The organism is Streptomyces sp. NRRL F-5727, assembly GCF_000719555.1.
GTDB lineage: Bacteria > Actinomycetota > Actinomycetes > Streptomycetales > Streptomycetaceae > Streptomyces.
On the sequence record NZ_JOGX01000019.1, the window covers coordinates 55,227 to 147,834 of the forward strand.

At 74.2% G+C, this 92,608-nt stretch carries 90 protein-coding genes, 1 pseudogene and 1 riboswitch (1 of these 92 running past the window's edge); of the genes and pseudogenes, 39 read left to right on the top strand and 52 right to left on the bottom strand.

All coding sequences use genetic code 11. The features are described from left to right. The 8 genes from IF73_RS0115865 to IF73_RS0115900 form a co-directional block, all read right to left on the bottom strand. Window positions 1-163, bottom strand: partial view of a DUF1996 domain-containing protein gene (locus IF73_RS0115865; RefSeq protein ID WP_031008131.1) — the 5' portion only. It extends 929 nt beyond the left edge of the window; 163 of the gene's 1,092 nt are visible here — the first part of the coding sequence; the start codon lies at window positions 161-163; the stop codon falls past the left edge of the window. Window positions 164-202: 39 nt separating this feature from the next. Then, entirely contained in the window at window positions 203-2,374 is a 2,172-nt protein-coding gene (locus IF73_RS0115870; RefSeq protein ID WP_031008132.1) for a discoidin domain-containing protein, read from the bottom strand. Between the two features lie 86 nt (window positions 2,375-2,460). Continuing rightward, window positions 2,461-4,647 carry a discoidin domain-containing protein gene (locus IF73_RS0115875; RefSeq protein WP_031008133.1) on the bottom strand — a complete coding sequence of 729 codons (2,187 nt, stop codon included), beginning with the start codon at window positions 4,645-4,647 and terminating at the stop codon, window positions 2,461-2,463. Between the two features lie 145 nt (window positions 4,648-4,792). Beyond that, window positions 4,793-5,311: a hypothetical protein gene (locus IF73_RS0115880; RefSeq protein WP_199806658.1), complete on the bottom strand. Its 519-nt coding sequence runs from the start codon at window positions 5,309-5,311 to the stop codon at window positions 4,793-4,795. Window positions 5,312-5,418: 107 nt separating this feature from the next. Beyond that, window positions 5,419-6,786: a GH1 family beta-glucosidase gene (locus IF73_RS0115885; protein ID WP_031008138.1), complete on the bottom strand. Its 1,368-nt coding sequence runs from the start codon at window positions 6,784-6,786 to the stop codon at window positions 5,419-5,421. 65 nt (window positions 6,787-6,851) lie between these two features. Then, window positions 6,852-7,691 (bottom strand): carbohydrate ABC transporter permease, encoded by an 840-nt coding sequence (locus tag IF73_RS0115890; protein ID WP_031008140.1) that lies wholly within the window; start codon window positions 7,689-7,691, stop codon window positions 6,852-6,854. A gap of 37 nt (window positions 7,692-7,728) precedes the next feature. After that, window positions 7,729-8,721, bottom strand: a complete 993-nt coding sequence (locus IF73_RS0115895) for a carbohydrate ABC transporter permease (RefSeq protein ID WP_031008142.1) — start codon at window positions 8,719-8,721, stop codon at window positions 7,729-7,731. 11 nt (window positions 8,722-8,732) lie between these two features. After that, window positions 8,733-10,043 carry an ABC transporter substrate-binding protein gene (locus IF73_RS0115900; protein WP_031008144.1) on the bottom strand — a complete coding sequence of 437 codons (1,311 nt, stop codon included), beginning with the start codon at window positions 10,041-10,043 and terminating at the stop codon, window positions 8,733-8,735. A gap of 171 nt (window positions 10,044-10,214) precedes the next feature. Between IF73_RS0115900 and IF73_RS0115905 the strand changes: the two genes are divergently transcribed. Continuing rightward, a complete protein-coding gene (locus IF73_RS0115905; protein WP_031008146.1) occupies window positions 10,215-11,531 on the top strand; it encodes an ROK family transcriptional regulator in 1,317 nt (438 codons plus the stop codon). A gap of 18 nt (window positions 11,532-11,549) precedes the next feature. Here the strand turns inward: IF73_RS0115905 and IF73_RS0115910 are convergent, their stop codons facing one another. After that, window positions 11,550-12,317 (bottom strand): NPP1 family protein, encoded by a 768-nt coding sequence (locus IF73_RS0115910; protein ID WP_031008148.1) that lies wholly within the window; start codon window positions 12,315-12,317, stop codon window positions 11,550-11,552. Window positions 12,318-12,602: 285 nt separating this feature from the next. On the opposite strand from IF73_RS0115910, the gene IF73_RS0115915 reads away from it, so the two are divergent. Then, on the top strand, window positions 12,603-13,499 hold the full coding sequence (locus IF73_RS0115915) for an endonuclease/exonuclease/phosphatase family protein (RefSeq protein WP_420706558.1): 897 nt from the start codon (window positions 12,603-12,605) through the stop codon (window positions 13,497-13,499). Window positions 13,500-13,572: 73 nt separating this feature from the next. Here IF73_RS0115915 and IF73_RS0115920 read toward each other — a convergent pair whose 3' ends face one another. Continuing rightward, the gene (locus tag IF73_RS0115920) at window positions 13,573-14,460 is read right to left on the bottom strand and encodes a PhzF family phenazine biosynthesis protein (RefSeq protein ID WP_031008153.1); all 888 of its coding nucleotides are present in this window, start codon (window positions 14,458-14,460) and stop codon (window positions 13,573-13,575) included. A gap of 226 nt (window positions 14,461-14,686) precedes the next feature. On the opposite strand from IF73_RS0115920, the gene IF73_RS0115925 reads away from it, so the two are divergent. The 3 genes from IF73_RS0115925 to argG all read left to right on the top strand — a co-directional run bounded on the left by IF73_RS0115925 (window position 14,687) and on the right by argG (window position 21,270). Then, window positions 14,687-16,579, top strand: a complete 1,893-nt coding sequence (locus tag IF73_RS0115925) for a ricin-type beta-trefoil lectin domain protein (protein ID WP_031008156.1) — start codon at window positions 14,687-14,689, stop codon at window positions 16,577-16,579. Window positions 16,580-16,620: 41 nt separating this feature from the next. Next, the gene (locus IF73_RS0115930) at window positions 16,621-19,707 is read left to right on the top strand and encodes a glycoside hydrolase family 3 protein (RefSeq protein WP_031008158.1); all 3,087 of its coding nucleotides are present in this window, start codon (window positions 16,621-16,623) and stop codon (window positions 19,705-19,707) included. 114 nt (window positions 19,708-19,821) lie between these two features. Further along, on the top strand, window positions 19,822-21,270 hold the full coding sequence (gene argG / locus IF73_RS0115935) for an argininosuccinate synthase (RefSeq protein WP_031008160.1): 1,449 nt from the start codon (window positions 19,822-19,824) through the stop codon (window positions 21,268-21,270). A gap of 77 nt (window positions 21,271-21,347) precedes the next feature. Here argG and IF73_RS0115940 read toward each other — a convergent pair whose 3' ends face one another. Continuing rightward, window positions 21,348-22,127, bottom strand: a complete 780-nt coding sequence (locus tag IF73_RS0115940; RefSeq protein WP_031008162.1) for an SDR family oxidoreductase — start codon at window positions 22,125-22,127, stop codon at window positions 21,348-21,350. Between the two features lie 78 nt (window positions 22,128-22,205). Here IF73_RS0115940 and IF73_RS0115945 point away from each other — a divergent pair, with 78 nt between their 5' ends. From IF73_RS0115945 to IF73_RS0115960, 4 genes are read left to right on the top strand one after another with little or no spacing between them, the layout of a single operon-like run. Continuing rightward, a complete protein-coding gene (locus IF73_RS0115945) occupies window positions 22,206-22,964 on the top strand; it encodes an enoyl-CoA hydratase family protein (protein ID WP_031008164.1) in 759 nt (252 codons plus the stop codon). Between the two features lie 14 nt (window positions 22,965-22,978). Further along, window positions 22,979-23,827 (top strand): CoA transferase subunit A, encoded by an 849-nt coding sequence (locus tag IF73_RS0115950; RefSeq protein WP_031008166.1) that lies wholly within the window; start codon window positions 22,979-22,981, stop codon window positions 23,825-23,827. Further along, entirely contained in the window at window positions 23,824-24,597 is a 774-nt protein-coding gene (locus IF73_RS0115955; RefSeq protein WP_031008167.1) for a CoA-transferase subunit beta, read from the top strand. The genes IF73_RS0115950 and IF73_RS0115955 overlap by 4 nt, the downstream gene beginning before the upstream one ends. Then, entirely contained in the window at window positions 24,594-25,658 is a 1,065-nt protein-coding gene (locus IF73_RS0115960; RefSeq protein ID WP_031008169.1) for an NAD(P)H-dependent flavin oxidoreductase, read from the top strand. The genes IF73_RS0115955 and IF73_RS0115960 overlap by 4 nt, the downstream gene beginning before the upstream one ends. 73 nt (window positions 25,659-25,731) lie before the next feature. On the opposite strand, the gene IF73_RS0115965 is transcribed toward IF73_RS0115960, so the two are convergent. From IF73_RS0115965 to IF73_RS0115980, 4 genes are read right to left on the bottom strand one after another with little or no spacing between them, the layout of a single operon-like run. After that, a complete protein-coding gene (locus tag IF73_RS0115965; RefSeq protein WP_031008171.1) occupies window positions 25,732-26,889 on the bottom strand; it encodes an acetyl-CoA C-acetyltransferase in 1,158 nt (385 codons plus the stop codon). A 9-nt stretch (window positions 26,890-26,898) separates the two neighbouring features. Next, window positions 26,899-27,513, bottom strand: coding sequence for a TetR/AcrR family transcriptional regulator (locus IF73_RS0115970; protein ID WP_031008174.1), 615 nt, complete (start codon window positions 27,511-27,513; stop codon window positions 26,899-26,901). Then, window positions 27,510-28,298 (bottom strand): SDR family oxidoreductase, encoded by a 789-nt coding sequence (locus IF73_RS0115975; RefSeq protein ID WP_031008176.1) that lies wholly within the window; start codon window positions 28,296-28,298, stop codon window positions 27,510-27,512. Before IF73_RS0115975 ends, IF73_RS0115970 begins: the two co-directional genes overlap by 4 nt. Continuing rightward, on the bottom strand, window positions 28,295-29,461 hold the full coding sequence (locus tag IF73_RS0115980; protein WP_031008178.1) for an acyl-CoA dehydrogenase family protein: 1,167 nt from the start codon (window positions 29,459-29,461) through the stop codon (window positions 28,295-28,297). Before IF73_RS0115980 ends, IF73_RS0115975 begins: the two co-directional genes overlap by 4 nt. 45 nt (window positions 29,462-29,506) lie before the next feature. On the opposite strand from IF73_RS0115980, the gene IF73_RS0115985 reads away from it, so the two are divergent. From IF73_RS0115985 to IF73_RS0116000, 4 genes are read left to right on the top strand one after another with little or no spacing between them, the layout of a single operon-like run. Beyond that, complete coding sequence (locus IF73_RS0115985) at window positions 29,507-30,397, top strand: enoyl-CoA hydratase (RefSeq protein WP_031008181.1); 891 nt, start codon at window positions 29,507-29,509, stop codon at window positions 30,395-30,397. Further along, window positions 30,397-31,566: an acyl-CoA dehydrogenase family protein gene (locus tag IF73_RS0115990; RefSeq protein ID WP_031008183.1), complete on the top strand. Its 1,170-nt coding sequence runs from the start codon at window positions 30,397-30,399 to the stop codon at window positions 31,564-31,566. Before IF73_RS0115985 ends, IF73_RS0115990 begins: the two co-directional genes overlap by 1 nt. Continuing rightward, window positions 31,566-32,597: an acyl-CoA dehydrogenase family protein gene (locus tag IF73_RS0115995; RefSeq protein WP_051716828.1), complete on the top strand. Its 1,032-nt coding sequence runs from the start codon at window positions 31,566-31,568 to the stop codon at window positions 32,595-32,597. The genes IF73_RS0115990 and IF73_RS0115995 overlap by 1 nt, the downstream gene beginning before the upstream one ends. Next, window positions 32,594-33,703, top strand: a complete 1,110-nt coding sequence (locus tag IF73_RS0116000) for an acyl-CoA dehydrogenase family protein (RefSeq protein ID WP_051716830.1) — start codon at window positions 32,594-32,596, stop codon at window positions 33,701-33,703. Before IF73_RS0115995 ends, IF73_RS0116000 begins: the two co-directional genes overlap by 4 nt. On the opposite strand, the gene IF73_RS0116005 is transcribed toward IF73_RS0116000, so the two are convergent. The 6 genes from IF73_RS0116005 to IF73_RS0116030 all read right to left on the bottom strand — a co-directional run bounded on the left by IF73_RS0116005 (window position 33,693) and on the right by IF73_RS0116030 (window position 38,346). Beyond that, window positions 33,693-34,349 carry a DUF7691 family protein gene (locus IF73_RS0116005; RefSeq protein WP_031008191.1) on the bottom strand — a complete coding sequence of 219 codons (657 nt, stop codon included), beginning with the start codon at window positions 34,347-34,349 and terminating at the stop codon, window positions 33,693-33,695. The two genes, IF73_RS0116000 and IF73_RS0116005, sit on opposite strands and share 11 nt — an antisense overlap. Before the next feature lie 78 nt (window positions 34,350-34,427). Continuing rightward, window positions 34,428-35,423, bottom strand: coding sequence for a type I glyceraldehyde-3-phosphate dehydrogenase (gene gap / locus IF73_RS0116010; protein ID WP_031008193.1), 996 nt, complete (start codon window positions 35,421-35,423; stop codon window positions 34,428-34,430). 127 nt (window positions 35,424-35,550) lie between these two features. Beyond that, window positions 35,551-36,507: a GlxA family transcriptional regulator gene (locus tag IF73_RS0116015; RefSeq protein WP_031008195.1), complete on the bottom strand. Its 957-nt coding sequence runs from the start codon at window positions 36,505-36,507 to the stop codon at window positions 35,551-35,553. 34 nt (window positions 36,508-36,541) lie between these two features. After that, window positions 36,542-37,582: an NAD(P)-dependent alcohol dehydrogenase gene (locus IF73_RS0116020; protein WP_031008197.1), complete on the bottom strand. Its 1,041-nt coding sequence runs from the start codon at window positions 37,580-37,582 to the stop codon at window positions 36,542-36,544. 37 nt (window positions 37,583-37,619) lie between these two features. Beyond that, window positions 37,620-37,763, bottom strand: a complete 144-nt coding sequence (locus IF73_RS41445; protein ID WP_199806662.1) for a hypothetical protein — start codon at window positions 37,761-37,763, stop codon at window positions 37,620-37,622. A gap of 169 nt (window positions 37,764-37,932) precedes the next feature. Continuing rightward, window positions 37,933-38,346 (bottom strand): Fur family transcriptional regulator, encoded by a 414-nt coding sequence (locus tag IF73_RS0116030; protein ID WP_031008199.1) that lies wholly within the window; start codon window positions 38,344-38,346, stop codon window positions 37,933-37,935. 264 nt (window positions 38,347-38,610) lie between these two features. On the opposite strand from IF73_RS0116030, the gene katG reads away from it, so the two are divergent. The 4 genes from katG (at window position 38,611) to IF73_RS37660 (ending at window position 43,154) form a co-directional block, all read left to right on the top strand. Further along, window positions 38,611-40,836, top strand: a complete 2,226-nt coding sequence (gene katG / locus IF73_RS0116035; RefSeq protein WP_031008201.1) for a catalase/peroxidase HPI — start codon at window positions 38,611-38,613, stop codon at window positions 40,834-40,836. Between the two features lie 166 nt (window positions 40,837-41,002). Then, window positions 41,003-41,710 carry a response regulator transcription factor gene (locus IF73_RS38655; RefSeq protein WP_051716833.1) on the top strand — a complete coding sequence of 236 codons (708 nt, stop codon included), beginning with the start codon at window positions 41,003-41,005 and terminating at the stop codon, window positions 41,708-41,710. Between the two features lie 167 nt (window positions 41,711-41,877). Further along, window positions 41,878-42,933, top strand: coding sequence for a glycosyltransferase (locus IF73_RS0116045; RefSeq protein ID WP_037879335.1), 1,056 nt, complete (start codon window positions 41,878-41,880; stop codon window positions 42,931-42,933). Between the two features lie 29 nt (window positions 42,934-42,962). Beyond that, a complete protein-coding gene (locus tag IF73_RS37660) occupies window positions 42,963-43,154 on the top strand; it encodes a hypothetical protein (RefSeq protein WP_037879337.1) in 192 nt (63 codons plus the stop codon). Between the two features lie 36 nt (window positions 43,155-43,190). Here the strand turns inward: IF73_RS37660 and IF73_RS0116055 are convergent, their stop codons facing one another. Next, window positions 43,191-44,027, bottom strand: a complete 837-nt coding sequence (locus IF73_RS0116055) for a class II fructose-bisphosphate aldolase (RefSeq protein ID WP_031008210.1) — start codon at window positions 44,025-44,027, stop codon at window positions 43,191-43,193. 85 nt (window positions 44,028-44,112) lie between these two features. Then, entirely contained in the window at window positions 44,113-45,036 is a 924-nt protein-coding gene (locus IF73_RS0116060) for an SIS domain-containing protein (protein WP_031008212.1), read from the bottom strand. Window positions 45,037-45,347: 311 nt separating this feature from the next. Between IF73_RS0116060 and IF73_RS0116065 the strand changes: the two genes are divergently transcribed. After that, a complete protein-coding gene (locus tag IF73_RS0116065) occupies window positions 45,348-47,384 on the top strand; it encodes a phosphocholine-specific phospholipase C (RefSeq protein ID WP_031008215.1) in 2,037 nt (678 codons plus the stop codon). Between the two features lie 67 nt (window positions 47,385-47,451). Here the strand turns inward: IF73_RS0116065 and IF73_RS0116070 are convergent, their stop codons facing one another. Next, on the bottom strand, window positions 47,452-48,081 hold the full coding sequence (locus IF73_RS0116070; RefSeq protein ID WP_051716835.1) for a DUF6197 family protein: 630 nt from the start codon (window positions 48,079-48,081) through the stop codon (window positions 47,452-47,454). Window positions 48,082-48,400: 319 nt separating this feature from the next. Beyond that, window positions 48,401-48,586: riboswitch (cyclic di-AMP (ydaO/yuaA leader) on the top strand. Between the two features lie 4 nt (window positions 48,587-48,590). Between IF73_RS0116070 and IF73_RS0116075 the strand changes: the two genes are divergently transcribed. Next, entirely contained in the window at window positions 48,591-49,496 is a 906-nt protein-coding gene (locus tag IF73_RS0116075) for a LysM peptidoglycan-binding domain-containing protein (RefSeq protein WP_031008221.1), read from the top strand. On the opposite strand, the gene IF73_RS0116080 is transcribed toward IF73_RS0116075, so the two are convergent. The 3 genes from IF73_RS0116080 to IF73_RS0116090 form a co-directional block, all read right to left on the bottom strand. Continuing rightward, a complete protein-coding gene (locus tag IF73_RS0116080; protein WP_031008225.1) occupies window positions 49,490-50,797 on the bottom strand; it encodes a phosphoribosyltransferase family protein in 1,308 nt (435 codons plus the stop codon). The genes IF73_RS0116075 and IF73_RS0116080 overlap by 7 nt on opposite strands. Window positions 50,798-51,230: 433 nt before the next feature. Then, window positions 51,231-52,154: a universal stress protein gene (locus tag IF73_RS0116085; RefSeq protein WP_078868083.1), complete on the bottom strand. Its 924-nt coding sequence runs from the start codon at window positions 52,152-52,154 to the stop codon at window positions 51,231-51,233. Window positions 52,155-52,292: 138 nt separating this feature from the next. Next, complete coding sequence (locus tag IF73_RS0116090) at window positions 52,293-53,057, bottom strand: alpha/beta fold hydrolase (RefSeq protein ID WP_031008229.1); 765 nt, start codon at window positions 53,055-53,057, stop codon at window positions 52,293-52,295. A 225-nt stretch (window positions 53,058-53,282) separates the two neighbouring features. Between IF73_RS0116090 and IF73_RS0116095 the strand changes: the two genes are divergently transcribed. Beyond that, window positions 53,283-55,805 (top strand): SpoIIE family protein phosphatase, encoded by a 2,523-nt coding sequence (locus IF73_RS0116095; protein WP_078868084.1) that lies wholly within the window; start codon window positions 53,283-53,285, stop codon window positions 55,803-55,805. Between the two features lie 142 nt (window positions 55,806-55,947). After that, window positions 55,948-56,196, top strand: coding sequence for a type B 50S ribosomal protein L31 (locus IF73_RS0116100; protein ID WP_031008234.1), 249 nt, complete (start codon window positions 55,948-55,950; stop codon window positions 56,194-56,196). A gap of 90 nt (window positions 56,197-56,286) precedes the next feature. On the opposite strand, the gene IF73_RS0116105 is transcribed toward IF73_RS0116100, so the two are convergent. From IF73_RS0116105 to IF73_RS0116120, 4 genes are all read right to left on the bottom strand, one after another. After that, complete coding sequence (locus tag IF73_RS0116105) at window positions 56,287-56,784, bottom strand: peptidylprolyl isomerase (RefSeq protein WP_031008237.1); 498 nt, start codon at window positions 56,782-56,784, stop codon at window positions 56,287-56,289. A 121-nt stretch (window positions 56,785-56,905) separates the two neighbouring features. Continuing rightward, window positions 56,906-57,124, bottom strand: a complete 219-nt coding sequence (locus IF73_RS0116110; RefSeq protein WP_234338245.1) for a hypothetical protein — start codon at window positions 57,122-57,124, stop codon at window positions 56,906-56,908. A gap of 68 nt (window positions 57,125-57,192) precedes the next feature. Further along, the gene (locus IF73_RS0116115; RefSeq protein ID WP_031008241.1) at window positions 57,193-57,912 is read right to left on the bottom strand and encodes a response regulator; all 720 of its coding nucleotides are present in this window, start codon (window positions 57,910-57,912) and stop codon (window positions 57,193-57,195) included. Continuing rightward, complete coding sequence (locus IF73_RS0116120) at window positions 57,909-59,213, bottom strand: sensor histidine kinase (protein ID WP_037879340.1); 1,305 nt, start codon at window positions 59,211-59,213, stop codon at window positions 57,909-57,911. The genes IF73_RS0116115 and IF73_RS0116120 overlap by 4 nt, the downstream gene beginning before the upstream one ends. Window positions 59,214-59,347: 134 nt before the next feature. On the opposite strand from IF73_RS0116120, the gene IF73_RS0116125 reads away from it, so the two are divergent. Both IF73_RS0116125 and IF73_RS0116130 read left to right on the top strand, forming a co-directional pair. Next, window positions 59,348-60,256: an ABC transporter ATP-binding protein gene (locus tag IF73_RS0116125; protein WP_031008247.1), complete on the top strand. Its 909-nt coding sequence runs from the start codon at window positions 59,348-59,350 to the stop codon at window positions 60,254-60,256. Further along, window positions 60,253-61,080: an ABC transporter permease gene (locus IF73_RS0116130; RefSeq protein ID WP_031008250.1), complete on the top strand. Its 828-nt coding sequence runs from the start codon at window positions 60,253-60,255 to the stop codon at window positions 61,078-61,080. Before IF73_RS0116125 ends, IF73_RS0116130 begins: the two co-directional genes overlap by 4 nt. Before the next feature lie 12 nt (window positions 61,081-61,092). Here the strand turns inward: IF73_RS0116130 and IF73_RS0116135 are convergent, their stop codons facing one another. Both IF73_RS0116135 and IF73_RS0116140 read right to left on the bottom strand, forming a co-directional pair. Continuing rightward, on the bottom strand, window positions 61,093-61,956 hold the full coding sequence (locus IF73_RS0116135) for a YhjD/YihY/BrkB family envelope integrity protein (RefSeq protein ID WP_031008251.1): 864 nt from the start codon (window positions 61,954-61,956) through the stop codon (window positions 61,093-61,095). 63 nt (window positions 61,957-62,019) lie between these two features. After that, window positions 62,020-62,490 (bottom strand): winged helix-turn-helix transcriptional regulator, encoded by a 471-nt coding sequence (locus IF73_RS0116140; RefSeq protein ID WP_031008252.1) that lies wholly within the window; start codon window positions 62,488-62,490, stop codon window positions 62,020-62,022. 115 nt (window positions 62,491-62,605) lie between these two features. Between IF73_RS0116140 and IF73_RS0116145 the strand changes: the two genes are divergently transcribed. Then, on the top strand, window positions 62,606-63,124 hold the full coding sequence (locus IF73_RS0116145) for a PaaI family thioesterase (protein ID WP_031008253.1): 519 nt from the start codon (window positions 62,606-62,608) through the stop codon (window positions 63,122-63,124). Between the two features lie 19 nt (window positions 63,125-63,143). On the opposite strand, the gene IF73_RS37665 is transcribed toward IF73_RS0116145, so the two are convergent. Together IF73_RS37665 and IF73_RS0116155 are read right to left on the bottom strand one after the other, a co-directional pair. Further along, window positions 63,144-63,509: a luciferase family protein gene (locus IF73_RS37665; RefSeq protein ID WP_234338246.1), complete on the bottom strand. Its 366-nt coding sequence runs from the start codon at window positions 63,507-63,509 to the stop codon at window positions 63,144-63,146. A gap of 150 nt (window positions 63,510-63,659) precedes the next feature. Beyond that, window positions 63,660-64,778 (bottom strand): PP2C family protein-serine/threonine phosphatase, encoded by a 1,119-nt coding sequence (locus tag IF73_RS0116155; protein ID WP_051716839.1) that lies wholly within the window; start codon window positions 64,776-64,778, stop codon window positions 63,660-63,662. A 188-nt stretch (window positions 64,779-64,966) separates the two neighbouring features. On the opposite strand from IF73_RS0116155, the gene IF73_RS0116160 reads away from it, so the two are divergent. The 4 genes from IF73_RS0116160 (at window position 64,967) to IF73_RS0116175 (ending at window position 68,167) form a co-directional block, all read left to right on the top strand. Then, a complete protein-coding gene (locus tag IF73_RS0116160; RefSeq protein ID WP_031008258.1) occupies window positions 64,967-65,836 on the top strand; it encodes an AAA family ATPase in 870 nt (289 codons plus the stop codon). Further along, window positions 65,833-67,230, top strand: a complete 1,398-nt coding sequence (locus tag IF73_RS0116165; RefSeq protein ID WP_031008260.1) for a VWA domain-containing protein — start codon at window positions 65,833-65,835, stop codon at window positions 67,228-67,230. The genes IF73_RS0116160 and IF73_RS0116165 overlap by 4 nt, the downstream gene beginning before the upstream one ends. Window positions 67,231-67,282: 52 nt before the next feature. Further along, window positions 67,283-67,495 carry a DNA-binding protein gene (locus tag IF73_RS0116170; protein ID WP_031008262.1) on the top strand — a complete coding sequence of 71 codons (213 nt, stop codon included), beginning with the start codon at window positions 67,283-67,285 and terminating at the stop codon, window positions 67,493-67,495. 84 nt (window positions 67,496-67,579) lie between these two features. Next, window positions 67,580-68,167: a nucleosidase gene (locus IF73_RS0116175; protein ID WP_031008264.1), complete on the top strand. Its 588-nt coding sequence runs from the start codon at window positions 67,580-67,582 to the stop codon at window positions 68,165-68,167. 66 nt (window positions 68,168-68,233) lie between these two features. On the opposite strand, the gene IF73_RS0116180 is transcribed toward IF73_RS0116175, so the two are convergent. The 4 genes from IF73_RS0116180 to IF73_RS0116195 all read right to left on the bottom strand — a co-directional run bounded on the left by IF73_RS0116180 (window position 68,234) and on the right by IF73_RS0116195 (window position 73,575). Next, window positions 68,234-70,114, bottom strand: a complete 1,881-nt coding sequence (locus IF73_RS0116180) for a CocE/NonD family hydrolase (RefSeq protein WP_078868089.1) — start codon at window positions 70,112-70,114, stop codon at window positions 68,234-68,236. A gap of 182 nt (window positions 70,115-70,296) precedes the next feature. Continuing rightward, entirely contained in the window at window positions 70,297-71,433 is a 1,137-nt protein-coding gene (locus IF73_RS0116185) for a PP2C family protein-serine/threonine phosphatase (protein ID WP_051716844.1), read from the bottom strand. Between the two features lies 1 nt (window position 71,434). After that, window positions 71,435-72,874: an MFS transporter gene (locus tag IF73_RS0116190; RefSeq protein ID WP_031008270.1), complete on the bottom strand. Its 1,440-nt coding sequence runs from the start codon at window positions 72,872-72,874 to the stop codon at window positions 71,435-71,437. Continuing rightward, entirely contained in the window at window positions 72,871-73,575 is a 705-nt protein-coding gene (locus tag IF73_RS0116195) for a TetR/AcrR family transcriptional regulator (protein ID WP_078868086.1), read from the bottom strand. The genes IF73_RS0116190 and IF73_RS0116195 overlap by 4 nt, the downstream gene beginning before the upstream one ends. Window positions 73,576-73,889: 314 nt before the next feature. Between IF73_RS0116195 and IF73_RS0116200 the strand changes: the two genes are divergently transcribed. From IF73_RS0116200 to IF73_RS0116220, 4 genes are all read left to right on the top strand, one after another. After that, the gene (locus IF73_RS0116200) at window positions 73,890-74,474 is read left to right on the top strand and encodes a TMEM165/GDT1 family protein (protein WP_031008275.1); all 585 of its coding nucleotides are present in this window, start codon (window positions 73,890-73,892) and stop codon (window positions 74,472-74,474) included. Between the two features lie 127 nt (window positions 74,475-74,601). Then, the gene (locus IF73_RS0116205) at window positions 74,602-75,129 is read left to right on the top strand and encodes a hemerythrin domain-containing protein (RefSeq protein WP_051716847.1); all 528 of its coding nucleotides are present in this window, start codon (window positions 74,602-74,604) and stop codon (window positions 75,127-75,129) included. A 44-nt stretch (window positions 75,130-75,173) separates the two neighbouring features. Then, window positions 75,174-76,559: a M20 metallopeptidase family protein gene (locus IF73_RS0116215; RefSeq protein ID WP_078868087.1), complete on the top strand. Its 1,386-nt coding sequence runs from the start codon at window positions 75,174-75,176 to the stop codon at window positions 76,557-76,559. A 53-nt stretch (window positions 76,560-76,612) separates the two neighbouring features. Continuing rightward, window positions 76,613-76,933: a cupin gene (locus tag IF73_RS0116220; RefSeq protein WP_031008281.1), complete on the top strand. Its 321-nt coding sequence runs from the start codon at window positions 76,613-76,615 to the stop codon at window positions 76,931-76,933. Between the two features lie 256 nt (window positions 76,934-77,189). Here the strand turns inward: IF73_RS0116220 and IF73_RS0116225 are convergent, their stop codons facing one another. Next, window positions 77,190-78,437 carry an Ig-like domain-containing protein gene (locus IF73_RS0116225; RefSeq protein ID WP_420706559.1) on the bottom strand — a complete coding sequence of 416 codons (1,248 nt, stop codon included), beginning with the start codon at window positions 78,435-78,437 and terminating at the stop codon, window positions 77,190-77,192. Window positions 78,438-78,674: 237 nt separating this feature from the next. Further along, window positions 78,675-79,163 carry an SRPBCC family protein gene (locus tag IF73_RS0116230; RefSeq protein ID WP_031008286.1) on the bottom strand — a complete coding sequence of 163 codons (489 nt, stop codon included), beginning with the start codon at window positions 79,161-79,163 and terminating at the stop codon, window positions 78,675-78,677. Window positions 79,164-79,330: 167 nt separating this feature from the next. Here IF73_RS0116230 and IF73_RS0116235 point away from each other — a divergent pair, with 167 nt between their 5' ends. The 6 genes from IF73_RS0116235 to IF73_RS0116260 all read left to right on the top strand — a co-directional run bounded on the left by IF73_RS0116235 (window position 79,331) and on the right by IF73_RS0116260 (window position 83,810). Next, the gene (locus IF73_RS0116235) at window positions 79,331-79,930 is read left to right on the top strand and encodes a PadR family transcriptional regulator (RefSeq protein ID WP_031008288.1); all 600 of its coding nucleotides are present in this window, start codon (window positions 79,331-79,333) and stop codon (window positions 79,928-79,930) included. Between the two features lie 89 nt (window positions 79,931-80,019). Continuing rightward, a complete protein-coding gene (locus IF73_RS0116240) occupies window positions 80,020-80,478 on the top strand; it encodes a peroxiredoxin (RefSeq protein ID WP_031008290.1) in 459 nt (152 codons plus the stop codon). 177 nt (window positions 80,479-80,655) lie between these two features. After that, entirely contained in the window at window positions 80,656-81,063 is a 408-nt protein-coding gene (locus tag IF73_RS0116245; protein WP_031008293.1) for an SHOCT domain-containing protein, read from the top strand. Between the two features lie 98 nt (window positions 81,064-81,161). Next, on the top strand, window positions 81,162-81,605 hold the full coding sequence (locus IF73_RS0116250) for an RrF2 family transcriptional regulator (RefSeq protein ID WP_031008295.1): 444 nt from the start codon (window positions 81,162-81,164) through the stop codon (window positions 81,603-81,605). Between the two features lie 89 nt (window positions 81,606-81,694). After that, window positions 81,695-82,882, top strand: a complete 1,188-nt coding sequence (locus IF73_RS0116255; RefSeq protein WP_031008298.1) for a globin domain-containing protein — start codon at window positions 81,695-81,697, stop codon at window positions 82,880-82,882. 163 nt (window positions 82,883-83,045) lie between these two features. Next, window positions 83,046-83,810: a rod shape-determining protein gene (locus IF73_RS0116260; protein WP_031008300.1), complete on the top strand. Its 765-nt coding sequence runs from the start codon at window positions 83,046-83,048 to the stop codon at window positions 83,808-83,810. Window positions 83,811-83,832: 22 nt separating this feature from the next. Here the strand turns inward: IF73_RS0116260 and IF73_RS0116265 are convergent, their stop codons facing one another. From IF73_RS0116265 to IF73_RS0116295, 7 genes are all read right to left on the bottom strand, one after another. Then, complete coding sequence (locus IF73_RS0116265) at window positions 83,833-84,204, bottom strand: peptidase inhibitor family I36 protein (RefSeq protein ID WP_031008303.1); 372 nt, start codon at window positions 84,202-84,204, stop codon at window positions 83,833-83,835. Beyond that, window positions 84,201-84,917, bottom strand: coding sequence for a hypothetical protein (locus IF73_RS0116270; RefSeq protein WP_063833430.1), 717 nt, complete (start codon window positions 84,915-84,917; stop codon window positions 84,201-84,203). The genes IF73_RS0116265 and IF73_RS0116270 overlap by 4 nt, the downstream gene beginning before the upstream one ends. 385 nt (window positions 84,918-85,302) lie before the next feature. Beyond that, window positions 85,303-86,088: a polysaccharide deacetylase family protein gene (locus IF73_RS0116275; protein WP_031008307.1), complete on the bottom strand. Its 786-nt coding sequence runs from the start codon at window positions 86,086-86,088 to the stop codon at window positions 85,303-85,305. A 218-nt stretch (window positions 86,089-86,306) separates the two neighbouring features. Beyond that, window positions 86,307-86,714: a hypothetical protein gene (locus tag IF73_RS0116280; protein ID WP_234338247.1), complete on the bottom strand. Its 408-nt coding sequence runs from the start codon at window positions 86,712-86,714 to the stop codon at window positions 86,307-86,309. A 42-nt stretch (window positions 86,715-86,756) separates the two neighbouring features. Then, entirely contained in the window at window positions 86,757-88,304 is a 1,548-nt protein-coding gene (locus tag IF73_RS0116285; protein ID WP_031008310.1) for an ATP-dependent DNA ligase, read from the bottom strand. A gap of 47 nt (window positions 88,305-88,351) precedes the next feature. Further along, window positions 88,352-89,446 (bottom strand): DUF6397 family protein, encoded by a 1,095-nt coding sequence (locus IF73_RS0116290; RefSeq protein ID WP_037879389.1) that lies wholly within the window; start codon window positions 89,444-89,446, stop codon window positions 88,352-88,354. Between the two features lie 149 nt (window positions 89,447-89,595). After that, window positions 89,596-90,000 (bottom strand): roadblock/LC7 domain-containing protein, encoded by a 405-nt coding sequence (locus IF73_RS0116295; protein ID WP_031008315.1) that lies wholly within the window; start codon window positions 89,998-90,000, stop codon window positions 89,596-89,598. Window positions 90,001-90,170: 170 nt separating this feature from the next. On the opposite strand from IF73_RS0116295, the gene IF73_RS0116300 reads away from it, so the two are divergent. Beyond that, complete coding sequence (locus IF73_RS0116300) at window positions 90,171-90,596, top strand: PPOX class F420-dependent oxidoreductase (protein WP_031008316.1); 426 nt, start codon at window positions 90,171-90,173, stop codon at window positions 90,594-90,596. Window positions 90,597-90,857: 261 nt separating this feature from the next. Here IF73_RS0116300 and IF73_RS0116305 read toward each other — a convergent pair whose 3' ends face one another. The 4 genes and pseudogenes from IF73_RS0116305 to IF73_RS41985 form a co-directional block, all read right to left on the bottom strand. Beyond that, entirely contained in the window at window positions 90,858-91,466 is a 609-nt protein-coding gene (locus IF73_RS0116305; RefSeq protein WP_031008319.1) for a GTP-binding protein, read from the bottom strand. Continuing rightward, the gene (locus tag IF73_RS0116310) at window positions 91,447-91,875 is read right to left on the bottom strand and encodes a DUF742 domain-containing protein (protein WP_031008321.1); all 429 of its coding nucleotides are present in this window, start codon (window positions 91,873-91,875) and stop codon (window positions 91,447-91,449) included. Before IF73_RS0116310 ends, IF73_RS0116305 begins: the two co-directional genes overlap by 20 nt. A 12-nt stretch (window positions 91,876-91,887) precedes the next feature. Then, complete coding sequence (locus tag IF73_RS0116315; protein ID WP_031008323.1) at window positions 91,888-92,322, bottom strand: roadblock/LC7 domain-containing protein; 435 nt, start codon at window positions 92,320-92,322, stop codon at window positions 91,888-91,890. Continuing rightward, window positions 92,319-92,608 (bottom strand): annotated as a pseudogene (locus IF73_RS41985) (hypothetical protein); the annotation flags it as partial. The pseudogene IF73_RS41985 and the gene IF73_RS0116315, both read right to left, overlap by 4 nt.

Consider the following 92,608-nt stretch of genomic DNA (forward strand, 5'->3'; position numbering starts at 1 on the left):
AGGCGGCCATCTGGTGCCCGGTGTGGTGGACGGCCGCGGCGGCGGCGGGCGGGACGCCGTCGTCCGGGTCGGTGGCCTGCGCCACCGTTCCGACGCCGAGGACGCCGGCGATGAGGGCCGTACCGACGAGAAGTACCGAGAGCCGCTGGGGACTCGATCTCATGGGGATCTCCTCAGTGGGATGGGGGGTCGTGCGGGCCGGTCAGCCGAAGACGCCGAACTCGTGGAGGGAGTAGCCCCAGCCGGTGCCGCGGGCGGTCATGTGCACGCGCACGTGGCGGGCGGTGGCCCCGGCCTGGACGGTGTCGACGTCTCCGTCACCGGCGGTCTGGGTGTGGATCGTCCGCCAGTTCTGACCGTCGTCCGAGACCTGGACCTCGTAGGCGCGGGCGTAGGCCGGGTCCCAGACGAGCTGGAGGCGGGAGAAGGTCCGGACGGAGCCGAGGTCGACCTGGATCCACTGGGGGTCGGACCAGTCGCTGGCCCAGCGGGTGGCGGGGTTGCCGTCGGTGGCGTGGGCCGCCGGGCAGGGGCAGTCGCCGTAGGACGCCTGGAAGGAGGAGGCGCTGGTGCGTCGGCCCTGGGCGAGGTCGGTCCCGGTGACCGGCGGGGCGACGACCTTGACGGACCTGGTCTCGATGCCCGCGTTGCCGCGGCCGTCCTCGGCCTGGACGTACACCTTCCAGACGCCGAGCTTCGCGGGGGCGGTGACGGTGAGGGAGCCGTCGGCGTTGCGGCGGTACGGGGTCTCGATCAGCCGCTTGTCGCCGTTGGCGTAGGTGCCGCTGAGGTAGACCTTCGTGGTGACGGGGTCGCCGTCGGGGTCGCGGACGTCGGCGCGGACGGTGAACTCGCCGCCGGCCGGGGCGGATCCGGACGGGGTGACGGTCATGTTCGTGATGACGGGCGGGGTGTTGTCGCCGGCGGTGCTCCCCGTGTACGCCTTCTTCACGGCGTAGTACGAGAGCCGCTTGAGGCCGTCGGGCAGCAGGTTGAACCAGACGCCGCCGAAGTCGTGCTCGGTGCCGTAGTGGAAGACGGTGGCGCCCAGTGCGACGCCCCGGTGGCCCGTCACGCAGTTCCAGGCGCGGGTGTAGCCCTCGGCCTTCTGGACGTCGGTGGGCTCCTCGGCGACGCCGTTGGCGTCCTTGGGAGTCTCCCACTCGCCCGCGGGGCCGGTCTCGGTGATGAGGTACGGCTTGGTGTAGCCGCCCTGCTCCCAGCCCTCGCGCACTCCGCACAGGTCGCCGTAGGCGTTCATCGCGTACAGGTCGAGGTCGGGGGCGTTGCGCTTGTAGTAGGGCCAGGCGCCGGTCCAGGCGTCGGTGGAGGTCACCGGGTGGTCCGGGTCGATGGAGTGGATCTTCCTGGCGACGTCGTTGACGAAGGTCGTGTAGGCGTTGCGCTGGGCTTCGAGCGCGGTGCCGGAGTAGCAGTTCTGGAGGCCGAGGACGGATTCGTTGCCGACGTTCCACATGAGGGTGGCGGGGTGGGACCTGTACTCCTGGACCCACTTCGCGAACTCGTCGAGCATGTTCGTCTTGTACGTGGTGTCGTTGACGTAGTCGGCGCAGCCGCCGGAGCCGGGGCCGCCGCCGGGCTGGAGCCAGAAGCCGTTCATGACGCGGATGCCCTGGGCGGCCGCCGCGTCCAGGAGCGGCTTGGTCGAGCCGTCGGTGCCCCAGGTGCGGATGGTGTTGGCGCCCAGCGCCCTCACGTCGGGCAGGTACCGGCCGGCGTCGGCGACGGAGGGGCCCCAGGTGACGCCCTTGACGGTGTACGGCTGGCCGCCGACGGTGAGCTGCCAGTTCCCCTGGCTTCCGGTGACGCGGACGGCGCCGCCGGGCTGGGGCGGGGCGCCGCCCTCCTCGCCGTACACCTTGAACTCCCAGAGGGAGAGGCCGTATCCGCCGGAGCGGGTGACGCCCTGGAGGCGGACGTGTCGGCCGGTGCCGGAGACGGCGATCTCGTCGGTGCCGCCGTCGGCACCGGTCACGGACCGCACGGTCCGCCAGGTGGTGCCGTCGTCGGAGAGCTGGATGTCGTACGCGGTGGCGTGGGCGGGCTCCCAGTCCAGCACGATCCGGCTGACGCCGGCGGTGCGGCCCAGGTCGACCTGGAGCCACTGGCCGTCGGTCCACTGGCTGGCCCAGCGGGTGCCGGGGTCGCCGTCGACGGCGGCGGAGGCGGGGAAGGCGGGGCCCTCGGTGGAGGAGGCGGTGGCCGGCCTGCCCTGGGAGAGCAGGGTCTCGGCGGCGGAGGCGGGGGCGGCCGCGAGGGCGGTGAGGGAGGTGGCGAGCAGGGCGCCGAGGGAGACGAGGGAGGCGGCGGTACGGGTGCGCCGGAAGGGCGCCCGGACGGTGCGCGGAGGCATGGCGGCTCCAGGAGGGGAGGGGGTTCCGGGCGGTACGCGGACGGGGCCGGGGCGCGGCGGGGAGGCGCCGCGCCCCGGCCGGGGCGTCACGGGAAGTGGACGACGGTGGAGGGGATGGTGGAGGTGCCCTGGGTGGGGGCGCCGACGTCGTTGATGACGTGGTCGAAGTGGCCGTTGCCGCCGAGCGAGACGGTCAGCAGGCTGTGGAACCTCACGCCGGGCTTGACCGGGGCCTTGAAGCCGTGGTCCTGCCGGATGGTGGGGTCGACGTTGTAGTAGCAGTAGCTGCCGAGGCCCCAGCCCTCGTGGGTGTTCACCGAGTCGTCGACGCGGTAGGCGGCGTACCCCTTGGTGGTGCCGTTCTGGATGGCGGCCTGGTTCGGGGCGTCGTACGCCTTCTCGTTCTGGAAGAAGATGGTGCGGCCGCGCTCGCCGTACCACTCGACGTCGTACTTGTTGAAGTGCTCGACGAAGAGGCCCGTGGCGAGGACGTCGTCGCCGTTGACGCGGACGCCGTAGTCGGCGCGGTTGGTCTCCCAGCCGACGCCCTCGCCGTGGTCGGCGCGCCAGACCCAGGTGTGGTCGACGATGACGTCGTCGCTGTTGACGACCATGCTGGTGGTGGCCTTGCCGGGGCCGGCGCCGCCGATGCGGAGGTAGACGTCCTGGACGGTCGTCGGGTCGGCGGAGTGGTCGGCGCCGGAGCCCTGCGGGCCGAGCTCCAGGAGGACCGGGGAGTTGACCGGTCCGGCGTCGACGAGGAAGCCGGCGAGGCGGACGCCGTCGACGTCGGCGACCTTCATCGCGGCGACGCCGTTGTCCGGGATGATCGTGGCGAGGCCGAGGCCGAGCACGATGGTGCCGGCGCGGTCGATCTCGATGGGCCGGTCGACGTGGTAGACGCCGGGCGTGATGAGCAGGTGCAGGCCCTGGCGGACGGCCTGGTTCATGGTCTCGGCGGTGGTGCCGGGCTTGACGACGTAGAACCGGCTGAGCGGGATCGTCTCGCCCTGCGGGGTGCCGTTGGCCCAGGTGGTGCCGCGGGCGTTGGTGCGCTTGGCCGGGGAGAAGACCTTGTACTGGTTGTCCTGCCAGATCAGGTAGGGCTTCTCGCGGGAGATCGGGGTGGTGTCGAGGGTGGTGTACCTCGGCTCGGGGAAGGCGGTGGCGGGCGCGCCCTCGGTGCCGGAGAAGACCTGGTTCCAGACGCTGTTGGACCAGCCGCCGATCGAGCTGTCGCGGGTGTACCACTGCTGCTGCGAGTAGTTGCCGACCTGGCCGTCGATCTTGGAGTCGGCGATGTAGCCGCCGGAGGCCCAGCCGTAGCCGTTCGGGGCGAGGTTGAGGCCGCCCTTGACGTGCATCCGGCGGAAGGAGGACGCCTGGGAGACGGCCCAGCGGTCGGTGCCGTTCACCGGGTTGAGGGCGAGTCCTTCGGCGCCGCGCCAGAAGTTCTGGGTGGCGTTGCCGTCGAACCAGCCGGCGTCGACCGTGACGTCGCCGTTGACGGTGGTGTCGTCGGGGCGGACGCCGAGGCCGGCGATCTGGGTGTAGAAGCCCAGCTGGGCGTTGAGGCCGTTGTACGTGCCGGGCTTCAGGAGGAAGGCGTGGCGGCCGGCGCCGAACTGGGCCGACTCCTGCTCCTTGAAGACGGCGTCCAGTTTGGCCTGGAGGCCGGGCGTGGACGGGTCGAAGACGTGCACGTTCGGGCCGAGGTCGCCGCCGCCGGGCAGCTGCGGGCCGGTGGAGTCGGTGGAGCCGTACACCTGGAACTCCCAGAGGGAGTAGCCGTATCCGGTGCCCCGGGTGAGGCCGTTCAGGCGGACGTAGCGGCCGGAGCCGGAGAGGGCGACCTCGTCGGTGCCGCCGTCGCCCGCGGTGACGGCGGTGACGGTGCGCCAGGTGGTGCCGTCGTCGGACGCCTGGATCTCGTAGCTCTTGCCGTAGGCGGCTTCCCAGCTGAGGACGGCCCTGCTGAGCTGCCGGCCGGCGCCGAGGTCGACCTGGAGCCACTGGGGGTCGGCCCACTGGCTTGACCAGCGGGTGCCGAAGTCGCCGTCGACGGCGGCGGAGGCGGGGAAGACGGCGCCTTCGAGGGTGGAGGCGGTGGCCGGCCTGCCCTGGGAGAGCAGGGTCTCGGCGGCCTGGGCCGAGGTGGTGGGGACGACCGCGAGCAGGGTGCCGGCCAGGGCGGCGACGAGGCCGCCGGCGGTGGGGCGGCGGAGTGCCGAGGCGGGGCGGCGGCGTGCGGGTGGGGACCCGGCGGAGGACATGGGGATCTCCTCGGTGCGAGGGGTGGGCGGACACGGGGGGAGCGCTCGCCGAAACCTTGCATGCGCCGCGAGTTGACGGTCAAGGCATGTGACACGACTTTTCTTTTGACTTGCATTAAGCATCGATCGAGCTGTCGGCCGGCTCTCACGCTTCGCGGAAGTCGGCGATGTGGTCGGCGGCCCAGGCCGTGAAGGGGCGGGCGGGGTGACCGGTGAGCTCCTCGACCGCGGTCGTGAGGGCGGCGGGCCTGCCGTCGTGGGCCTCCCACCAGTCGAGCAGGGCGTCGGCGTAGGGGCCGGGCACGTACGCGGCCGTCTCCCGCTTCCAGGCGTCACGGGTGACGTGGTCGACCGCGATCGGGCGGCCGAGGACGGCGGCGAGCTGGTCGACCTGCTGGGCGAAGGTCAGGGACCGGGGTCCGGTGAGGGTGAACAGCCCGCCGCGGTGGCGGGGTTCGAGGAGGACGGCGCGGGCCGCCTCGGCGACGTCGTGCTCGTGGACGGGGTCGTTGTGTGCACCGGGATACGGCAGACTGACGGGCCGCCCGGCCTTGACGGCCCACGCCCAGGCGCCGGCGTTGGAGGCGAAGGCGCCGGGCCGCAGGATCGTGGTCCTCTTCTCCCCCGGCGACCGCGACTCCTGGGCGCTGGACGTCCTGATCAACGGCATCCTCCACACGCCCGTGCGGTGAGGTCCCCGCGGGCACGGGAGCGCCGCCCCGCGGTCGGCGGGGCGGCGCTCGGGGACGGTGTGGGGTCCACGGCCGCGGCTCAGCCGTGGAGCTCCCGGTGGGCGCGGATGAGTTCGGCGTAGCGGCGGCCGCTGGTCTTCACGGTCCGTCGCTGGGTCTCGTAGTCGACGTGGACGAGGCCGAAGCGCTTGTCGTAGCCGTAGGCCCACTCGAAGTTGTCCAGGAGCGACCAGGCGTAGTAGCCGGCCAGCGGGGCGCCCTTGCGGACGGCGCTCGCGCAGGCGGCGAGGTGGCCCTCCAGGTAGCGGGTGCGCTCGGGGTCGTGGACGGCGCCGTCGGGGCCGGTGGCGTCGGGGAAGGCGGAGCCGTTCTCGGTGACGTACAGCTCGCGGACGCCGTACTCCTCGGTGAGCCGCAGCAGCAGGCTCTCCAGGCCCGCCGCCTCGATCTGCCAGTCCATGCCGGTGCGGGGCACGTCGGGGAGGCGGACCTCGCGGGCGTACGGGACGGGGCCCCCGGGGTCGTCCGCGACGGTCACCGGGAAGTAGTAGTTGAGGCCGTGCCAGTCGAGCGGGGCGGCGATCGTCTCCAGGTCGCCGGGCCGCTCCGGGAGTTCGACGCCGTACAGCTCGCGCATGTCGGCGGGGAAGCCGCGGCCGTACACCGGGTCGAGCCACCAGCGGTTGCTGTGGCCGTCCATGCGGCGGGCCGCGGCGAGGTCCTCGGGGCGGCTGGAGGCGGGCTCGACGGTGGAGTGGTTGGTCACCAGGCCGACGCGGGCGCCGGGCGCGGCGGCCCGGATCGCGGCCGTGCCGAGGCCGTGGCCGAGGAGCAGGTGGTACGAGGCGCGGACGGCGGCCGTCAGGTCGGTGAGGCCCGGCGCCATCCGGCCCTCCAGGTGGCCGATCCAGGCGGAGCAGAGCGGTTCGTTGAGGGTGGCCCAGCGGGTGACGCGGTCGCCGAGCCGGCCGGCGACGACGGAGGCGTACGCGGCGAGGTGTTCGGCGGTGTCGCGGGAGGTCCAGCCGCCCCGGTCCTGGAGGGCCTGTGGCAGGTCCCAGTGGTACAGGGTGACGTTGGGGGTGATGCCGGCGTCGAGGAGGGCGTCGACGAGCCGGTCGTAGAAGTCGAGTCCGGCGGCGTTGACCGGTCCGTCGCCGCCGGGGACGACCCGGGGCCAGGCGATCGACATCCGGTAGGCGTCGGTGCCGAGCTCCTTCATCAGGGCGAGGTCCTCGGGCCAGCGGCGGTAGTGGTCGCAGGCCGTGTCGCCGGTGTCGCCGTTGTCGATCGCGCCCGGGACGCGGGAGAAGGTGTCCCAGATGGAGGGGGCGCGGCCGTCCGCGGTGACGGCTCCCTCGATCTGGTAGGCGGAGGTGGCCGTGCCCCAGGCGAAGGAGGGCGGGAAGGCCGCCAGGTCGAGCGGGACGGCGGTGGGGTCGGACACGGGATGCCTTTCTGCGGTACGGAGCGGGGGGTGGGGGCGGAAACGGCCCTGGCGCCGGGGGGTCGTCACTTGACCGCGCCCGCGGTGAGGCCGGCGACGAGGTAGCGCTGGAGGAGCAGGAAGCCGGCGACGACGGGGACGCTCACCACGAGGGACGCGGCCATCACCTGGTTCCAGTAGACGTCGTTCTGGGTGGCGTAGCCCTGGAGGCCGACGGCGAGCGTGCGGGTGGTGTCGTTGGTCATGACGGAGGCGAAGAGGACCTCGCCCCAGGCGGTCATGAAGGCGTAGACGGCGACGGCGACGATGCCGGGCCGGGCGGCCGGCACGATGACCCGGAAGAGCGCCCGGATCGGGCCGCAGCCGTCCACCTTGGCCGCCTCGTCCAGCTCGCGCGGGATCGAGTCGAAGTAGCCGGTGAGCATCCAGATGGAGAAGGGCAGCGAGAAGGTCAGATAGGTGAGGACCAGGCCCTCGCGGGAGCCGAAGAGGGCGATCCCGGTGGCGTTGCCGATGTTGACGTAGATGAGGAAGAGCGGCAGCAGGAAGAGGATGCCGGGGAACATCTGCGTCGACAGGACGGTGACGGTGAAGACGCGCTTGCCGCGGAAGGCGTACCGGCTGACCGCGTACGCGGCGAAGACGGCGACGGCCACGGAGAGGACGGTCGCGGCGCCGGAGACGACGATCGAGTTCACGAAGTAGTCGGCGAGCGGGACCGTCTCCCAGATGTCCGCGTACGGGCGCAGGGTGAACCCGGAGGGGATCCACTCGAACTTCCCGGAGACGTCCTCCAGCGGCTTCAGCGAGCCGGACACCATCACGTACACGGGCAGCAGGACGAAGCCGGTGAGGAGGGTGAGGACGATCCGCCGGGTCCACAGGAAGGAGCGGGGCGGGGCCATCGGGGAGCGCGGCCGGGCCGCGCGCGGGGTGGCGGTGTCAGACATCGGAGGTCTTCCTTCCGCGGGTGGTGAGCAGGAGGTAGACGCCCGTGACGAGGAGGAGGAAGAGCAGCAGGAGCGCGGACATGGCCGAGCCGGTGCCGAAGTTCCAGGTCTGGAAGGACGACTGGTAGATGTGGAGCGAGATGAGGTCCGCCGCCTCCGGGGCAGCCTTGCCGAAGAGCACGAACGGCGTGTTGAAGTCGTTGAAGGTCCACAGGAAGAGGACGAGGACGAGGACCTGGTTGACCGGCCGCAGCGACGGCAGGGTGATGTGCCGGATCTGCTTCCAGACGCCGGCGCCGTCGAGGGCGGCGGCCTCGTACATGTCCCGGGGGATGTTCTGGAGTCCGGCCATGACGGTGAGGAAGGCGAACGGCCAGCCCTTCCAGACGGAGACGGCGAGCAGGGCCCAGAAGCTGTTGTCGCCGATGAGCCAGAAGGCGGGGCTGTCGCCGATGCCGAGCTGGTCGTGGAGGACGTGGTTGATGAGGCCGTTGTCGCGCTGGAACATGAAGGCCCAGGTGATGACGGCGGCGTAGACGGGCAGCGCGTACGGGACGAGGAAGAGGGTGCGCAGGACGCCCCGGCCGCGGAAGTTCTCCTGGAGGAGGACCGCGGCGGCGGTGCCGAGGAGCCAGCACAGTCCCACGGAGACCACGGTGAACTGGCAGGTGGTCAGGAAGGACTTCAGCAGGGACCGGCCCACGGCCGCGTCGAAGTCGAGCGCGACCGAGAAGTTGTCGAGTCCCGACCAGGGGGCGGCGGCCCAGTCGCGGATGTAGAACTGGGTGAGCTCCTTGAAGCTCATGGCGAGGCCCATGAGCATCGGCACGAGGTGGACGAGGAGTTCGAGGAGCAGGGCGGGCAGGAGCAGCAGGTACGGCAGTGCGAGGCGGCGACGCCCGGAGCGGCGTGCGGTGCGCGCCCCTCCGGGTGTGGCCTTGCGCACCGCCGGCTCCCGTGCGGGGGTGACGGCGGTCTGGGTCATGGGCGCGGTGCCTACTTCTTCGGCATCTGCTGCTGGGCCTTGTCGAGCTTGGCCCTGACGGACTCGGTGGTGACGGGCCGGCCGGCGGCGGCGTCGGCGAAGAGCTCCTTGACGGCGGTGCCGACGACGGTCTCGAACTGGGACTCCTCCGGGACCTGCGGGAGGGCGGCGGCGCTGGAGGCGAGGGTGTCGCGGATGACGGCGAGGGAGGCGCCGGAGAAGGCGGGGTCCTGCTGGGCGCTCTTGACCGGCGGCACGGAGCCGTAGGTCTTGTTGAGGGCCGTCTGCTCCTCGTCGCTGGTCATGAACTTCACGAACTTCAGGGCGCCGTCGAGGTTCTTGGTGTTCTTGAAGACGGCGAGGTTGATGCCGGCGACCATGGAGTTGGTGGCGGTGCCGGTGCCGGGCTTGCCGGCGGGGACGGGGGCGGGGACCACGCCCCACTCGTCCTCGGCCATGCCCTGGGAGGCGAAGGTCTGGGACGGGGTCTGCCAGAGGACCATGCCGGTGCGGTCCTTGGCGAAGTCGCTGAGGGACTGGTTCTGGGCGTACTCGGCGTTGCCGGGGGCGACGATCTTGTGGGTGGCCATGAGGTCGACGTACTGCTTGACGGCGGCGACGGCGCCGTCGGAGGTGAAGTCGGCCTTGCCGTCGGCGGTGAAGAAGTCAGCTCCGTGCTGCTTGCCGAGAACGAAGACCTGGTGGATGTTGTTGGACAGGTTGGAGCCCTCGACGCCGATGCCCCACTTGCCGTCCTTGCTGAGCTTCTTGCCGGCGGCGATCACCTCGTCCCAGGTCGTCGGCGGCTTGGCTATGCCGGCGTCCTTGAACATCTGCTTGTTGTAGTAGAGGGCGTACGCCATGGAGTAGAGCGGGACGGCGGCCGGGTCCTGGCCGGGGACGCCGGTGGAGCCGAGCGCGGAGTCGACGAAGCGGTCCTTGCCGCCGATGGCGTCGAAGTTCTTCGCGTCCCAGGGCAGCAGGGCGCCGGTGGCCTGGAGGGAGGCGCTCCAGGTGTTGCCGATGTTGAGGACGTCCGGGCCCTGGCCGGAGGTGGCGGCGGTGAGGATGCGGTTGAGGAGGTCGGACCACGGGATCACCTCCAGCTTGACCTTGATGCCGGTCCGCCGCTCGAACTCGTCCAGCTCGGGCTGGAGGACCTTCTTGTCGACCTCCAGGCTGGAGCCCTGGTTGGAGGCCCAGTAGGTGAGGGTCTTCGTCGCCTGGCCGCCGCCGTCCTCTCCCCCGCCGCCGCAGGCGGTCGCGGTGAGGACGAGGGAGAGGGTGACGGCACCCGTGACGGCGGCTCTGATTCTGCGCATGGCTCCTGGTCCCTTTCAGGGAAGGCGGGAGGACCGACAGGGGGAGCGCCCGGACCGCCCACCGCCGCATCGGCTTAATTTAGGATGTGAGTTAAACCCCGTGAGAAGGTCGCGTCAAGGCTTGTCGTGCGGGTATGTTGCAGCGGACGACTACGACGGACAGGGGCGAGAGTGCACGCGAAGAGTGGCCGCACGGTGCGCGACCTGCGGCGCGAGAACCGGACGGCCGTGCTGCGCAGGCTCTATTTCGACGGCCCGATGAGCCGGCTCGCGCTGGGCCCCGCGACCGGGCTCTCCTCCGGCTCGATCAGCAACGTGGTCGCCGAGCTGGTCGGCGAGGGGCTCGTCGAGGAGGCCGGCAGCGTCGACTCCGCGGGCGGGCGGCCGCGCACCCTGCTGAGGATCGCGCCGGACAGCGGCTGCATGATCGGCGTCGACATCGGCGAGACCCGGGTCCGGATCGAGCTGTTCGACCTGGCGCTCACCGAACTGGCCCGCACCGAGCGCCCGTTGGCGCCGTCCGGACCGAGGACCGCGCGGTACGAGGTGGCGGTGGTCGTGGACCACCTGCGGGACGGGATCGCCGAGGTGCTGCGCACCGCCGGCGTGCCCGCGGAGCGGCTGCTCGGCGTCGGGATCGGTGTCCCCGGCATCGTCGAGCGGACGGCGGAGCAGGGGGCGGTGGTGCACGGGCAGACGATCGGCTGGGACGCGGTGCCGCTGGAGCGGCTGCTGCGCGCGCAGGTGGCGCTGCCGGCGGAGGTGCCGTACCGGATCGAGAACGGTGCCAAGACCCTGGGCCAGGCCGAGATGTGGTTCGGCGCGGGCCGGGGCGCCGACAGCGCGGTGGTCGTGCTCTTCGGGTCCGGCGTCGGCGCCTGCGTGGTGACGGACCCGCTGGGCCCGGGCCAGGCCCTGGAGTGGGGCCATCTGACGGTACGGGTACGGGGCCGGCGCTGCCGCTGCGGCGCCCAGGGCTGCCTGGAGGCGTACGCCGGCGCGGAGGCGCTGCTCGAACGCTGGCGGGAGGCCGGCGGGCGGCCGCCGGCCGGCGCGGACGAGGAGACGGCGCTCACCGCGATGCTCGCGGCGGCGTACCCGGCGGATCCGTTCGGGGACGTGCAGCCGCCGGACCCGGTGGCGCTCGCCGTGCTCGACGAGACCGCCGAGTACCTGGGGGCCGGGCTGGCCGATCTCATCAACCTCTTCCAGCCGGAGCGGATCCTCGTCGGCGGCTGGGCCGGGCTCCAGCTCGGCAGCCGGTTCCTCGCGCCCGTGGCGGCGTACGCCCGCGCGTACGCGCTGCGCCACCCGGGCGGCCGTACGGAGATCGCGCTCGGCACGCTCGGCCCCGAGGCCGTCACCGTCGGGGCGGGGCTGCTGCCCCTGGTGGACTTCTTCGACCTGGGCGGGCGCCGCCCCGAGCGGGCGCCGAGCGTTCCGGCGCCCGCCTGGCAGACGGCGCTGCGCGACCGGGTCTCCAGCTGAGGGACGGTCCCGCACCGGCTACGCGTACGGGTCGAAGGAGATGCCGGACGGCTTCGCCTTGGCCAGGTGGTCGGCGAAGCTGCCGTCCTTCAGTCCGAAGTGGGCGCTGCCGAAGTCCGCCTGGCTCAGCTTCTCGCGGATGCCGGGCGGGTAGCCGTTCCAGCCGACGAGGGCGGGGAACTGCCAGGTGCCCCGGTGGTTCTCGGGCGGCTCGTCGTTGGAGTTGGCGGCCCGGAAGCAGTGGGTGCCGATGCCGTCCTTGTGGTAGACGACCTTCGGGTGGGTGCCGTCCCAGCGGATGGCGTTCCGGCCGTGGACGGTGAAGGACCCGTGGTTCGAGGTGGACACGTACTGGGCCTGCCCGTTCTGGATCCAGACGACGACGTGCTCCCAGTCGTGCCGGTGGCCGCCGAGGCTGCTGCCCCAGACGGCCTGGTCCTTCTCGAAGTAGAGGCCGTAGAGGACCGCGCACCAGCCGTTGTTGCACCGCGCGCGGGCGTAGCCGTTGGTGTTGGCGAGGTCCCAGGAGTCCCGGCACTGGCTGTTGACCGTGCCGGACGGGTTCAGGCCGGGGTTGAGCGTGCCGTCCGGGCCGATCGCGGGCGTCGGATAGCAGCCGTCGGTGTCGTAGTCGTACGCGGGCTGGTACGTCTGCTCCAGGGCGTCCGCGTTCGCGGGGAGCGCGGACGGCGGGGCGGCGAGGGCGGTGCCCGGGACCGCGAGGAGGAGGGCGAGGGCGCTGCCGAGGACGGCGGCCCCCTTCGTGACGCGACGCGAGGTCTTCAACTCCGGCTCCCTGGTGGGGTCGAGGGGGGTGACGGTGCGGCGGTCGCGCCGTGTGCCCGACGCGACGGACGACCGCGCGCTGACATGCCCACTCCAAGCGCGGGTCAAACGGCCGGCAACCGCGGGACGGGCGGGAACGTCCTGATCAGGGATGCCGGGGGAAGACCGGGGAAAGGACGGGTGGCTGTGGCGGGGCGGGAAGGGAAACCGGGGCCACGGTGGCGGCGGATCCGGCGCTCGCCGGAGGGCGGGCGCCGGCGCGGCCGGCTGCTCTCCGGAGCCGGCGTGGCGACCGCCGCGCTGCTCGCGCTGCACCGGTTCGTGCCGAACACCCCGGGGCGGCTGGGCAGTCTGCTGGAGACCTTCCTGTTCTGGCTCGGTCCCCTCACCGCGGCGCTCCTCCTCTGCGCGGCGGTGCGGCGCGTCCGCACGGCGCTGCTGACGCTGCTCCTCCCGGCCGTGGTCTGGGCCGCCGTCTTCGGTCCGCGGCTGCTGCCCGCGGCGGCGCCCGGTCCGCGCGAACTCGCCGTCGTCCAGCACAACGTCGCCGACGACAACGCCGATCCGGCCGGCACGGCCCGGGCGCTGGCGGACTCCGGCGCCGACCTGGTCGCCCTCCAGGAGCTGGTCGATCCGGCGCGGGCCGTCTACGCCCGGGAACTCGCGCCCCGCTACCCGTACCACTCCGTGCGGGGCACGGTCGGCCTCTGGTCCCGCCACCCGCTCGGCCCCACCCGGGCGCTGGACATCAGACCGCGGGACATCACGGAGCCGTGGCAGCGGGCGCTGCGGGCCGAGGTGCGCACACCGCACGGGAAGGTGGCGGCGTACGTCGTCCACCTGCCCTCCGTCCGGCTCGGGCCCGGCGGGCTCGGGTCCGCCCGGCGCGACGAGAGCGCCGCGCGCCTCGGCCGGATCCTGGCGGGCGAGCCGGTGCGCCGGGTGGTCCTGGCCGGCGACCTCAACGGCACGGTCGACGACCGCGGTCTGGCGCCGTTGACCTCACGCCTCGGCGCGCCCGCGCGCGGCCTCGCCCTGAGCTACCCGGCCGCCCTCCCGGTGGCCCGGATCGACCAGGTCCTCGCGCGCGGCGGACGCGTGCCCGCGATCCGCGCGCTCCCGGCCACCGGGAGCGACCACCTGCCGGTGCTGGCCCGGGTCGCGCTGGACGCGGACGCCTAGCGGTCCGCGAGCCGGGCCGGCGCCCGCCGCGCGGGCCCCGTGCGGGACGCCCGGACCGCCGCCGAGACCCTCCTCAGCCTGAGGCGGTGCCGCCGAGGAGGATCCGGGGCCGGCCGTCCGGGCCGGGGCGGGCGGTGGCGGTGAGGGTGGCGGGGTGGCCGAGGGAGTCGCCCATGTCGACGGTGAGGGTGAGCGGACGGCCCGGCTCGGCGAGCAGGGCGGCGAGGCAGGCGGTGCTGTTGGCGTTCGCGATGTCCTCGTCGACGCCGATCGAGGGGGCGAACATCCGGGCGGCGGCCCGGCCTTCGCGCGTCGGCGCGGAGTAGACGTAGACGCCGAGCAGCCCGAGCCGGTCACAGGCGGCCCGGAGCAGCCCGACGTCGGGTGCGAGGGCGGCGAGTTCGGCACGGTCCGCGACCGGAAGCAGCAGCCGGGGCCGCCCGACGGAGGCGATCCCGCCCGGACCGGCGGGCAGGCGGCCGAGCCCCAGCGCGGGCAGGAGGAGGTCGTACGCGGCGGGCTCCGGCTGCCGCAGCTCCACGGGCCCCGGGTCGAAGGCGGCGTGGATGAGCCCGTCGCCTCCGCGCCGGGCCCGACCCACGAACACCCGCCCGGCGGTGCGCAGGAGCCCGTCGAAGGCGCCGGTGCGGGCGGCGATGTGGGCGAGGGCGGCGACGGTGCCGTGGCCGCAGGCGGGCAGCTCCCCCTCGGAGGTGAAGAACCGCAGGGCGTAGGCCGGGGCACCGCCCCCGGCGGGCGCCGGCGGGGTGACGAAGACGGCGTGCGAGGCCCCGAGGAGCCCGGGGACCAGCCGCCGCTCGTCATCGGTCAGGGGCCAGGGCCGCTCAGGAGACGGGCCGGGGGCGGCGCCGGTGCGGCGCGGCTCCTCGATGACGGCCGTGGGGCTGCCGCCGTCGGTGCCGCGGAGGCAGGCTCGGACGAGCGTCGCTGATCGGGTCACCGGGGCACCGTAACCTCCCGAACGCGCGCCGGGCCACGGGGCGTTGCCCGGGCCGTCAGGGCGGGCGGCCGCTTCGGGAGTTGTACGCGGGAGGGGTTGACGGGGGCTCGGCGCCTCCATAAGTTCACAGCTTGATAAAAGGCTTGTCGCCTTGTGGGACACGTGCGGGCCCGGGCGGGCCGGGCCCGCACGGCAGCGCGGCACGCCTCGACGAAAGGGTTGTCAGGTGCAACTCAAACTTCCACGGCGTCCCCGCTCACTCGCCGCCCTGCTCACCGGCGCCCTCGTGGCGACCGGTCTGGTCCTCACCGCGCCCGGGACCGCGCAGGCGGCCGGTGAGCGGGTGGACGTCTGGCTGACCACCACCTCCGACGCCGGAGGCCGTACCGTCACCCGGGGGCTCGCACCGCAGGCCCCGCTCGCCTTCGGACCGGCCGGCGGCGGCGCGAGCCACACCATCACCGTCGACGAGTCCACCACCTACCAGCAGTTCGAGGGCGGCGGCGCCTCGATCACCGACACCACCGCGCACCTCCTGCGCGGCGGCGCGATCAGCGCCGCCACCCGCGACGAGGTGATGCGCAGGCTCTTCTCCCCCACCGACGGCATCGGGCTCTCCTTCGTCCGCAACCCCATCGGCGCCTCGGACCTCTCCCGCCCCGGCAACGTCTCGCTCGACGACACCTGCTGCGACCTGAGCGACTTCGGCGCCAACGGCTACGACACCCCCGTGCGACTGCTCACCGCGCAGGCGAAGCAGCTCAACCCGGCGCTGCGGGTCAAGGGCGTGCCGTGGAGCGCACCCGGCTGGATGAAGGACAACGGCCGGATGGACCAGATGGGCTGGCTGAAGTGGGAGCACTACCCCACCTACGCCCAGTATCTGGTCAAGTACATCCAGAGCTACCAGGCGGCGGGGATCAAGGTCGACTACCTCTCGGTGCAGAACGAGCCGAACTGCTGCCAGGCCGGCAACCCCACGGCGATGAACTACCCGGGCATGAGCTGGAACCCGTCCGGCCTGGTCGAGTTCACCAAGAACCACGTCTACCCCGCCTTCCGGGCCGCCGGGATCACCACCAAGGTCCTGGTGCACGACTGGAACTACGGCGACTACGCGAACTTCGGCGCCGCCGTCCTCGGTGACGCGGGGGTCAGGAACGACCCGCTGTTCGGCGGCATCGCCTGGCACGGCTACTTCGGCGACCCGGCCGTCGGCAGCCAGGTCCACGCCCAGTACCCGTCGGTGCGCCAGTTCTCCACCGAGCACTCCGGCGGCACCTGGATCGGGAACCAGCACGACGAGGACCTGAAGGACATCGTGTCCTACGCCCGCAACTGGAGCAGCAGCCTGGTGAAGTGGAGCCTGGCGCTCAACCAGGACATGGGGCCGCACAACGGCGGCTGCGGCACCTGCACCGGGCTGATCACCGTGCAGGAGGGCGGCCCCCGGGCCGGGCAGGTCGACTACACCATCGAGTACTACACGACCGGTCACCTCACCAAGTTCGTGAAGCCGGGCGCGTACCGGATCGCCTCGACCGACAACGCGACCGTGCAGAACGTGGCCTGGCGCAACCCCGACGGCTCCAAGGCGCTGATCGCGCACAACGGCGGCGGCTCCGCGCAGTCCGTCCGCGTCGACTGGGGCGGCCAGTCCTTCACGTACACCCTCCCGGCCCGCACCACCGCCACCTTCACCTGGTCCGGGACGCCGGGCGCCGGGGCGCCCACCGGGGCCCTGACCGGGCTCGCCGGCAAGTGCCTCGACGTGGCCGGCGCGTCGAGCGCCGACGGCACCGCCGTGCAGCTCTACACCTGCAACGGCACCGCCGCCCAGCGGTGGACCCTCGCCGCCGACGGCAGCGTGCGGGCGCTCGGCAAGTGCCTCGACGTCACGGGCGGCGCGACCGCCGACGGGACCAGGGTGCAGCTCTACACCTGCAACGGCACCGGCGCCCAGCGGTGGACGTACGACCCCGTGACCCACGACGTGGTGAACACGGCCGCGGACAAGTGCCTGGACGTCACCGGGAACTCCTCCGCCGACGGCACCCGGGCCCAGATCTGGACCTGCACCGGCGGCACCAACCAGAAGTGGACCCACCAGCCGTCCTGACCCCGCACCCCTTCCCCCCTCCCCCGTCTCCAGGAGACCGCATGCCGCACCAGCACCACCGCAGGAGAGCGCGCGCCCGAGGGCTCGCCGCCACCGCCGTCACCGCCCTGATCGCGGGGCTCGTCGGCGCCGCCCCCAGCTCCGCCGCGCCGGGCGCCGACGACCCGGCGCCCCGGGCCGTCGACCGCTTCGAGGGCGAGGTGCCGTTCGCCAACCCGCCCGCCGAGGGGATCTTCACCTGGGGCAGCGACGCCGACGACCACCCGGCGCTGACGCTCGCCGAGCGGGCCGACGCCCCCGAGGGCGCCAAGGTCCTCGAAGGCCGCTACGACATCAGCGGCTGGGGCGGCTTCACCCACGACTTCGCCTTCGACCGGCCCGCCCAGGACTGGACCGCGCACGGCGGCATCCGGTTCTGGTGGTACGGCCAGAACACCGCGCCGCTGCCGCCCGGTTCGGGCAAGCGGATCCACTTCGAGCTCAAGGACGGCGGCGCGAACGGCGAGGCGTCCGAGCTGTGGACCACCTCCTTCACCGACGACTGGGAGGGCTGGCACCTGGTCGAGCTCCCCTTCTCCTCCTTCCAGTACCGCGCCGACTACCAGCCGGTCGGCGGCATCGACCACGTCCTCGGCCTGGACCGGATGTGGGGGTACGCGCTGACGCTGCCGACGGGCGCGCCGGGCTCCTTCGCCCTCGACGGGGTCGAGCTGTACGGCAGGGCCGACCCGGCACTGGCCACGCAGGTCGTCACGGGGGCCGCCGTGCACCCGGTGGCGGAGGGGACCGCCGCCCGGATCGACGTCACCGTGACCACCACGGGCGCGGTGCCGACCGACCAGCCCGTCACCGTCGCCTACACGACGGAGGACGACGGGCCGGCCGAGGCGGGCGAGGACTACCGGCCGGCCGCCGGCAGCCTCGTCTTCCCCGCCGGGACGCCCTCCGGCACGACCCGCTCGATCACCGTCGAGACGCTGCGCGACGGCGCGGGCGAGGCGGCCGAGACGATCCCGGTGGAGCTGACCGTCGAGGGCGCCAAGGCCCCCGCCGAGCACCCGGTCGTCGTGGTGAACGCGCACGGGCTGCCGTACCTCGACGCGCGGCTGCCGGTGCAGCGGCGGGTCGCCGACCTGCTGTCCCGGATGACCCTGGCCGAGAAGGCCGGGCAGATGACCCAGGCCGAGCGGAACGCGCTGCGGGCCCCCGGCGACATCGCCGGGTACGCGCTCGGTTCGCTGCTCTCGGGCGGCGGCTCGGTCCCCTCGCCCAACACGCCCGAGGCGTGGGCGCGGATGATCGACGGCTACCAGCTGCGCACCCGGGCGACCCGGCTCCAGATCCCGCTGATCTACGGCGTGGACGCGGTGCACGGGCACAACAACGTGGCCGGGGCGACGGTCATGCCGCACAACATCGGCATCGGTGCCACCCGTGACCCGGCGCTCGCCGCCCGGACCGGCGCGGTGACGGCGAAGGAGGTGCGGGCGACCGGCGTGCCGTGGGACTTCGCGCCGTGCCTGTGCGTGACGCGGGACGAGCGCTGGGGCCGGTCGTACGAGGCGTTCGGTGAGGACCCGGCGCTCGTGACCGCGATGGAGACGGTCATCGAGGGCATGCAGGGCGCGCGCAGCGGCAAGGACCTCGACCGCAACGACAAGGTCCTGACCAGCGCCAAGCACTTCGTCGGCGACGGCGGCACGGAGTTCGGCTCGTCGACGACCGGCTCGTACACGATCGACCAGGGCGTCACCCGGGTCACCCGTGAGGAGCTGGAGGCGGTCCACCTCGCGCCGTTCGCGGAGGCGGTGAAGCGCGGCGCGGGCACGGTCATGCCCTCGTACTCCTCGCTCGACGTCATCGGGGACGAGCACGGTCCGGTGAAGATGCACGCCAACGCCGAGATGATCAACGGGGTGCTGAAGGACCGGATGGGCTTCGAGGGCTTCGTCATCAGCGACTGGCAGGCCATCGACCAGATCCCCGGCGACTACCCGAGCGACGTGCGGACCTCGGTCAACGCGGGCCTGGACATGATCATGGTGCCGACGAACTACCAGGAGTTCACCCGGACCCTGGTGGCCGAGGTCGAGGCGGGCCGGATCCCGGTCTCCCGGATCGACGACGCCGTGGCCCGGATCCTCACCCAGAAGTTCCGCCTCGGGCTCTTCGAGAAGCCGTACGCGGACACCACCCACCTCGCCTCGGTCGGCTCGGACGCCCACCGGGCGGTGGCCCGCGAGGCCGCCGCCGCCTCGCAGGTGCTGCTGAAGAACGAGGGCGGGCTGCTGCCGCTGAAGCCCGCGCAGAAGGTGTACGTGGCCGGGTCCAACGCCGACGACCTGGGCAACCAGACCGGCGGCTGGACCATCAGCTGGCAGGGCTCCTCCGGGAAGCGGACCACCGGCACCACGATCCTGGAGGGGATGCGGAAGAACGCGCCCGGGCTGACCTGGTCCAAGGACGCGTCCGCGCCGGTCGAGGGGTACGACGCCGGCGTCGTGGTGGTCGGCGAGACGCCGTACGCGGAGGGCGTCGGGGACGTCGGCAACGGGCACGACCTGGAGCTGAGCGCCGCCGACAAGGCGGCCGTGGACCGGGTCTGCGCGGCGATGCCGTGCGCGGTGCTCGTGGTCTCCGGCCGGCCCCAGCTGATCGGCGACCGGCTGCCGGGGATCGACGCCCTGGTGGCGTCCTGGCTGCCGGGCACCGAGGGCGACGGCGTCGCCGACGTGCTGTACGGGCGGGTGCCGTTCACCGGGCAGCTGCCGGTGACCTGGCCGAGGTCGGAGGCGCAGCTGCCGGTGAACGTCGGCGACTCCTCGTACGACCCGCAGTTCCCGTACGGCTGGGGGCTCACCACCCTGACGGCGGCGCCGAAGGGAGGGGAGACGACGCTGAAGGCGCTCGGGCTCGCGGCCCGGGTGCTCCAGGCGGCCGGGCGGGGCGATTCACCCGAGGCGCGGCGTCTGGTGGCCCGGGCCCGGCTGCTGGTGCAGGATCGCATCGGGCAGCGGGTCACGGAGGCGGTGGCGAAGCCCTTCGCCGAGGCCGACCACCGGCTGCTCTCCGGTGATCCGGCGGGCGCGGTGGCGAGGCTGACCGCGGCCTACCGCGCGGCCGGCTGAGAGCGGGGCCCGGTGGACCGGCGCCTCGCGGGAGGCCGGTCCACCGGGCCCGTCCGGTCGTCGCACCCCGGCCATGGCGTTGCATAGCCATGCAGATTGATGCATACTCTTTCCATGTCCAAGGTTCTCACCTCCCTTCCCGTCGGCGAGCGCGTCGGCATCGCCTTCTCCGGTGGTCTCGACACCTCCGTCGCGGTCGCGTGGATGCGCGACAAGGGCGCCGTGCCCTGCACGTACACCGCCGACATCGGCCAGTACGACGAGCCCGACATCGCCTCGGTGCCCGGGCGCGCCCAGACCTACGGCGCCGAGGTGGCCCGCCTGGTCGACTGCCGCGCCGCGCTGGTCGAGGAGGGGCTGGCCGCGCTCACCTGCGGCGCCTTCCACATCCGCTCCGGCGGCCGGGCCTACTTCAACACCACCCCGCTGGGCCGCGCCGTCACCGGCACGCTGCTGGTGCGGGCGATGCTGGAGGACGACGTCCAGATCTGGGGCGACGGCTCGACCTTCAAGGGCAACGACATCGAGCGGTTCTACCGCTACGGCCTGCTGGCCAACCCGCACCTGCGGATCTACAAGCCGTGGCTGGACGCCGACTTCGTCACCGAGCTCGGCGGCCGCAAGGAGATGTCGGAGTGGCTCGTCGCCCACGACCTCCCCTACCGGGACTCCACCGAGAAGGCGTACTCCACCGACGCCAACATCTGGGGCGCCACCCACGAGGCGAAGACCCTGGAGCACCTGGACACCGGCATCGAGACCGTCGACCCGATCATGGGCGTGCGGTTCTGGGACCCGTCCGTCGAGATCGCCGCGGAGGACGTGACGATCGGCTTCGAGCAGGGCCGCCCCGTCACCATCAACGGCAAGGAGTTCGCCTCCGCCGTGGACCTGGTCATGGAGGCCAACGCCATCGGCGGCCGGCACGGCCTGGGCATGTCGGACCAGATCGAGAACCGGATCATCGAGGCCAAGAGCCGCGGCATCTACGAGGCCCCCGGCATGGCGCTGCTGCACGCCGCCTACGAGCGCCTCGTCAACGCGATCCACAACGAGGACACCCTCGCCCAGTACCACAACGAGGGCCGCCGGCTCGGCCGCCTCATGTACGAGGGCCGCTGGCTGGACCCGCAGGCGCTGATGATCCGCGAGTCGCTGCAGCGCTGGGTCGGCGCCGCCGTCACCGGCGAGGTCACCCTGCGGCTGCGGCGCGGCGAGGACTACTCGATCCTCGACACCACCGGCCCGGCCTTCAGCTACCACCCGGACAAGCTGTCCATGGAGCGCACCGAGGACTCCGCCTTCGGCCCGCTGGACCGGATCGGCCAGCTGACCATGCGGAACCTGGACATCGCCGACTCCCGCGCCAAGCTGGAGCAGTACGCCGGCATCGGCCTCATCGGCGCCGGCAGCCCGGCCATCGGCGCCGCGCAGGCCGCCGCCACCGGCCTCATCGGCGCGATGCCCGAGGGCGGCGCCGAGGCGATCGCCTCGCGCGGCGAGACCCCCGACAGCGAGGAGACGGCGCTCGACCGCGCCGCCATGGAGACCGGCACCGACTAGTCCCCGGCACTCCGAGCGACACCCGAGGAGGGGCGGCCCAGGCCGCCCCTCCTTCGCGTGTGTGCGGGGCCTGCTCTTCAGGGGTGGGGGGCGGTGGCGGCGTCGAGGAACGCGGGTCGCTCCCCGCCGCCGTGGACGTGCAGCGCCGCGCCGCTGATGTACGCGGCGCGGTCGGAGGCGAGGAAGACGCAGGCGTCGCCGACGTCGGCGGGCGCGGCGAGCCGGCCGAGCGGCACGGTGTGGCCGACGGCGGCGATGCCGTCCTCGTCGCCGTAGTGCAGATGGGCGAGTTCGGTGCGGACCATCCCGAGGACGAGGGTGTTGACCCGGACGAGCGGCGCCCATTCCACGGCCATCGACCGGGCGAGGTTCTCCAGGCCGGCCTTCGCGGCGCCGTACGCGGCGGAGCCCGGGGACGGGCGGGTGCCGCTGACGCTGCCGACCATGACGATCGACCCGCCGCCTGCCTGCCGGCTCATCACCCGGTGCGCGGCGAGCGACGCGGTCAGCGGGGCGACGAGGTTCAGTTCGAGGACCCGGGCGTGCTGGGCGGGGGCGCCGTCGGCGAGCGTCCGGTACGGGGTGCCCCCGGCGTTGTTGACCAGCGTGTCGAGGCGCCCGTACTCGTCCCGTACCCGGTCGAAGAACGCGGTCACGGCGTCGGGGTCGCGCAGGTCGACGGGGAGGAAGCGGGCGGCGCGGCCGGCCGCCGCGACGGGTTCGCCGGGGGCCCGCCGGGCACAGGTCACGACCTCCGCCCCGGCTTCGAGCAGCGCGCGGCTGATGCCGGCGCCGACGCCCCGGGTGCCGCCGGTGACGACGGCGACGGAGCCGGACAGGTCGAGGGTGACGGGCAAGGGACACCTCCCGCAGCGGCCGTACCGCTGCTATCTTCCACCTAACAAACGTTTGGTGGAAAGGTAGCTGATCTGCTCATGGGTGTCTCCACCTCCGTCCCGGACGAGGGCGTCGCCGTCGTCACCGTCGACTTCCCCCCGGTCAACGCCCTCCCGGTGCAGGGCTGGTACGACCTGGCCGCCGCCGTCCGCGCCGCCGGCGCCGACCCGAAGGTGCGCTGCGTCGTCCTCACCGCCGAGGGCCGCGGCTTCAACGCCGGCGTCGACATCAAGGAGATCCAGCGCGCGACCGGCCCCGAGGCGATCCTCGGCGCCAACCACGGCTGCGCCGAAGCCTTCTCCGCCGTCTACGCGTGCGAGGTGCCGGTCGTCGCCGCCGTGCACGGCTTCTGCCTCGGCGGCGGTATCGGCCTCGTCGGCAACGCCGACGCGATCGTCGCCTCCGACGACGCCACCTTCGGCCTGCCGGAGCTGGACCGGGGCGCGCTCGGCGCCGCCACCCACCTCGCCCGGCTGGTCCCCCAGCACCTGATGCGCGCCCTGTACTACACCTCCCGCACGGTCACGGCGGACGAACTGCACCGGCACGGCTCGGTCTGGCGGGTCGTGCCGCGCGCCGGACTGCGCGAGGCGGCCCTCGGACTGGCCCGGGAGATCGCCGCGAAGGACGGACGGCTCCTCCGGCTCGCCAAGGCCGCGATCAACGGCATCGACCCGGTGGACGTCCGGCGCAGCTACCGCTTCGAGCAGGGCTTCACCTTCGAGGCCAACCTCAGCGGCGTCGCCGACCGCGTCCGCGACACCTTCGGCCACGAGAAGAGGGAGGAGCAGTCGTGAGCAAGGACAAGACGATGACCGCCGAGGAGGTCGTCGGCCGGCTGCGCAGCGGGATGACGGTCGGCATCGGCGGCTGGGGCTCCCGGCGCAAGCCCATGGCGCTGGTCCGGGCGCTGCTGCGCTCGGACGTCACCGACCTGACGGTGGTCTCGTACGGCGGTCCCGACGTCGGCCTGCTCGCCGCCGCCGGGAGGATCCGGAAGCTGGTCGCCGCCTTCGCCACCCTCGACTCCGTCCCGCTGGAACCGCACTTCGGCGCGGCCCGGCAGCGCGGTGCGTTCGAACTGGTGGAGCTGGACGAGGCCATGATGATGTGGGGGCTCACCGCCGCCGTGCACCGGCTGCCGTTCATGCCCATCCGGGCCGGGCTCGCCTCGGACGTCATGACCGTCAACCCCTCGCTGCGGACCGTCACCTCCCCGTACGGGGACCGCGAGGAGCTCGTCGCCGTCCCGGCGCTGCGCCTGGACGCCGCGCTGGTCCACCTCAACCGTGCCGACGCGTACGGCAACGGCCAGTACCTGGGCCCGGACCCGTACTTCGACGACCTCTTCTGCGAGGCCGCCGACACGGCGTACGTCTCCTGCGAGCGGATCGTCGGGACCGCCGAGCTGCTGAAGGAGGCGGGGCCGCAGACGCTGCTGCTCAAGCGGGCGTTCGTCGACGGGGTCGTGGAGGCGCCGAACGGCGCGCACTTCACCTCGTGCGCCCCCGACTACGACCGGGACGAGGCGTTCCAGCGCCATTACGTCGACGCGGCCCGCGACCCGGAGGCGTGGCGCGGGTTCGCCGACCGGTTCCTCTCCGGCGACGAGGACGCGTACCAGGCCGCGGTGGCGGCGTTCCACGGGGAGGAAGCATGAGCGGTACCGGCACGAGCACGACGGCCACCCGCGCCGAGTACTGCGTGGTGGCCTGCGCCGAGGCGTGGCGGGACGCGGGCGAGGTCCTGGCCAGCCCCATGGGTACGGTGCCGATGATCGGCGCCCGGCTCGCGAAGCGCACCTTCTCCCCCGACCTGCTGCTCACCGACGGCGAGGCGCTGCTCATCGGCGACGTGCCGGCCGTCGGCGCCGCGCCCGGGGTGGTGGAGGGGTGGCTGCCGTACCGGCAGCACCTGGCCCTGGTCGCCACCGGGCGGCGGCACGTCATGATGGGCGCCAGCCAGCTCGACCGCCACGGCAACCAGAACATCAGCTGCGTCGGCGACTGGGAGCGGCCCCGGCGCCAGCTCCTCGGCGTCCGCGGCGCGCCCGTCAACACGCTGAACAACCCGACGAGTTACTGGGTCCCCCGGCACTCGCCCCGGGTCTTCGTCGAGCGCGTCGACATGGTCTGCGGCGTCGGCTACGACCGGGCCGCGGCGGCCGGCCCGTCCGCCACCCGCTACCACCGGATCCCGGACGTCATCACCGACCTGGGCGTCTTCGACTTCGAGAACCCGGAGCGCACCCTGCGGCTCCGCTCGCTCCATCCGGGCGTCACCGTCGAGGAGGTGCGGGAGGCGACCGGCTTCCCGCTCGACGTGCCCGGGGAGGTGCCGTACACCCGGGACCCCACGGCGGAGGAACTGCGGCTGATCCGCGAGGAGATCGACCCCCGGGGGCTGCGGGACCGCGAGGTCCGCGCATGAGCGACGCCACGATCGCCACCCCTCTCACCGCGCTCGTCGGGGTGCGCCACCCGATCGTGCAGACGGGCATGGGATGGGTCGCCGGACCCCGGCTGGTCTCCGCCGCCGCCCATGCGGGCGCGCTCGGCATCCTGGCCTCGGCGACCATGGACGTGGACCGGCTGCGGTCCGCGGTGCGCGAGGTGAGGTCGCGCACGGACGCGCCCTTCGGCGTCAATCTGCGGGCGGACGCCGGCGACGCCGCCGAGCGGGTCCGGATCATCATCGACGAGGGCGTGAAGGTCGCCTCCTTCGCGCTCGCGCCCTCGCGCGAGCTGATCGCCCGGCTGAAGGACGCCGGGGTCGTCGTGATCCCCTCGATCGGCGCCCGCCGGCACGCGGAGAAGGTCGCCGCGTGGGGCGCGGACGCGGTCCTGGTCCAGGGCGGCGAGGGCGGCGGCCACACCGGCGGCGTCGCCACCACCGTCCTGCTCCCCCAGGTGGTGGACGCCGTGGACATCCCGGTGATCGCCGCCGGCGGTTTCCACGACGGGCGCGGCCTGGTCGCCGCGCTCTCCTACGGCGCGGCCGGGGTCGCCATGGGCACCCGCTTCCTGCTCACCTCCGACTCGACCGTCCCCGAGGCGGTCAAGGCCCGCTATCTGGCGGCGGCGGTCGGGGACGTCACCGTCACCACGAAGGTCGACGGGCTGCCGCACCGGATGCTCAGGACGGAACTGGTCGACGCGCTGGAACGCTCGGGCCGGACCGCTTCCCTGCTGCGGGCCGTCCGGCACGCGGCGGCCTTCCGGCGCGAGTCCGGCATGAGCTGGCCCCGGATGGTCCGGGACGGCCTGGCGATGAAGCACGGCAAGGAGCTGACGTGGAGCCAGGTCCTGCTCGCCGCCAACACCCCCATGATGCTGAAGGCGTCGATGGTGGACGGCCGCACCGACCTCGGTGTGATGGCCTCGGGCCAGGTCGCCGGCCTGATCGACGACCTCCCGTCGTGCGCGGAGCTGGTCGACAGGATCATGGCCGAGGCGACGACGGCGCTCCGCGCGCTGCCCCGCCCGCACTGACCGTCCCCCGCCCGCACGGTCCGCCGGAGTGGGACGACCACCCCGGCGGACCCGTTCCCGCCGGGGTCCCTCGTCACAGTCGCTCGATGATCGTCACGTTCGCCTGGCCGCCGCCCTCGCACATGGTCTGGAGGCCGTAGCGGCCTCCGGTGCGCTCCAGTTCGTGGAGGAGGGTGACGGCCAGCTTGGTGCCGGTCGCGCCGAGGGGGTGGCCGAGGGCGATGGCGCCGCCGTTGACGTTGACCTTCTCCGGGTCGGCGCCGGTCTCCTTCAGCCAGGCCAGGACGACGGGGGCGAACGCCTCGTTGATCTCGACGAGGTCGATGTCGTCGAGGGTCATCCCGGCCTTCTTCAGCGCGTACGCCGTCGCCGGGATCGGCGCGGACAGCATCCGGATGGGGTCCTCGCCGCGCACCGAGAGGTGGTGGATCCGCGCGCGCGGGGTGAGGCCGTGCTCGCGCACGGCGCGCTCACTGGCGAGCAGCATGGCCGAGGCGCCGTCGGAGACCTGGGAGGAGACGGCGGCGGTGATCCGTCCGCCCTCCACGACCGGCTTCAGTCCGGCCATCTTCTCCAGGGAGGTGTCCCGGCGCGGCCCCTCGTCGGTGGTGACGTCCCCGTACGGGACGATCTCGCGGTCGAAGCGGCCCTCGTCGACGGCGCGGATCGCCCGCCGGTGCGAGCGGAGGGCGAACTCCTCCATGTCCCGGCGGGAGATGCCCCACTTCTCGGCGATGAGCTCGGCGCCGTGGAACTGGTTGACCGGCTGGTCGCCGTAGCGCGCCCGCCAGCCCGCGGAGCCCGCGTAGGGGCCCTCGGTGAGGCCCAGCGGGGCGGCCGCCTGGCGGCTGGCGAAGGCGATGGGGATCATCGACATGTTCTGCGTCCCGCCGGCGACGACCAGGTCCTGGGTGCCGGAGAGGACGCCCTGGGCGGCGAAGTGCAGGGCCTGCTGGGAGGAGCCGCACTGCCGGTCCACGGTCACGCCCGGCACCTCCTCGGGCAGTCCGGCGGCCAGCCAGCAGGTGCGGGCGATGTCGCCGGCCTGTGGCCCGACGGTGTCCAGGCAGCCGAGGACGACGTCCTCGACGGCCGCCGGGTCGACGCCCGAGCGGTCCATCAGGGCCTTCAGGGCGTGTGCGCCGAGGTCGGCCGGGTGGACGGCGGACAGTCCGCCGTTGCGCCGGCCGACCGGGGTGCGGACCGCTTCGACGATGTATGCCTCGGGCATGGTGACTCCTCATTCGTACGGTTCGTGTGTCCGTTGTCCGTCTCGGAGGGCGACGCCCTCCAGCACGATGGACAGGTACTGGCGGGCGATCTCCTCCGGGCTGTGCCGTCCGCCCGGCCGGTACCAGGACGCGGCGACCCAGACGGTGTCGCGCACGAAGCGGTAGGTGAGCCGGACGTCGCGGTCGGTGCGGAAGTCACCGGCGGCCACGCCGGACTCCAGGGTGCGGAGCCAGGCGTGTTCGAACCGCCGCCGGGCGTCGGCGAGATAGCCGAAGCGCGGCTGGCCCCGCAGCTGCCCGGACTCCTTCTGGTAGATGGCGACGGCGGCGCGGTGCCGGTCGATCTCCCGGAACGATTCGGTGACGAGGGCCTCCAGGGTCTGCCGGGGACCGAGGCCGGCGGCGAGCACGCCGTCGTACCGGCCCCACAGGTCGTCGAGGAAGCCGGAGAGGATCTCGTCGAGCATCGACTCCTTGGAGTCGAAGTGGTGGTAGAGGCTGCCCGCGAGGAGCCCGGCCGCGTCGGCGATCCGGCGGACGGTGGTGGCGTCGTACCCCTGGGCGGCGAACACCTCGGCGGCCGTGTCCAGGAGTTCGCGGCGCCGCTCGGGCGCCGGTCTCACGGGTGCTGGCTGCTGACCGAGAGGACCTCGCCGGTGAGGTAGGACGCGTACCCGCTGGCGAGGAAGACGATGACGTTGGCGACCTCCCACGGCTCGGCGTACCGGCCGAACGCCTCGCGGGAGGTGAGCTCTTCGAGGAGTTCGGGGGTGGTGACCTTCACGAGGTGGGGGTGCATGGCGAGGGACGGGGAGACGGCGTTGACGCGGACGCCGTACGCGGCGGCCTCCAGCGCGGCGCACCGGGTGAGGGCCATGACACCGGCCTTGGCGGCGGCGTAGTGGGCCTGACCCCTCTGGGCCCGCCAGCCGACCACGGAGGCGTTGTTGACGATGGCGCCGCCCGTGCCCGCGGCCTTCATCCGGCGCAGGGCGGCGCGGGTGCAGCGGAAGGTGCCGTCGAGGGTGACGTCGAGGACCTTGTGCCACTGCTCGTCGGTCATGTCGACGAGGTCGGAGGTGCCGCCGAGTCCGGCGTTGTTGACGACGACGTCGAGGCGTCCGTGCCGTTCCTCGGCGAGGTCGAGGAGGGCGGCCACCTGGGTCTCGTCGGTGACGTCGCAGGGCAGGGCGGCCACCCGGCCGGCGCCGAACTCGGCGGCGAGTCCGGCCTCGGACTCCTTGAGGCGGCGGGCGTGGGCGTCGGAGATCACCACCCGGGCGCCCTCCTCCAGGAGGCGGCGGGCGGTGGCGCCGCCGATGCCCGCGCCGGCGGCGGCGGTGACGACGGCGGAGCGGCCGGCGAGGAGTCCGTGGCCGGGGAGGTAGGGGGGTGGGGTACCGGTCACGGGCGGGCCTCCTTGGGCAGGCCGAGGACGCGCTCGGCGATGATGGTGCGCTGGATCTCGTTGGATCCCGCGTAGAGGGTGTCGGCGCGGGAGAAGAGGTAGAGGCGCTGCCAGTCGGTGAGGTCGTACGGTGCACCGGCGGCGAGCATGCCGCCGGCGCCGCAGACGTCCATGGCGAGTTCGCCGAGTTCGCGGTGCCAGGTGGCCCAGAAGATCTTGTTGATGGACGCCTCGGGGCCCGGTGCTCCGGCGGCGACGCCGCCGAGCATCCTGAGGGCGTTGAAGCGGATGGTCTCCAGGCCGGTCCAGGCGCGGGCGATCCGGTCGCGGACGAGGGGGTCGGCGGCGGCGCCGTTGCGCCTGGCCAGGTCGATGACGGCCTCGAGTTCGCGGCGGAAGCCGACCTGCTGGCCGAGGGTGGAGACGCCGCGCTCGAAGCCGAGGGTGGCCATGGCGACCTTCCAGCCCTCGCCGGGGGCGCCGACGAGGTGGCCGGCGTCGGTCCTGGCCCCGTCGAAGAACACCTCGTTGAACTCGGAGGTACCGGTGAGCTGCACGATCGGCCGGATCTCGACCCCGGGGGCGTCCAGCGGCACGAGGAGGTAGGAGAGGCCGTGGTGGCGGGTCGAGCCGGGTTCGGTGCGGGCGACGACGAAGCACCAGTCGGCCTCGTGGGCGCCTGAGGTCCACACCTTCTGTCCGGTGACCACCCAGGAGCCGCCGTCGCGTTCGGCGCGGGTGCGGACGTTGGCCAGGTCGGAGCCGGCGTCGGGCTCGGAGTAGCCCTGGCACCAGAGTTCGTCGACGGCGACGATCCGGGGGAGGAAGCGGGCGCGCTGGGCCGGGGTGCCGAAGGCGATGAGGGTCGGCCCGAGGAGCTGTTCGCCGATGTGGCCGACGCGTGCGGGGCCGTCGGCGAGGGCGTACTCCTCGTGGAAGGCGACCTGTTCCTCCAGGCTCGCGCCGCGGCCGCCGTACTCCTTCGGCCAGCCGACACAGGTCCAGCCGTGGGCGGCCATGTGCCGTTCCCAGGCGAGGCGTTCGGGGTGCGCCTCGTGCTCGCGTCCGGGGCCGCCGCGGCCGCGCAGGGTCGCGAACTCGCCGGTGAGGTGGGCCCGCAGCCAGCCGCGGACCTCCCTGCGGAACTCCTCGACGTCGCTCATGGCCGTACGTTAACCTACCAAACACTTGTTAGGGAAGGAGGACGGATGTCCGCTGCCCGCACCACGTCCGCCGAGCCCGTCCGCTACGAACGGCGGGGCCCCGTCGCCGTCGTCACCATGGACCGGCCCGAGTACCGCAACGCCCAGAACTCCGCGATGACCTACGCCCTCGACCGCGCCTTCTACCGCGCGGCCGACGACGGCGAGGTCAAGGTCGTCGTCCTCGCCGGCGCCGGCGAGCACTTCTCCGCCGGCCACGACATCGGCACCCCCGAGCGCGACGCGCACCTGTCCTTCGAGCGGAGGGCCGGCCTCTGGTGGGACCACTCGGACAAGGAGGGCGCGGAGAGCCGCTTCGCCCGCGAGTCCGAGGTCTACCTGGGCATGTGCCGCCGCTGGCGCGAACTGCCCAAGCCGGTCGTCGCCTCGGTGCAGGGCGCCTGCGTCGCCGGCGGTCTGATGCTCGCCTGGGTCTGCGACCTGATCGTCGCCTCCGAGGACGCCTTCTTCGCCGACCCGGTGGTCCGCATGGGCATCCCCGGCGTCGAGTACTTCGCCCACCCCTGGGTGATGCCGCCCCGGATCGCCAAGGAGTTCCTGTACACCGGCGACCGGATGAGCGCCCGCCGCGCCCACCAGGTCGGCATGGTCAACAGAGTCGCCCCCCGCGCCGAACTCGAAGCCGTGACCATGGAGCTGGCGCACCGGATCGCCGAGATGCCCCGCATGGGACTGGCGCTCACCAAGCGCGCCGTCAACCAGGCGGAGGACCTCCAGGGCCTGCACACCGGCATGGACGCCGTCTTCGGCCTGCACCACCTCGCGCACGCGCACAACGCCGAGACCGCCCGCGACGCGCTCGGCGGCATGGACATCCACGCGATGCTGCGCCGTTCCGGGGGACGACCCCCCTGCCCCGGGAAGGCGGACGCCTGATGGACCTCGACTTCTCCGCGGCGGACGACGCCTTCCGGGCCGAGGCCCGCGCCTGGCTCGCCGACCACGTCCCCGGCACACCCCTGCCGTCCCTGGAGACCGCCGAGGGCTTCGCCGCCCACCGCGCCTGGGAGGCCGAACTCGCCGCCGACCGCTGGTCGGTGGTCTCCTGGCCCGAGGAGTACGGCGGCCGGGGCTGCTCCGTCCTCGCCTGGCTGGTCTTCGAGGAGGAGTACTACGCCGCGGGCGCGCCCGGCCGGGTCAGCCAGAACGGCATCAACCTGCTCGCCCCCACCCTCTTCGAGCACGGCACCGCCGAGCAGCGCGCCCGCGTCCTGCCCCCCATGGCGTCCGGCGAGGTCGTCTGGGCCCAGGCGTGGTCCGAGCCCGAGTCCGGCTCCGACCTCGCGAGCCTGCGCTCCACCGCCGACCGCACCGACGGCGGCTGGCTGCTCCGCGGCCAGAAGACCTGGTCCTCCCGGGCCGCCTTCGCCGACCGCGCCTTCGGCCTCTTCCGCAGCGACCCCGGGGCGGACAGGCCGCACCGGGGCCTCACGTATCTCATGTTCCCGCTGGACGCGGAGGGCGTCACCGTGCGGCCCGTCGGCCGGCTCGACGGCAAGCCCGCCTTCGCCGAACTCTTCCTCGACGACGTGTTCGTCCCCGACGAGGACGTCATCGGCGCCCCCGGCGACGGCTGGCGGGTCGCCATGAGCACCGCCGGCAACGAGCGCGGCCTGACCCTGCGCAGTCCCGGCCGGTTCTCCGCCGCCGCCGACCGGCTCGCCGCGCTCTGGCGCGAGCGCGCCGACCCCGCCGACACCGCCGTCCGCGACCGCGTCGCCGACGCGGTCATCGGCGCCCGCGCCTACCGCCTGTTCACCTACGCCAACGCCTCACGGCTCGCCGCCGGCGGCTCCATCGGCGCGGAGTCCAGCCTCAACAAGGTCTTCTGGTCCGAGCTCGACATCGCCCTCCACGAGACCGCCCTCGACCTCCTCGGACCGTACGGCGAACTCTCCGACGAGGCCCCGGAGGCCCCCGCGCACGGCGCCTGGGCCGAGGGCCACACCTTCGCCCTGGCCGGGCCGATCTACGCCGGGACCAACGAGATCCAGCGCGACATCATCGCCGAGCGGCTGCTCGGCCTGCCGAAGGGACGCCGGTGATGCGGTTCCTGCTGGACGACGGACAGCGGGAGTTCGCCCGCACCCTGGACACCCTGCTGACGGCCGCCGACACCCCGGCTACCGCGCGGGCCTGGGCGGCCGGCGACCACGCCCCGGGGCGCGCGCTCTGGACCCGGCTCGCGGCGGCGGGCGTCTTCGCGCTCGCCGTACCGGAGACGTACGAGGGCCTGGGACCGCTGCCGGTGGAACTGGCCGTCGCCTTCACCGAGCTCGGCCGGCACGCCGCCCCCGGCCCGCTGGTCGAGACGGTCGCCGCCGCCGCCCTCCTCGACCGCCTCGGCGACAAGACCGCGGCCGCCGCGTGGCTGCCCCGGCTCGCCGCCGGCGAGGCGACCGCCTCCCTCTGCGTCCCGGACCTCACCGGCCCGTACGCGCTCGACGCGGACATCGCCGACGCGGTGCTCGTCGCCGACGGCGACACCGTCCGCCTCGCCGCCACGGCCGGCCCCGTCCAGCCCTCCGCCGACCCGGCCCGCCGGCTCGCCCGCCCCGCCGGCGGCACCGTCCTGGCCCGGGGCCCCGAAGCGGCCGCCGCCACCGGGTACGCCGCCGAGGTCGCCGCCCTCGCCACCGCCGCCCAGTCGCTGGGCCTCGGCCGGGCCCTGCTCGACCGGACGGTCGCCTACGCCCGACAGCGCACCCAGTTCGGCGTCCCCATCGGCTCGTTCCAGGCCGTGCAGCACCGGCTGGCCGACACCCTCCTCGCCCTCGAGTTCGCCCAGCCCCTCCTGTACGAGGCCGCGCTGACCCTGGCCGCGCACGGGACGGCCCCCCGGGAGATCGCCGCCGCCAAGGTCACCGCCGGCGAGGCGGCCCACTCCGCCGCCCGCACCGCCCTCCAGCTCCACGGCGCCGTCGGCTACACCGAGGAGCTGGACCTCTCCCTGTGGATCCGCAAGGCACGCCCGCTCCGCGACGCCTGGGGGTCCCCCGCCTCCTGCCGCGCCCGCGTCCTCGCCCCCTGGCCGACCGGCGCCGCACCCGTCCCGCAGCAGGGAGGAGCGGCATGAGGTTCACCGAGGAGCAGGAGGAACTGCGCACGGCCGTGCGGGGGGTGCTGCGGCGGCATCCCGGCGAGGCGGCCTGGCGGCCGCTGGCCGAGCAGGTCGGCGTCGCGGGGCTGGCCGTCCCCGAGGAGTACGGCGGGGCGGGCTGCGGGGCCGTGGAGGTCCACGTGGTGATGGAGGAGCTGGGGCGCGAGTTGAGCCCCGTCCCGTACCTCGGCTCCGCGGTGCTCGCCGTGCAGACGCTGCTGGCCGCCGCCGACCCCGGGGAGTGCGCCGCGCTGCTGCCGGGTCTGGCCTCGGGCGCGACGACGGCGGCCCTGGCCTGGGCCGAGGACGGCTCCTGGGACCCGGAGGCGGTACGCGCCGAGGCCGCCCCCCGCCCCGGCGGCGGCTGGCAGCTCACCGGGGTGAAGGAGCATGTGCTCGACGGGACGCGCGCCGGGACGCTCCTGGTGGCCGCCCGTACGCCCGCCGGGGTGTCGCTCTTCGCGGTGCCCGGCGACGCGCCGGGCGTCGGCCGGGAGGAGCCGGTCCCGATGGACGCCACCCGGGCGCAGACGCGGGTGGTGCTCGACGGCGCGGAGGGCCGGCCGGTCGGCACCGGGGGCGACGGCGGCCGGGTGCTGCGGCACGTCCTCGACCTGGCCTGTACGGCGCTCGCCGCCGAGCAGGTCGGGGCGGCCGCGCGGTGCCTCGAACTCACGGTGGCGTACGCCGGGGAGCGGGTGCAGTTCGGGCGCCCGATCGGCTCCTTCCAGGCGGTGAAGCACCGGCTCGCGGACGCGTACGTCCGGGTCGAGTCGGCCCGCTCCGCCGCGCTCGGCGCGGCCTTCGCCGCCGCGGACGGGGTGAGCGGACCGGAGCTGACCCGGCTGGCCGCCACCGCCCGGTCGGTCTGCTCGGAGGCGTTCTCAGAGGTGGCCGGCGAGATGATCCAGCTGCACGGCGGGATCGGCATCACCTGGGAGCACGACGCCCACCGCTACTTCAAGCGGGCGCACGGCTCCGGTCGGCTCTTCGGCCCGCCGCACTGGCACCGCTCCCGGCTGGCCACCGCGCTGGGCCTGCCGGACCCGGTGCCGGCCGGCCGGCGGCCGGTCAGCCGTTGATGGAGAAGAAGATGGTGTCGTGGGTGTACCAGTCGTACCCCCGCGCCTTGGTGGACTCCCACTCCTCGTGCTCGAACTCCAGCTTCTCGATGAGGAGATCGAGGTCGTAGACGAAGTCCGGGTCGATCCTGTCGCGGACCGCCCGGTAGGCGTCGACGGCCGGCTTCGCCCGGTCGAGCGGCAGCATCCCGATGTCGGGGCCGTCGATCGCGCACGGGATGAAGAAGGGGATCTCGTCCGGCGGCCCGGAGAAGAGGTAGCCGTGGGGCAGCAGTTCGGCGGGGACGCCGTGCTGCTTCAGCTGCTCGTCGAGGAGGCCGAAGAAGGTGCTGGGCTTGGAGTAGACGCCGAAGTCCAGGGAGTCGGAGCCGCAGTAGTCGATGACGTGCTGGAGCGCGCGGGCGTATGCCTTGCCCACGTACGTCCCCTCCGCGTCGGCCCGGCCCTCGATCAGGTGCTCCAGAGCCTCGGGAATCGTCAGTCCCCAGTCGAGGTCCTGACGGTCCAGGTCGCGCTGACTGGCCTCGGCCCGCTCGCGCATCATGGCGAGCACGCGCCGCTGGTCGTCGGTGAGGCGCTCCGCGGCTCCGAGGTAGGCGACGGCCTTCGCGCGGTCGCCGATGGTGTACGAGATGATCCGGCTCATGATCGACATCCTGTCACGCGGCACTGACAACGCCCCCTCGGCCGAAGCCGAGGGGGCGTCGCGGGTGGTGACCCCGGGTCAGCCGGCGAGCAGTTGCAGGGTGTCGATGACGCGGTTGGAGAAGCCCCACTCGTTGTCGTACCAGGCGACGACCTTGACGTGGCGGCCGTCGACCCGGGTGAGGGCGGCGTCGAAGATGGAGGAGTGCGGGTTGCCGGTGATGTCGGAGGAGACCAGCTCGTCCTCCGAGTACTCCAGCACGCCGGCGAGCTTGCCCTCGGCGGCCTTGCGGTAGGCGTCGAGGATCTCCTCGCGGGTGACCTCGCGGGAGACGGTCGTGTTCAGCTCGACGATCGAGCCGACCGGCACGGGCACGCGGATGGAGTCGCCGGAGAGCTTGCCGTCCAGCTGCGGCAGGACCAGGCCGATGGCCTTGGCGGCACCGGTGCTGGTGGGCACGATGTTCACGGCGGCGTTGCGGGCGCGGCGGGCGTCGCGGTGCGGGCCGTCCTGGAGGTTCTGCTCCTGGGTGTAGGCGTGCACGGTCGTCATGAAGCCGTGCTCGATGCCGGCCAGCTCGTCGAGGACGGCGGCCAGCGGGGCGAGCGCGTTGGTGGTGCAGGAGGCGTTGGAGACGATCGTGTGCAGCTCGGCGTCGTACGTGTCGCTGTTCACGCCGTAGGCGAGGGTGACGTCGGCACCGTCGGAGGGGGCGCTGACGAGGACCTTCTTGGCACCGGCGTCGAGGTGGAGGCGGGCGTCCTTGGCGCTGGTGAAGCGGCCGGTGGCCTCCAGGACGATGTCGACGCCCAGCTCGGCCCAGGGGAGGTTGGCCGGCTCGCGCTCGGCGAGGACCTTGATGCGGCGGCCGTCCACGACGAGGGTGTCGCCGTCGACGGAGACCGGGCGGCCGAGGCGGCCGGAGGTGGAGTCGAAGGCGAGGAGACGGGCGAGCGCCTTGGGCTCGGTGAGGTCGTTGACGGCGACGACCTCCAGCGTGGTGTCGCGCTCCAGGAGGGCGCGGAGCACGTTGCGGCCGATGCGACCGAAACCGTTGATGGCGATGCGAGTCATGATGCGGGGTCCCTTCCGTTTCTTCGTGACCCAGCCTCGCGCGCCGCGCCGCCGCGTGGCAGGGGCGAGATCGCCATGGTCCGCAAGGATCGTGCCAAGATCTGGCGATCCGGCCCGGGTGGGGGGTTCAGTCGCCCTGGGTGAAGGTGCGCCGGTAGTCGCTGGGGGTGGTGCCGAGGATCCGCTGGAAGTGCATCCGCAGGTTGGCGCCGGTGCCGAGACCGGTCTCGGCGGCGATCTGCTCGACGCCGAGTTCGGAGCGTTCGAGCAGTTCACGGGCGCGGTCGACGCGGGCACGGAGCAGCCACTGCATGGGGGTGTAGCCGGTCTCCTCGACGAAGCGGCGGGAGAAGGTGCGCGGCGAGACGGCGGCGTGCCGGGCGAGGACGTCGAGGGTGAGGGGCTCGTCGAGGTGGTGCAGGACCCATTCGCGGGTGGCGGCGAAGCGCTCGCCGTGCGGTTCGGGGACGCTGCGGGGCACGTACTGGGCCTGGCCGCCGCTGCGGTAGGGGGCGGCGACGAGCCGGCGGGCGGCGTGGTTGGCGGCGCCGACGCCGAGGTCGCCGCGGAGGATGTGCAGGCACAGGTCGAGGCCGGAGGCGGCGCCGGCGGAGGTGAGGACGCTGCCCTCGTCGACGAAGAGGACGTTCTCGTCGACCTGGACCAGGGGCCACTTCTCGGCGAGGGCGCGCGCGTAGTGCCAGTGGGTGGTGGCGCGCCGGCCGTCGAGGAGGCCGGTGGCGGCGAGCGCGAAGGCGCCGGTGGAGATGGCGGCGAGCCGGGCCCCGCGCGCGTGGGCGGCGATCAGGGCTTCGACGACGGCCTGGGGCGGGTCGTCGCGGTCGGGGAAGCGGTAGCCGGGGACGAAGACGATGTCCGCCCAGGCGAGGGCGTCGAGGCCGTGGGCGACGTTGTAGGAGAGGCCGTCGCCGCCGGTGACGAGGCCGGGGGTGGCGCCGCAGACGCGGACCTCGTAGGGCATGCTCGCGCGGGTCGTGAACACCTGGGCGGGGATGCCGACGTCGAGGGGTTTGGCGCCTTCGAGGACGAGGACGGCGACGCGGTACAGACGGGTGGGTGGCACGTCACGAGCCTACGTGGCCCCGCTCCCCGGCCCGTCAGCCGTTCGGGAGGACGACCGCGCGTCCTTCGATCCGCCCGGCGTGCAGCCGCTCGTACGCCTCGGGGGCCTCGTCGAGGGTGTAGGTCTCGGTGTGGACGTCGACGGCGCCGGCGCGGGCCAGGTCGAGGACCTCGACGAGCTCGGCGCGGGTGCCCCAGTACGGGGAGGCGACGGAGACCTCGTAGGGGAGGGCGCCGAAGCCGACCGGGAGGGTGCCGCCGCCGAGGCCGACGATGGTGACGTCGCCCTCGACGGCGGCCATCGCCCCTGCGGAGGCGGTGGTGGTGGGGGCGCCGACGAAGTCGAGGACGAGTTCGGCGCCGCGTCCGCCGGTCATGTCGCGGACGGTGTCGGCGGCGGCGGAGTCGGAGCGCACGGTCGCGTGGGCGCCGACGGTCCGGGCGAGGGCGAGCTTCTCGTCGGCGACGTCGAGGGCGACGACGCGGGCGGGGCTGAGGGCGCGCAGCAGCTGGACGGCGACGTGCCCGAGGCCGCCGGCGCCGATGACCACGGCGGTGGAGCCGGGGACGAGCTTCGGCAGGGAGCGCTTGAGGGCGTGGTACGGGGTGAGGCCGGCATCCGTCAGCGGGACCGCCCGCACCGGGTCGAGGCCGCCGAGCGGGACGAGGTGGCGGGGGCTGTCGACGAGCAGGTACTCGGCGATGGCGCCGGGGGCGCCGAGGCCGGGCGGGCGGATGCCCAGCTCGGCGGCGCGCAGGCAGTAGTTCTCCTTGCCCTGGGCGCACATCCAGCAGTTCCCGCAGCCCCAGGGCCCGTAGACGGCGACGGCGTCGCCCTCGGCGAAGCCGGTGGCGCCGTCGCCGAGGGCCGCGACGGTGCCGGCGCCCTCGTGTCCGAGGGTGAGGGGCAGCGGGAAGGGCAGCTGTTCGGCGGGCCAGCTCATGACGGCGATGTCGGAGTGGCAGACGCCGGCGGCGGTGACCTTCAGGAGGACCTGCCCAGGCCCGGGTTCCGGGTCGGGGACGGTGACGACTTCGGGGGCGGCCCCCACGGTGCGGTACTGCAGCGCCTTCATCTCTCCAGGGTGCCGCCGCTCCCCCGTCCGCGCGCGGTCAGGCCCGCAGCGTGTACCAGGGACGGTCGGCGTGCTCCGCCGGAGTCCCGTCCAGGATCCGCGCGGTGCGCTCCGCCGGGTCGAGGAGCACGGTCGCGAGACTGGCCCGGCGGCGGCCGAGGGGGGCCTCCGGGTCGGGCACGCAGGTGACGGGGGGCCCGCCACGCCCAGCCGGCCGGCGCTTCGCCCGAGCCCGCCGACCCCGCTCTGGCGCGCCGCACCGGGTGCGCCCTCGCCGCCCTCGACGGCGTCGACCGACCCTCCCCAGGCACCCTGACCGGCCACGGCGGCGCCGGGTCCGCCCCGGTCGGTCAGGCCGCGCAGGACGGGCAGCGGCCCCGGTAGGTGACGTCGACCTTCGAGACGGTGAAGCCGTAGCGCTCGGAGTCGGGGAGGGTGGCCAGCGGGTCGCCGGAGGGGCGGACGTCGCGGATGGTGCCGCACTCCGTGCAGACCAGGTGCTGGTGCGGATGGCGGGCGTTGGGGTCGTACCGCTTCGCGCGGCCGTCGGTGGAGAGCTCCACCACCTCGCCGAGGGAGACCAGTTCGCCCAGGGTGTTGTAGACGGTCGCCCGGGCGATCTCCGGAAGTCGCTCCACGGCACGCGCGTGCACCTCGTCGGCGGTGAGGTGCACGTGATCGCCGGCGAGGACCTCCGCGACGACTCGCCGCTGCGACGTCATCCGCCAGCCGCGGGCCCGCAGCCGCTCCAGCAGGTCACTCATGGGGGCCTACCTGTTCCTCCTCGGCGAGGACCGGCGCGCCCGGGGAGTCGCACCCCCGGCCCGGCAGCCTCACTTTGGCATTGTTCTTGACTTGGACTTCGTCCATTGTAGGATCAGTTTTGTTGATGGCCAAGGGACAGGAAGAGTCCGACACGGCGGGAGACGAGGACGTGACGTACCACCTCCGGGGCACACCCCGGGCGGTACCTCTTCGTCGGGTCTCCGTGTCCGCGACCTTCCCGCGCGTGTCCGGAAGGAATACCCATGTCTGAGAACCTCGATGCACCCGGCGGCGACGTGAAGGCCGAGGGCGCGGGCGGCTGCCCGGTCGCCCACGGACGTGCCGCGCACCCGACCCAGGGCGGCGGCAACCGCCAGTGGTGGCCGAACCGGCTGAACCTGCGGATCCTGGCCAAGAACCCGGCCGTGGGCAACCCGCTCGGCGAGGACTTCGACTACGCCGAGGCGTTCAAGGCCCTGGACCTCGCCGCCGTGAAGCGGGACATCGCCGAGGTCCTCACGACCTCGCAGGACTGGTGGCCGGCCGACTTCGGCCACTACGGCCCCTTCATGGTCCGCATGGCCTGGCACAGCGCGGGCACGTACCGCATCAGCGACGGCCGCGGCGGCGCCGGCGCCGGCCAGCAGCGCTTCGCCCCGCTCAACAGCTGGCCGGACAACGGCAACCTGGACAAGGCCCGCCGCCTGCTGTGGCCGGTGAAGAAGAAGTACGGCCAGTCCCTCTCCTGGGCCGACCTCATGATCCTCACCGGCAACGTGGCCCTGGAGTCCATGGGCTTCGAGACCTTCGGCTTCGCCGGCGGCCGCGAGGACGTGTGGGAGGCCGACGAGGACGTCTACTGGGGCCCCGAGACCACCTGGCTCGGCGACGAGCGCTACTCGGGCGACCGCGAGCTGGAGGAGCCCCTCGGCGCCGTCCAGATGGGCCTCATCTACGTCAACCCCGAGGGCCCCAACGGCAACCCGGACCCGGTCGCCGCGGCCCGCGACATCCGCGAGACCTTCCGCCGGATGGCGATGAACGACGAGGAGACGGTCGCCCTCATCGCCGGCGGCCACACCTTCGGCAAGGCGCACGGCGCCGGCCCCCACGAGAACGTCGGCGCGGACCCGGAGGCGGCCCCGATCGAGGCCCAGGGCTTCGGCTGGGCGAACAGCTACCGCTCCGGCAAGGGCGCCGACGCCATCACCAGCGGTCTGGAGGTCACCTGGACCACCACGCCCGCCCAGTGGGGCCACGACTTCTTCAAGCACCTCTTCGAGTACGACTACGAGCTGACCAAGAGCCCCGCGGGCGCCCACCAGTGGGTCGCCAAGGACGCCGAGGCGATCATCCCGGACGCGTACGACCCGGAGAAGAAGCACCTCCCGACCATGCTCACCACCGACCTGTCGCTCCGCTTCGACCCGGTCTACGAGCAGATCTCCCGCCGCTTCTACGAGAACCCCGACCAGTTCGCGGACGCCTTCGCCCGCGCCTGGTACAAGCTCACCCACCGCGACATGGGCCCGGTCGTGCGCTACCTCGGCCCCGAGGTCCCGTCGGAGGAGCTCCCCTGGCAGGACCCGCTGCCGGCCCGTACGTACGAGCTGGTCGACGCGGCGGACATCGCCTCCCTCAAGGAGCAGATCCTCGCCTCCGACCTGACGGTCGCCCAGCTGGTCGGCGCCGCCTGGGCCGCCGCCTCCTCCTTCCGGGGCAGCGACAAGCGCGGCGGCGCCAACGGCGGCCGCATCCGCCTGGAGCCCCAGCGCGGCTGGCAGGTCAACAACCCGGACGACCTCGCGCAGGTCCTGCGCGTCCTGGAGGGCGTCCAGGAGTCCTTCAACACCGGCCGGACCGACGGCAAGCAGGTCTCCCTCGCCGACCTCGTGGTCCTCGCGGGCTCCGCGGCCGTCGAGAAGGCCGCCGCCGACGCCGGCCGGACCGTCGAGGTGCCGTTCACCCCGGGCCGCGTGGACGCCTCCCAGGAGCAGACGGACATCGAGTCCTTCGCCGCCCTGGAGCCGCAGGCCGACGGCTTCCGCAACTACCTCGGCAAGGGCGTCCGCCTCCCCGCCGAGTACCTGCTGGTCGACCGCGCCAACCTGCTCACGGTCAGCGCCCCCGAGCTCACCGTCCTCATCGGCGGCCTGCGCGCCCTGGGCATCACCCAGCCGCAGACCTCCCTCGGCGTCCTCACCGACCGGCCGGGCACGCTGACGAACGACTTCTTCGTCAACCTGCTCGACCTGGGCACCACCTGGTCGCCCGTCTCCGGCGACGCGAACACCTTCGAGGGCCGCGACGACGCGACCAACGAGGTCAAGTGGACCGGCACCCGCGCCGACCTGGTCTTCGGCTCGAACTCGGAGCTCCGCGCCCTCGCCGAGGTCTACGCGAGCGACGACGCCGCGGACAAGTTCGTGACGGACTTCGTCGCGGCCTGGACCAAGGTCATGGACCTGGACCGCTTCGACCTCCGCTGACCCGCACCGCACCCACCGGGGCCGGCCGCCCAGAACCGGCCGCCCCGGCACCCCGCGCCCCCAGGACCTCCCCCGGTCCTGGGGGCGCCCCCTTTCGACGCGCCCCCGCCCGCGGCGACCGGCCGGCCGAGCTGCCGGGCCCGCGGACCGGGGCTATCGTCCAGGCATGCAGCAGCCGACCGCCCGCCCCCTGCTCCTCTTCGCGCTGCGGGACCCGCGCGTGGTGGACGTCGTCGGCGGGATGCTGCGCGAGCAGGGACACGACGTGCTCCAGACCACGGACGGCCCCGCCACCCGGCGCGCCCTGCGTGCCCGCCACCCGCAGGGCCTGCTGCTCAGCCTCGACCTGCCGCGCGCCGACCCCTGGCGGCTGCTCACCGAGCTCCGCGCGCACGACCACGGGATGCCCATCGTCGTCACCGCGCCCGTGTACGTCGAGGTCGACGCGGCCCGCGCCTACCGCCTGGGCGCCGACGACTACGTCACCTACGCCCTCTCCCAGGAGCAGGGCCTGCACCGCCTCGCGGCCCGCTTCCGCCGCCTGCTGCCCCGCCCGGAAGCACCCACCGCCACCGGAGCGGCGCAGCGCGTCGTGATCGACCGCGCCGCGCACACCGCCACCGTGGCGGGCACGGCGCTCGACCTCAGCCCGCTGGAGTTCGACCTCCTCGCCACCCTGGCCGCCCGCCCCGAACAGGTCCTGAGCCACGGCCAGCTGCTGCGCGAGGTGTGGGGCGCCCACGAGGACGGCGACCCGGGCCGGGTGAAGTACACCGTGCTGCGGCTCCGCCGGAAGATCGCCGCCGCCACCGGAGGCCGTACCGGCATCTCCACCGTCCGGGGCGTCGGCTACCGCTACCACCCGGTCGACTGATCCGGCACGGCCGGGACCTCCGCTCCCCCCTGCCCGGGACCTCCGTCCCCTTTCCCCGCCCTCGCGCCGGTCCGCAACCGAGCCGCACCGCTCGTACACCCCTCCCGCAACCCGGCCACACCACTGTGAAGGGACGAAAAGGACGAAGGGCACGCGAGGAGGTCTCGATGCGGTTGGTGGCCGTGGTGCCCGCGCACAACGAGCAGGACCGCATCGTCGCCACGCTCGCCGGCCTGTACCGGCAGCGGCGCGTCCCGGACCGGATCGTGGTCGTCGCCGACAACTGCACCGACCTGACCGCCGCGCTCGCGGAGCGCTGCGGCGCCGAGGTGTTCGTGCCGGTGGACAACAGGGACAAGAAGGCCGGCGCCCTCAACCAGGCACTGCCCGGCCTCCTCGACGGACTGGGCGAGGACGACCTGGTCCTGGTCCAGGACGCGGACACGGTCCTGAACCCCGGCTTCACGGCCTGCGCCGTCGACACGCTCGCGGCGGACGACGGCGTCGGCGCGGTCGGCGGCATCTTCTTCGGCGAGGAGGGCGGCGGACTGCTCGGGCTCCTCCAGCGGATGGAGTACGAGCGCTACGCCCTGGAGGTGCACCGCAAGGGGAACAAGGCCGTGGTGCTCACCGGCACGGGCACCGTCTTCCGGGCCAGGGTGCTGCGCGAGGTCCGTGCCGCCCGCCGCGCGGGGGTCATCGGCGGCGGGGACGGCTACTACAGCCTGGCCTCGCTCACCGAGGACGACGAGATCACCAAGGCGGTCAAGACGCTGCGGTACCGCACGGTCTCCCCCGACGCCTGCTGGCTCGTCACCGAGGTGATGCCGACGCTGCCCAAGCTCTGGCACCAGCGGATGCGCTGGCAGCGCGGGGCGCTGGAGAACCTGCGCGACTACGGTCTGAACCGGGTGACGCTGCCGTACTTCGGGCAGCAGCTGATGCTGGGCGTCGGAGCCCTCGCCCTCGCGCTCTTCCTCACCTTCACGGTGCTGACGCTCGCGGTCCACGGCTGGCAGGGCTTCTCGCCGTTCTGGACGGCGATCACCCTTCTCTTCGTCCTGGAGCGGACCCTGACGGTCCGCCGGGCGGGCCGCAGGGCCGTGCTCCTCGCCCTGCCGCTCGTCCCCGAGCTGCTGTACGACGCGTTCCGGCAGCTGGTGTTCGTGAAATCGCTGATCGACCTGGCCCTGCGCCGGCAGGAACGCTGGGTCGCCACCTGACGGCCCCCGGGCCGGAGAAAGGAATCCTCATGTACGGAAAGCCCATCGGTGCCGGCGCGGTCGGCGGCGGAGGCGCCGGGCTCGCCGCGACCGGCGGCGGCCTCTCCCCGCTCGCCGTCCTCGGCCTCGTCGTGGCGGCGACCACCCTGATCGCCGCCGGCCTGGCCCTGCGCGGTCTGGTCCCCGTCATCCGCGGCGGCGGCCCCGACCGGCGCCCCTGACCCGGTCCCGGGCGCCCGGGACCGGGCGCGCCGGGGTCAGCGGGGGTCGAGGAGGCCGAGGAGGTGGGTGACCGCCTCGGTCACGGCCGTGCGCGCCGGGGTGAGGTAGCGGCGCGGGTCCACCTCGGCGGGGTGCGCGGCGAGGTGGTCGCGGACGGCGTGGGTGAACGCCTTGTTGAGGTGGGTGGAGACGTTCACCTTGGTCATGCCGGCGGCGACGGCCCGGGCGAGCAGGGCGTCGGGGACGCCCGAGGAGCCGTGCAGCACGAGGGGGACGTCGACGGCGGCCCGGAGCCGGCCGATCAGGTCGAGGTCGAGGACCGCGTCCCGGGTGACCATCTGGTGGACGCTGCCGACGGCGACGGCGAGGGCGTCGACGCCGGTGGCGGCGACGAAGGCGCGCGCCTCCTCCGGGTCGGTGCGGACGCCGGGGTCGTGCGCGCCGCCCTTGCCGCCGATCTCGCCGAGCTCGGCCTCGACCCGGACGCCGTGCCGGTGGCAGTGCTCGACGATCTCGCGGGTGGCGGCCACGTTCTCGTCGTACGGGAGCCTCGCGGCGTCGAACATCACGGAGCCCAGGCCGAGTTCCACGGCCTCGTGGACCAGGTCCGGGTTCTCGGCGTGGTCGAGGTGGACGGCGACGGCCGTCTTGGCGGCGCGGGCGAGGGCGAGCGAGGCGAGCGCGACGGGTTCGAGGGCGCCGTGGTAGCGGACGGTGTTCTCGCTGATCTGGAGGACGACGGGCCGGTCGGCCCGCTCCGCGCCGGCCACGATGGCCTGCGCGTGCTCCAGCTGGAGGACGTTGAAGGCGCCCACACCGGCACCGGCGGCGCGGGCCCGCCGGACGATCTCATGGGTCTGGGTCAGTGGCATGGTCCTGCTCCGTACTCCGGGACGGGAAGGGATGCGGTGCTGCTCGGGGGCCGTCTCGGGCGCCGTCTCGGGCGCCGACTCGGGCTCAGGCGCCGGCGTCCGCGAGGACGACGGAGCGGGTGAGGTTGCGCGGGCGGTCGGGGTCGAGCCCGCGGGCCTCGGCGACCGCGACGGCGAGCCGCTGGGCCAGGACGAGTTCGGCGAGCGGGTCGAGGCCGCCGGCGACGAGGATGCCGCCGACCGCGCGGACCTCCTCGGCGAGACCGCCGGGCAGCGGGCCGAAGCTCCAGGCGACCCGGCCGGGGCCGGTGATGCTGATCGGGCCGTGGCGGTACTCCATCGCCGGGTACGCCTCCGTCCACGCGCCGGCCGCCTCGCGCATCTTGAGCCCGGCCTCCTGGGCGAGGCCGTAGGTCCAGCCGCTGCCGAGGAAGGTGAACTGCTCGGCCTCCCGTACGGCGTCCTCCAGCGGCCGGACGAGGGCGAGTTCGGCGTCGTCGGCGGCCCGGGCGACGGACCCGACGCCCTCGGGGAGGGCGTCCTCGGCCTCCAGGTGGGCGCGGAGGAGGGCGAGGGCGGTGGTGGCGAAGCGGGTCTGGACGACCGACTCCTCGTCGGCGAAGTCGAGGACGGCGACGGCGTCGGCGCCGTCCATCACCGGGGTGGCCGGGTCGGCGGTGATCGCGCTGGTGGCGACGGTGCCGTGGAGCCGGTCGAGGACCGCGAGGACCTCGCTGGTGGTGCCGGAGCGGGTGAGGGCGACGACCCGGTCGTAGCGGCGGGCGAAGGGGAAGCGGGAGGCGGCGAAGGCGTCGGTCTCGCCGTGCCCGCCGGCCTCGCGCAGGTCCGCGTACGCCTGGGCCATGAACCAGGAGGTGCCGCAGCCGATCACGGCGACCCGCTCGCCGCGCCGGGGCAGGGCGGCGGCGTGCCGGGGCAGGGTGCGGAGCGCTTCCCGCCAGACGGCGGGCTGGGTGGCGATCTCGGCGGTGGTACGGGAGGGGGCCATGCGCACTCCTTGCACGAAAGGGGGAACATCGATGCGTGAAGCTGCTCAGAATGAGCAGTATTCAAGCAGATGCACTCACTCGACGACCAGGGCCCGACAGCACCCGCACCCCTCCACACGTGCCCCGGACCACCGAGCCGCACGCATTGGTCGTACCTGAAACCAATTCAGCCACTGGTCGGACCAGGGTGAACGAGGGCGATCACGCTGTTCACCAACCCCTTACCGCACGGGCGTATACCTTTGCGCCCCGTTCCCCCATCATGTCTGCCGATGTGCCGCAGGGGCACGCCGTGACAGGAGGGGCGGGGATGCTTCCCATCAGCCGCAGGGGATTCGTCGGCATCGGCGCGGGGATCGGCGCCGGACTCGTCGCGGGGGCCGCGCTGCCGCCGGCGACGGCCTCGGCCGCCGCGCGGGCCGCGACCGGCACACTGACCGACGTCCGGCACGTGGTGATCCTCATGCAGGAGAACCGCAGCTTCGACCACTACTTCGGGACGCTCCGGGGCGTGCGCGGCTTCGGCGACCGGGCGGCGGGCAACATCCCCGGCGGCTGGAGCACCTTCCAGCAGCCCAACTGGGGCGGCCGGCAGTTCCCGTGGAAGCTCAGCGACACCCCTCCGGCCGGCGGGGTCGACGGCGAGACCCTCGCCCAGTGCAACGGCGACCTGCCGCACAGCTGGACCTCGCAGCACGCCGCCTGGAACAAGGGCCGGCTCGACAACTGGGTGACCGGCGTGGGCAACACCCGGACCGTCGGCCACCTCGACCGCGAGGACATCCCCTTCCACCACGCGCTCGCCGACCACTACACCGTCTGCGACGCGTACTTCTGCTCCGCGCTCAGCGCCACCGGACCGAACCGCACCTTCCTCTGGAGCGGGAGGATCGACGCCTCCAGCAAGGACGGCGGCGACGAGTCGGGGCTGACCTGGGAGACGTACGCGGAGGCGCTCCAGCGGGCCGGGGTGAGCTGGCGGGTGTACCAGAACGCCCAGGACAACTACGGCGACAACGGCCTCGCGTACTTCAAGAGGTTCACCGACGCCCGGCCCGGCGACCCGCTGTACGACCGGGGCATGGCGTCGGTCCCGAAGGTCACCGGCTCGACCCCGGACGACATCGCCGCCGCGATCCGCGCCGACGTCGTCGCCGGCACCCTGCCGCAGGTCTCGTGGGTGGTGGCGAACGAGGCGTTCTCCGAGCACCCGTACGCGCCTCCCGGCGACGGCGCCCACTTCGTCGATCTGGTCTACCGCGCCCTGGCCGCGAACCCCGAGGTCTTCGACTCGACGGTGATGATCCTCAACTACGACGAGAACGACGGCTTCTTCGACCACGTGCCGCCGCCGGTGGCGCCGCCCGGCACCCCCGGCGAGTACCTCGACGGCGTGCCGATCGGCCTCGGCTTCCGGGTGCCCATGCTGGTCATGTCCCCGTGGACGCGCGGCGGCTGGGTCAGCTCGGAGGTCTTCGACCACACCTCGGTGCTGCGCTTCCTGGAGACCTGGACCGCCGCCCTCGGGACCCCGGCGACCTGTCCGAACATCAGCGCCTGGCGGCGGAAGGTGACCGGCGACCTGACCGGCGTCTTCGACTTCGCGAACCCCGTGTACGGGGTCCCCGCCGGCCTGCCGTCGACGGCGAAGGTCATCGGCATGGCCACCTGCGGCCCGCTGCCGAACCCCGCGCCGCAGAACAACGCGCTGCCCGCCCAGGAGCCCGGCAGCCGCCCGGCACGGGCGCTCCCCTACCAGCCGAACGGCAACCTGGACCGATTCGAGTTCGGCGCCGCCGGCAAGATCCTCGCCTGGTTCTCCATGAGCAACCAGGGTCCGCAGGCCCAGCGCGCCGCGCACTTCTCGATCCATCCGCACCAGTACCGCGACACGGCCGCCTGGCAGTACACGGTGGACCCGGGGACCACCTCGACGGACTACTTCAACATCGGGCTCGGCTCTGGCTCGGGGAAGTACGACATCTCGATGATGGGCCCGAACCGCTTCCTGCGCCGCTTCATCGGCGACGCCTCCAAGGCGGGCAAGGCGATCGAGGTGGCCGCCCGGTTCGCCACCGAGGCCGGCACCGGGAAGACCGCGATCTGGTTCAAGCTGACCAACACCTCGGCCGGACCGGTGACGTTCACCGTCCGCTCGAACGCCTACCGCACGGACGGCCCGTGGACGTACACGGTCCCCGCCGGCTCGTCCCGGGAGGACTACTTCAACGCGGTGGCGTACGCGGACGGCTGGTACGACTTCACGATCCTGGCCGACATCGACGGCACCTGGTCGCGCCGCTACACCGGCCACATCGAGACCGGCGCGCCCAGCGTCACCGGCTGACCGTCCCCGCCGCACACCGCCCGACTTCATGAGCCGGGCGGGCTGCGGGGTCGTGTGCGGCGGCGGATCAGCGCCCGGCGAGGGCCGCGCGCCGGATCGTGGCGTCGAGGAGCGCCAGCGCGTCCTCGGCGGTACGGCCCGGGGCGCGGTTCCAGGGCCCGATGAGCCCGTGCCAGCCCCGGGACCGCAGCTCGGTCATGATCCAGGCGCCGGCCTCGTTCATGGTCGAGGCGCTGCCGTGGCCGAGCCGGTGGGCGGCGAGCAGCGCACCGCAGACGCACCGCGCACCGCGCGCGTCCCGGAGCCTGTACGGGGTGTTCTGCCAGCCCCACTCGGTGAGGACCCGGCGGGCGTACGCCAGGTGGACGGAGGGGCGGACGTCCGGGCGGCCGATCCGGCGCCAGACGTGCAGCCGGTCCGGGAGCGCGGCCCCGATCCGGCCGGGCAGCGGACGCTCGGCGGGCGGGGCCGCCGGCAGCGCGTGGAGCGCCTCGGTCACGAGCCGGTCGACGGGGACGGAGAGCAGACTCCGCCACACCTCGGGAGCGGGCCCCGGGGCGGCCGCTGCGGCCTCCGGGTCGGTCGGCGAGGGCGCGAGCAGTCGCTCCCAGGCGGCGCTCTCGTAGAGCCGAGCCGCCTCGCGGTCGAGCGCGTCGGGGTCCGGCAGCGTGAGGGACAGTGGGGCAGTTGAGGACATTCCCCCATCATTGGCGATGAATGTCCGCTTTGCGGCGTACGCACCGCACCTGTCACCCCCCACCCGCGGGCATTACAACGCACTGTTCCGCGAAAGGAATCAGACGCCCTATTCGGACATTGCACACCCCGTGACGCGACTCACTTTCTCCCCGCCGTGGGCATGTCCCCTCCCGTCAGAAGCCGCACGGCACAAGGGATTCCGGTAAGGCCGCCGAACCCGTCGATCTTGAATTCGGGCCCGGCGATCTTTCCCTTTGCATTTCCCGTGTATGCGCGTCTTGTTCCGCGCCGCATTTCTCGCCTACGGTCACCTCCATTCGGGCGGACCGCCGAATCCTGCCACCGCCCGAAAGACCTCCCATTGCACCCGACGGCAGGAGCGGGGGACCCACCACACCGCCGGTCCGGACATCCGGAACGGCTCGGGGTGAAGCCGCGTGCGCGCGGCCGGACACCTCCCGTCCGAACCCGACAGCTCACCTCGCAGGCGCCGGAGAGGAAACCGTCATGCCCGCTCACGGCAAGCACCGCCGCCCCCGACGCCGCCCCGTCTCCCGAGGTCTCGCCTTCGCCGGCACCGGCGGAGTCGCCCTCGCCCTGCCGCTGGTCGTCCCCGCCACCGCCGGCGCCGCGCCCGTCGCGCAGAACGCCGCACCGGCCGCCGCCGTCGCCGCTCCGACCGCCGGGACCACCGCGGTCACCCAGGTCGCCGCGGCCGCCCCCGCCGCGCCGGCCGCCACCCGCGCGTACACCGTGGTGAAGGGCGACTCGCTTTCCCTGATCGCCCACCGAAAGGGAATTCAGGGCGGCTGGAAGGCGCTTTACCGGGCGAACAAGACGGCCGTCGGTGACAATCCGTCACTCATTCACCCGGGCCTCGAACTGACGATTCGTCGGGATTCTGCCAAGGCCGCTCCGGCGCCCGCGAAGAAGGCCCGCAAGAGCGCCGCGAAGCCCGCCGCCGCCGGTTCCGCCGAACGGGCGAGCCGCTCCGCGAACCGCACCACGACCCCGTCCGTGCAGACCCGCGCGGCCCAGCCCCAGGCACAGACCGCCGCCGCGAAGGCCGCGCCCGCCGCCGCCACCCGGTACGCCGACAACCTCGACGGCTGGATCCGCGAGTCGCTCGACGTCATGGCCCGCTACGGCATACCGGGCACGTACGACGGCATCCTCCGCAACGTCATGCGCGAGTCCTCCGGCAACCCCCGTGCCATCAACCTCTGGGACTCGAACGCCGTGAAGGGCACCCCCTCCAAGGGCCTGCTCCAGGTCATCGACCCGACCTTCGCCGCGTACCACGTGCCGGGCACCTCGCTCGACCCGTACGACCCCGTCGCGAACATCACCGCCGCCTGCAACTACGCGGCCGACCGGTACGGCTCCATCGACAACGTCAACGGCGCCTACTGACCGTCCCCGCCGGTCACCGGCCCGAGGAGGTGGCCGGTGAACCAGGCGGTGGCCAGCTCCGCCACCTCCTCCAGGGCGCCGGGCTCCTCGAAGAGGTGACCGGCGCCGGCGACGACCTCCACCCGGCTCTCGCACCGCAGCAGCGCCTGGGCCCGCCGGTTGAGGTCCAGGACGAGGGCGTCGCTCCCACCGACGATCAGCAGGGTCGGGGCCCGCACCGCCGCGAGCCGCTCCCCCGCCAGATCGGGCCGGCCGCCCCGGGAGACCACGGCGGCCACGTCGTCGCCCGGTGCGGCCGCCGCCCACAGCGCGGCCGCCGCACCCGTGCTCGCCCCGAAGTAGCCCCGGGGCAGGGCCTCGGTCTCGGGCCACTCGGCCGCCCAGGCGGAGGCACGGGCCAGCCGCTCGGCGAGGAGCGGGGTGTCGAAGACCCGCGCCCGGTCGGCCGCCTCGGCCTCCGTGAGCAGGTCGAAGAGGAGCGTCCCGAGCCCCGCCCCGTTGAGCTCGGCGGCCACCGCCCGGTTCCTCGGGCTGTGCCGGCCGCTGCCGCTGCCGTGCGCGAAGAGGACGAGCCCGGCGGCCCCGTCGGGGACCGCCAGATCGCCCGGCAGCTCCGGGCCGCTCGACTGGATCCGTACGGAGCTGTGCCGGACCACCGGAGCGCCCGCCGCCCGGCTCCGGTCGAGCAGGGCCACCACCTCGGCGTCCGGAGTCTGGTCGAACCGCCGGTAGAACTGCCCGACCGCGGCGAACCCCGTCGGGGTGTGCACGGCGACCGTCTCGTCGGCCTCGCCCCCGAGCCGGGCCGCCCAGTCGTGCGGCGCCACCGGGACGGCGAGCACGATCCGCCCCGCGCCCGCGGCCCGTACCGCCCGGCAGGCGGCCAGCGCCGTCGCGCCGGTGGCCAGCCCGTCGTCGACGACGACCACCGTCCGCCCCTCCAGCGGCACCGGGCGGCGGCTGCCCCGGTACGTCCGGGCCCGGTCGGCCAGCACCTCCCGCTCCCGCTCCTCGACCGCCTCCAGCTCCCGCGCGGTCACGCCCCCGCCCCGCACGATCTCCTCGTTGACGACCCGCACCCCGCCCTCCCCGATCGCCCCCATCGCCAGCTCGGGACGGCTCGGCACGCCCAGCTTGCGGACGAGACAGATGTCCAGCGGCGCGTCGAGGGCCTCCGCGACCTCGGCCGCCACCGGGACGCCGCCGCGCGGCAGACCGAGGACGACCACGTCGTGGCCCTTGAGGTGGCCGAGGCGGGCGGCGAGCTGCCGCCCCGCGTCGACGCGGTCGGCGAAGTACATGACGCGCCGCCTTCCCGATGGGCGATTCCCCCCGAGAGGACCGTCAGGCCCGGCCCGTACCTCCAGGGTCCCACCTGCCACCCGACGCCACCGAGGCCGCACGGGGCCACCGGTGCCGCCGCGGGCCCGACGGGGGCCGTCCTCGGGTCCGACCTGGGCCGTCCTCGGGTCCGACCGGGGCCGTCTCGGGTCGGCCGGGGCCGCCAAGCGCCAGGCTGGCGCCGCGACGCGCCCGACCGGGGCCGTCTCGGGCCCGACCGGGGCCGTCTCGGGTCGGCTGAGGCCGTCTCGGGTTCTGGCCCGGCTGAGGCCGTCTCGGGCCGGCCGAGGCCGTTTCTGGCCCGGCCGAGGCCGCCGCGGGCCTCGACGGTGGCCGCCTCGCCCGCCCCGGTCGGCCGTGGCCGCGGGCCTCGGCGGTGGCCGCGGGTCCGCCTCAGCCCGTCGTGTTCCGGACGACGGCGACGGGGCAACGGGCGTGGTGGAGCAGCGCCTGGCTCACCGAGCCGAGCAGCAGGCCGGCGAAGCCGCCGCGCCCCCGCGCGCCCATGACGACCAGCTGGGCGCCCTCGCTCTCCTCCAGCAGCACCTCGCGGGGGCTGCCGCGCAGCAGCCGGGGCTCGGCCTTCGTCTCCGGGTGGCGTGCGGCGGCCCGGGCCAGCGCCGCGTCGAGAACGCGGCCCGCCTCCGCGTGCACCTCCTCGACGCTCTGGAAGAGCGGGGTGAGATCCGCCGGCCCGGAGCTCGGCGCCCACGCGTGGACGGCGACGAGCTCCGCGCCGCGCGCCCGCGCCTCCGCGAACGCGAAGTCGACCGCCGCGTCGGAGTCCGGGGAGCCGTCGACGGCGAGGACGACCGGCCCCTCCGGATCCTCCCGGCCGCGCACCACCAGGACGGGGCACTCGGCGTGCGCGGCGAGGTGGACGGCGACCGAGCCGAGCACCAGCGCGCCGAAGGCCCCGGTGCCCCGGCTGCCGACCACCACCAGGTCCGCGCCCCGGGCGCGGGTGGCGAGGACCACCAGCGGTTCGCCGGAGATCAGCTCGCCGGAGACCTCCGTGCCCGGGGCGACGGCCCGCGCCCGGGCGACCGCCGTGTCCAGGACGATCTGCGCCTGCCGCCGCAGCCCGCTCTCGGTGGGCCCGTACACGGAGGGCTCCAGGTCGACCCGGAAGAGCGGCCAGATGAAGGCGTGCGCGACGACCAGCCTCAGTCCGCGCCGCCCGGCCTCCCGCGCCGCCGCCTCCACCGCCCGCAGCGCCGACGGCGAGCCGTCCGTCCCGACGAGGACGAACGGCCCGCCACCCGCCCCCGCGGACCCGGTCTCCGCCGTCGTCGCCCGTTCCTCGCTGCGCCCCATCGCTGTTCCGTCCTTCCGGTCGTCTCCGCCGATCGCGGGTGGCCCGTGATCGAGTACACCCGTGGACTGCCCGCCGGACCGGGCGCCACGCGGGCCGGAAGTCCCGCGCGGCCCCGCGAAAGGTCCCTTCGGGCGGGGTCAGGCGGCGAGGAACGCCTCGATGGCCCGGGCCAGGTCCTTCGGCGCCTCCTCCGGCGGGTAGTGCCCGGCGTCCGCCAGGACCTCCAGGCGGGCGTTGGGGTACCAGCGCAGCCAGGTCGCCTCCATCGCCTCCGCGCCCAGCGCCGGGTCGTGCGCGCCGACGACGAGCAGCACGGGCGTCGGGTTGTCGCGGACCCGCTCGTGGAAGTCGGTGCCGGACCAGGAGTCCAGGTAGGCGCGGAAGGCGGCGGCGGAGGAGCGGCTCACCGAACGGTCGACGACCGCGTCCAGCCACGGGCCGTCGTGCCGGCCGCCGGTGGTGTGGTCGATGATCACCCGGCGCAACGCCGGGTCGTCGGCGGCCCCGGCGAACAGCTGCCGGCTCTCCTCGTCGAGGGGGAAGCCGGAGGCGGCGACGGGTGAGATGCCGACGATCGAGCGGACCCGGTCCGGCGCGTCGAGCAGCATCAGCTGGGCGGCCTTGCCGCCCATGGAGTGGCCGATGACGGAGAAGGAGTCCCAGCCGAGGTCGTCGGCGACGGCCAGCGCGTCCGCGGCGACCTCCTCCATGGTGAAGTCCCCTTCGGCGTCGCGGGCCTCGCCGTAGCCGCGGCAGTCGACGAAGGCGTAGCTGCCCGCCGAGGCGTCGAGATGCGCGCGCAGCGGGTCGAAGGTGCTGCGGTCGCCGAACCAGTTGTGGAGGACGAGGGCCCTCCCCGGGCCGTCGCCGTGGACGTCGTACGGAAGTACCGGGCCGGTCATGGTGCCCCCTGCGCGCGAGGTGGTGACGTGGTTGACGGTGCCCTCCGCACGCGGATGCCGGCGGAGGGCGACGACCGAGTGTGACGGTCCGGAAGCGCCGGGTCAACAGGGTCCGGGCAAGGGAGCGAGGTCGACACGCGCGCGTGGGGGCGTTTCCGGCGGGACCGCGCCCTCCACGCGCGCGTGGAGCCCGTTCGGGCGGCGCGCCGGGGCCCGGACGCCAGGATGCGACGGGTTTCCCGGCGGGCGCATGCTGACTGTGTGACCCCGCACCAGCCGCTGCCCCCCGGCACGCCACCGCAGGCCCTGACGCAGGCGCTGGCGGAGGCGGCGACGGACGCCGTCGAGGCGGTCGGCGGGTACGCCGGCGGGGTGTACCTGCGGTCCGGTACGGAGGGGCTGCTGCGGCTCTCGGTGCTGGCCGGCCTGCCGGGCGAGCTGTTCCGGCCCTGGTCGCGGATGCACACCAACCGCCCCTTCCCGGTCGCGGAGGTGCACCGCTCCGGGCAGCCGGTGCACCTGGCGGACGTCGAGGAGTCGATGCGCCGGTTCCCGCAGCTGGTGGCGAGCCTGCCCTTCCCCTTCGCGTCCCTGTACGTCCCGGTGGTGGCCGGCCGGGAGCGGTTCGGGGTCCTGGTGGTGCTGCGGCCGCCGACGCCCGGGCTGCCGGTGGGCGCGCGGGACCGGGAGCGGATGACCCGCGCGGGGCTGCGGCTCGGGGAGGTGCTGGCGGAGCTCGTGGCGGGCGGGACGCCGGTGCGGTGGCCGGGCGATCCGATCTGCGTCCAGCTGCCGTCCGGCGCCGTGCCGCCGGTGCGGTTCGGCTCCTTCGACTGGGACCTGGCGGCGGGGACCGTGACCATGGACGACGGGCTGCGGGCGATCCTCGGCGTACCGGACGCCACCCCGCTGCCGATCGAGGCGCTCACCTCGCGGCTGGAGCCGGAGGACGGCTACGCGCTGTGGGCTGCGGCCCGCCGGACGGGCGCCGCGGACGGCGGCGGCTCGGTGCGCCGGCTGCGGCTGAAGGGGCCGGACGGCGGACTGCACCTGCTGGAGGTGTCGGCACGGTCGCGGTTCGTCGGTGCGGACGGGCACGGTCACCTGACCGGCGCCCTGGTCGACCTGGGCACGGGACTGATCGGCTCGGACGCCACGGACCGGCTGCCGCGGGCCATCCTGGCCATCGACCGGCTCGGCCGGGTCACCTACGTGAACGAGCGCACCGAGCGGCTGCTGGGGCGCCCGCGCGGGGCGCTCGCCGGACGGCCGCTGTGGGAGGCGCTGCCGTGGTTCGCCCACCCGTTCCACGAGGAGCAGCTGAGGGCCGCGCTGCTGTCGACGGAGCCGGTGCGGTTCCTGGCCCGCCCCGAGGAGGGCCGGTGGCTGTCGGTGTCGCTGCACCCCGGCCGGGACGGCGTGACCATGGTGCTGGTCCCGGAGGAGGCCCCGGAACCGGACGCGGCCCCGGAACCGGCGCCTGCGCAGCGGGCCGGTGACGGGCTCGGCTCCGAGGGCACGCGCGCGGCGTCGCTGTACCGTCCGGTGGCGCTGGCGATCGCGCTGACGGAGGCGGTGACGGCGCGGCAGGTGTCGGCGGTGGTCACCGAGGAGCTGCTGCCGGCCTTCGGCGGGCGGCAGCTGGCGATCTACCTGCTGAGCGACCGGCGGCTCTATCTGGCGTGGGAGACGGGTTTCCCGCCGGGTTTCCTGGACCCCTTCGACGGGGTGGCGCTGGACGCCCACGTCCCGGGCGTGGACGCGCTGACGGGCGGCCGGGCGCTGTTCTTCGAGTCGATGGAGATGCTGCGCCGTACCTATCCGGAACTGCCGCTGGACGCGGAGTCGGGCGCTCGGGCGTTCCTGCCGCTGATCGCCTCGGGCCGGCCGGTCGGTTCCTGCATCCTCGGCTTCGACCGGCCGCGGGACTTCGGCCCGGAGGAGCGGGCGGTGCTCACCGCGCTGGCGGGGCTGATCGCCCAGGCGCTGGAGCGGGCGCAGCGGTACGACTCCGAGGCCGCCGTCGCGCGCGGGCTCCAGGACGCGCTGCTGCCGCACCGGCTGCCGGTGCGGGAGGGCGTCGAGACGGTGGGCCGCTATCTGCCCGGGACGCAGGGCATGGACGTGGGCGGCGACTGGTACGACGTGGTGGAGACCGCCCGGGGCGAGCTGGCGCTGGTCATCGGGGACGTCCAGGGGCACGGGGTCGCGGCGGCGGCGACCATGGGCCAGCTGCGGAGCGCCGTCCGGGCGTTCGCGCTGAGCGGGCTGCCGCCGCAGGACGTGGTGCGGGGCACCAACCGGCTGCTCATCGACCTGGACCCGGGGCAGTTCGCGAGCTGTTGCTACATCGTCCTGGACGCGCGGACGGGGGACGCGCGGGCGGTGCGGGCCGGGCATCCGCAGCCGTTGCTGAGGCATCCGGACGGGACGGCGGAGCTGCTGGACATCGCGGGCGGGGTGGTGTTGGGCGTGGACGGGCGCGCCGCGTATCCGGAGACGCGGCTGCGGCTGGCCGAGGGCGCCGTCCTCGCGCTGTTCACGGACGGGCTGGTGGAGCGGCCGGGTGCGGACATCGACGACGGGGTGGAGCGGCTGCGCCGGACGCTGGCGTCGACGGGTTCGCTGCCGCTGGCGGAGGCGGCGGACCGGCTGATGCACGAGGCGGTGCGGGCGTCGGACCGGCCGGACGACATCGCCCTGCTGCTCGCGGCCCGCTGGGCGCGGCAGGACGGACAGGTCGGGTAGGCCGGGTCCTGGCGCTCACCCGGTCGGGTCAGCGGCGCTGGTCGGCGCGGGCGGCCCCGGCGAGGCTGGAGGGGGTCCGTGCCGTTCGGGCCGGACACGACGGGGTCGGCCGTGCGACGGCCGCCCGAGGCGAGGAGGTCCCGTGCAGCAGGACAAGCAGCCCGACTACCGGCCCGTGGTCTTCCGTGACCGCTCGGCGGGGTACGCGTTCCTGACGCGGTCGACCGCGACGAGCGAGCAGACCATCGAGTGGGACGACGGCGAGACGTATCCGGTGGTCGACGTCGAGATCTCGTCGGAGAGCCACCCGTTCTACACGGGCAAGGCGCGTACCGTGGACACGGAGGGGCGGATCGCCAAGTTCGAGCGGCGGTACGGCGAGGGCGGCTGAGGCTGCCGTCGGCGGGTCGGGGCGGTGGAGTGGTGTCCGGTGGACGCCGCTCCTCCCGCCCCGTTCCATGGGGTGTCGCGGGGAGCCGGATCAGCCCTCGACGACGCCGGACTTGCCGATCTTGATGACGGCGCTGGTGGCGCCGGAGCGGGAGCCCAGGGCCTCGACCTTCTTGACGACGTCCTGGCCCTCGACGACCTCGCCGAAGACGACGTGCTTGCCGTCCAGCCAGTCGGTGACGATGGTGGTGATGAAGAACTGGGAACCGTTGGTGTTCTTGCCCGCGTTCGCCATCGAGAGCAGGAACGGGCGGTCGTGCTTCAGCTCGAAGTTCTCGTCCTCGAACTTCTCGCCGTAGATGCTCTTGCCGCCGGTGCCGTTGCCGCGGGTGAAGTCACCGCCCTGCAGCATGAAGGCGGGGATCACGCGGTGGAACGGGGAGCCCTCGTAGCCGAAGCCGTGCTGGCCGGTGGCGAGCTCGCGGAAGTTCTGCGCCGTCTTCGGGACGACGTCGTCGAACAGCTTGAAGACGATCCGGCCGGCCGGCTCGTCGTTGATGGTGATGTCGAAGAAAACGTTGTTGCTCATGGGGACATCCTGTCATTACCCGCGCACCGCGCGCGCACGGGCCGCCTCCCGGCGGGTCACGACACGCCGGTGCCCCGCGCCGGCAGGGGCGCGGGGCACCGGAGGCGGTGGGGACCCTCGGTCAGCGGAGTCCCTGGGCGGAGCCGTCGGCGACGGTGCCCTCCACGGTCGTGACGGTCTCGTGGACGACGGTGGCGGGGCCGTCCTCCTGGAGGAGTCCGGTGGCCCCGCCGATACCCAGGGGGTTCTCCGCGGCGCTGGCCTGCGGCGGCGGCGTGACGAGGGCGGTGACGACGCCTGCGGCGAGGGAGGCGATGGCGAGCATGCTGCGCTTCTTCATGCCCTGGTCAACTGCTGGGGCGGAAAAGGGTTACGGCCCGCCCATCAGTCCGTCAGTCCTTCAGTCCGTCAGCTTGTGGAGACGAGTCCTGCCTCGTAGGCCAGGATGACGAGCTGGACCCGGTCGCGGGCGTCGAGCTTGGCGAGGAGCCGGGTGACGTAGGTCTTCACGGTGGCGAGGGTGATGTGGAGTTCGTCGGCGATCTCCGTGTTGGACAGGCCCCGGCCGACGAGGGTGAGGACCTCCTGTTCGCGTTCGGTGGTGCGCTCGGCGAGCCGGAGCGCGGCGGGGCTCGGGCCGGCCGCGGCGGCTTCCCGGCCCTCGCGGGGGCGGCGGGTGAACTCCTTGATGAGGCGTCCGGTGACGGCGGGGGCGATGAGGGCGTCGCCGGAGGCGACGATCCGGACGGCGGCCAGGATGTCGTCCATCGCCATGTCCTTGACGAGGAAGCCGGAGGCGCCGGCGTGCAGGGCGCCGTAGACGTGATCGTCGTCGTCGAAGGTGGTGAGAACGACGACGCGGGCGCCGGTGGGGCCGGCGGTGATCCGCCGGGTCGCCTCGATGCCGTCGGTGCCCGGCATCCGCAGGTCCATGACGACCACGTCGGCGGCCGTCTCCTCGACGAGGCGCACGGCCTCGGCGCCGTCGGACGCCTCCCCGGCGACGAGCAGGTCGTCGGTCTCCGCGATGACCATGCGCAGGGCGGTGCGGACGAGCGGCTGGTCGTCGGCGAGGACGACCCGGACCGGGGACGGGACGGTGGCGGCTTCGGTCGTGGTGTCGCTCATGCGGGGGCGGCTCCTGGTGGGACGGGAAGGTGGGCGGTGACGCGGAAGCCGCCGCCGGGGCGGGGTCCGGCGGTGAACTCGCCGTGCAGCAGTCCGACGCGCTCCCGCATGCCGACGAGGCCGTAGCCGGAGCCGCCTCCGCCGGCCCGGTCGCGTCTGCGGCCGGTCGCGGCACCGGGACCGGGACCGGGGTCCTCGACGGTGAGGGCGAGGGTGTCGGGGTCGCGGTGGTCGACGGTGATGGTGCAGGTGTCCGCGCCGGAGTGGCGGACGACGTTGGTGACGGACTCCTGGAGGACACGGAAGGCGGAGAGGTCGATGTCGGGCGGCAGGGGGCGCGGGGCACCGACGCGACGGACGGTGACGCGCACGCCGGCGGCGCCGGTGGTCTCGGCGAGCCGGTCGAGCGAGGCGAGCCCGGGCGGGGCGGCCGGGGCGGGTGGAGCCGGCTCGGCGAGGACGTCGGGTGACACGTCGGCCGGGGTGGCGGGCGTGGCGACGGTGTCGGGGGCGCCGGCGGTGTCCGCGGTGCGGAGGGCGCCGAGCATGCGGCGGAGGCCGGCGAGGGTCTCGCGGCTGGCGGTCTCGATCTCGCCGAGGGCTTCCCGGGCCAGTTCCGGTCGTTTGTCGATGACGAGGCGGGCGGCGCCGGCCTGGAGGGCGACGATGCCGATGCTGTGGGCGACGGTGTCGTGCATCTCGCGGGCGATCCGCAGCCGTTCGGCGATGACGGCCTGTTCGGCGGCGCGGGCGCGGGTCTCTTCGGCGTGCAGGCGGTTCTGGCGCGCGGACCGGCCGACGAGCCAGACGGCGCCGGCGGTGGAGAGCACGGCGAGGGCGGTGGTGGTGCCGGCGCTCCAGCCGGCCAGGAGCCGGACGGCGAGATGGCCCAGGACGACGCCGACCGCGAGGAAGGCGGCGCGGTCGGACTCGTTCGTAGGCCGGTGGCTGGCGATGGTGTAGAGGGCGACGTCGACGGCGAGGTACTGGGCGAGCGGTATGGCGGTGACGCCCAGCGGGAAGGAGCAGAGGACCGCGGCGGCGAGGAGGTGGCCGAGGGCGGCGGTCGGCCGGCGGTCGAGGAGTGCGCTGCCGCGGAGGGCGAGGGCGGTGGCGAGGACGAGCATGGTGAGCCCGTCCCAGCGGAGGAAGACGACGCCCCGCAGGACGTCCGCCGATTCCTGACCGGGCAGACGCAGGCGCAGGAGCACGGTGAAGAGCAGTCCGGCGAGCCAGGCGATCGCCGCCCACCAGCCGGGCGTCATCCGTTTGCGGAGCGGCGCTGCCGAGGTCGCTGACATGCGGTGATCGTAAGGCGCGGGGCGGTGTCGGGTCATCAACCCCAGGTTGTACGACCGGGGATGACCGGTCGGTCGTCCCATTGTCCGTCCTGGTCGGATGTCCGGGGGTGGGGCTGGGCGGCACCGTGGTGGACATGATCGAAGTCAGGGAACTCACGAAGCGCTACGGCGCCACCACCGCGGTCGACGGGCTCAGCTTCACCGTGCGGCCGGGGCGGGTCACCGGATTCCTCGGGCCCAACGGGGCGGGGAAGAGCACGACGCTGCGGATGATCCTCGGGCTGCACGCACCGACCGCCGGATCGGTGACGGTCGGGGGACGGCGGTTCGCCGACCGGCCTCGCGGGCTGCGGCATGTGGGCGCGCTCCTCGATGCCGCGGACGTGCACGGCGGGCGGACCGCGCGGTCGCATCTCGCGGTGCTCGCGCGGAGCAATCGGATACCGCCGGCGCGGGTCGACGAGGTGCTGGAGGAGGTCGGTCTCGGTGCCGCGGCCCGGCGGCGGATCGGTGGTTTCTCGCTGGGGATGCGGCAGCGGCTGGGGATAGCGGGCGCGTTGCTGGGCGATCCGCCGGTGCTGCTGTTCGACGAGCCGCTGAACGGGCTGGATCCGGAGGGGGTGCGCTGGGTGCGGGAGCTGTTCGTGCGGCTCGCCGGGGAGGGGCGGACGGTGTTCGTCTCCAGTCATCTGATGAGCGAGATGGAGCACACGGCCGACGACCTGGTGGTGGTCGGCCGGGGCCGGCTGATAGCCGAGGAGAGTCTCGCGGAGTTCGCGGCGCGCGGGGCGCGGCCGAGCGTCGCGGTGGGGACGCCGGTTCCGGGCGTGCTGACGCCGCTGCTGCTGGCGGCGGGCGCGGAGGTGGTGTCGGAGGACGGCCGGCTGACGGTGACGGGGCTGAGCGCGGCGCGGATAGGCGAGCTGGCGGTGGAGCACCGGGTGGTGCTGGACCAGCTGACGACCCGTAGGGCCTCGCTGGAGGAGGCGTTCATGGAGCTGACGGCGGAGAGCGCCGACTACACGGCAGGGGGTGTCCGATGACGACGCTGGTCGTGCACGCGGCGGAGCCGCGGGACCGGTTCCGCGATCTGGTGGCTTCGGAGTGGCTGAAGCTGTGGTCCCTGCGGTCGACCGGCTGGTCGCTGCTGCTGGGCGCGCTGGCGGTGATGGCCTTCAACGTCGGGACGGCGTGGGACCACTACCGGTACTGGAACGCCTACGACGAGGCCGCCCGGGCGGCGTTCGTGGCGGACGGTCTGGCGCTGGGGGACGCGTTCACGGGGAACGCGGCGATGGTGCTGGTGCTGTGTTCGGCGGCGCTGGGGGCCGTGACGGTGGTCGGCGAGTACGGCAGCGGGCAGGTGCGGACGACCTTCGCGGCGGTGCCGGCGCGGGGGGCGCTGATATCGGCGAAGGCGCTGGTGCTGGCCGGGGTGCAGGCCGGGTTCGGGGCGGTCGTCGCGGGGGGTTCGTTCTGGGCGTCGCAGGCGGTGCTGTCGCTGCGGGACGCGGGGGTGTCGCTGGGCCGTCCGGGGGCGGTGCGGCTGGTGGTGGCCTCGGCGCTGCTGGCGCCGGTGTGCGCGCTGGTGGGGATGGCTCTGGGGGCGCTGCTGCGGCGGGGGGCGGCGGCCGTGGTCGGTGCGGTGGTGCTGCTGCTGTTGGTGCCGATGGTGTTGAGCGAGGAGCGTCGGCTGACGGCGGTGCTGGGGCACGCGACGCCCTTGCGGGCGTGGCGGCGGCTGGCCGGGGAGGGTGCGATGGAGCCGTTCGCCTGGACGACGGGCGGGGCGTGGCTGGTGTACGGGGGTTGGGTCGCGGTGGCGGTGCTGGTGACGGTGGTGACGGTGCGGAGACGGGACCAGTGAGCGGGCGGCGGGTCAGGGGCGGTCGATGCGGGTGAGGCGGCGGCGGAGGCGGGTCTCGTGGACGAGGCGGCCGACGAGGGCACTGCCGTAGACGACGAAGCCGACGCCGACGAGCCAGGACTGCAGGACCAGGACGGTGCCGAACTGGCCGTAGGTGACGGCGTTGGAGGCGATCAGCGGGGAGAAGACGAGCTGGGAGAAGATCCGCAGCCCGAGGAGGCCCAGGGCGGTGAGGACGGCGCCGGGCAGGAGGGCGCGCCAGCGGATGCGGCCGCAGAGGAGGAAGCGCTGGGACCACCAGAAGAAGAGGAAGGTGCCGACCAGGTCGCCGAGGGCCACGAGGACGGTGAGGGCGGCGGGGGCGTTTTCGGGGGCGGGGAAGGCGACGAAGAGGAGGAGGGCGGCGACGAGGACGGCGAGCCAGACGATGTGGCGCCACATGGTGTGCCAGCGGGCGGTGGGCAGGTCCCAGGCGCGTTCGTAGCCGGTCTGGACGGCGGAGCCGAAGGTGACGCCGAAGGCGGCGAGGGCGGCGAGACCGAAGGCGGTGGTGCGCTGGAGGGCCTGGCCCGGCTGGCCGAAGAGGAGTTCGACCTCTTCCTGGGAGACCTCGGTGACGCCGAGGCCCTGGATGAGCCAGCGGGCGAATCCCTGGCCGCGGGAGAGGTCGGCGGCGGCCACCACGATGAGGAGGGGGACGAGGGTGAGGAGGCTGAGGGCGGCGAACCCCATGGCGCGGTGCATGAGTTCCATCGCGCGGCCGCGGTTCCAGGCGAGCCCCACGGGTGATGCGAGCAGGCGGGCGCGCCAGCGCTGGAACGGGTGCGCGTGTTCGTGCGGCGGCTGGTCGCGCGGCGGACCGGGGATGGGGGGCATGTCTGGTCCGGTACCCGCCGGGGGGTCGGGTCCCGCAGCGATGCGGCCGAACGGGTGGGGCGGTCAGGGCAGGCGGCGGGCGCCGGGGCCGGGGGTGACGGTGACCTCGCGGGCGGTGAGGACCTCGGCGTCGTCGCCGGCGCACTGGACGACGACCTGGACGGGGGCTCCGCAGGCGGTGTGGCGGATGTCGAGGGAGGGGCCCTCGGGGTCGCCGGTGTGGGTGTCGCCCCACTGTTTGAGGGCGAGCAGCACGGGCCAGAGGTCGATGCCCTTGGGGGTGAGCCGGTACTCGTGGCGGGTGCGGGTGCCGGGTTCCCGGTAGGGGACGCTGCGGAGCACTCCGGCGGCGACGAGTTTGCGGAGCCGGTCGGCGAGGACGGCTTCGGAGAGGCCGAGGTGGCGGCGGAAGTCGTCGTACCGGCGGACGCCGTTGAAGGCGTCGCGCAGGATGAGCAGGCTCCACTTCTCGCCCACGAGGTCCAGGGTGCGGCGGACCGAGCAGTTCTCGGTGTCCGTCTCCAGCCACTTCATCGTCACACTCTAGCCACCTGGCTGCGTCATTGACAGTCAGCCGACGCGGGGTCTAGCTTCGCGGTACAGAGCCAGCCGTCGGGACGGCGACGGGGAACGACGGAGCGGAGTGGTCATGGGCAGGTCGCGCACGGTCGAGTGGGAGGACGCCGGGGCCACGGCACGGGCGGCGGCGTCGATGGCGGGGCTGGACTTCCTGCGCGAGATGATCGCGGGCCGGCTGCCGGGCCCGCCGATCGCGGCGCTGCTGGGGTTCTCACTGGAGGAGGTCGAGGACGGGCGGGCGGTCTTCGTCCTGGAGCCGGGCGAGGAGCACTACAACCCGATCGGCAGCGTGCACGGCGGGGTCTACGCCACGCTGCTCGACTCGGCGGCGGGGTGCGCGGTGCACACCACGCTGCCGCTGGGAACCGCGTACACCTCGCTCGACCTGGCGACCCGCTTCCTGCGGCCGATCACGATGGACACGGGCAAGGTGCGGGCCGTCGGCACGGTCATCTCGCGCGGGCGGCGCACCGCGCTGGCGGAGGCGGGGCTGTACGACGCGGAGGACCGTCTCCTCGCGCACGCCACCAGCACCTGCATGCTCTTCCCGGTTCCCGGCCGGGAGACGGGCGAGGGCGCTCGCGCCTGAGCCCCGCGCGCCGGTCCGGTCAGCGCCTGCCGACGGCCGGGCGGGCGCGGGTACACCGGTCAGGGGCCGCGTCGGGAGACGCGGTGGCCTGGAGGGCCGCGCTGACCAGGGTGGCGAGCAGGTCGATGTCGGAGCCCGCGTCGAGCCGGACCGTCACCCAGCCGGAGCCGGCCCGGAGCCGTACCGCGGTCGAGTTCTGGAGGGCGGGCCGCAGCCGGGCGACCATCGCGCGGGTGAGGTGGACGTCGGCCTCGTGCTCGCCGTGGAAGTGGACGATCTCCTCCGTCGCCGTCCCGAGGCCGAGTTCGGCACCGCAGTGCGCACGGCCACGGATCAGCGAGGGCCAGCTCATCAGACGTTCACTGGCATGCCTGGCCGTGTTCATACGAGGAGCGTGCCGGGCCGCGGGGCGCGGCACAAGCGTCCTGGCGAAAGAATCCCGTCGAGGCCGGAAACCGACGTCCACAGAGGGCGAGATGACGACATGTCACCACCCTGGGTGGGAGGGACGAAGCGCTGTGTCACGGGCGGCGGCTCAGCCCGCCGGACGGACCCTGACACGGGCCGCGAGGACGGCGACGTCGTCCTCGGCGTGATGGGCGTCGAGTCGGCCGAGAACCTCGTCGACGACCTGTTCGGGTCCGGGTTCCGGCGGCAGCCGCAGTCCGGCCAGCCGGGCCAGCGAGGCGTCGATGTCCTCGCCCCGGCGCTCGACCAGGCCGTCGGTGAAGAGCAGCAGAGTGTCGCCCTGCCCGAGGGCGCGGGTGGCCGGCTCGTAGCCGCCGACGCCGGTGCCGAGCGGCGGGCCGACGGGCAGCTCCACCAGCTCGGCCGAGCCGTCCGGGCCGAAGACCGCGGGCGGGAGGTGGCCGGCGCTGGCGAAGGTGGCGGTGCCGCGCCCGGGGTCCACCCGGACCAGCAGACAGGTCGCGGGGCGGCGGGCGCCGTCCTCGGCGACGACCGCGTCCAGGTGGCGCAGCACCCGGTGCGGCGGGAGATCGGTGGCGGCGACCTCGCGGAGCGCCGAGCGGTAGGCGTTCATGTCGACGGCCGCTTCGAGCCCGTGGCCCATGACGTCGCCGACGACGAGCAGGCTGCGGCCGAAGTGGAGCCGTACCGTCTCGAACCAGTCGCCGCCGACCAGGGTACGCGGCCCGGCCGGCAGATAGCGGCCGGCGATCTCCAGGTTGGGGTGGGGCCGACCGGGTTCCGCGACGAGGGCCCGCTGGAGGTGGAGGGCGACGTCCTCGGTGGCGGCGAGCCGCCGGGCGTGCCGGATGTGGCGGGCCGCGAGCCGTGCGGCCTGCCGCAGCAGCACGAGGTCGTCGTCGGTGTACGGGGGCGCGGCGCGGGTGAGGGTGACGGCGCCCAGGGGCCGCTCGCGGTCCACGGCGAGCGGGACGGTGAGCGTGGGGAGGGCCGGCGGGGCGGCGGGGGCCGGCGGGGTGGCGTCCGGGCCGGAGCGCTCGCCCTTGGCGGGCGTCAGCTCGATGGTGGCGGTGCCGCCCGGGTGGCGGGCGAGGAAGGCGGTGAGTTCGCGGCAGGTCATGGCCTCGTCGAGCGTGGTGCCGATCCGGCCGATCGCCGTCTCCAGAGCGGCCGGCAGGCGCCGCTCGGCCGCACCCCGTTCCGCTCGCTCCGCGCTCTCCGCCACGACACCTCCACCGCCGTGCGGCCACCGGGCGGGCGGTGGGCGCCCGCTCACCCCCATTGCACCAGCGGGCGCCGTCCCGCGCGCGGTACGCGGCCGCGGGGGAACGGTTGTGCGGTGATGCGGGATCTGATCAAGTACGACCAGAGGCTACCGGCCGGTACGACACTTCGCTCCCTGGGGGGACTGCCATGACGAACGGGTTCTTCGGCTCCGTCGACGAGGTCGCCGAGCGGCTCGCCGCGACCGGATACCTGGCCTCCCCCGCCATCGCCACCACGGTCTTCCTCGCCGACCGGCTGGGCAAGCCGCTCCTGGTCGAGGGCCCCGCGGGGGTCGGCAAGACGCAGCTGGCCAAGGCCGTGACGGAGGCGACCGGCGCCCGGCTCGTCCGGCTCCAGTGCTACGAGGGTGTGGACGAGTCCCGGGCGCTGTACGAGTGGAACCACGCCAAGCAGCTGCTGCGGATCACGGCCGGGCGCGGCGAGTCCTGGGACGAGACCCGCACCGACATCTTCAGCGAGGAGTTCCTGCTCCCCCGGCCGCTGCTGACCGCGATCCGGTCCGAGGAGCCGACCGTGCTGCTCGTCGACGAGACCGACAAGGCCGACGTCGAGGTGGAGGGCCTGCTCCTGGAGGTCCTCGGCGACTTCCAGGTCACCGTGCCCGAGCTGGGGACCATCACCGCGACTCGGCGCCCCTTCACGGTCCTCACCTCCAACGCCAGCCGCGAGCTGTCCGAGGCGCTGCGGCGGCGCTGTCTCTTCCTGCACATCGGCTTCCCGGAGGAGGAGCTGGAGCGCCGGATCGTCACGCTCAAGGTCCCCGGCCTCGACGCGGCCCTCGCCGCCTCGGTCGTCCGGACCGTGGGCGCGCTGCGCGCCATGGACCTGCGGAAGGTGCCGTCGGTCTCGGAGACCATCGACTGGGCGCGGACGCTGCTCGCGCTCGGCGCCGAGCGGCTGGACGAGCGGGTGGTCCGGGAGACCCTGGGCGTGCTGCTCAAGCACCAGGACGACATCGTGCGGGCCGGGGCCAAGCTCGACCTGGACGCGGTGTGAGCGGCGACGGCACCGCCTCGGCGACCGCCGAGGGGCCCGTCGCGCGGCTGACCGGGCTGGTGGCGGCGCTGCGCGACCACGGCTTCGGGATCGGCACCGGCGAGACCGTCGACGCCGGGCTCGCGCTCGAAGCGGTCGGGTTCGCCGACCGGGAGCGGATGCGGGAGGCGCTCGCCGCGACCCTGCTGCACGGCGAACGGCAGCGACCCGTCTTCGACCGGGTCTTCGACCTGTACTTCCCCGCGCTGGTCACCGGCCCCGGGCGGCGCGAGGAGGAGCCCGGCGACGCCGCCGCCCTGGCCGGGCTGCGGACGCGGGTCGCGGAGGCGCTCGCCGCCGGCGACACCGCCCTCCTGGACCGGCTGGCGGCCGAGGCGGTCGCCGGATTCGGCGGTTACGGCTCCGGCCCCGGGACCGACGGCTGGTCCTCGTACCAGACGCTCTCCCGGCTGCGCCCCGAGACCCTGCTCGCCCGGGTGCGTGCCGCGCGCGCGGTGGACGGCGAGGATCCCGCGTTCACCGACCGGCTGCTCGACGACGAGATCCGGCGGGCGATCGAGGGCTTCCGGGAGCGGGTGCGGACCGAGGCGCGGCGCCGGGTCGCCGAGCGGCAGGGGCGTGACCGAGTGGCCCGGCGGGCCGTGGCCGGGACGGCGGACCGGGTGGACTTCCTGCTGGCCGGCCGCGAGCAGCTGGACGAGCTGCGCCGCACGGTGCGGCCGCTGGCGCGGAAGCTGGCCACCCGGCTCGCGGCCCGCAGGCGCCGGGCCGCGCGCGGCGAGATCGATCTGCGCAGGACGCTCCGGGGATCGCTGTCCACCGGCGGCGTGCCGCTGCGGCCGGTGCTGCGCCGGCGCCGTCCCGGCCGCCCGGAGCTGGTGCTGCTGTGCGACGTCTCCGGGTCGGTGGCCGGGTTCGCGCAGTTCACGATGGAGCTGGTGCAGGCGCTGCACGACCAGTTCAGCCGGGTCCGGGTCTTCGCCTTCGTCAACCGGGTCGACGAGGTCACCGGCCTCCTGGCGCGGGGTGCGGCGGACCCGGCGGGGCTCGGCGAGCGGATCCGCGCGGAGGCCCGGCTGACCGGCTGGCACGGCCAGAGCGACTACGGGACGGCGCTGGACGAGTTCGTCGAGCGGTACGCGGACGCGCTCGGCCCCCGCACGGTCGTCTTCGTCCTCGGCGACGCCCGCACCAACCAGGCCGACCCCCGTACGGAATCCCTGCGGCTGATCGCGGAGCGCGCCCGCCGGGTGCACTGGCTCAACCCGGAGCAGCCGGCGCTGTGGGGCACGGGCGACTCGGTGGCCCCGCTGTACGCGGAGCTGGTCGACATGCGGCCCTGCCGCAACGCCCGTCAGCTGGGCGAACTCGTCGGACGTCTGCTCCCGGTCTGACCGCGCACCCACGCCACGGGCGGGCCGTTCCCGCCCGTGGCACGATCGGCGCATGGCCACGACCGGATCCGACCGCCCCGAGACCGACCTCCCGCGCGGCATCGGCGCGCCCGCGACCCGCGCCCTGGTCGCCGCCGGCTACACCCGGCTCGACCAGCTCGCGGGCGTTCCCGCGGCCGAGCTCGCCGCGCTGCACGGCGTGGGCCCCAAGGCCCTGCGGGTGCTCGGCGAGGCGCTGGCCGAGCGCGGCAGCGCCCTCGGCTGACCACGGCCCGTCCCCGCGCCGCCGCTCCCCGCCCCCGCGGTCCTGGCTGTACGGTCCCGGGGCGGGCGAACTAGCGTGGGGTCCATGGAACTCCTGGGAGACATCACCCCCGACCGTCCGCTGCTCGTCCTCGCCGTCAAGGAGGAGGCGCAGTTCTTCGACACCTCGCTGCCCGTGCTCCTCACCGGAATGGGCAAGGTGAACGCGGCGACCGCGCTCGCCACGGTCCTGGGCCGCGGCCCGCGTCCCTCGGGCGTCGTCAACCTCGGCACCGCCGGCGCCCTGCGCCCCGAGTGGACGGGCACCCACGTCGTCGGCACGGTGCTCCAGCACGACCTGGACGGCGAACTGCTCGCGACGCTGACCGGCGAGACGTACGGGGCGCCGATCGCGCTCCCCGACGGCGGTGACGTGGTCCTCGCCACCGGGGACGCGTTCATCTCCGACGAGGCCGCCCGCGCCCGGCTCGCCGCGCGGGCGCCGCTGGTCGACATGGAGGGCTACGCCCTCGCCGCCGCCGCGGAGCGGGCCGGGGTGCCGCTGCGGATCGTGAAGCACGTGAGCGACGAGGCCGGCGACGGCGCCGACCGCACCTGGCGCGACTCCGTCGCCGCCTGCTCCCGCGAGCTGGCCGCCTGGGCGGCGGCCAACATCCCGGCGTACCACGGCTGACCGGCGTACCGCGCCTGACCGGCGTGACCGACGCCGACCGCGTACCCCGCCTGACCTCGGGCGGGCTCAGCCGAGGGGGAGTTCCAGGAAGGACGGGGTCCCGGGCGGCGAGCCCAGCTCGGTCTGCGTCCAGGTGACGGAGGCGTCCCCGTACAGCGGGTCCTTGCTGTCGACGACGAGCATCAGGCGGTGCCCGGCGGGGATGTCGTACGCGGCCGCCTGGAGGTTCCAGGTGACGGTGGTGTCCTGGTCGGCCGTCAGGTCGTAGGCGTTCAGCGGCTCGTGGGTGATGATGCGCGCCGTGTCGTCCTCCGCCACGTCGAAGAGGTGGGCGATGAGCCCGGCCGAGGTGACGGTGGAGCGGACGGTGAGGCGGAGCCGGGGGACGCCCCGGACGCGGCGGCCGACGGGGCCGCCGTCGGCCGGGACGAGGGGTTCGGTGGTCCAGGCGAGGGCGTGCCGCCGGTCGATCTTGCGGATGTCGTAGATCTTGGGGTTGCCCTTCCACTCGGCCTGCCCGGTGCGGAGCGGTTCGCCCATCGCGGTGGCCTCGGTGTCGACGCCGGCGAGGAAGGTGCGGCGCCAGCCGGTGGTCTCCGCGTCCGCGTCCGCCGGGACGAGCCGGCCGTCGGCGCCGCCCGCGCCGTCGCCGGTGAGGCCCAGGACCTCGTGGCCCACGGTGACGTCCTGCCAGGTGGGGCGGGACTCGCGGACGGCCGGTTCGACGATCCGCCGGGCGCCGGTGGGCCGCCCGGTGACCGGGTCGAGGGCGGGCTCGGTGACGTAGGTGAACATCACCTGGCCGCAGACCTCGTCCCACTCCTCCACGCCGTTGCGCTCGCCCTTCAGGTGGTGGTCGAGCCAGGCGTACGCCTCGTCGAGCACCGGGTCGGGCGCGCCGGGCGACGTGCCGAGCAGGCCGGCGCCCTCGGGGGCGGCGTGGTCGCCGATCCACAGGTTGAGCCGCTTGGGGACGCGGAGCCGGTCGAAGGTGTCGACGGCCTCGTTGACCGCGAAGAGGCTCTCGTGCCAGGTGTTCGAGTAGAAGGTGGGGGTGCCGTGGTCGTCGGTGAGGTCGGTGTACGTCCGCGGTGAGCGCCGCTCGCCCCAGCGGACGACGTCGTGGAGGTTCCGGTCGTTCAGGAAGTCGTCGAGGATCCGCCGGTTCTCGTCGTCGAACTTCTCCTCCACGGGTCCGCCGGTGAAGCCGATGAGCGCCTTCACCGCGGCGAGGTGGCGGGTCCTGTTCTCGTAGAGGCTGGTGGCGAGGTCGCCCCAGGTGCTGAGGGCGACGACGGCGGCGACGCGTTCGTCGTGCGCGGCGACGAGCTGGCTGATGCCGGAGCCGTAGGACTCGCCCAGGAAGCCGATGGCGGAGGGGGCGAAGCGTTCGACGCCGAAGTCGACGAGGGTGGAGCCGTCGGCCACGTCGTGCGGGCCGGCCACGTCGACGTATCCCTCGGAGGTGGTGGGAAGGCCGGGGATGCCGAGGCCGCGCGGGGTGTAGGCGAGGACGTGGTAGCCGCGCAGGGCGAGGGCGAGGTACGCGCCGGGGAACAGGCCCCAGCCGAAGGGGGTCCAGCCGGACGGGACGACGACGAGGGGGTGCGGGCCGGGGGCGAGCTGCTGGAGGCTGAAGGCGGAGAGGCGATGGCCGTCGGTGGTCTCGACGCGGTGGTAGCCCGGCAGCGCGAGGCCGCGCACCCGGTCGATCCGGTCGGCGAGCGCTCCGGGGAGCTGTCCGTCCGGCGGCGGCCCGTCGGTGAGGAGGGCGGTGACGACGGTCTGGCCGAACCGGACGGCCTCGGGGTGGACGGTGCCGCCGGAGGCCCAGAGGCCGTCGGCCGCGACGCGCTCCGTGTCGGCCTCGGTGAAGGTGGTCCTGAGCCCGGGGAATCCCGGGAACTCCTCGGACGAGCCGTCGGTGGTGGCGTGGGGCTGGGGCACGTGCACCCGTTCCTCTCGACTGGGGTGTGACCGTCCGTCATGCGGACGCACGCAAGCCTCACGTATCGGGAAGGGAGCGGCCAGAGCGCACGAAGGGCGCACGGATCACGCAACGGGGTGGGAACGACCCGGGCCGCCTCGAACTCGACGTTTGGGAGCGGACGGAGCCGTTCCGGACGCGGTCAGCGGCGGTTCGCCGGTGGCGCGGCCACCTCGGTGCGGGCGATCAGCAGGGCGGCGACGTCGTCGTCCAGTCCGCCGGCGCCGTAGCCGGCGAGGTCCTGGTGGAGCAGTTCGGGGACCTGCTCGGAGGGGGCTTCGGACCACCGGCGGGCGCGCTCCTCCAGGGGGTAGAAGACGCCGTCGCGGTCGCGGGTCTCGCTGACGCCGTCGGTGTAGAGCAGCAGCCGGTCCCCGGGGCCGAAGGGGAACTCCTCCACGTGGTGGCGGGAGTCGGCGAGGCCGGTGAGGTTGAGCGGCAGCGAGGGTTCGGCGACCTCGATCATGGAGATGCGGGAGTCGTGCTGGAGGAGCGGGGCGGGGTGGCCGCAGTTGAGCAGGCGGCCGGTGTCGCCGCCGTCGGGGAGCTCGACGAGGACGACGGTGGCGAAGCGTTCGGCGGCGTCCGAGTCGGGGTCCCAGGCGGCGTAGCGGGCCAGGCCCTCGTCGAGCCGGTCGGCGAGGGCCGCGAGGTCGGGGGCGTCGTACGCGGTGGAGCGGAAGGCGCCGAGGAGGACGGAGGCGGTCTCGACGGCGCCGAGGCCCTTGCCCTGGACGTCGCCGAGCATGATCCGCACGGCTCCGGGGATCTGCACGGCCTCGTAGAAGTCGCCGCCGATCCGGGCCTTGGCCGCGGCGGCGACGTACAGCAGGTGGAGGTCGACGGGGCCGAGGCGGGGTGGCAGCGGGCGGAGCACGACCCGCTGGACGACGTCGGCGACGGCGGTGACCTCGGCGAGGTCCCGCTCGTAGCGGGTGCGGACCGCGCTGACCCAGGCGGAGACGCCGGTGATGGCGAGGATGAGGCCCTCGCTGGCGAGGAGCTCCTCGGCGGCGGGTTCGCCGCGGCCCACGACGAGCAGGGCCCGCAGCGCCATCGCGACGACACCGATGCCGATGGTGCCGTACACGCTCCAGGTGGCGGCGGCGAGCGCGGGGACGGTGAACAGGAGCCGGTCGACGCGCTCGGAGTCGGGCGTGACCAGGTCGGCGACGACGACCACGATCATGACCAGGACGGGCAGGGCGCGACCGAGGTGGAACTGGGTCCGTTTCGCGGTGGCGGGTCGGGGCCGGGGCCGGGGGCCGGCTGCGTGCATTTCATGATCGTACGCAGAACGGGCGCCGGGACCGGCGTGCGGCGGGCTGGCGTGTCCCGCGCCCCGGCCCCCAGGACCCCGCCCTCGGGAGGGCGGCGGCGGCCGGCAGCGTCAGGGCCGCGACGAGCGCGAGGGCCGGGAGCGCGGCGCCGTGCGCGGGGACGAAGCCGCCGCCCGGGACGAGGGCGAGGAGCAGGGCGGCGAGGGCCACGCCGAGGGCCGGCCCGGTGTTCATCGCGGTCTGCTGGAGCCCGCCGGCGACCCCGGCGTGCGCCTCGGGGGCGTGGCGGACGATCGCGGCCGTCGCGGTGACCATCAGGGTGACGAAGCCGGCGCCGAGGAGCGCCGCGCCCGCGCCGGTCGCCCCGGCTCCGGCGTCCGCGTCGAGCCGGGCGAGCACCAGGACGCCCGCGGTGAGCAGCAGCCCGCCGGTGAGGGCGGCGCCCCGGGGGCCGAGACGCCGCTGGAGCAGCGGGCAGAACGCGGCGCCGAACACCATCAGGACGGCGAGCGGAAGGAAGCGGAGGCCGGCCGCCAGCGGGTCGAGGCGCTGGACCTCCTGGAGGAAGTACGTGGTCACGAAGAGGGTGCCGGAGAGGGCGGCGGAGGCGGCGAGCAGCGCCGCGAGACCGGCGGCCACCGGGCGGCCCGTGACCAGTGCGGGCGGCAGCAGCGGGTGCGGGGCGCGCCGCTCGTGGCGTACGAGGGCGAGGGCGAGGGCCGCCGACCCGGTGAGGGCGACGGCGGCCCGCCCACCCGCGCCGGGGTGCGGGAGGGTGACGAGCCCGTGGACGAGGAGGCCGAGCGCGCCGGCGAGGAGCAGGGCGCCGAGGGGATCGCCGCCGGCACGCGCGCGTGCGGGGTCCGGGCGGTGGGGTGCGCGGACGGTGAGGGCGAGGAGGCCGACGGCGAACGTCGGGGGCACGCCGAGCAGGAAGACGGAGCGCCAGCCGTACGTGGAGACCAGAGCGCCGCCGAGCAGCGGGCCGGCCGCGGCGGCGAGCCCGATGGCGCCGGTGCGCACGGCGATCGGGGTGGTGAGCCGGTCCGGCGGGTAGGCGGTGCGCAGCATGCCGAGGGTGGCGGGCTGGAGCAGCGCCCCGCAGGCGCCCTGGAGGATCCGGAGGAGGACGACGGCGCCGATGCCGGGGGCGAGCGCGATCGCGGCCGAGGCGGCGGCGAAGCCGAGGGAGCCGACGGCGAAGACCCGATGGTGGCCGTGGCGGTCGCCGAGCCGCCCGGCGAGGACGAGAAGGCTCGCGACGGCGACGAGGTAGCCGGTGCTGGTCCACTGGACCTGGGCGAGACCGGCGTGCAGATCGCGCTGGAGGGCGGGTTGGGCGAGCGTGAGGACGGTGCCGTCGAGGGCGACGACGGCGGCCCCGGTGACGCTGCACACGAGGGCGCGGGCGCGGCCGCCGGCGGTCGGCGTGGTGTTCATCGCGTGGGACCGGCCGGGCCGAGGTGGGCGTCGAGGGTGGCGCGGACGAGGGGTGCGGGGTCGTCGGAGCCGGTGGCCAGGGCGAGGCTGCCCCAGTGGCCGAGCTGGGCGAGGCCGTGGAGGTTCGCCCAGAGCGCGCCCGCGGCGGTGACGGGATCGACACCGGCGACGGTGGCGGGGCGGAGTTCGGCGACGACGGCGGTGAGCCGGGCGAAGAGCGGCAGACTGGTCTCCCGCAGCCCCAGACGGCCGCTCTCCAGCAGGTCGTGGCGGAACATCAGCTCGTACATGCCGCGGCGCTCCGACGCGTACGCGAGGTAGACGCGGGCGAGGATCTCGGCCCGCGCCCGCGGCCCGGCGTCCGGGCGGTCCGCCTCGGCGACACGGGCGGTCAGTTCGGCGAAGCCCTCGCGGGCGATGGCCGAGAGCAGGTCGAGGTGGGTCGGGAACCAGCGGCGGGGCGCGCCGTGGGAGACGCCGGCGCGGCGGGCGATCTCGCGGAGGGTGAGGGCCTGGACGCCCTCGGCGTCGACGAGGGCGACACCGGTCCTCACGAGCCGTTCGCGCAGCCCGCCGCGGTCGCCCGAGCCGGAGCCCGCGCGCGTGTCCGGCTTCGCGTCCGGGCCCGCGTCAGCGACGGCGTCGGCGCCGTCACCGTCGACCGGAGCGTCAGGCTGATCCTGAGGTGCAGGGTGAGACATGGACACTGTCTACCACCCCTAGTAGACACTGTCTACGGGGGAGTAGACAGCGTCTACTCCCCCGGTGACCCATCGGTTACACTGGTGGACAGCGAAGGGGAGTAGCCCTGCGAACCGGTCGTCGACACACTGGAACCCCCGGGTTCCCGGTGACCGGGTCCGCGTCTGACGTGGACGGGCGAGACCTTCGGCCAGGCATCACCGCGTCCACACCTCCGTGGGCGTGGTCCGTCATGCCGGGCCGAGTGGTCCTCCCGTCGCCCACCGAGGTGCCGTGCGGAGCCACCGGCCCGGACCGAGCAGAGAGCGCCGGTATGCACCTCGACCCCTTGGCGATCGTCACCGCCTTCGGGCTCATCTTCCTCGCCGAGCTTCCCGACAAGACGATGTTCGCGTCGCTCGCCATGGGCACGCGCATGCGTCCCCTGTACGTGTGGTTCGGCACCTCCGCGGCCTTCGCGGTGCACGTCGCCATCGCCGTCGGCGCCGGCAGCCTCCTCGGGCTGCTCCCCGGCTGGATCGTCAAGCTGGTCTCCGCGCTGATGTTCGGCTTCGGCGCCTTCGTCCTGCTGCGCGCCGGCGGCGACGACGACGAGGAGGACACGGCCGGCAAGACGGTCACCGGCTTCTGGCCGGTCTTCTCCACCGCGTTCATGGCCGTCTTCATCAGCGAGTGGGGCGACCTGACCCAGATCACCACCGCCAACCTCGCCGCCACCAACGGCACCGCGTCGACCGCGATCGGCTCCTTCCTCGCGCTCACCTCGGTCTCCGCGCTGGCCCTGGTCGCCGGCCGCTTCATCGCCAAGCGCGTCCCGCTCAAGACCGTCCAGCGCGTCGGCGGCGTCTGCATGGCGGGCCTCGCGATCTGGTCCCTCGTCGAGGTCTTCACCGGCTGACCCACCCGGCCGCTCCCCCTTCCGGGGCCGTACCCGCGCACGACGGGGACGGCCCCGGAGCCGTCCGCACCACGGGGACGGCCCCGGAGCCATGGCCCCCGGCGTACACCGGTGCGATCATGCGGCCATGGCCACCGTCCCCGCCCCCTCCGACCCGGCCGACCGCCACACGGCGTTCGGCAGCCAGCTCGTCGACGTCCACCTCTGGCTCCGCGAGGAGCTCGCCCGGCTCCGCGGCGGCCTCGACGCCTACCTGGCCGGCACCGGCGAGCGGCCCCGCGACCTGCGGGCGCACTGCCTCGCCTTCTGCTCCGCGCTCACCCGCCACCACACCGCCGAGGACGACGGGGTCTTCCCCGCGCTCGCCGCGGCCCATCCCGAGCTGCGCCCGGTCCTGGACGAGCTGGCGCACGACCACGTGCAGGTGGAGGAGGTCCTGATCCGCCTCCAGACCCTGCTCGACGAACTGCCCACCGGACGGGACGGCACGCTCGGCCCCGAGGAGACCCGGTGGGTGAGCGGCGAACTGGACGGGCTGATCGCGCTGGTCGAATCGCACTTCACGTACGAGGAGAAGAAGCTGGTCGCAGCCCTGAACGGGCTCGGCGTCCCGCTCTCCGACGACTTCGCGCTCCGCGACCTCACCGGCGGCTGACCCGTACGGGACGCAGCCGCGGTCACCGACCTGGAGGGAAGCCCATGACGCACGATCCGGTCCACCCCGATCCCGTCCATCCGAATCCCGTCCACCCGGATCCGGTCCACCCCTATCCCGTCCACCCCGACCGCGTCCACGCCGACCCCGTCCACGCCGAGCTCGACCGGCTGGCCGAGAAGACCGCCGCGCAGGTGATCGCCTGGCGGCGCCACCTCCACCAGCACCCCGAGCTGTCCAACCGGGAGGAGAACACCGCCCGGCTGGTCGCCGGCCATCTGCGGAGCCTGGGGCTCGACGAGGTCCGCACCGGGATCGCCGGGCACGGCGTGGTCGGCGTGCTCCGGGGAACGGCCGCCGGGGGACGCGACCGGGTGGCGGCCCTGCGCGCCGACATCGACGCGCTGCCGGTGAAGGACCTGTGCGAGGTCGACTTCGCCTCGCGGGTGGTGGACGCGGACTATCCGGGCGGCCCGTTCCCCGTCTCCCACGCCTGCGGCCACGACTGCCACACGGCGATGCTGATGGGGGCCGCGACGGTCCTCGCCGGGGTCCGCGACCGGCTGCCGGGCACCGTCGTCCTCGTCTTCCAGCCGGCCGAGGAGGGGCCGCCGGTGACCGAGACCGGCGGCGCGCTCGCCATGGTCGAGGCGGGCGCCTTCGCCGACCCGGTGCCGACGATGGCGTTCGGCATGCACGTGACGCCGTACCCGAAGGGGTACGTGGGCTACCGGGTGGGCAACCAGTACGGGGCCTCCGTGCTCGTCCGGATCACGATCAGCGGCAAGCAGGTGCACGGCTCCACCCCGTGGCAGGGCGTCGACCCGATGCCGGCCGCCGGGGCGGTGCTCACCGGGATCGGGCAGCTGTACCGCCAGGTGTCGGCCTTCGACCCGGTCACCGTCACCATCGGGCACGTCGAGGACGTCGGCCGGTTCAACATCATCGGCCAGACGGTGACGCTCTGGGGCACCGTCCGCTGCGCGGTGGAGTCCGACATGGCCGAGGTGCGGGAACGGCTCCGGCGCCTCGCCGAGCACTCGGCGGCGGCGTACGGGGCCACGGCCGAGGTGGAGTTCCTCCAGCCGGTGCCGCCGGTGCACAACACCGGGCCGTGGGTGACGGCCGCGCTGCCGACCCTCCGGCGGGTCGTGGGCGAGGAGCGGGTCACCGAGACCGGGGCGACCCTCGGCTACGACGACGTCTCCGAGTTCATCGCGCGCTTCGGCGGTCTGTACGTGATGCTCGGCGTGCAGGACGCCGCGCTGGACGCCGACGGGCTGCCGGTGCCGGAGGAGGGCGGGCGCGGTCTCGTCACCAACCACAATCCGCACTTCTACGCCGACGACGACACCCTCGTCACCGGCGTCCGGCTCCACGCGCACGTGGCCTACGACCACCTCACGGGGGCGCTGCTGCCCGCCGGGTGAACCGGAGCGGCGGCCCGAGTTGCGCCCGCGCGCGCAGCCGGGAGGCTAGGGGTATGAACCTGGACCTCACCGCCCTCGCCGACGAGCACCTGGCCGCAGCCCGCACCGCCCCGCACGGGCGCAGCGCCCATCTGGTCCTCCACGACGGCGTGCTGCGACAGACCGTGATCGCGCTGAAGGCCGGGACCGCCCTGGACGAGCACAACGCTCCCCCGGCGGCCAGCCTCCAGGTGCTCAGCGGCCGGGTACAGCTGACCACGCCCGGCTGGGCGGACGAACTCTCCACGGGAGTGCTGCGGATGCTTCCCAAGGAGCGCCACGGCCTGACCGCCGTGGACGACTCCGTGGTGCTCCTCACCGCCGTCAACGACTGACCGTCGCCGGGCGTGATCGCAGCCGGGCGTGATCGCGGCCGAGGAGGGCGTACCGACGCGGCGGCGCACCGCGCCTGACGCTCCGTCGTGCGCGCCCGCGCGCCCGCGCACGCTCTGTTGACGTACCTGAATGCGCCTTTTGTCGCGATGGAATGTGGGCGGTCTCGTGCGGCGGGCGGCCGCGCTCCGGTCCCGGCGGCGCACCGGCACGGTCACGCTGGCGGAGGACGAGACCGAGCGGGCGGCCGAGCCCCCGTCAGAGGGCGGGCCGCAGCGGACTGCCGGCGGCGGCCCGGCCGGCGCCGGGGCCGAGGGCGCTGCCGCCCAGCCACTCGGGCCAGTCGAGGTTCCAGTCGCCGTAGCCGTTGCCGAACGGCGCCATCGGCTCCCCGTACCCGTTGACGACCCGGACCAGGTCGCCCTCGCGGACCGTGCGGAAGAACCAGCGGGCCGCCTCGGTGGACATCCCGGTGCAGCCGTGGCTCACGTCGGTGCTGCCCTGCGCGTCCAGCGACCAGGGGGCGGCGTGCAGGTACTCGCCGCTCCACGTCACCCGGGTGGCCCAGCGGACCTTCAGGTCGTAGAACTCGCGGCTGCCGCGGGCGATCCCGATCGAGTCGCCACGCATCCGGACCATCCGCTCCTTGCCGAGGACGACCTTGGTGCCGACCCGGGTGCGGAAGCCGCGCTTGCCCGTGGTGACGGGGATGACGCGGAGCAGCCGGCCGTCCCGGTAGACCCGCATCTCGTGGGCGGCGACGTCGGTGACGGCCTCCACCCGGGCGCCGGTGGAGAAGGTGAGGGGCCGTGACGGGCCGCCGTACAGCCGGTCGGTGACGCGGGTTCCGGCGAGGGCGGAGCGGACCCGGACGGTGGCGCCGGCCGGCCAGTAGGCGCGCGGCCGGTAGTGCAGGGTGTCGGCGTCCACCCAGTGCCAGGCACCCACGGCGCGCGGCTCGCTGCGCACCTCCAGGGCGCGTTCGACGATCCGGCGGGCCCCCGGGGCGTCGGCCGGGACGGGGTGGCTCAGCTCCGCGGTGACCGGCTGGCCGACCCCGTACGTACGGGCTCCGCCGCCCTCGCCGTCGTCGGGGCCGAACGCGACGGTCAGCCGCTCCCCGGCGGGCGCCCGCTCGGTGCGGACGGCGAGCCGGACGACCCGGCGCCGGAGACCGGCCGGGCCGGTCTCCTCCAGGACGAGCCGGGCGGTGTACGCGCCTCCGGCGGGCAGCGCGACCTCGCTGGTCCAGCGGGTGCCGCCGGTGTCGGTGTGCCCGGCGACCCGGCGGCCGCGGCGGTCCGTGACGGTCACGTCGGCGAGCCGCCCGGGGGTGCGCAGGGCGAGGTCGACGGGGCCGTCGGCGTCGGCCGGCAGGGTGACGGCCGCGCGGGCGTCCAGGGCCAGGGTGGTGCGGGGCACCCGGCAGAGGCCGCCCGCGTCGGCGCAGGCGCCGACCGTGACGACGGCGGGCTCCGGGGCGGTGGAGGCGCCTCCGCCGCCCACCGGCGGCGCCTGGCCAGCGGCGGTGGTGACGAGCACGGCCCCGACGGCGAGGGAGAGCGCTCCCCACCCCTGTACGTATCGGCGTGACGGCACGTCGGCCCCTCCCCTTTCGTCGCTGGCCGGTCGGCGCGCCGGCGGGCGGACACCGGCCGGATCATCAGAACCGACAGGGGGAGAAAAGGATGATCACATGTGCGGGCGTGGCGGGCGAGAGGCCCGGGAGACGACTCGAATGGGTCAGCGGGGCGGTTCCGGGAGCTCCTCGCCGGTCTCCAGGAGCGACTTCAGGCTGGAGACGATCGCGGGCCAGCCCTCCCCGATGAGCCCCCGCATGATGCCGTCCGGCTCCAGGCCGTCGTGCGTGACGGTCAGCTTGACCATGTCGTCGCCGGAGGGTTCGAGGTCGAACGTGACGGTGGACCGGCGCTCGCGGGAGAGGAGCCCGTACACCTCGTCGTCCAGACGGACCGCCTTCGCCCATTCGGGGGTGAAGGTGTGCCAGGTGTACGCGAGCCGGCGGCCCGGCACCGCCTCGACGACCACCTGCTCGGGGTCGGCGGTCCGCCGGCCGCCCTCGTCCCAGACCATCCCCGCGCCGGGAGTCCATGCCGTCTCGAAGGCCACGCCCCAGTAGCGCCGGGTCAGTTCCGGCTCCGTCAGCGCCTTCCAGAGGTCGTCCGGGGACGTCCTGATGTAGCTGGTGTAGACGTACGCGTCGGTGTCCATGGCGCTGCTCGCTCCTCCGGCCCCCGGTCGTCTCCCCCGTGGTGTCTGGTGATCCAGCGTAGGCAGGCCCGGGGCCCGCGTGCCAGGCAGGACCGCGCGGACCGCCGTCACCTCGGCCGTTGAATAGGTGCGGAGGAAACTATTCAACGGACTGCTAGCGTGTCCGGATGTCCCTCAAGCACGCCGTTCTCGCAGCTCTTCTGGAGGGCGAGGCATCCGGATACGACCTCGCCAAGATCTTCGACGTGTCCGTCGCCAATTTCTGGGCCGCCACCCCCCAGCAGCTCTACCGCGAGCTCGACCGGCTGTCGGAGGCCGGACTCATCGCCGCGCGGGTCGTCGAGCAGGAACGGCGTCCCAACAAGCGGATGTTCAGCCTCACCCCGGAGGGGCGCCGGGACCTCGACTCCTTCACCTCCGTGGCGCCGCGACCGACGGCGGTCCGTGACGAGCTGATGGTGCAGGTGCAGGCGTGCGACGGCGGTGACACCGAGGCCGTGCGAAGCTTCGTGGCGCAGCGGATGGACGTGTCGCGGGACAAGCTCGCCCGGTACGACCGGCTGCGGCAGTGGCTGCTCGGCGACCGGGACGAGGAGACGTATCTGCGCGAGTCCGAGCGCGTCGGGCCGTATCTGACGCTGATGCGCGGCCGGTTGCTGGAGGAGGAGAACCTCCGGTGGGGCGAGCGGGTGCTCGCGGTCCTCGACGCGCGGATCTCGGCCGGCCGGGGCGGCGGCGGGGTGACGCCGGCTCCTACGTTGCGGTAGAACTCTCGGGTAGCGCGCCGGGGAGGCCGGCGGGCGCGGCCAGGGCGGACACCGGGAGGCCGGGGCGCCCGACGAAGGGGGCGGACCGCATGAACGTCGGTGATCTGGTCGAGGACTTCACCCTGCCGGACGAGACCGGGACGCCCCGCTCCCTGTCCGGGCTGCTCGCCGAGGGGCCGGTCGTCCTCTTCTTCTACCCGGCGGCGATGACGCCGGGCTGCACCGCCGAGGCGTGCCACTTCCGGGACCTGGCGGCCGAGTTCCGCGCGGCGGGCGCGCAGCCCGTGGGCGTCAGCGGCGACGTGGTGGAGAAGCAGCGGGAGTTCACCGAGCGGCACTCGCTGGGCTATCCGCTGCTCTCCGACCCCGAGGGCGCCGTGCGCGAGCGCTTCGGCGTGCGGCGCGGCTTCTCGCTGGCCCCGACGAAGCGGGTCACCTTCGTCATCGGACAGGACCGGCGGGTGCGCGAGGTCGTCCGCAGCGAGCTGCGGATGAGCGCCCACGCGGACCGCGCGCTGGCCGCGCTCGCGGCGCTGCGCGCCTCCTGAGCCCGCCCGACCGTTCGGCGCGCCCGCCGGGGCGGGGGCCGCGCCCGGTCCGGCCCGCCCGGCGGCCCGTACGCGGGACCCGGGCGGGCGGCCACGACATGCGGGCGCGGGCCGGACGGGTGAGACTCACTCCAACGCGCGGCCTCCCGGCCGGGCGACGGATCGGAGTGTGCAGGAATGGACGACTACCCCCTCCTGAACGTCTTCTGGACGATGCTGTGGTTCTTCCTCTGGATCATGTGGCTCTTCCTGCTCTTCAAGGTCATCACGGACATCTTCCGGGACCATGAACTGGGCGGCTGGGGCAAGGCGGGCTGGCTGATCTTCTGCATCCTGCTCCCCTATCTCGGCGTGCTGGTCTACGTGATCGCCCGCGGCAGGGGGATGGGCGCGCGTGACGTGAAGCAGGCGAAGGAGGCGGAGGCCCGCTTCCAGGAGTACATCCGGCAGACCGCCGGCACCCAGGCCGCCGCGAACGGCACCCCGAGCGCCACGGAGGAGCTGGCGCGGCTCGCGGACCTGAAGGACAAGGGCGCCATCTCCGAGGAGGAGTTCCAGCAGGCGAAGGCCAAGGTCCTCGCCTGACCCCTCCCTGCCCCCGCCCCGCCCCGCGTGGCGGGCCTCGTATCCCGGACCCGCACCCTTAATGCGAGTCCGGGATACGCCTTTGATACGGTCATGCCGTGAGGTTGACCAAGTTCACCGACCTGGCCCTGCGCGCCGTGATGCGCCTGGCGGTCGCCGACGACGAGGAGCCCGTCACCACGCGCGTGGTGGCGGAGGAGATGGCCGTGCCGCACGCCCACATGGCGAAGGTGGTCACGCGGCTCCAGCACCTCGGCGTGGTGGAGGCCAGGCGCGGACGCGGGGGCGGGCTCGCCCTCACCGACTTCGGCCGGCGCTCCTCGGTGGGCTGGCTGACCAGAACCCTGGAGGGCGAGGAGGAGGTCGTCGGCTGCGAGGCCGATCCGCCGTGCCCGCTGCGGGCGGCCTGCCGGCTGCGGGGTGCGCTGCGGGAGGCGCAGGACGCGTTCTACCGCACGCTCGACCGGCTGACCGTGGCCGATCTCGTGGGATCGCCGACCGGCCCCGTCCTGCTCTCCCTCAGCCCGCGCCCTCCTTCCTGACCCGGCACCCGCCACCCCGGGCGGCTCACGCCGCCTGGGACCCCCCGTCGATCTAAATAGGTAGATCATCTACCAGATTGAGAGTTCCGATGCTGTCCGAGCAGGCCGTACCCGTCGTCCGCGCCACGCTGCCCGCCGTCGGCGGAGCACTCGACGAGATCACCGAGCGCTTCTACGGACGGCTCTTCGCCGCCCACCCCGAGCTGCTGCGCGACCTCTTCAACCGGGGCAACCAGGCCAGCGGCGACCAGCGCAAGGCGCTCGCCGGGTCCATAGCCGCCTTCGCCGTCGCCCTTTTGGAGCACCCCGACACCCGTCCGGACACGCTGCTCTCCCGCATCGCGCACAAGCACGCCTCGCTCGGCGTCACCGCGGACCAGTACAAGATCGTGCACGAGCACCTCTTCGCCGCGATCGTCGAGGTGCTCGGCGAGGCCGTCACCCCCGAGGTCGCCCAGGCGTGGGACGAGGTCTACTGGCTGATGGCGAACGCGCTCATCGCCCTGGAGAGCCGCCTCTACCAGGAGGCCGGCGTCGAGGACGGCCAGGTCTGGCGCCCGGTGCGGATCGCCGAGCGGCGCGAGGAGACCCCGGACATCGTCTCCCTCGTGCTCACCGACCCGGACGGCTCCCCGCTGCCCGGCTTCCGGCCCGGCCAGTACGTGAGCGTCCGCGTCACCCTGCCGGACGGCGCCCACCAGATCCGCCAGTACAGCCTCTCCTCCGGCCCCGGCCGTCCGGAGTGGCGCATCACGGTGAAGCGGGTCGACGGCGACCCGGCCGGCGAGGTCTCCAGCGAGCTCCACGCCCACGCGGCCCCCGGCGACGTCCTGGAGGTCTCCGCGCCCTTCGGCGACCTGGTGCTGCCCGACGGCGACGGCCCGCTGCTGCTCGCCTCCGCCGGCATCGGCAGCACCCCGATGCTCGCCATGCTCGACCACCTCGCCACCACCGGCACCGAGCGCCCGGTCGTCGTGGTGCACGCCGACCGCTCCCCCGGCACGCACGCCCACGCCGAGGAGCTGCGCGAGCTCGTCGGCAGGCTCCCGCAGGGCAGCCTGTACCTCTGGTACGAGGAGCCCGGCACGTCCGGCGCCCGCGAGGGTCTCGCCGACGTGACCGCGCTGGAGCTGCCGGCCGGCACCAGCGCCTACCTGTGCGGCCCGCTCCCCTTCCTGCGGGCGGTCCGGGGCGACCTCGTCGCCTCGGGCGTCGCCGCGGCCGACGTCCACTACGAGGTCTTCGGCCCGGACCTCTGGCTGGGCGCCTCCGCCTGACCCGGGGCCGCGCCCGCTCGGGCCCGGGTGGGCTCACGCCACCCCGGGCCCGCACATGATCCTTGGATCCTCAGGGCCCATGGCGTTCGCGCTGCGGATCCTGCATAGTGAGGGCGCGGATCGGCCTCGTAATCAGTGGGCCGACAGGATGTGGACGGACACGATGGGATCGTACGGAGCGGGTGGCACCCAGCGGGACGCGCGACGGCCGGTACGGGGGATCGCCCTCGACATCGGCAGCTCACGGACGCGGGCCTGGGCCCCGGGCGCGGGCGTCTTCGCGGACGTGCCGAGCGCGACGGTCCGGCACGGACGGGTCGCGGACACCTCCTCGCAGCTGCAGCTCCTGAAGCGGCTGGCCGCCTCCGCCCCCGGCGGCGAGAGCCACGACACCGTCGTGATGCTGACCCATCCGGTGCTCGCCGCCCCGGCGGAGCGCGAGGCGGTCCGCCGGGTGGTCGCCGGGCTCGGCCCCGTCCGGGTGATCGCCGTCGACAGCGCCCGGGCCGCGGCCGCCTACGCGGGGCCGCCCGGCGGCGGCCCCCTGCTCGTGGTGGACCTGGGCGCCCGGCTGACCGAGGTCACGCTCGTCGTCGACGGCCAGGTGCAGGACGCCCGGCTCGCCGAACTCGGCGTGGACGACCTGCCGGCGCACGGCGGGATGCCGGACGTGGTGGCGGGCACCGCCGCCGACATGGTGAGCGACATGTGGCGTGCGGACGGCACCGGCGCCGTCCGCGGGGCGCTGCGCCGGGGCGTGCTGGTGGCCGGAGGCGGGGCGCTCCGGCTCGACGTGACGGCGCGGCTCGCACAGGTGCTGCGCGGCCGGGTCCGGCTGGCCAACGATCCGGCGACCAGCGTGGTCCGGGGTGCCGGCCTGATGCTGGCCTCGGCCCTGCGGCACCCGGGGGCCCGGCGCACCCCGTGACCGGGGCGCGCCGAGGGCGGGGTCAGCAGCCGGTGGCCCAGATGTGGGAGTCGCCGCGGTCGTTGGCCGCGGCGTTGTAGCCCACCTCCTGTCCGGGGGCGAGGCAGATGGTCATGTTGCCGCCCTGCCAGGCGTTCTCGTAGACCCGCACGTGGTCCTTGATGCCCGGGCCGGAGATGCCGTGGTTCGCCCACGAGGAGTCGGTGTCGGAGATCCAGCTCTCCCACCAGCCGTCGTCGCCGCTCCAGTTGGCCCGCTGTCCGCCGAAGTTGGCTTCCTGCCAGACGCAGAACTGTCCGGAGGGGCATTCGGCGGCGGTGGCGGGACCGGCGACGGCGAGGCCGGTGGTGAGGGCGAGCAGGGCGGCGGCCGTGGTGGCCAGGATGCGCTTCACGAGGGGGCGTTGCCTTTCGGTGGTGGGGTGGACGCGGGCAGCCGGACCGCCCGCAGCAGCGCGCGGTCGCGCAACTGCCGGTAGGTGGTGAGCTCGTCGTGGTGCAGGGCGCGCACCTCGGCCAGCTCGACGCGCTCCAGTCGGGCGCGGGTCTCGTCGAGGCCGGTCTCCCGCGCGCAGCGGGCGGCGTCCTCGGGGTCGGGCCGCTCGGGGCGGGGCCGGCCCGCCGGTGCGACGCAGGCGGTCCAGCGGGCGAGGGCGGCCCGGTGGTCCGGGTGGTCCCGGTAGCGGGCCTGGGCCTCGGCCCGGAGGTTGTCGACGACGACCTGCACCCGGAACCAGCGGTGCTGGTCGCCGTAGAGCCGGTCTCGGGCGGCGGCGACGCAGCCGTCGCTGTGGGCGGTGACCGTGGCGCCGGTCGCGAGCGTCACGGAGAGTTCCCGGGGCCCGGTGCCGAAGAGGGCGGCCTGGAGGGCCCGGTCCTCGGCGGGGGCGCGCGGTTCGGCGGTGGCCAGGATGCCGCGCCCGGCGAGGCAGTCGTCGGTGAACCGCCGCTCCGCCGCCTTCAGGAGCGCGTCCTGCTCGGCGCGCGCGGACGGTACGGCGGGCGGTCCCGGCTGGTCGGAGCGGACGGAGGCGCAGCCGGTGAGCAGGGCCAGCGCGGCGGCGGCCGGCAGGGCTCGGCGGGCGAGCGGTGTGGTGGCGAGCGGCATGGGTCCCCCTTCGCACGATGGCGCGGTGCCGGGTCGGCGGCGGGCCGGAGGATGATCGTCCGCGGCCCGAGCGATCACTGCCCGTGACGGGGCAGGTCATGCGCGACCTCACTCGAACGGGTCGAACGCGCCGTCGTGCGCGCCCTGCGGGCGCCGTGCGCGCCGTCCCGGACATGGCGAGGCCCCGGCTGGACGGGGGATTCCAGCCGGGGCCGCTCGCCGTGACGGGCGAAGGGCGGTCACCTCTGGGGGGGGACCTGGGGACCGGGCCCCTTCGCCGTCACATACAGGAGAACGGTGAACCTTTTCCTGATGTTCCGGGCAGTACGGGGTGAACGGTGTGAGTCGGGTCACCCGTGCCGGGCCGGGGTCCGCGGCCCGGCGGTCAGTCCTTCTCGGGCCGGTAGACCTCGCCGGCGCGGGCGGTGCCGGGGGCGAGGAGTTCGGGGACGGTGACGAAGGTGTAGCCGCGCTCCTTGAGCTCGTCGATGATCCCGGGGACGGCGGGGACGGTGCCGTCGTAGATGTCGTGGAGCAGGATGATGCCGTCGCGGTGCGCCTGGGTGAGGACGCGTTCGCGTATCAGGGCGGAGTCGGTCGTGGAGTAGTCCTTGGCGGTGATGCTCCAGAGGACCTGCGCGAGGCCCAGCTCGCGGCTGACGTCGCTGACGGTGGAGTCGGTGCGGCCCTGGGGCGGGCGCATGAGGACGGGCTTGCGGCCGGTGATCCTCTCGACGGCGTCCTGGGTGCGGGAGAGCTCCTCGCGGACCTCGTTCTCGTCCAGGTCGGTGAGGATCCGGTGCGACCAGGTGTGGTTGGCGACCTCGTGCCCCTCGTCCGCGATGCGCCGGACGACCTCGGGGTAGCGCTCGACGTGCTTGCGGCCGAGGAGGAAGAAGGTGGCGGGGACGTGCTTCTCCTTGAGGACGTCGAGGAGGTGCGGGGTGTCCTTGCCCGGGCCGGCGTCGAAGGTGAGGGCGATGCACTTCGCCTGGGCGCAGTCGACCCGCCGGGGCGCCGTGCCCGCCTTGCCGTCGTCTGCCGCCTCGGCCCGCGCTGCCTGCGGGGTGAGGGGGTCCACGCCGCAGCCGCTCAGTGTGAGCAGGAGCGTGGCGGCGGCGAGCAGGGCGGCGGTCCTCCCACCGCGACGGCCCGGCCTGGATCGGAACATGGTGGTACCCGCTTTCCCCGGTTTCGTGTGTGACGCGGCCACCTCCACGCCTGGTCAGGGCGGGTGTACCGATGGCCGCCGTGAACTCTACACACGGTGTATACCGGGGCCGGGAGGGGGGTCCGGGGCCTTTCGCGGGCACGACTCGGCCCCGGGCGGGGCCCGTCCGCTCCACCCGGGGTGTTCCGTACCGTCCGTCCGGGCCGGGCCCGGTGCGCTCAGCGGGAGGCGAGGAGCAGTCGCGCCTCGGTCTCCTGGTCGCCCGAGACCGCCTGGAGGGACTCGATGTCGAAGCCGGCGGCGAGCACCCTCTCGACCTCGCCGACGGCGTGGTACCCACCGGTCAGCAGGGCGCCGACCTTGCCGGTGAGCCGCGGGGGCCGCAGCTCCTCGCGCCGTCCGTCGGAGGTGTCGAAGGTGGCCATCCACACGGTGGTGGCCGGCCCCGTGCCCGCCGGGCTCGGCGGCTCGATGTCCTCCAGCCGGTAGTAGTGGTCGAGGACCTCGAACACGGCCCGCGCGTCCTCCTGCCGGCAGTCGCTCAGCTGGACGGTGACGTCGGTGTCGATGTGCAAGTCGTACACGTCGCTCATCTCCTCGTGGCAGACGTGCCACTCTTCCAGCATCCCCCTTCCGCCCCGCCACGTCGACGGCTCCCGCCCGGCGGCTCAGCCGGCGGCGAGCAGGGACTCGACGGTGTCGGCCTCGGCGGCGGGCTTGTCCGGGCGGTACCGCAGCACCCGGGCGAAACGGAGGGTGATGCCGGCCGGGTAGCGGGTGGAGCGCTGGAGGCCGTCGTAGGCGATCTCCACGACCAGCTCGGGGCGGACCCGCACGGTGAACCCGTCGTCCTCGACGGCCAGCTCCGTCAGGCGCTGGGTCTGCCAGCGGAGCATCTCGTCGGTGAGGCCCTTGAAGGTCTTGCCGAGCATCACGAAGCCGCCGTCCTCCGCGCGGGCGCCGAGGTGCAGGTTCGACAGGAAGCCGGTGCGGCGGCCGTGGCCCCGTTCGGCGGCGAGGACGACGAGGTCGACGGTGTGGACGGGCTTCACCTTCAGCCAGGTCCGCCCCCGCCGGCCCGCCACATAGGGCGCGTCGAGCGCCTTGACCAGCACGCCTTCGTGCCCCCGGGCCAGGGTGTCGGCGAGGAACCGCTCGGCCGCCTCCACCTGGGCCGGTTCGTCGGGGGCGGTGACCTCGACGCGGCGCACCCTGCGGTCCTCGGGCAGCAGGCGGGCGAGGACCGCGTGCCGGGCGCGGCCGGGGCGGTCGACGAGGGGTTCCCCGTCCGCCGCGAGGACGTCGAAGAAGACCGGGGTGAGCGGGAGCGCGGCCCGGGCGCCGGTGACGTCCGCGCGGGAGCCGACGCGGCCGGCGACGGACTGGAACGCGACCGGGCGGCCGGTGCCGGGATCGAGGGCGATCAGCTCGCCGTCGAGGATGAACGACTCCGACGGCACGTCGAGGGCGACGGCGACGACCTCGGGCAGCCGGACGGTGATGTCGTCGAGGGAGCGGGTGTGGACCCGCACCTCCCCTCCGTCGCGGTGCACCTGGATCCTGATGCCGTCCAGCTTCTCCTCCACCACGCACGGCCCGAGCGCCTCCACCGCCTCGGTGACGGAACCGGCCGTGTGCGCCAGCATCGGCTGCACGGCCCGCCCGACGCGCAGGGTGAACCGGTCGAGGGCGGTACGCCCTTCCGCGAGGACCGCCTGCGCCACCGGCGGCAGCGAACCCTCCAGCATCACGGCCCGCCGCAGTTCGGCGGCCGGCACGTCCGCCGCCTTGGCGACGCCCTCCAGCGCGACGGCGTCGAGCGCCCCCTGCCGCACCTCCCCGGAGAGCAGCCGCACCAGCAGCTCCTGCTCCTCCACGGTCGCCGCCGCGCACAACTCGTGGACCCTGCGCGCCCGTTCCCCCTGCGATCCGGGCCCCGCGACGGCCGCGAGCGCGTCCATCGCCGCGTCCACGTCGGCGAGCGTCAGCACCGGCTCCGCCGCCGGGGGCACGGCCGGCGGCACCACCTGCCGCAGCGTGCTCCAACCGACGCCGATCCGGCCCTGGGGCAGCCGGCCCGAGAGGTAGGCGATGACGAGCGGGCTCTCCTCGGGGGTGGCCTCGGCGAAGAGTCCGGCGAGCAGGGCGGTCTTCCGCGACCGCGCCGAGGCGGCCGCGACCTGCCGGGAGACCTCCGCGACACGGGCCAGCAACATGCCCCCATCGTCACCGGGCCGCCCCACCGCCGCACCCGCAGCCGGCCTCACCTCCAGTCACGCCGCGCGCCCCAGCCCGCGCCGGCCGTCCGCCCCGGGAGGGAGCGCCTGATCCTCTCCAGCAGCCCCGGCCCCCTGGTCCCCGGCCCCCGGCCCGGCGGTCGCCCCACCCGGCCGCGCGGACGGGCGGGCGGACGGACGGGGGGACTGACAGGGGGACTGGCAGGGGGACTGACGGGGGGACGGGCGGGCGGGTGCCCCGGCTCTGCCGGTACCGCATGCGCCGGCGCCGCGGGCGGTGGCACCGGCTCCCCGGCCGGCCATGGGCGCTCCCCCGGGTACGGCGCCTGCCGGGCGGCGCGGGCCTCGTCCAGGGCGAGGGCGAGGCTCATCCGGTGCCACAGGATCTCGTCCGGGTCGTCGGCGCGGACCAGGCGGTCGGCGACCTCGCGGGCCGCGCCCGCGACCGGGAAGCCCGGCGGCGGGGCCGGCCGCAACCGGTCCAGATAGGCGCGCTCGTACGGGTCGTCGACGACCTCGGCGATCTGGACCGGGTCGAGCAGCGAGGCGATCGCCGCCGCCCGCGCCCACGGGTCGTCACCGCCGCGCAGCAGCAGCGCCAGGTGGCGGGTGCGCCAGTTCCTGGCCCGCAGGTCCTCCCGCGCCGCCTCCCGCTCGCGCACCGCCGCCGGCAGCCGCCCAGAGAGCAGGGCGGGGTGCTCCTCGCCGAAGGCGGTGACCTCGGCCGCCACGTACAGCCAGATCACCGTCCGGTAGCGGTTGAGGTAGAAGCGGACCGGGCTCAGATGGCCCGTGCGCGCCAGGCGGCCGAACCGGGCGACAGTGATGCCGAGAAGCCCGGCGGCCTCTCCCGCGCCGACCATCCGGACGCGCTCGCGCAGGCCGTCGGGGAAGTCCGGCGCCGCCTTGAGCCGGTCGAGCTCGGCACGCTCGACCGGGCGCCGCTCGGGCACCCGGCCCCGGCCGCTCCCCCGGTCCCGGAGCGCGCCCTCCGGATCCGGCACCGGGACCGTCCTGATCAGCCCCATCCGCACCGCGAGCCGGAACTCCTCGCGCTTCAGCTCCAGCTCCTCAGCGGCCCGGGCCGCCGATACCGTCCGTGTCGTCTCGTCCACCCTCATGGCGTCCGCCGCCTCCCCCACTCGCTCGCCCGGCCGGCCGGCCGCACGGTTCGGATTCCGGTGAACCCGACACCAGGAAGGTAACGGAGAGTGACGCATCGCGCGCATCCTGTGGACGACCGCCTGTGGACAACCGCCGGCGGCCGCTGTCAGGGCGTGGGGCCGCCCGGCTGCCGCGCGGAGACGCCCAGGTGCTCGCCGACCCGGTTGACCAGCAGCGTCATCTCGTAGGCGACCTGACCGACGTCGGCCTCCGCGTCGCTCAGCACGCAGAGGCAGCTGCCCTCGCCCGCCGCCGTGACGAAGAGCAGCGCCTCGTCGAACTCGACCATCGTCTGCCGGGCCCGGCCCGCCCGGAAGTGCCGTCCGGAGCCGCGCGCCAGGCTGTGCAGGCCGGAGGAGACGGCCGCCAGGTGCTCCGCGTCCTCCCGGGCGAGTTCGCTGCTCGCCCCGGTCACCAGTCCGTCGTTCGACAGCACCAGTGCGTGCCGTATCGGTCCGACCCTGCGGGTCAGATCATCCAGGAGCCAGTCGAGCCCCTTGTCCAGCGCCATGTTGGTCCTCCCCCTCATCGGTGCGGTCGCGCCGGCCGGGCCCCGTGCCCGCGTGCGCCGGTACGGACCGCGTGTCGCCGCAAGCCTTACGCACTGTCGTGGACAGGGCAAGCACCCCCGTCGGCCCGGGTGTGCCGCCGAACGGCCACCGCGTGCCGCACGATGGGGCCATGACGAGAATGACCGAGGAACAGTGGCGGGACTTCGTGTCCCGGGGGACCCGTACCGGCAAGCTCGCGACCGTGCGCGCGGACGGCAGCCCGCACGTCGTGCCGGTGTGGTTCGTGCTGGACGGCGACTCCTTCGTGTTCAACACCGGCAAGAACACGGTGAAGGGGCGCAACCTCGCCCGGGACGGCCGGGTGTCCCTCTGCGTCGACGACGACGCCCCGCCGTTCTCCTACGTCACCCTGAGCGGGGTGGCCGAACTGAGCGAGGACCCAGAGGAGTTGGTCCACTGGGCCACCCGGATCGGCGGCCGCTACATGGGCGAGGACCGGGCCGCGGAGTTCGGCGCGCGCAACGGGGTGCCGGGCGAGCTCGTCGTCCGGGTGAAGATCGAGAAGGTGACGTCGGCGGGCGAGGTCTCCGACTGACCCCTCCCCGCGGCGGCCGGTCACGCCGGCCGATTCACCTCCGTGCGCGGCGGCGGGTCACACCGGCCGGTTCACCTCCCTCCGCCGCGGCGGGTCATACCGGCCGGTTCACCTCCCTCCGCCGCGGCGGGTCATACCGGCCGGCTCGCCTCCCTCCGACGCGGCCCGGTCGCGCCGGCCGCCGGGTCGCCTCTCCCGGAGGCGGCCACGTCCCGTGGGCCGGGCCGGGCCGGGTCGCGTCGCGTCGCGTCGCCCGTCGGTTCAGCCCACCGTGTCGAGGAGCCGGGCGGTGTGCATCCGCCCGGCGTACTCGACGACCCGGATGAGCACCTCCTTCCCGGAGTCCCGGTCGCGGGCGTCGCACAGCACCACGGGCGTCCCCCGGTCCAGGTCGAGGGCGCGGGACACGTCCTGCGCCCCGTAGGAACGGGCGCCCTCGAAGCAGTTGACGGCCACCACGAACGGGATCTTCCGGTGCTCGAAGTAGTCGACCGCCGGGAAGCAGTCCTCCAGCCGGCGGGTGTCGGCGAGCACCACCGCTCCCAGGGCGCCCTGCGAGAGCTCGTCCCAGAGGAACCAGAAGCGGTCCTGGCCCGGGGTGCCGAAGAGGTACAGCGAGAGTCCCGCGCGGATCGTGATCCGGCCGAAGTCCATGGCGACCGTGGTGGTGGTCTTCTGGGCCACTCCCCCGGTGTCGTCGACGAGTTCGCCGGCCCGGCTGAGCTGTTCCTCGGTGCGCAGCGGGCGGATCTCGCTGACCGCGCCGACCAGGGTGGTCTTGCCGACGCCGAAGCCGCCGGCGACGAGGATCTTCAGGGCGAGAGCGGTGTCGCCGTCCGCGCCGGTGCTGTCAGAGCGCTCGTAGGCCATCGATCACTTCTCTCAGGATGCGTTCGTCGGGGAGCTGCGCGGGCGGTACGGGTCGGCTGACGCGTACGAAGCCCGATTCGAGGAGGTCGCCGAGGAGGACCCGGACGACGCCCACGGGAAGGTCGGCGTCGGCGGCGAGTTCGGCCACGGACTGGGTCTCGGCCCGGCAGAGGGTGAGCAGGGCGCGGTGTTCGGGACCGAGGACGGCCTCTTCGGCCGGGCCCGGCGGGTCGTCGTCGACGACGACGAGGGCGATGAGGTCGAACCGTACGTTGCTGGGACCGGGTTTGGTGCGGCCGCCGGTCATCGCGTACGGCCGGACGAGCGGCCCGGCGTCGGCGTCGTACCAGTGGCTGCCCGGTGCGGGCGGCCCGCCGCCGGTGGTGTCGCCGGCGCTGTCCATGGTCATGGGGGTCTCCGGTCAGCCGGCGGCCGGCGGGGTGACCGCGAGCCGCGGCGGGGTGTGCAGGTGTTCGCCGACGCGCTTGACGAGCCGGGCCATCTCGTAGGCGATCAGGCCGATGTCGGCGCTGACGGAGCTGAGGACGGCCAGGCAGGAGCCGTCGCCGGCGGCGGCGACGAAGAGGAAGCCGTCGTCCATCTCGACCATGGTCTGGCGGACGCCGCCGGTGTGGAACTGGCGGCCGGCGCCCTTGGCGAGGCTGTGGAAGCCGGAGGCGATGGCGGCGAGGTGCTCGGCGTCCTCGCGGCTGAGTCCGCTGGACGCGCCGACCGCGAGGCCGTCGCTGGAGAGCACCACCGTGTGCCGGACCTCGCGGACCCGGGTGACCAGATCGTCGAGGAGCCAGTCGAGTTCGCCGGAGCGGTGGTGGGAGATCCTCTCGTGGTCGATCATGCGTCGTCTCCTTCGGATCGGAGGTCCTGGGGCGGGGTGGCGCGGGTGCCGAAGTACGGGCCGAGGTCGGTACGCGCGCGTGCGTCGGCGCGCGGATCGTGCGGGGCGCCCTGGGCGGCGCTTCCCCGGGACGCGGGATCTCGGGGGGACGCGGGCGCGGCGTCGGTGTACGGGCGCGTGACGCGGCCGGGGTCGGTCCCGGCCGGTGGGGCGGGGGCCGTCGCGGGGGCGGGGGCCGTCGCGGGGGCGCCGCCGCCGAGCGGGCGCCGGACGCCCGGAGCGGGGC

Coding starts and splice junctions, on each gene's coding strand:
- IF73_RS0115895 (WP_031008142.1), bottom strand. CDS start 8,721: ATGACCCAGACCGCCGTCACCCCCGCACGGGAGCCGGCGGTGCGCAAG.
- IF73_RS0116285 (WP_031008310.1), bottom strand. CDS start 88,304: ATGTTGCTGGCCCGTGTCGCGGAGGTCTCCCGGCAGGTCGCGGCCGCC.
- IF73_RS0116045 (WP_037879335.1), top strand. CDS start 41,878: ATGCGGTTGGTGGCCGTGGTGCCCGCGCACAACGAGCAGGACCGCATC.
- IF73_RS0116245 (WP_031008293.1), top strand. CDS start 80,656: ATGGACGACTACCCCCTCCTGAACGTCTTCTGGACGATGCTGTGGTTC.
- IF73_RS37660 (WP_037879337.1), top strand. CDS start 42,963: ATGTACGGAAAGCCCATCGGTGCCGGCGCGGTCGGCGGCGGAGGCGCC.
- IF73_RS0115960 (WP_031008169.1), top strand. CDS start 24,594: ATGAGCGACGCCACGATCGCCACCCCTCTCACCGCGCTCGTCGGGGTG.
- IF73_RS0116305 (WP_031008319.1), bottom strand. CDS start 91,466: ATGGCCTACGAGCGCTCTGACAGCACCGGCGCGGACGGCGACACCGCT.
- IF73_RS0116175 (WP_031008264.1), top strand. CDS start 67,580: ATGGAACTCCTGGGAGACATCACCCCCGACCGTCCGCTGCTCGTCCTC.
- IF73_RS0115930 (WP_031008158.1), top strand. CDS start 16,621: ATGCCGCACCAGCACCACCGCAGGAGAGCGCGCGCCCGAGGGCTCGCC.
- IF73_RS0116240 (WP_031008290.1), top strand. CDS start 80,020: ATGAACGTCGGTGATCTGGTCGAGGACTTCACCCTGCCGGACGAGACC.
- IF73_RS0116230 (WP_031008286.1), bottom strand. CDS start 79,163: ATGGACACCGACGCGTACGTCTACACCAGCTACATCAGGACGTCCCCG.
- IF73_RS0115945 (WP_031008164.1), top strand. CDS start 22,206: ATGGGTGTCTCCACCTCCGTCCCGGACGAGGGCGTCGCCGTCGTCACC.
- IF73_RS0115875 (WP_031008133.1), bottom strand. CDS start 4,647: ATGTCCTCCGCCGGGTCCCCACCCGCACGCCGCCGCCCCGCCTCGGCA.
- IF73_RS0116075 (WP_031008221.1), top strand. CDS start 48,591: ATGCCCGCTCACGGCAAGCACCGCCGCCCCCGACGCCGCCCCGTCTCC.
- IF73_RS0115990 (WP_031008183.1), top strand. CDS start 30,397: ATGGACCTCGACTTCTCCGCGGCGGACGACGCCTTCCGGGCCGAGGCC.
- IF73_RS0115965 (WP_031008171.1), bottom strand. CDS start 26,889: ATGCCCGAGGCATACATCGTCGAAGCGGTCCGCACCCCGGTCGGCCGG.
- IF73_RS37665 (WP_234338246.1), bottom strand. CDS start 63,509: ATGAACACGGCCAGGCATGCCAGTGAACGTCTGATGAGCTGGCCCTCG.
- IF73_RS0116260 (WP_031008300.1), top strand. CDS start 83,046: ATGGGATCGTACGGAGCGGGTGGCACCCAGCGGGACGCGCGACGGCCG.
- IF73_RS0116190 (WP_031008270.1), bottom strand. CDS start 72,874: ATGAACACCACGCCGACCGCCGGCGGCCGCGCCCGCGCCCTCGTGTGC.
- IF73_RS0115950 (WP_031008166.1), top strand. CDS start 22,979: ATGACCGCCGAGGAGGTCGTCGGCCGGCTGCGCAGCGGGATGACGGTC.
- IF73_RS0115985 (WP_031008181.1), top strand. CDS start 29,507: ATGTCCGCTGCCCGCACCACGTCCGCCGAGCCCGTCCGCTACGAACGG.
- IF73_RS0115955 (WP_031008167.1), top strand. CDS start 23,824: ATGAGCGGTACCGGCACGAGCACGACGGCCACCCGCGCCGAGTACTGC.
- IF73_RS0115870 (WP_031008132.1), bottom strand. CDS start 2,374: ATGCCTCCGCGCACCGTCCGGGCGCCCTTCCGGCGCACCCGTACCGCC.
- IF73_RS0115980 (WP_031008178.1), bottom strand. CDS start 29,461: ATGAGCGACGTCGAGGAGTTCCGCAGGGAGGTCCGCGGCTGGCTGCGG.
- IF73_RS0116070 (WP_051716835.1), bottom strand. CDS start 48,081: ATGTCCTCAACTGCCCCACTGTCCCTCACGCTGCCGGACCCCGACGCG.
- katG (WP_031008201.1), top strand. CDS start 38,611: ATGTCTGAGAACCTCGATGCACCCGGCGGCGACGTGAAGGCCGAGGGC.
- IF73_RS0116090 (WP_031008229.1), bottom strand. CDS start 53,057: ATGACCGGCCCGGTACTTCCGTACGACGTCCACGGCGACGGCCCGGGG.
- IF73_RS0116120 (WP_037879340.1), bottom strand. CDS start 59,213: ATGTCAGCGACCTCGGCAGCGCCGCTCCGCAAACGGATGACGCCCGGC.
- IF73_RS0116060 (WP_031008212.1), bottom strand. CDS start 45,036: ATGGCCCCCTCCCGTACCACCGCCGAGATCGCCACCCAGCCCGCCGTC.
- IF73_RS0116220 (WP_031008281.1), top strand. CDS start 76,613: ATGAACCTGGACCTCACCGCCCTCGCCGACGAGCACCTGGCCGCAGCC.
- IF73_RS0116170 (WP_031008262.1), top strand. CDS start 67,283: ATGGCCACGACCGGATCCGACCGCCCCGAGACCGACCTCCCGCGCGGC.
- IF73_RS0116080 (WP_031008225.1), bottom strand. CDS start 50,797: ATGTACTTCGCCGACCGCGTCGACGCGGGGCGGCAGCTCGCCGCCCGC.
- IF73_RS0116110 (WP_234338245.1), bottom strand. CDS start 57,124: ATGAAGAAGCGCAGCATGCTCGCCATCGCCTCCCTCGCCGCAGGCGTC.
- IF73_RS0115890 (WP_031008140.1), bottom strand. CDS start 7,691: ATGGCCCCGCCCCGCTCCTTCCTGTGGACCCGGCGGATCGTCCTCACC.
- IF73_RS0116000 (WP_051716830.1), top strand. CDS start 32,594: ATGAGGTTCACCGAGGAGCAGGAGGAACTGCGCACGGCCGTGCGGGGG.
- IF73_RS0116275 (WP_031008307.1), bottom strand. CDS start 86,088: ATGTTCCGATCCAGGCCGGGCCGTCGCGGTGGGAGGACCGCCGCCCTG.
- IF73_RS0116030 (WP_031008199.1), bottom strand. CDS start 38,346: ATGAGTGACCTGCTGGAGCGGCTGCGGGCCCGCGGCTGGCGGATGACG.
- IF73_RS0116115 (WP_031008241.1), bottom strand. CDS start 57,912: ATGAGCGACACCACGACCGAAGCCGCCACCGTCCCGTCCCCGGTCCGG.
- IF73_RS0116235 (WP_031008288.1), top strand. CDS start 79,331: ATGTCCCTCAAGCACGCCGTTCTCGCAGCTCTTCTGGAGGGCGAGGCA.
- IF73_RS0116140 (WP_031008252.1), bottom strand. CDS start 62,490: ATGAAGTGGCTGGAGACGGACACCGAGAACTGCTCGGTCCGCCGCACC.
- IF73_RS0115900 (WP_031008144.1), bottom strand. CDS start 10,043: ATGCGCAGAATCAGAGCCGCCGTCACGGGTGCCGTCACCCTCTCCCTC.
- IF73_RS0116270 (WP_063833430.1), bottom strand. CDS start 84,917: ATGCCGCTCGCCACCACACCGCTCGCCCGCCGAGCCCTGCCGGCCGCC.
- IF73_RS0116185 (WP_051716844.1), bottom strand. CDS start 71,433: ATGCACGCAGCCGGCCCCCGGCCCCGGCCCCGACCCGCCACCGCGAAA.
- IF73_RS0116085 (WP_078868083.1), bottom strand. CDS start 52,154: ATGGGGCGCAGCGAGGAACGGGCGACGACGGCGGAGACCGGGTCCGCG.
- argG (WP_031008160.1), top strand. CDS start 19,822: ATGTCCAAGGTTCTCACCTCCCTTCCCGTCGGCGAGCGCGTCGGCATC.
- IF73_RS0115995 (WP_051716828.1), top strand. CDS start 31,566: ATGCGGTTCCTGCTGGACGACGGACAGCGGGAGTTCGCCCGCACCCTG.
- IF73_RS0116295 (WP_031008315.1), bottom strand. CDS start 90,000: ATGGCGCTGGACAAGGGGCTCGACTGGCTCCTGGATGATCTGACCCGC.
- IF73_RS0116105 (WP_031008237.1), bottom strand. CDS start 56,784: ATGAGCAACAACGTTTTCTTCGACATCACCATCAACGACGAGCCGGCC.
- IF73_RS0116005 (WP_031008191.1), bottom strand. CDS start 34,349: ATGAGCCGGATCATCTCGTACACCATCGGCGACCGCGCGAAGGCCGTC.
- IF73_RS0116135 (WP_031008251.1), bottom strand. CDS start 61,956: ATGCCCCCCATCCCCGGTCCGCCGCGCGACCAGCCGCCGCACGAACAC.
- IF73_RS0116020 (WP_031008197.1), bottom strand. CDS start 37,582: ATGAAGGCGCTGCAGTACCGCACCGTGGGGGCCGCCCCCGAAGTCGTC.
- IF73_RS0116255 (WP_031008298.1), top strand. CDS start 81,695: ATGCTGTCCGAGCAGGCCGTACCCGTCGTCCGCGCCACGCTGCCCGCC.
- IF73_RS0116310 (WP_031008321.1), bottom strand. CDS start 91,875: ATGACCATGGACAGCGCCGGCGACACCACCGGCGGCGGGCCGCCCGCA.
- IF73_RS0116065 (WP_031008215.1), top strand. CDS start 45,348: ATGCTTCCCATCAGCCGCAGGGGATTCGTCGGCATCGGCGCGGGGATC.
- IF73_RS0116280 (WP_234338247.1), bottom strand. CDS start 86,714: ATGCTGGAAGAGTGGCACGTCTGCCACGAGGAGATGAGCGACGTGTAC.
- IF73_RS0116160 (WP_031008258.1), top strand. CDS start 64,967: ATGACGAACGGGTTCTTCGGCTCCGTCGACGAGGTCGCCGAGCGGCTC.
- IF73_RS0116195 (WP_078868086.1), bottom strand. CDS start 73,575: ATGTCTCACCCTGCACCTCAGGATCAGCCTGACGCTCCGGTCGACGGT.
- IF73_RS0116205 (WP_051716847.1), top strand. CDS start 74,602: ATGGCCACCGTCCCCGCCCCCTCCGACCCGGCCGACCGCCACACGGCG.
- IF73_RS0116290 (WP_037879389.1), bottom strand. CDS start 89,446: ATGAGGGTGGACGAGACGACACGGACGGTATCGGCGGCCCGGGCCGCT.
- IF73_RS0116125 (WP_031008247.1), top strand. CDS start 59,348: ATGATCGAAGTCAGGGAACTCACGAAGCGCTACGGCGCCACCACCGCG.
- IF73_RS0116315 (WP_031008323.1), bottom strand. CDS start 92,322: ATGATCGACCACGAGAGGATCTCCCACCACCGCTCCGGCGAACTCGAC.
- IF73_RS0116055 (WP_031008210.1), bottom strand. CDS start 44,027: ATGCCACTGACCCAGACCCATGAGATCGTCCGGCGGGCCCGCGCCGCC.
- IF73_RS0116300 (WP_031008316.1), top strand. CDS start 90,171: ATGACGAGAATGACCGAGGAACAGTGGCGGGACTTCGTGTCCCGGGGG.
- IF73_RS0116095 (WP_078868084.1), top strand. CDS start 53,283: ATGCGACGGGTTTCCCGGCGGGCGCATGCTGACTGTGTGACCCCGCAC.
- gap (WP_031008193.1), bottom strand. CDS start 35,423: ATGACTCGCATCGCCATCAACGGTTTCGGTCGCATCGGCCGCAACGTG.
- IF73_RS0116215 (WP_078868087.1), top strand. CDS start 75,174: ATGACGCACGATCCGGTCCACCCCGATCCCGTCCATCCGAATCCCGTC.
- IF73_RS0116130 (WP_031008250.1), top strand. CDS start 60,253: ATGACGACGCTGGTCGTGCACGCGGCGGAGCCGCGGGACCGGTTCCGC.
- IF73_RS38655 (WP_051716833.1), top strand. CDS start 41,003: ATGCAGCAGCCGACCGCCCGCCCCCTGCTCCTCTTCGCGCTGCGGGAC.
- IF73_RS0116200 (WP_031008275.1), top strand. CDS start 73,890: ATGCACCTCGACCCCTTGGCGATCGTCACCGCCTTCGGGCTCATCTTC.
- IF73_RS0116145 (WP_031008253.1), top strand. CDS start 62,606: ATGGGCAGGTCGCGCACGGTCGAGTGGGAGGACGCCGGGGCCACGGCA.